Origin of the sequence: Sporosarcina sp. P13 (assembly GCF_002743055.1) — a bacterium.
GTDB lineage: Bacteria > Bacillota > Bacilli > Bacillales_A > Planococcaceae > Sporosarcina.
The window spans coordinates 57,672-173,014 of sequence record NZ_PDYM01000001.1 but is presented as its reverse complement, the minus strand read 5'-3'; the positions used below and the strand labels follow the sequence as shown (position 1 = coordinate 173,014).

The window sequence follows — 115,343 nt, the reverse complement described above, 5'->3', positions numbered from 1 at the left end:
GAAATCGTTCATCAACATGAACAACAGATGAAGCAACTTCGGCTACAACTACTTTCAATCACAGAACGATTAAATGCAGTACGCATCCAATTATCTAGACTTGAAACACAATTAGAAACGGTTACAAAGCGGTTAGATGACGAATATGGCTTACATCCCAATGCCATTCATCTAACGGAGGAAATTGACGTTCCCCAGTTGCGAATGGCTGTAGAGCAATACAAACGGCAGCTGACAGCTCTAGGGCCGGTTAATCCACATGCGATCCAAGAGTTTGAAGAAGTATTTGAACGCCATAAGTTTTTAAGTACGCAACGAAATGATTTAGTGGAAGCGAAAAATACGTTGCAAGAAGCTATGTCCGAAATGGATCAAGAAATGAAAAGTCGATTCGAGACGACCTTTGAGGCGATTCGTAGTCAATTCCATCGCGTATTCAAAGAAATGTTCGGTGGTGGTGAGGCCGATTTACTCTTGACGGAACCATCCAATCTACTAACCACAGGAATAGATATTGTGGCTAGACCACCTGGTAAAAAACTGCAAAACTTACGTCTGTTGTCTGGTGGCGAGCGGGCATTAACCGTGATATCTTTACTGTTTTCTATACTAGAAGTCCGTCCCGTTCCGTTCTGTATTTTAGATGAAGTAGAAGCCGCGCTGGATGAAGCGAATGTTGTGAGATATAGTAATTATTTGAAGAAGGTTTCGAATCAGACACAATTCATCGTAATCACCCATCGAAAAGGTACTATGGAAGGCGCTGATGTATTATATGGCGTCACGATGCAAGAGTCTGGCGTTTCTAAACTGCTATCGGTCAAACTGTCAGAAGTAACAGAAGAAGTAACTAGCTAAGGAGTGGAATTGATGTCTTTTTTTAAAAAGCTGAAAGAAAAAATTACGGGAACGAACGAAACCGTTACAGAGAAATTTAAAGACGGTCTGACTAAAACGCGTGAATCATTTACTTCTAAAGTAAATGATTTAGTTTCACGATTCCGCGTTGTAGATGAAGAGTTCTTCGAAGAGTTAGAAGAAGTTCTTTTACAAGCGGATGTTGGTTTCGACACGGTAATGGAATTAATTGATTTATTAAAAGATGAAGTAAAGCGTAAAAATATTAAAGATACGACAGGTATGCAAACCTTGATCTCCGAAAAGCTTGTGGAGATTTATAATGCTGGTGAAGAAGTATCTAATGAATTAAATATTGAAGAAGGCCGTTTGAATGTCATTTTAATGGTGGGCGTCAATGGTGTAGGTAAAACGACGACTATTGGTAAAATGGCTTCACGCTTACAAAAAGAAGGAAAAACTGTCATGTTAGCTGCTGGCGATACATTCCGTGCAGGCGCAATCGATCAGCTTGTCGTCTGGGGAGAGCGCACGGGGGTAGAAGTTGTACGGCAGGCAGAAGGATCAGATCCGGCTGCTGTCATTTTTGATGCGGTAAAAGCAGCGAAAAAACGCAATGTTGATGTTCTAATTTGTGATACTGCAGGTCGTTTGCAAAACAAAGTCAACCTAATGAATGAACTTGAAAAAGTACATCGTATTATTGGCCGTGAAATCGAAGGCGCACCTCATGAAGTGCTATTAGCTTTAGATGCTACGACTGGACAGAACGCGTTAATTCAAGCGCAAACATTTAATGAAGCAACGAATGTAACGGGCATTGTATTAACGAAGCTAGATGGAACTGCGAAGGGTGGAATTGTCCTTGCAATCCGAAGTAAGCTAGATATTCCAGTGAAGTTCGTAGGTCTAGGTGAGGGAATTGATGACTTACAACCATTTGATCCAGAAAAATACGTTTACGGCTTATTTGCTGACGGTCTTGAGATGGAAGATGAGGATGAAGAGGATGAAGAGGGTACAGAAGAAGACAAGTAAAAATACTTGACGGGTAAGAGTACGAAGGGTAGTATGAATTTATAAGTAGGGGGAGGTTATAATCATGCTTGAAAAAACGACAAGGGTAAACTTCCTCTTTGATTTTTATCAATCATTGTTAACGGATAAACAGCGATTATATATGCAATTATATTATTTAGATGATCTTTCTCTCGGTGAAATCGCGGAGCAATATAGCGTATCGAGACAGGCAGTGTATGATAATGTGAAAAGAACAGAAGCGATGTTAGAAGATTACGAGAAAAAACTTAAACTTTTTGAAAAGCATGAGAACCGTCTCGAGGTCGTGGAACAATTGCAGCAAATTTTGCCAACAAACGAACCTTCTTCCGCTAAAGTTCAGGAACTTCTGCATACCTTGAAAGATTTTGAATAGGAGGGATTGACTATGGCATTTGAAGGTTTAGCTGAACGCCTGCAAGGAACGTTAAACAAAATTACAGGCAAAGGAAAAATCAATGAAGCGGACGTCAAAGAAATGATGCGTGAAGTACGCTTTGCGCTTATTGAAGCGGACGTTAACTTAAAAGTGGTAAAAGAGTTTGTCAAGACCGTCAGCGAACGTTCAGTCGGTCAAGATGTTATGAAAAGCCTAACACCAGGCCAGCAAGTTGTAAAAATCGTTAAAGATGAATTGACCAACTTAATGGGTGGCGAACAAAATCCGATTCAGTTTGCCCGTAAATCACCAACTGTTATCATGATGGTCGGTTTACAGGGTGCGGGTAAAACGACAACTACCGGAAAATTAGCTACAGTACTACGTAAAAAACACAATAAAAAACCTTTGCTTGTAGCGGCGGATATTTATCGTCCGGCAGCCATTCAGCAATTAGAAACATTAGGGAAGCAAATCACGGTTCCTGTATTTTCTATGGGAACAGACCAGTCACCTGTGGAAATTGCACGTCGCGCGATGGAAGAGGCCGAACGTGAGCATAATGACGTGGTAATCATTGATACCGCAGGTCGTTTGCATGTCGATGAGGTGCTGATGCAGGAATTGAAAGACATTCGTGAATTGACAAAGCCTGATGAAGTTTTCCTTGTTGTTGACGCGATGACCGGTCAAGACGCTGTGAACGTAGCGAAAAATTTTAATGAAACTATTGGAATTACAGGTGTAATTTTAACAAAACTAGATGGCGATACACGTGGTGGTGCAGCGCTATCGATTCGTTCAGTTACCGAAAAGCCTATTAAGTTTGTCGGTATGGGTGAAAAAATGGATGCGCTAGAACCATTCCACCCGGAGCGTATGGCTTCACGTATTCTTGGTATGGGCGATGTTATGTCGTTAATCGAGAAAGCGCAGGAAAATGTTGATGAAGAGAAAGCGAAAGAGCTAGAGCAAAAACTGCGTACGCAAAGTTTTACACTAGAAGACTTCCTGGATCAAATGCAACAAGTAAAGAAAATGGGACCGCTGGATGAAATTTTAAAAATGATGCCTGGTGCCAATAAGATTAAAGGACTTGACAATGCAAAAGTAGATGAAAGTCAAATGGGTCGCGTAGAAGCGGTCATTTATTCCATGACACGTGCTGAACGTGAAAATCCGGATATCATCAATGCAAGTCGTAAAAAACGAATTGCTGTAGGATCTGGTACGTCTATTCAAGAAGTCAATCGCCTACTGAAGCAATTTGAAGAAATGAAGAAAATGGTCAAGCAAATGACTAGCATGCAACAGAAGGGCAAAAAGAAGGGGAAAATGCCAGGTTTTGATTCGTTTTTTAAATAATTTTTAAGGTGTTAAGAAAAAACACTTTACAAACAAATAAAACCTTGGTAATATACTATCTTGTGTGAAACTATTCGGAGGTGTAGATAATAATGGCAGTTAAAATTCGTCTAAAACGTATGGGAGCTAAGAAATCTCCTTTTTATCGTATTGTAGTAGCTGATGCACGTGCACCACGTGACGGCCGTCAAATCGAAACAGTGGGTACTTACAATCCACTTACAAAACCAGCAACAGTAAACATTGATGAAGCATTGGCTTTGAAATGGTTACAAGATGGCGCGAAGCCTTCTGACACAGTGCGTAACTTGTTCTCAGAACAAGGCATCATGGAAAAATTCCATAACGCTAAATACAGCAAGTAATTTGGAGGGGTGGACATGAAGCAGCTGATTGAAACAATTGTAAAGCCGTTAGTCGATTACCCTGACGACGTCAAAGTGGTAGCTGAAGAACAATCTCAACGAGTGGTTTATCAGTTATCAGTGAATGCGGAAGATATGGGAAAAGTGATCGGAAAGCAAGGTCGTGTGGCAAAAGCGATCCGTACGATTGTTTATTCAGCAGCAGGCAGTCACCACGGCAAAAAAGTGTATCTAGATATCTTGGATTGATCCAAAAGGAAGGAGCCCCGGTTCCTTCCTTTTTTGCACGTATAAATGCTTAAAATGAGAAGCATACCAATCGAAACTATAGAATTATGATTTATGGAGGCGAAATAATGGAATGGTATAATGTTGGAAAAATCGTTAATACGCATGGTATTAGAGGAGAAGTCCGTGTCATGGCTACGACGGATTTCCCGGATGAACGCTTTTCGATAGGAAGTAAGCTTGCGATTTTTATGCCTAAAAGCAAAACACCTATTTATGTTACCGTGGCAAGTCATCGGAAGCATAAAAACTTCAATCTTTTAACATTTGAAGGATATCCAACTATTAATGATGTAGAGAAACTGCGTGATGGTATCGTTAAAGTATCCGAAAAAGAACTGACAGAGCTTGGAGAGCACGAATATTATTACCATGAAATCATTGGCTGTCGCGTGGTGACAGAAACTGGCGAAGATATCGGTACAGTTTCCGAAATTATTGAAACAGGTGCCAATGATGTCTGGACAGTTACACCGGCAGAAGGTAAACCGCATTATATCCCATATATCGAAGACGTAGTAAAAGAAATTGATATTGAAGATAAAATTATCAAAATCGAATTGATGGATGGACTGCTTTCATGATGCAAATAGATGTACTAACACTTTTTCCTGAAATGTTTGAAGGGGTACTTCATTCTTCGATTATGAAAAAAGCACAAGACCAGCAAGCGGCCTCTTTTCGTGTCACAGACTTCCGTGAGTATTCAACGAACAAGCATAGAAAAGTCGATGACTATCCGTATGGCGGTGGAGCAGGGATGGTATTGAAGCCTGAGCCTCTTTTCGCAGCGGTTGAAGCGCTGACCAGCACAAGTGAAGTTAAGCCGCGGGTGATACTTATGTGCCCTCAAGGACAACGCTTCACGCAAAAAAAAGCGGAAGAACTCGCTAAGGAAGAGCATCTCGTGTTTATTTGTGGTCACTATGAAGGATATGATGAACGAATCCGCGAACATTTGGTGACGGATGAAATTTCACTTGGTGACTTCGTTTTAACTGGTGGAGAAGTTGCTTCAATGGCAATCATCGATAGTATCGTACGATTATTACCAGACGTGCTTGGGAATGATCAGTCGGCAGTACACGACTCGTTTTCAACCGGTATGCTTGAACATCCACAGTATACACGCCCGGCTTCATATAACGGCCTAGAAGTGCCTGCTGTGCTGTTGTCAGGCAATCATGCGGAGATTGATAAGTGGAGACAAGAACAAGCATTCCAACGTACAGCAGAGCGTCGTCCAGAATTATTGGAAGATGCGCCTTTGACAAACTATCAGCAAACTCTTTATCAACAATGGAAGCGAAAAAGAGACTGAATGTGCTTGATTCGCTTTCGTACGTATGATATGATTTACTAAGCGCTTTTTAAGAGCGTCTATTTTACTGATGTTCCGCTGCAAATGTACCACATGCATGAACTTCAGAAAAGAAGGAGAGAAAACCATGCAAAAACTAATTGCAGACATTACAAAAGATCAGTTACGTACTGAACACCCTTCATTCCGTCCGGGCGATACACTTCGTTTGCACGTAAAGATTGTCGAGGGTACACGTGAGCGTATCCAGTTATTCGAAGGTGTTGTTATCAAGCGCCAAGGTGGCGGCATCAGTGAAACATTCACTGTTCGTAAAATTTCAAACGGTGTTGGAGTAGAGCGTACATTCCCTGTACACACACCAAAGCTAGCTAAAATTGAAGTAACTCGTCGCGGTAAAGTTCGTCGTGCGAAGTTGTACTACCTACGTAAACTACGTGGTAAAGCAGCACGTATCAAAGAACTCCGCTAATCAGATATGCAAAAACGAAGGGAGGCCGCGCATTTGGCCTCCTTTCTTTTTGCCCATAAAGCATTTTGGCTGTACAATAATAACAGACAAGGTAGGAGGTTGAATTGATGGAAGAGAAAAAAACGAAAAGCGAAGGTCTTGAATGGATCAAAGCGCTTTTGATCGCCTTTGGATTAGCTGCAATTATACGCGTATTTTTATTTACACCGATTGTCGTGGATGGAATTTCCATGGAACCGACGTTAGAACACGGGGATCGCATGATCGTCAATAAGATAGGTTATTCGATTGGAGAACCACATCGTTTTGATATTGTTGTATTCCATGCGCCTGAGCAGAAAGATTATATTAAACGTGTCATTGGATTACCAGGTGATACTGTAGAATATAAAGATGATGTTCTTTATATAAATGATGAGCCGTATGAGGAACCCTATCTGGATCAATACAAAGCAGAAGTGCAGGACGGAACACTAACAGAAGATTTCACTCTTCAGGATGTGCCACAGATCAATGCGGAAACAGTACCTGAAGATCACATTTTCGTTATGGGAGACAATCGTCGGAAAAGTAAAGATTCTAGACATATCGGTCCAGTTGAAATAGATGAAGTTATCGGTAGCACAAGCGTCATATTTTGGCCGATCAAAGACATCGGTTTTGCGAAGTAATGAGAGGGGTCGAATGACATGACAATTCATTGGTTTCCGGGCCATATGGCGAAAGCAAGACGAGAAGTATCGGAAAAACTTAAATTAGTCGATATCGTATTTGAATTAATAGACGCTAGATTACCGCTATCATCACGAAATCCTATGATTGATGAAGTAATTCAGCAAAAACCTAGACTGCTTATTTTGAATAAAATGGATTTAGCAGATGAGACGCAGACGAAGCGTTGGATTGCTTATTTTGAGAAACAAGGCTTTCGTACAGTCGCAATCAATTCATTTGAAGGTGTGGGTTTACAAATAGTTACGAAAGCTGCAAAAGAAATTCTACAACCGAAATACGATCGTATGAAGAAACGAGGGATTCGTCCCGGCGCAATTCGTGCCATGATTGTGGGAATACCGAACGTTGGGAAATCTACGCTAATCAACCGGCTCGCTAAGAAAAACATCGCTCAAACAGGAAATAAACCTGGCGTGACGAAAGCTCAGCAATGGATTAAATACGGCAAGGAACTAGAGTTGTTAGATACTCCAGGTGTACTTTGGCCGAAATTTGAAGATCAAGAAGTAGGATTTAAGCTAGCATTGACAGGTGCTATTAAAGATTCAGTTCTCAATATGGAGGAATTAGCTGTCTACGGCCTACGCTTTTTAGAACAGCATTATGCAGAGCGTTTGGAACATCGTTATCAAATGAAAACCGTCAGTGAAGATATATTATCCATCTTTAATCGAATCGGTGAGCGTCGAAAAGTGTACGGTGAAGGCGGAGAAATTGACTATGATAAAGTGGCGGAATTAATCGTTCGAGATATACGCGAACAACAAGTAGGAAAATTAACATTCGACTTTCCGGAAGAATCATAAAAAGAGAAAGCAACGGTTTGGGACACTTGTACCTTAACCGTTGCTTTTTTGTCGAAAAAATCATATACAAACCGATATAATACGTAGACAACAATTTAGCGAGATGGACAGGTGAAGAAATTGACAACAATTCAAGAAATAAAATATCAATTACAGCAATTACAAGAACCGAATCAATGGTTAGAAGAACTAGAAACGGATGAACGAAAAGGTGTGCAACTGGCAATTACTCAATGGAAAAAGCGCTACGCAAAAAAACAACTACTCAGGGAAGACTTTGTCCAGAAGAAATCTTTTGATGATTCATATAAACGAACTCCCAACTGTTTAGTCGCAGGTATTGATGAAGCGGGGAGAGGTCCATTAGCAGGTCCAGTCGTTACAGCGGCAGTCATTTTACCTGAAGGGTGCACAGACCTAGTCGGTGTAGATGACTCGAAACAAATTTCTAAAGAACAAAGACAACACTTTGCACAATTAATTAAAGAGCGAGCTGTGGCTTACTCAATTCACGTACAACCTGCAACGGCCATTGATGAACTAAATATCTATCAGGCAACGAAACAGTCTATGGAAGAGGCTGCTGCGCAGTTAGACGCTGCGCCAGATGTTGTATTGGCTGATGCGATGAACTTGACTGTAAAATGTCCAAGTCATTCCATTATCAAAGGGGATGAAAAAAGTTTAGCAATCGCCGCAGCTTCAATTTTAGCTAAAACTACGCGGGATGAGCTAATGAATGAATTACATGAACAGTTCCCATGGTATGGCTTTAACGTAAATGCAGGTTATGGAACGCCACAACATTTACAGGGACTTGCAAACTACGGATTTTGTGAACATCATAGAAAAACATTCGAACCAATCAAATCAATGTGGAGGGATCGACAATGAATATGAGTACCTTATCCATTTCATCTACAAAAGTAACTTCCACTGAAACACAACCACTAATACTAAAAGAAGGACAAATGATTCATGGTAAAGTACAACAATTATTTCCGGGTCAAACGGCACAAATACAAGTAGGCAACCAACAGCTGTACGCCAAGTTAGAAGTGCCTATGCAGGCAGGCGACAACTATTATTTTAAAGTCAATAGCACGGAACCCGAACTACAATTACAAGTCATTTCAGGACCAATCCAAAGTGCTGAAGGTCAAACTAGACAATTATCACAATTAATGGATTCACTAAATGTACCGAAGACACCCGAAATGAAAGAACTTCTCGCAATGGTAATCAAACAGAGAATTCCAATAACAAAAGAAAATTTATTGGAAGCGGCGAACCTCTTAAAAACTGCTCCCGAGGGAATGAAAGCGGAGGCTTTAGCGACAATTAGTAAAATAGCCAATGCGCGCCTACCATTCACACCTGTTGTGTTCCAATCATTGCTTCAGGCGCAGATGGGAACGATCTCTCAACAGCTCACAACATTACAGGTCGAAATTCAAAATGAGTCGAACTTATCGCCAGCTGTGCGCGAGAAATTACTCGATACACTACAGGCGCTAGCGAATCCGGTGAGTCAGTCCGTAGGTAAAGAACTACTCAAACGAAGCCTTTCACAATTACTTGATCCTCAAGCGAGTAAAGCAGATCGATTTGCTGCATTGCAATTATTAAAAAGTGCGGATATACTTCCGCCACGCACATCATTAGCTAACTTACCACAAGTGCTCGCACAGTTAGTGACGCAATCAGGAGATGGGAAAGCAGTTATACCTTTTACACTAGTAGTAGCACCTGGACAAGTGAATCAAACAATCCCAAAAGCAGTGCAAACCTTATTTCGACAATTAATTCAAACACCTGTTGCGAATCAAACGGAGGTGCAAACGATCGTTCGTAACCTAATGCAACAACTGACAAACTCCACACTTCCAGAAACTATGAAAAATTCCCTGCAAACTATGCTCGCACAATTTACCCGACAACCGATAACTGAATCTGCTAAAACAGCACTGACACAGCAATTTAGCCAAGTGTTTACTACATCTATTGAACAAGCGCTAACGAACCAAGCTGTTGCACCGACTGGTCAAACAGTCGAACAGTCAAATACAATAATTACATTGAAAAACGTCAAAAATTTCCTTAGTCAATTAAACCAGACATCAGTGGCAAACCAACAAACAATCAAAGAAATTATTCAAAACCTGACACAACAACTAAGCAACCCAACACTACCCAAACCTATGAAAAATGCTTTGCAAACGATACTTAATCAATTCACACAACAGGCACCAAGCGACAGTACAAAAGCGACATTCATTGAGCAGTTTAGTCAAACGCTATTACAGCAAGTTAGCCGCCAGGAGTTACCGATGAATAATGGTGCAGCTTCACAACAAACGATTGCGAAAGACGTGCAACAAACCTTGCCTGCGCTTTTGTCACTACCACCTGAACAAGTAGAAGAAGCCTTACATACGCTTCTTCAAGTGGCTGAAAAGTCAGGTAACCTACAAGTGAAGCAAATGATTCAAGCGGCTGAAATGCAACTGTCTCAAGTGATGAATGGACCTATTATGAAAGAGGCAATTCAAAGTGTTTTAAGCACATTAGGTTTAAATTATGAGGCATTATTAAGTGGTAAAGAACCAGATTTGGCCAATCTTGCGAATACATTGAAGCCGCAATTACTCGCCTTACTACATGATCCATCTCTATCGCCGTTGTTACGTGAAGCGGCAGAAACTATGGTGTTACGCATGAATGGTACAATCATTCAGACGGGAGATACAAGCGTTCAACAACAGTTTATTATGCAACTTCCACTCGAACTATTTGGTGAAAAAATAGATGCTACCCTTCAATGGAATGGACGAATGAGAGAAAATGGTCAAATTGATCCGGCATTTGCAAGAATTTTATTTTATTTGGATTTGGAAGCACTTGAAACTACTTTGGTTGATATGCATGTGCAGAATAAAGTAGTCAATTTAACGATTTTTAATAAACAACCTTCGTTGCGAACAACCGGTCTATCATTCCAACCACTATTGAAAGAGGGGTTGGAACGTGTAGGATATAAGTTATCAGGTATTACCTTCAAACCATTTGTGAAGTCGCCGCAACCGGTGGAAAAAACTACAAACTCCTTCTATGCTAATGAAGGAGGAGTGGATTACAAGATATGAGTGAAGAACGTTATAAACGAAAAGAAGCCTTCGCATTATCCTATAATCCAGAAGTTTCTGACGCACCTAAAGTCATTGCAAAAGGGAAAGGGAAAATTGCTGAAAATATTCTTGAACGTGCTGAGGAGCATGATATTCCTATACAAGAAGATCCGAGTTTATTGGAATTACTAGGCCAGTTAAATGTAAATGAAACGATTCCTGAAGAATTGTATCAAGCGGTTTCTGAGGTATTTGCATATATTTACAGATTAGATAAAGAAAAAGGGCGTAAAAATAGTTAGAGTTTAGAGAATTTTATTATACAATAGTCATTCTTGGACAATTTGTGACGGTTTGATTACAATAATAAAGTAGTTAAGTTTCAAGCAATTGTAAATCGAATGGAGGCAGTACTTATGAACATCCATGAATATCAAGGGAAGCAGCTTTTGAGAGAGTATGGTGTGGCTGTTTCGAAAGGCCGTGTTGCATTCTCACCAAAAGATGCCGTGGCAGTTGCAAAGGAAATTGGAACTTTGCCCATCGTGGTAAAGGCGCAAATTCATGCGGGTGGTCGTGGAAAAGCCGGCGGTGTGAAGATTGTCAAAGATCTTGATGAAGTTCGCGCTGTAGCAGCTGAATTGATCGGTAAACAACTTGTAACACATCAAACGGGTCCTGAAGGGCAAGAAGTGAAAAGACTTCTAGTTGAAGAAGGAATCGATATTGAAAAAGAATTCTATATTGGTCTTGTCGTGGACCGTGCAACTGATCGCGTGACGTTGATGGGATCGGCTGAAGGTGGCGTGGAAATCGAGGAAGTAGCAGAGAAAAATCCTGAAAAGATTTTCTACGAAGTGATCGATCCAGTCGTTGGATTAGCTCCTTACCAAGCGCGACGTATGGCGTTTAATATGGAAATACCGAGTAAATTAGTTAATAAAGCGGTTGGTTTATTTTTAGGTCTATATAAAGTATTTAGTGAAAAAGACGCATCGATTGTGGAGATTAACCCACTAGTTGTAACAAAAGATCAGCGTGTACTTGCGTTAGATGCGAAATTTAATTTTGACGATAATGCGACATTCCGTCATAAAGATATTGTTGAATTACGCGACTTTGATGAAGAGGATCCGAAAGAAATTGAAGCATCGACTTTTGACTTGAGTTATATTTCTTTAGATGGAAATATCGGTTGTATGGTCAATGGTGCAGGTCTTGCGATGGCAACAATGGACACGATTCACTACTATGGCGGAGAGCCCGCTAACTTCCTTGACGTTGGGGGCGGCGCAAAGAAAGAAAAAGTTGCTGGCGCTTTCAAAATCATCTTATCTGATCCGAAAGTAAAAGGCATTTTCGTCAATATTTTTGGCGGTATTATGAAATGTGACGTCATTGCTGAAGGAGTCATCGAAGCGGCTAAAGAAGTTGAACTTCAAGTACCGCTTGTTGTACGTCTTGAAGGTACGAATGTAGAACGCGGGAAAGCACTGCTTGAACAATCCGGTATTAATATTGTATCGGCTGATTCCATGGCAGAAGGCGCGAAAAAAATCGTTGAGTTGATAGGATAAGAAAGGCAGGTACAAAACATGAGTATTTATGTCAATAAAGATACAAGAGTCATTGTACAAGGAATTACAGGTTCCACTGCCCTGTTCCATACACAGCAAATGTTGGAATATGGTACGAAAATCGTTGGTGGTGTAACACCTGGAAAGGGCGGACAAACAGTAGAGGGTGTACCTGTTTTTGATACAGTTGAAGAGGCTGTTAAAGCTACCGACGCAAATGTTTCCATCATTTACGTTCCAGCTCCTTATGCGGCAGATGCGATCATGGAAGCAGTCGATGCAGATCTTGAAATGACGATCTGTATTACTGAGCATATTCCCGTGCTAGATATGATCAAAGTGAAGCGTTATATGGAAGGTAAAAAGACTCGTTTAATCGGTCCAAACTGTCCCGGTGTCATTACGGCAGATGAAACGAAAATCGGTATCATGCCAGGCTATATTCATACAAAAGGGCATGTCGGAGTCGTTTCACGTTCTGGTACGTTGACGTACGAAGCGGTTCACCAATTGACGCAAGAAGGAATTGGTCAGACAACTGCGGTTGGGATCGGTGGAGACCCGGTAAATGGCACGAATTTCATCGATGTATTGAAGGCATTCAATGAAGATCCAGACACATACGCAGTAGTAATGATTGGTGAAATCGGCGGAACTGCTGAAGAAGAAGCAGCTGATTGGGTGAAGCAACATATGACGAAGCCGGTCGTAGGGTTCATTGGTGGTCAGACAGCTCCTGAGGGCAAGCGTATGGGACACGCAGGTGCGATTATTTCGGGCGGTAAAGGAACAGCTGTAGAAAAGATCAAGGCGCTAGAAGCCGCCGATATCCGCGTTGCAGCAACGCCATCTGTGATTGGTGAAACACTTATTACTGTCCTGAAAGAAAAAGGACTATACGAAAAATGTAAAACGAAGTAAACTAAAAGGTGTAGCGAGAAAATCCGCTATACCTTTTTTCGTGCGTTGCTTGTAGTGTCGAAAAAAGGAGATTACTATGCAATTTACGTCCCAACAAAAACAATTAATAAACCTTCATTACATTCATCCAGTACCGTTTAATCGCTACTATTTATTATTGGAAGAAAATCCGTCTTTGGACGATCTTGAGTCTTATTCCAATGCACATTGGAATCATTTATTTGACCTTTCGAAAGAGAAGGCTAGTCGATTTTCAGAACAGTATAAAGAAATCTCTCGTTTCCCTCTGATTGAACTGCTGGAAAACATGAATTGTATCCCCATTCCATCCTTTCATCCAGACTATCCTAAAGAATTAAAACAGTTATGTGATCCTCCTGCAATATTATATAGTATGGGGAATCGAAAGCTTTTGAAAAAACAGCCACGAGTTGGAATTATAGGTTCACGAAAGGCGACAAGCTACTCGAAGAAGGCATTAGATTTCATTGTCCCGCCACTTGTGGATCATGGAATACCGATTGTTTCAGGTTTAGCAGCAGGTGCAGATACACTGGCACATCGAGCAGCAATAGACTATGGTGGCGATACGATTGGTGTACTAGGTCATGGATTTTCTCATATGTACCCGAAGAAAAATGAAAAAATCGCACAAGAAATGGCGGAAAATCATTTACTTGTAACGGAGTACCCACCGTATTTTTCGCCTGCTAAATGGACATTTCCTATGCGTAATCGAATCATCAGTGGACTGTCGAATGCACTTGTTATTACTGAGTCAGTCGAAAGGAGTGGTACGATGAGTACAGTGGAACATGCGCTAGATCATGGAAAAGAAATTTTTGCTGTACCGGGAGCTATTGATTCGCCTTTATCTGCAGGGCCAAATAAGCTGTTAGATGAAGGTGCCAAGCCATTATGGAGTGGTTTCCAGATTATCGATTCCTTACTGTAATTTGACTCTCCCTCCGCTAGCAAAATGTTTAAAAGGTTGCATTATCCGTAAAACTGTTATACATTTTGCAACAGATATTCTTTTGTTGAATAAATACAAAGAAATCTCTCTAAGGAGGGAACTACATGGCAGATTACTTAGTAATTGTGGAATCACCTGCTAAAGCGAAAACGATTGAACGTTATTTAGGGAAAAAGTATAAAGTGAGTGCATCACTTGGCCATTTACGCGATTTACCCCGCAGCCAAATGGGGGTAGATACCGAAAATAATTATGAACCGAAGTATATTACAATTCGAGGAAAAGGACCAATCCTCTCAGAATTAAAAAAAGAAGCAAAAAAAGTGAAGAAAATCTTTCTCGCGGCTGACCCGGATCGCGAAGGAGAGGCAATTGCTTGGCATTTATCACATCAACTAGGTGTTGATATCGAATCCGACTGTCGAGTCGTATTTAACGAGATTACAAAAGATGCAATTAAAGATTCATTTAAAAATCCGCGTCCAATTAATATGAATTTAGTAGACGCGCAGCAGGCTAGAAGAATTTTGGACAGACTCGTAGGCTACAATATCAGTCCAATCCTTTGGAAGAAAGTAAAAAAAGGGTTGTCAGCAGGACGAGTTCAGTCTGTAGCTTTGCGCTTGATCATTGACCGAGAAAATGAAATCAATGCATTCATACCGGAAGAATATTGGTCTATTACGACGCAGTTCACAAAAGGTAAGAAAACATTTGAAGGTACATTTTATGGCGATGCGAAAGAGAAAATAAAGCTAACCAATCAAGAGCAAGTAGAAAAAATCGTCAACGCGCTTGAACCAGATCAATTTGAAGTAAATAAAGTAGTGAAAAAAGAACGTAAGCGTAATCCAGCATTACCGTTCACTACATCCTCACTTCAACAAGAGGCGGCACGTAAATTGAACTTCCGTGCAAAGAAAACGATGATGCTTGCTCAACAATTATATGAAGGTATTGCGATTGGAAAAGAAGGAACAGTCGGTTTGATTACTTACATGCGTACAGACTCGACCAGAATTTCCGATACGGCAAAAGACGAAGTGAAATCGTTCATACAAACGATGTATGGTGAAGAATTCATCTCCACTGTACCAGCGAAAACAAAAGCGAAGACGAACACACAGGATGCGCACGAAGCTGTTCGACCAACATCAGCGATGCGGCCTCCTGAAGCTATGAAAGCGTTCTTATCTAGAGATCAGTTCCGCTTATATAAACTCATTTGGGAACGGTTTGTTGCAAGTCAGATGGCACCCGCGATTTTAGATACGGTTACCGCAGATTTCTTAAATGGCGACATTCGATTCCGCGCTTCAGGCTCTCAAGTGAAATTTCCAGGTTTTATGAAAGTGTATATTGAAGGCGACGATGATCAACAAGAGGAAAAGGAGAACATCCTCCCACCGCTTGAAGAAGGTGAAAAGATTGCCTATGCAGAAATCGATCCGAAACAACACTTCACGCAACCGCCGCCAAGATATTCGGAAGCGCGCCTAGTGAAAACGTTGGAAGAACTAGGCATAGGTCGTCCGTCTACGTATGCACCAACGCTAGATACAATCCAAAAACGTGGGTATGTTACACTAGATGCTAAGCGATTTATTCCGACAGAGCTAGGTGGGATTGTACATCAGGCAGTCAATCAATATTTCCCGGATATTATTGATATCGAATTTACCGCGCAAATGGAGCGGAGACTTGATAATGTTGAGGAAGGAAGTATTGAATGGCGTAAAGTAATCGATGAATTCTACCGGGATTTCGAGAAACATGTGGAAGTCGCAGATGCGGAAATGGAAAAAATTGAAATAAAAGACGAGCCTGCTGGCGAAGATTGTGAAAAGTGTGGATCACCAATGGTCTATAAGATGGGCCGTTACGGAAAGTTCATGGCTTGCTCTAACTTCCCCGATTGCAGAAACACGAAAGCGATCATCAAGCCAATTGGCGTAACATGTCCGAAGTGTAAAGAAGGCGAAGTGGTCGAGCGTAAGAGTAAGACGAAGAGAATATTCTTCGGCTGTGACCAATATCCAGAATGTGATTATGTGTCATGGGATAAGCCGATTTCTAGACCGTGTCCGAAGTGTCAGCAGACATTAGTAGAGAAACGTCTGAAAAAAGGTGTCCAAATTCAATGTACGGAATGTGATTATAAAGAACAGCCACAGGGTTAATTAGGCAACTGAACATAACGAGAAAGAGGTATTTGAAATGACACAAACTGTAAATGTAATTGGTGCGGGTTTAGCCGGAAGTGAGGCTGCTTGGCAACTAGCAAATCGAGGTGTTCAAGTGAAGTTGTTCGAGATGCGTCCAGTTAAACAAACCCCCGCCCATCATACAGATAAATTTGCAGAGTTAGTGTGTAGTAACTCTTTACGGGCTAACAACTTAACCAATGCAGTTGGAGTGATCAAAGAAGAAATGCGTCAGTTGGATTCATTAATCATCCAATCGGCGGATCGTTGCGCAGTCCCAGCTGGCGGAGCGTTAGCTGTAGACCGACATGAGTTTGCGGCAAACGTGACAGAGCAAATTCGAAATCACCCAAATATTGAAGTGATTAACGAAGAAGTGACGAAACTGCCAGAGGGAATTACGGTCATTGCATCGGGTCCCTTAACATCACCGGCGCTTGCCGAGGAAATACGCGAGCTGACTGGGGAAGATTATTTATATTTCTATGATGCGGCGGCTCCTATCGTAGAAAGCGATTCTATCGATATGGAAAAAGTCTATTTGAAATCTCGTTATGATAAGGGCGAAGCGGCCTACTTGAACTGCCCAATGAATGCGGAAGAGTTTGATCGTTTCTATCAGGCGCTCATTTCAGCAGAAGTGGCTCCGTTAAAAGACTTTGAAGAAGAAATGTATTTTGAAGGTTGTATGCCGATTGAAGTGATGGCGAAGCGTGGAGTGAAAACAATGCTTTTCGGACCTTTGAAACCAGTGGGCTTGGAAGATCCAAGGACAGGTAAAGAGCCGACAGCTGTTGTTCAATTAAGACGGGATAATGCAGCAGGTTCATTATACAACCTAGTTGGCTTTCAAACGCATTTAAAATGGGGTGCGCAGAAAGAAGTACTGCGACTGATTCCAGGTTTGGAAAATGTGGAAATCGTTCGCTATGGCGTAATGCACCGAAACACGTTCATCAATTCACCGAGAGTTTTGAATTGTACGTACCAGCTAAAGTCTCAACCGACCATTCTATTCGCCGGACAAATGACAGGTGTAGAAGGTTATGTTGAATCTGCAGGCTCTGGATTAATCGCCGGTATCAATGCTGCTCATTTAGCAAAAGGTGGTAAACCGATCCGTTTCCCAAGAGAAACGGCACTTGGCAGTATGTCGCGTTATATTACTGAAGCGGATCCAAGAAACTTCCAACCGATGAATATCAACTTTGGACTGTTCCCGGATCTAGGCAAGCGTATTCGATCAAAGGCGGAACGTGCAGAAAAACAAGCCAATCGTGCTTTGGAAGCGTTAAAAGAATTTAGAGAAACAACAATCATTTAACTAAAAGTGTCTGGGATATAGGTGGAAAAGCTATTATAATTAACTAGAAAGTAAAAATTAAAACTGCGTGAAACCAAGGTTTTGTAACTTGGATTCATGCGGTTTTTTTTATTTTATTAATTTTTGTTCCAGTCTTTTATATTTGCGATGAAACTAATGCGTTAACAGGACGTCTTTTAACATAGCGGATAGGTTTTAGCTAGAATCGAATACCAAATATTTGAACGACATGTGTCAATCGAAAGGTTTTAGGGAATAACTGAACATGAATCCGTTTTCAAAGTTGCCCAAAAATCTATGCTATTGTATAGTGTTTCATGGAGAACATTTGGATTAGACATTACATTCCAAATTATATACGTTTCGTAATATTAAGAATATTCGGTATCGACTTCAATTACTTACAATTCACTGTGAGGTGATAAAGTGGTTCCTGAAATAAATGAATTGGCAGATGAATATGTATCTTATATTCGCCTGGAGAAAAACTATTCATCCTACACTATAAAGGAGTATGAAAAAGATCTTCGGGAATTTTTGACGTTTTTAACAGGAGAACGAATCGATGACTTACAAGAAGTAGAGTATGCCGTAGCGAGACTGTATGTCACTCGCTTATATGATCGCAAATTTGCAAGAGCGAGTATTTCTCGAAAAATTTCAGCCATTCGTTCGTTTTTTAAATTTATTCATGCGCGTTATGGTATCGAAGACCAGGCTTTTCGTTTGTTGTATCATCCCAAAAAAGAGCAGCGCTTACCAGCTTTTTTTTATGAACAAGAACTAGAGAAATTGTTTGAGGTGACTTTGGGAGAAGATACCCGTTCATTGCGTGACCGCGCGTTACTAGAATTGCTGTATGCGACGGGAATTCGAGTAGGAGAATTGGTTGCTATTGAAGTGCAAGATGTAGATTATTACTTAGGAATCGTTAAAGTGATGGGAAAAGGTAGAAAAGAACGCTTTGTGCCCTTTGGAAGCTTTGCGGAAGAGGCGTTGCAAGAATATATGGAAGCTAGCCGACCGCGATTAATGAAACAAAAAAAGCATGCTATGTTATTTGTGAATTTACGTGGTGATCCTTTAACAGATCGTGGTGTGCGCTATATTTTGAATGATTTGATGGAGCGTGCTGCGTTGCATACGAAAATTACACCTCATATGATTAGGCATACGTTTGCTACGCATTTACTAGGCGCGGGTGCTGATCTTCGCTCAGTGCAGGAATTGCTCGGTCACAGTCATTTATCATCTACTCAAGTATACACACACATCACGAACGAACATTTACGTCAAACGTATTTACAAACGCACCCTCGTGCATAGGAGGAAAGATCATGGAATTTCATGCTACAACGATTTTTGCGGTTCATCATGAAGGGCAGTGTGCTATGTCAGGTGACGGACAAGTGACGATGGGTAATGCAGTCGTTATGAAACATACAGCGAAAAAAGTCCGTAGGTTGTTTAATGGAAAAGTGCTTGCTGGATTCGCAGGTTCTGTAGCGGACGCCTTTACGTTATTCGATTTATTTGAAGCGAAATTGATGGAGTATGATGGCAATCTTCAACGGGCTTCTGTTGAACTCGCGAAAGAATGGCGCGGAGATCGTATTTTACGTAAGTTAGAAGCGATGTTGCTCGTAATGGACCAAAAGACGTTATTATTAGTATCGGGTACCGGTGAAGTCATTGAACCAGATGACGGAATTTTGGCGATTGGTTCTGGTGGGAATTATGCATTGGCTGCTGGTAGAGCGTTGAAAAATCATAGTAATGGTTTAACGGCCGAAGAAATTGCGAGAGCTGCATTGGAAACGGCGGCGGATATTTGTGTATACACAAATCATGAAATCATTGTGGAGGTGCTGTGAGTGATGATGAAACAAGAATTGACTCCAAAAGCGCTTACTGCTTACTTAGATCGTTTTATTGTCGGACAAGAGAAAGCGAAAAGAGCTGTTGCTGTAGCCATGCGAAATCGCTATAGACGAATGCAGTTAACTGAAGAAGAGCAAGAAGAAGTGATTCCGAAGAATATTTTAATGATTGGACCTACAGGTGTAGGGAAAACTGAAATCGCTAGACGAATTGCTAAATTAATTCATGCGCCGTTTGTTAAAGTAGAAGCTACAAAATTTACGGAAGTAGGCTATGTAGGACGTGACGTTGAATCGATGATCCGTGATTTGACTGAAGTCGGCGTGCGTATGGTGAAAGAAGATATGCGCGAATCCGTTAAAGAGCAAGCGCGGGTATTAGCAGAAGAACGTTTAGTAAAGCTGCTCGTGCCTGAAGCTAAAAAACAAAGCAATGGACAAAATCCATTTGAAATGTTTTTTGGCCAAAAAGGACAGACGCAAGAAGAAACGCCTGAAGAGCAAACAGAAATCAGACGCAAACGTTCAGAAATTGCTGTGCAATTGAAAGCAGGGCAAATTGAGGAACGGATGATCACGATAGATGTGACAACTCAGCAACCTTCATTGTTCGATGCATTTCAAGGCTCTGGTATGGAAAATATGTCTGGAATGCAAGATGCGCTTTCTTCGCTTATGCCGAAAAAAACTGTTCAGCGTCGAATGAAAGTAAAAGATGCACGGTTGGCGTTGGAAGCAGAAGAAGCGGATAAGTTGATAGATCAAGACGAAGTAGCGCGTAAAGGAATTGAAATGACCGAACAAGCTGGTATTATTTTTTTAGACGAGATGGATAAAATTGCAAGTAGCAACCAAAAATCTTCTGGAGAAGTATCTCGTGAAGGTGTCCAACGTGATATTCTACCGATTGTAGAAGGTTCAACTGTGACGACAAAGTATGGTGCTGTGAAGACTGATTATATCTTATTCATAGCAGCAGGTGCGTTTCATATGTCCAAACCATCAGACATCATTCCGGAGCTTCAAGGCAGATTTCCGATACGCGTAGAATTAGATAAATTGACAAAAGCTGATTTGGAGCGCATACTGCTAGAGCCTGATTTTTCATTACTAAAACAATATGAGCGATTGCTTGCTACGGAAGAAGTGGAAATTGAGTTTACCGACGATGCAATTAGTAAACTTGCGGAAATTGCATTCGAAGTAAATAATGAGACAGAAAACATTGGTGCAAGAAGATTGCATACGATTCTAGAGAAGTTGTTAGAGGATCTTTCTTTTGAGGCTGCTGAGATTGGACCGGCTTCTATCAAAATCACGCCTGCGTACGTGGATGAGAAGTTAGAAGGAATTGTAAAAAACAAAGATTTGTCACATTTTATTCTATAAGCAAGTCGTATCTGTTTATTTAATGATTAAAAACCTTTAGAATATTCAATAAAGTTAACAGGGGATTATAAGGAGGAACAATAGAAATGAGTTTATTAGTAAAAACAAGAAAAATTAATGCGATGCTACAAAAGAGTGCTGGTGGTCCAGTCAACTTTAAAGAGATGGCCGAGGAACTAAGTGACGTCATTGATTGTAACGCGTTCATTGTAAGTCGAAAAGGTAAATTGCTTGGTCTGGAAGTACATCATCAGATCGATAACGACCGTATGAAACAAATGTTTGAAGAGCGTAAATTCCCTGAAGAGTATACGGGTCGTTTGTTTGAAATTCAAGAAACATCTTCAAACCTAGGTATCGAAAGTTCATATACAGTATTTCCTGTAGAGAACAAAGATTTGTTCAAAGACGGTTTGACAACGATTGTTCCGATTATCGGTGGCGGTGAGCGTTTAGGTACATTGATCTTGGCTAGATTGAAGGATGGCTTTGAAGAAGATGACCTAATTCTTGCTGAGTACGGTGCGACTGTAGTTGGTATGGAAATCTTACGTGAGAAATCTGAGGAAATTGAACAAGAAGCACGTAGTAAAGCAGTAGTGCAAATGGCGATCAATTCTCTTTCTTACAGTGAACATGAAGCAATTGAGCATATCTTTAAAGAGTTGGACGGCAATGAAGGATTACTTGTCGCTTCTAAAATTGCGGATCGCGTAGGAATTACTCGTTCTGTAATCGTCAACGCTTTGCGTAAACTAGAGAGTGCTGGTGTTATCGAATCACGTTCTTTAGGTATGAAAGGTACGTATATTAAAGTGCTAAATGATAAGTTTTTAGCAGAGCTTGAAAAGCACAATTCATAAAAGTCTAGACTGGAACATAAGTAGATATTCTAGTGTGATTAACAAAAAAAATCAAAATTTATACTGCATGAAACCAAGGTTCTTGTAACTTGGATTCATGCGGTTTTTTTTTTTTTTATTAGAGTTGTGTTCGAGTATTTTTTTGTATTTTCTTGTCGAAAAAAGATGATAAAATATATTGCGCTAATCGTAGAGATTTATAGCCATTCTACCAAGCAGTTTTGTAAGAGTGTCTGTTTTGGTTTAGTAAGTTACTGAGGGAATGGTGTTAATAAATACTCTGGGTTGTGAGTTGAATTCGTCAAAAAAGTTACTTAGCAAGCGTGATACATAAGAAGTGTTGAATAATCGCGTTGTGTAAATCTGATTATTTACAGTAATCAGATAAACCTTTACTTTGATTATAAAAACAACTATAAAGCATTGGACAAAAATCATTATTGTCAGCTACAATAGACAAAGAGAATGATAGAGAAAAATGTAATATAATTAGTTAATAGAGTGAATTTTGTATATTAATGCGATATTTTGTCGGATATAGAGAGTAATGGACTTGTTTGAGAAAGGAAAGAGAGAAGATAGACATTTATGGTGGTACCATCAATTTACTTGAAAAAGGTTTAGATTATTCATCGGCGAAAGGGAAAGTCATATCTCAAAATATAGCTAATGTTGACACGCCGAATTATAAGTCAAAGAATGTAGATTTTAAACAAGTATTATTAAGTGAAAAAAGAGAAATGTTAGTAGCCTACAAAACAGATGTCAAACATGTAGATTTTACCCATTCTGTTGGAAGTAAAACATTAGATATATCTAATTTGCGCTACCGTCAAGATCGCAATGGGGTGGATATGGATAAACAACAAGCTGATTTAGCTGCAAATCAAATCTATAATTCAGCACTTATTGAACGCCTAAACGGGAAATTTAATTCACTACAAAGTGTTATTAAAGGAGGGCGTTAATTATGGGTATATTTCATAGTTTAAATATATCTTCTTCAGCTCTTACTGCACAAAGATTAAGAATGGATGTAATTTCATCTAATATGGCCAATATAGATTCAACACGTGCTAAGCAAGTAGATGGTGAGTGGCAGCCGTATAGAAGAAAAATAGTAACATTGCAACCGAAAGAAGGACAATTCGCCTCATTTCTACAAGTCGCAAAAGGTACCCACACACATGGATCAGCTAATGGTGTTGCAGTAACGCGTATCAAAGAGGACAAAGAAACGCCATTTAAATTAGTTTTTGATCCTTCACATCCAGATGCAAACGAAGAAGGCTATGTGCAAATGCCAAATGTCGATCCGTTACGGGAGATGATTGACTTAATGTCTGCAACTAGATCGTATGAAGCGAACGTAACTGTACTCAACGCAAATAAGTCAATGCTTATGAAGGCATTGGAAATTGGAAGATAATAAGTAAAAGGAGTAGATGATATGCCGATTCAATCCATTACTGGCACACTATCTGCCATGCCTATTCTACAACCGCAAAAATCCCCCCAAACCCCTTATGAAGCACAGCAAAGCTTTTCAGCGATACTCAATGATGCAATTCATAAAGTAGATCATACGCAGAAAATATCAGACCAATTTACAACTAAGCTTATCAAAGGTGAAGATGTTGATCTGCATAATGTAATGATTGCTGCGCAAAAAGCGAGCATCGCACTGAATGCAACTGTTGAAATGCGCAATAAAGTAGTAGAAGCGTATCAAGAAATCATTAGAATGCCTGTTTAAACGAAAGAAAAACACTAAGCAAACTAGGAGATTTACCCAGTTAGGCTTACCGGGGGATTAGAATGAAGGAAAGATTTGCAAAACTTAGCACGGATATAAAAGTGTTCTGGGATAGTCGCTCCAAAAATCAAAAAATCATATATATTGTAACAGCAGCCAGTGTGCTTGCGCTGGCATTATTTTTAACAGTATACCTATCTAAGACTACATATGTAACACTTTATTCGGATGTATCGCCGTCTGAAATAGGTCGTATTAAAGAAGTGTTGGATGGAAAAGGTGTTATGTACAAAGTGGAGCCAGGCGGCACAGCTATATCGGTACCTGAGAAACAGTTAGACAATTTGCGCGTATCGTTAGCGGCAGAAGGTTTCCCGAATTCTGGTCTCATTGATTACTCTTTCTTTTCGGATAATGCAGGTTTCGGAACTACAGATAATGAATTCAATATGATAAAGCTTGCAGCGATGCAGACTGAATTAGCGAACTTAATAAAGGGTATAGAAGGTGTAAAGGATGCTAAGGTCATGCTTAGCTTGCCGACAGAGGGGATCTTCGTCAATGATTCGGCGACAGAAGCTAGCGCAGCCATTATGTTGAAGACCAATGCTGGACAACACTTCACTGAGCAGCAAATTGCGTCACTTTATAACCTTGTGTCAAAAAGCTTGCCTAACTTGTCTAATGATAATATCGTCATACAGAACCAATACTTTGAATATTTTGATCTGAAAGATTCAGGAAGTTCGATTGGACAAAGTGTAACGGATCAAATGAGCGTAAAAAAGACCATCGAACGTGATATCCAAAGACAAGTACAAATGATGTTAGGTACGATGATGGGCCAAGATAAAGTCGTGGTGTCAGTTACAACAGACATCGATTTTAAAAAGGAGCAACGTATAGAAAATCTTGTGACGCCTGTTGATGAAGAAAACATGCAAGGTATTGCATTAAGTGTACAGCGAATTACAGAATCTTTTTCAGGAACTAATCCTGCGGTAGGTGGAACTCCAGAAGCGGAAGATCCAACAGATAATAGAACAACCTATGTAGAAGGTGAATCGGGTAACGGAGACTACGAACGCCTAGAAGAGACGATAAACAATGAAGTCAATCGAATTCGCAAAGATATTGTGGAGAGTCCTTATAAAATTCGTAATCTAGGCATACAAGTTATGATTGAGCCTCCAATTGCGGAAGATCCGACTTCATTAGCGCCTGAAGTGCAACAAGATGTTGAACGTATATTAGAAACAATCGTACGCACAACATTAGATAAAGAAGCGGCTGGTGAACTTACTGACGAGTTATTGGCTGAGAAGATAGCTGTTTCGGTTCAGCCGTTGAAAGGTAAGAACGTAGCATTTAAAGACGCTAAGACGGTCATTCCATGGTGGATTTACGCTATTGGTGGCGTTCTAGTACTGGCTATCGTCATACTCGTCGTTTTATTCTTACGTAAGAGACGTAAAGATGCTCAACTAGAAGAAGAACTGGAAGTTGAACAACAACTACAAACTGTCCAAGTAGATGATATTAATTTGGATCAAGAAACCGAAGCCACTGAGCGTAGGAAACAACTCGAGAAGATGGCGAAAGATAAGCCAGATGAATTCGCGAAGTTATTACGAACATGGATTGCTGAGGACTAACGGAGGGATGCAAGTTGGTTAAGAAAGACAAAGGTATGTCAGGAAAGCAAAAGGCAGCTTTATTGCTTATCTCCCTGGGGCCTGAAGTCTCGGCAGCGGTTTATAAGCATTTAAACGAAGATGAGATTGAGAAATTAACACTAGAAATCTCAGGGGTTAAAAAAGTAGAGTCATCTGTAAAAGAAGAAATCATTGAAGAATTCCATAATATTGCATTAGCACAAGATTATATTTCGCAAGGCGGTATTGGTTATGCGAAAACAATTCTTGAAAAAGCGCTTGGTAAAGATCATGCCCAAGCAATTATCAATCGACTGACTTCCTCACTGCAAGTTAAGCCTTTTGATTTTGCGAGACGTGCAGAACCTTCACAGATTTTGAGTTTTATACAAAATGAACATCCGCAAACGATTGCGCTAATATTGTCATATCTAGAAGCGGAGCAGGCAGGATTGATCCTGTCTTCTCTACCTCAAGAAATGCAAGCAGATATTGCAAAGCGAATTGCAACGATGGAATCAACATCTCCAGAAATAATTAGCGAAATTGAAGCGGTGTTGGAACGTAAATTGTCCTCTACAGTGACACAGGACTTCACAGAAACGGGCGGTGTCGATGCAGTAGTCGAAGTGTTGAATGGTGTCGATCGTTCTACCGAAAAAACAATTCTTGATGCGCTTGAAATTCAGGATCCTGAATTGGCAGAAGAAATTCGTAAGAGGATGTTCGTATTTGAAGATATCATTACATTGGATAATCGTTCGATTCAGCGTGTCATTCGGGATTGTGATAACGAAGACTTACTATTGGCTATGAAAGTATCGAGTGAAGAAGTAAAGGAGATTTTATTCAAGAATATGTCTCAACGTATGGCTGAGTCCTTCCAAGAAGAATTGGAAATAATGGGGCCTGTACGACTACGGGATATAGAAGAAGCGCAATCCATAATCGTTGGCATTATCCGTAGACTTGAAGATATAGGGGAGATTATTATTGCCCGTGGCGGAGGAGATGACATCATTGTCTAATCTATTTCGTTCTGAGCGTACGGTAGTAAACAAAGATCGAGTGAAAGAGATTACAATTCGTAGTTTACTGCAAGAATCGGTTGAAATCACAGAAGAACCTATTACACACGCCAATATTTTCGCTGAACGCAAACAAATGATGGCGGAGATCCAACAACGCAGTGAAATAGCAGATGCTGATATTGCTCAACGAATGACGAGGGCGGCAGCGGATATTGAAGCGATGTATGCTACTTGGACTAGTGAAAAAGAACAACTTCAGCAATCAGCATATGACGAAGGGTTTCAAACAGGATTTGAAGATGGACGTAATAAAGCGATAGCTGATATGCGTGAAATGACTGAAGCTGCAAATGAGACGACAACACTGTCCTATCAGAATGCTACGCAGTATTTGATTAATTCAGAAAGAGTGATCTTGGATATTGCAATTCGTTCAGCAGAACAAATTATTAATAAAGCACTCGAGGATGATGACGAGACTTATTTATCCATTGTTCGAAAAGGAATAAAAGAAGCGCAGGAGATGAAAGAGATCAAGTTATTCGTCCCTACAGAATACTTTAAAATGGTGACGCATAACCGATCTGAATTAGCATCTATTTTTCCTCCTGAAACGCCATTCCTTATTTTTGTAAATGAAGACTTTTCTGAAACAGACTGTATTATTGAGACAAACCATGGTCGTATCGTCGTCAGCGTAGATGAACAATTAAACGAATTGAAAGAACAGCTTGTCAAAGTTATGGAAAGTGGTGTGTGATTTTGAAAAAAGCAGAGGATCTCATTCGAATTATACCTACTATCAATACGTTGAAAAAATATGGTCGAGTTATTCGAGTAGTCGGTCTGATGATTGAATCGCAGGGGCCGCCAACTTCCATAGGGGATGTTTGCTTTATTCACTTGAATGTACCAGGAGAAAGACGTTCAGTAATACAAGCGGAAGTCGTTGGATTCCGTGAAGAAATTGTTATGCTCATGCCATATACTGATATTCGCAATATTTCAAGCGGTTGCCTAGTGGAAACATTAGGTAAGCCGCTCGAAGTAAAAGTTGGTATGAATTTATTGGGAAAAGTACTTGACTCATTAGGAAAACCGATAGACCAAAGCGCACTGCCAAAAGGATTAGCTACTGTTCGTACAGAAAATAGTCCGCCGAATGTGCTAACGCGTCCAACAATCAATGATAAGTTAGCCGTTGGGGTAAAGGCGATTGATGGTATGCTTACAGTAGGTAGTGGCCAGCGGGTTGGAATTTTTGCAGGTTCCGGTGTCGGGAAAAGTACATTGCTTGGCATGATTGCACGTAATACGGAAGCGGATATTAATATTATAGCGTTGATTGGTGAACGTGGTCGTGAAGTTCGTGAGTTTATCGATAGAGATTTAGGCTCTGAAGGCTTGAAAAAGACAATCGTTGTTGCAGCGACATCAGATCAGCCGGCTCTTATGCGGATAAAAGGAGCGTTTACTGCAACAGCTATTGCAGAGTACTTTAGAGACAAAGGTCTAAATGTGATGCTGATGATGGATTCTGTCACTCGTGTAGCGATGGCGCAACGTGAAATTGGACTAGCTGTTGGTGAGCCACCGGCTACGCGTGGCTATACCCCATCCGTGTTTGCTATTTTACCGAAATTACTCGAACGAAGCGGGACGAATGAGATGGGGGCTATTACAGCTTTCTATACGGTGCTTGTTGACGGAGATGACATGAATGAACCGATTGCAGATGCCGTAAGGGGAATTCTTGATGGTCACATCGTACTCGATAGAACTCTTGCAAATAAAGGGCAATACCCCGCGATCAATGTTTTGAAAAGCGTAAGCCGTTTAATGAATCATATTGCAGAGCCTGAGCATAAAAAAGCCGCAGCCAAGTTACGCGAACTATATTACGCTTATGACAAAGCTGAAGATTTGATTAATATCGGTGCTTATAAAAAAGGAACTTCACGTGAAATTGACGAAGCTATTGAATATGAACCTCTAATTACAAGGTTCTTGAAGCAAGGTTACGATGAAAATGTCAGCCTAGAGGATACTGTCAATGAAATGATTGCATTAGCTTCTGGGGGTGGAGGTAGATGACATCTTATAAATATCGTTTTGAAAAAGTGTTGACAGTGCGTGAACAAGAGCGTGACGAAACTGAAATGGCCTATAAAGAAGCTATTCAGCAATTTGAGGAAGTAGCAACTGTGCTATACGACCAAATGAAAAAGAAGGAAGAAACATTAAAAGAACAGCAACTACGAATGGCTACAGGTTTCTCCATAGATAATTTACATCACTATTCTCGATATATCGACATGTTAGAAATGCAAATAGATCAAACGCAGCAAGAAGTGATTAACTCTCGATCAAAAATGAATTGGTATGAATCACAGCTTCTGGAAAAGAATATTGAAGTAAAAAAGTTTGAGAAAATGAAAGAAATAGGTAAACAACAATATGATGCCGAGATGGAATATGTGGAAGCAAATTTAATGGATGAACTGTCGACGATAAAATTTCGCTCAAAAGAAGATAGGTGGTAAAGTGGCTAAATCTAAAAAAAAGAACGAAGCCGATGGAGTAGAAGTTGGGGAGAAAAAGACAATCGGCTTTTTTCAAATTTTATTTGCATGGATTATTATACCGTTACTGTTTACAACAGCCGTCATATTAATCATAGCAAAAGTTGCGGATGTTAATGTCTTTAATCAAGCTGAAGAATGGACTTCAAAAATAACATTTCTTGAAGAAAAGGTGCCTGATGAGAATGTAGAGGGAGATTTGATTTTAGAAGAGCGAGTCGTTTCTTTGCAAGCAGAAATTCAAGAAAAAGAAGCGCAACTATTTGAAGTCCAAAACGAACTTATACAAGTGAAAGATTCAAATGAAACTTTAGAAATTGAAAAAGAGAAACTAAACGAAGAAATTGAAAAGCTGAAACTTCAGCAAAGTGAATCGAAGAGAGATTTCAAGGAAATTGTAACTACTTATGAACAAATGTCTGCCAAATCTGTTGCTCCCGTTATTACAAAAATGGGGGATGCAGAAGCAGTACAAATCTTATCCAGCTTAAAGCCTGCGACTTTGGCATCTATACTTGAGAAGATGTCACCAGAAGAAGCGGCTAAATATACTTCGATGTTGACAAAGTAGTATAATAATGGTTAAAGGAGGTGTTAATGTGAATTTAGGATCGTTGATGAGTATCGGTTCTCCTAGCATGCCGACCACTTCACCAGTTCCTTCAACAGGCAATACAGGTGCTACTGGATTTGGAAGTGTCTTTCGAAGTGTGATAGCATCTTCCGAATTTACCAATAGTGAGCCATCACTTAATGGAGGTGGCCAACTAACTCAATTGATGGCCGATATTACAAATGCCGAAACGTTAGAAGACCTAGCTAGTTTACTAGTACAGTTGAAACAAAGTGGACAAAAATTACCTGAAGTCAATCGTCAGAGCATGAAGACAATGGATACTGTTGAAGAGTCTATTGTGATTGCTCAAGATGAAGAACAGGATAAACCAATTATTCCTACAAAACATACAGAAGATGTGCTTCCGAAAATCTCAATTAATCTACAGGGGGCTATCGATTCCGAGTTACTTAACAAGGTGATAACAGATTCAGTAAGGGAAACTAAAAAAATTCCCGATTTACCTAATCTGCAGAAGTTTCCTAGTTTGCACCAATTAGCTTCCGTTAGTAGTGCAAATCCCGATAAACTAGTAGAGACAATTACGAGTGCACTAGAAGCTGTTGGAGTTACTAAAGAACAATTAGAACAAATACAAGCAACAGGAGATACTTGGTTTGTACTTGAAGTACTGTAAACATTGCCGCTAGAGAAAATTCAATTAGCAGTTCAGCGATTACCTGAAAAGGAAGTAGTTGAAATGACAGCACTGTTCAAAGCAGTTGAACTAGTAGCGCCTAAGATGGATCTCTATGGTAGGCAAGAAGAATTAGTGAAAACGATTCGACCTTTTTTGGGTCAATTTGCACCGAAGATAGAAGATACAGTAGTTCAGCTAGAAACAAAACAAACGATTCAGTTACCTACCGCCTTGCAGCATATGATCCGTTTTACTACCGAACAGCCAGCTGCTGATACTAAGAAACAGGAACGTCAGGCAAAACAAAATGAAACACCTTCTGTACAATCTGCTTTACCGCAGACGGAAAACAGACCCGTATTTCAGATGACGCAGCCGGTGAAAGTACCGGAAAGTCGAAGTGAAGCGTTAATGCGTGAATTTCAAGCGGTGTTGAATCGAGCAAATTTTGGACATACAAATGGTATGAACCGACTGTCGATTAAGTTGTACCCTGAACATTTAGGGCGAGTGCGCATTGAATTATTGGAAGTGAATGGTGTCATGACAGCTAGAATTTTGGCGTCGACTGCAATGGCACGTGAAATGCTAGATAGTCAAATGCATCAGTTGCGTCACGCGCTCAATCAGCAAAACTTGCAGGTTGACCGAATTGATCTATCACAGACGATTCAGGATCCATCAAAAAATGATCGTGAACAAGCATTTAACAAACAAAATGGACAACAAAAAGAGCAGTCAACTGAGCAGAATGATCAACAAGATGAACACGATATGACGTTTGAAGAATTTATGATTGAGCTGGAGGTGTAATCAGTGACGGGAAATATTAACTCAACGCCAGCGCAAAAAACTATTACAGATTCTATGTACTTGATTAACAAGCAACGTGATGAGCGCAAAACGGGACCAGGTACGATGGATAAAGATGCGTTCATGCAAATTTTAATTGCACAAATGGCCAATCAAGATCCTACCAACCCAATGAAAGACAATGAGTTCATTGCGCAAATGGCACAGTTTTCATCTCTTGAGCAGACGATGAACTTAGCGAAAGCGTTTGATCGATTCGCTGATGCACAAAACCAAAGTCAATTGATCCAGTACAATAGCTTTATTGGTAAAGATATCCGTTGGCATGAACTATCCGATAAAAAAGACGAAGAGGGTAAGCCGGTTATCAACGAAGGTTCTGGAACGATTCAGTCCATTAAATATATTGACGGATCCGTGATCTTTACATTAGCAGACGGTAAGGTATTATCGCCAGGCAATATTTCTGAAGTACTTGCGGACGGGACATCCGGAAGCATAAGTAGCCAATCGAACAGTCTAGTACAAGCCAGTATGTTAATTGGTAAAACAATAGGATACATAGATAGCGAAGAAGAGTTCACAGGGAAAGTCGTTTCGGTAACGAATAAAGAAGGTAAGCTACTCTATATTCTACAAGACGGAAGTAAAATCGAAGCTAACCAATTCACATCAATTAGCGAATAAAGGAATGGAGCGATGTCATGAATAAGATCACTGCCCATCGCATTCCATCGCAACCAATCCTAGGCCAAGGACAGATACTAGCACAACAGCAACGGCAGTCATTTCTTGAACATCTACAGCAAGCGACACAGCCTGAAAAACTAAAAATTAGTAAACATGCTAATGATCGTCTGCAAGAACGAGGCATTCAAATAACCGACGCTGAATGGGCACGCATCTCAGAGAAAGTAGACGAGGCAAAGAGGAAAGGAATCCGTGAATCGCTCGTATTGACCGAACAAGCTGCACTCATCGTCAGCGCGAAGAATTCAACCGTCATCACCGCGATGAACCGCATGGAAGCGAAAGATCAACTATTTACGAATATCGATGGAACAATACTACTCAGCTAAAAACGGCAGGACCTTAACAGGATGCCAACGCACCGCCGAACGATTGACGTGGTGCACTTTAAAACCGAGGGGGAAACAAACATATGATTCGCTCAATGTACTCAGGAATATCCGGATTAAAAAACTTTCAAACGAAACTAGATGTAATTGGTAATAATATTGCCAACGTTAATACGTATGGCTTTAAAAAGGGGCGCACGGTGTTTAAGGATTTGTATTCACAGAGCGTGGCTAGCGCTTCCGCGTCAGGGGACAATCGTGGTGGTATCAACCCGAAACAAGTTGGATTAGGTTCACAACTGGCAGCTATCGATACCATTCACTCGGGTGGTACCATGCAAACGACAGGAAATACACTAGACTTAGCAATTGAAGGAGATGGATTCTTTATCGTCGGTGAGGAAAGTGGAATAGAAAAGTTTTATACTAGAGGTGGAAACTTCTATTTAGACGAAACCGGTGTCATTGTCGATGGTGATGGAAAATTTCTGCTAGATATTGATGGAGCTAAAATTTCAGTTCCGTTAGATGCGACCTCACTTTCTATTGGACAAGATGGTACAGTCAATTATGTTGTAGATGGAGTTTTAAACCCAGACGGAGATCCAGTGCAGATAAGTGTAGCCAGATTTAATAACCCAGGTGGTTTAACTAAATTTGGCGGTAATATGTATCGAGAATCTGCAAACTCTGGAGCACCATCTGATGAATTAACGCCACTTGAAGGCGGTCGCGGTTCAATTAGATCAGGTTCCCTAGAAATGTCCAACGTCGACCTTTCCGAAGAATTTACGGAAATGATTGTAGCTCAACGTGGATTCCAGGCGAACACACGTATCATCACAACGTCCGATGAAATATTGCAAGAACTTGTGAACTTAAAACGATAAAAGCATAGATTAAAAAGGAGGGGCGGGCCGGCCTTGGCCTGGCTCTTACATATGATTAAAGTAACGCGATTGAATCGTACAACATTTACATTAAATGCGCTATACATAGAAAAGGTCGAGTCGTTTCCAGATACGACGATTACGTTGACGACAGGTTCAAAGTATATTGTCCTTGATACGGTTGAGGAAGTGCACAGCCGGATCATTGAATTTTATCAAGTGGTCCAATTGCTGTCAAATCCGCATATCCGGGGTGAAATAGATGAAGAATAAATTATTGACGATTTCATTAATTATTTTAGTAAGTATTACACTAATTGGTGTAGTGGCAGTGGTCCTTATTTTAAATTTCAATAAGGATAGTAACGCTTCTGGCAAAGGACCGAATATTGATGCGATCATTGAAGCATCAGTAGATATAGATGAAATCATAACGAACTTATCTGGTCGTAACTTTATCCGCCTGTCGTTAAAAATCCAAACCGATGGAAAAAAGGCTGCTGAGGAACTAAAAAAGCGAGATTTTCAAGTCAAAAACATGGTCATTCAGGAGGTTTCTGAGATGACGGTGAAAGATTTTGAAGGAAAAGCAGGAAAACAGCAATTTGAAAATACCATTAAAGCCCAGATCAATGAACTGATGCAAGATGGGGAAATACAGAAAGTATATATTGTCTCTTATATTATTCAGTGACGGCTTGTATGATTGCTAAGAGACGCTTATGCAAGCGGAGGTGGGCCCATGTCGGGAGATGTACTGTCACAAAATGAAATAGATGCGTTGCTGTCAGCATTATCTACGGGTGAGATGTCAGCGGAGGAAATGAAGAAAGAAGGAGGGGCCAGGAAAGTTCGTGCGTATGATTTTAAACGTGCATTGCGCTTTTCAAAAGACCAAATACGTAGTTTGACGCGAATTCATGAAAACTTTGCTAGATTGTTGACAACCTACTTATCTGCCCAATTGCGTACATATATTCAAATTAACGTTGTATCTGTTGATCAAATACCATTTGAGGAATTTCTCAGTTCCATTCCTAATATGACATTGATTAATATATTCGATGTATCCCCGCTGGAAGGGAATATTTTGATGGAAGTGAATCCGAATGTTGCTTATTCTATGCTCGAAAGGCTGATGGGCGGATTTGGTTCCAGTTCTGGAAAAGTGGACAATATGACGGAAATTGAGACGAAGATTTTAACGAAATTATTTGAACGTTCTTTTGATAACTTACGTGAGGCTTGGTCGGGATTGATCGATATTGATCCATATCTTGCGGAAATGGAAGTGAATCCTCAGTTTCTACAGATGATATCACCCAATGAAACGGTCATTGTCATCTCTTTTAATATCGTTATAGGCGAAACAAGCGGAATGATTAATATATGTATTCCACACGTCGTACTCGAACCGATTATTCCAAACCTATCCGTTCGTTACTGGATGCAAACCAACAAGAAAGAGCCAACCCCAGAACAGAGTGTATTATTAGAAAAGCATCTGAAACAAGTGTCGTTGCCTATTGTTGCGGAATTAGGTAAGGGAGAGATATCAGTTGAAGACTTCCTTTACCTACAAATAGGCGATGTCATTTCGTTAGACACACAAATTGAAGAACCACTGAAGATTCGTATAGGGGACACAACGAAATTCACGGCCCAGCCAGGTAAGATGCGAAATCGAATGGCTGTTCAAATATTGGAAACATTGTTGTCAGGAGGGAATGAGGATAATGAGTGATAATATTCTCTCACAAGAAGAAATTGAAGCATTATTGCGTGGCGAGATACTTGAATCGACGGAAGCATCAAAGTCAGAGCCCACAGAGATAAATATAAACGATTCCTTAACAGATATGGAACAAGATGCGCTTGGAGAAGTTGGGAATATTTCTTTCGGGAGTTCGGCAACTGCACTTTCTGCGTTGCTTGGACAAAAGGTGGATATTACGACACCCGCTTTAACACTGATCAATCGCGATGACCTAGATAAAGAGTTCACTCATCCGTATGTGGCTGTAAAAGTGGAATTTACGGAAGGCTTAAGTGGGACCAATTTACTTGTCATTCAGCAAAGTGACGCAGCAATTATTGCGGATCTAATGCTTGGTGGGGATGGAAAATCACCTAATAACGAGTTGGGGGAAATTCATCTAAGCGCGGTACAGGAAGCGATGAATCAAATGATGGGCTCTGCTGCTACATCCATGTCTACCATATTCAATAAAAAAGTAGATATCTCACCGCCAACTATTGATTTGATGGATATTCAGCTTGATCAAGGAACTGAACATATCCCAGCACATAACTTATTAATACGTGTATCGTTCAATTTAAAAGTAGGTGAATTGATTGATTCCAATCTTATGCAACTCTTCCCATTAGAATTTGGAAAAAGCTTAGTTTCATCTTTGATGGGAGAGGAAGAAGCTGCGACAGTTACAGAAATTCAACCAACACCTGCAGCACCTACACCGACTCCTGTAGCGCTACAGTCAGAGCCAGAATATCAACAGTCAGCACGACAACCACAACCAGCACAAGAACCATCCTATCAAGCACCACCGACTCCTAGGCCGACTCATCCGCAAGTACAAGTCCAACAAGCAGAGTTTGCCAATTTCCAAGCATCTAGCTTGAACAAAGAAGAATCTAATAATTTGAATATGCTACTTGATATACCACTTCAAGTAACAGTAGAATTAGGGCGTACAAAGCGTTCCGTAAAAGAAATACTGGAGATGTCAGGAGGTTCAATTATTGAGCTAGATAAGTTAGCTGGAGAACCAGTCGATATTCTAGTCAATCATCGTTATATTGCAAAAGGAGAGGTAGTAGTCATTGATGAAAACTTTGGTGTTCGTATTACGGATATCCTAAGTCAGAAGGATCGAATTAACAATTTACGATAAAAGATACTTGGAGGGATATAAATGGGTAAGAGAATTTTAGTAGTAGACGACGCAGCATTTATGCGAATGATGATTAAAGATATTTTAACGAAAAATAATTACGAAGTAGTCGGTGAAGCAGCTGATGGAATACAAGCAATTGAGAAATATAATGAGTTAAAACCCGATTTAGTGACAATGGATATTACGATGCCGGAAATGGATGGTATTTCTGCTTTAAAAGCAATTAAAGGTACACATCCCTCAGCAAAGATTATTATGTGCTCAGCGATGGGGCAACAGGCAATGGTAATTGATGCTATACAAGCAGGCGCGAAAGACTTTATCGTTAAGCCTTTCCAAGCTGACCGTGTTATTGAAGCAATTGACAAAGCGTTGGGATAAAGCGACTTATGAATGGAAAACTATTTACCAAATGGTTAATTGCACTTTTCTTATGTTTTTCCATTACTCCTCTTGCACATGCTGTAACAGATCCTAACATCAGTGTATCCGATTGCATTGGCAAAGGAGTAGATTGCGGTTCAAAAGGTTTGATTGTAGAAAAGTTAGATAATCCGGCAACCTCAGCGAATAACCCCGAAGATGTTGAGCCTACTGGTTTAACAGCTTGGGATTATGTTCGAACGCTTATAGCCTTTATATTCGTTATCGGTTTACTCCTTTGGTTACTTCGATTTATGAACAAGCGGAATCGTAATTTTAATCAACATCGTTTGATGACCAATTTAGGTGGAGTACCGCTAGGCCAACAGAAATCTATTCAATTAGTAAAAATGGGTAATCATTATTTTGTAGTAGGTGTGGGCGAAAACGTACAACTTCTACGTGAAATAGATGATCCGGATGAAATTGCTGACTTGCTCGCCCGTTATGACCAAGAAGATAGTGAAGTTCGAAAAGGGATCGTCTCCCAGCTATATGAACGCTTTTTTTCGAAAGCGGATTCCGCTGGTACTAAGGAAACGTCTGATTTTAGTACACTTTTCACATCTAAAATGGAAGAGATCAAAGCTGATCGTAAACAGCAGATGGATCGTTTTAAGGTGAAAGGGAGCGACCGGGATGGCTGATTTTCTGAATTCGTTCTCAAGTAGTGACCCAACTAATGTTTCCACATCCATAAAAATGCTACTGTTATTGACGGTCTTATCGCTTGCTCCTGCCATTTTGATTTTAATGACATCATTTGCGCGTATTATTATTGTGCTGTCATTTGTCAGGACCGCACTCGCTACTCAACAAATGCCTCCGAATCAGGTGCTTGTTGGACTAGCGTTGTTTTTGACTTTCTTCATTATGGCGCCTGTTTTAAGTCAGGTGAATGATGAAGCTTTAACACCATTATTTGATGGAGAAATCAGTTTGGATGAAGCGTATGAACGTGCGAGCGGACCATTTAAAGAGTTTATGAGTGAGCATACGAGACAAAAAGATTTAGAGTTATTTCTGCGCTACAATCAAATGGAAAGACCAGAGACGATTGAAGATATACCATTGACGATGATGGTCCCTGCATTTGCATTAAGTGAAATCAAGACCGCATTCCAAATGGGTTTTATGATTTTTATTCCGTTCTTGGTCATTGATATGATTGTTGCAAGTGTACTCATGTCGATGGGGATGATGATGCTACCACCAGTTATGATTTCATTACCATTTAAGATTTTATTGTTTGTCCTAGTAGATGGATGGTATTTGATCATCCAGTCATTGTTAGAAAGCTTTTAGGGAGGAATTTGAATGACGAGTGAGTTTGTAATTTCCATTGCTGAACGGTCGATTTGGGTGATACTACTCTCTTCAGGACCTCTCCTGATTGTCGCATTGCTGGCGGGTCTTGCTGTTAGTATATTTCAAGCCGCTACACAGATTCAGGAACAGACATTGGCGTTTGTGCCGAAAATTATAGCAGTCATGGTAGCTATAGTATTCTTTGGACCTTGGATGTTATCGCATGTAACAAATTACGCAAGCGAGATATTCTCTAATCTCTCCAGGTATATCGGGTGATGAAATGAATGATATCATTCCTTCATTGCCGGCATTTTTATTAATTTTGACGCGTATCACTTCATTTTTTGTTACGATACCGTTATTTTCCTATCGCTCCATTCCAGCGACGCAACGTTTGATATTCGCTGCGATACTTGCTTGGATGATGTCCTATTCAGTCGACATACCAACATTGAATATTGACGGTCAATATATCTTACTTGTAATAAAAGAAGCAATAGTCGGCTTGTCAATTGGCATTGCCGCCTTTATTATTATGTCTGCAATTCAAATGGCTGGTGGATTTATCGACTTCCAAATGGGATTCGCTATCGCAAACGTAATTGATCCGCAAACAGGTGCTCAGTCACCGTTACTTGGTCAATTCTTCAATTCCTTGGCAATGCTATTATTGCTTGCGATAAACGGCCATCATATGTTGCTTGATGGCATATTTTATAGCTATGAATTTGTACCAATTAACGAACTGTGGCCGCCATTTGCAGAAGAGAGGATGGCAGAATTTGTCGTTTTGACGTTCGCTAAAGCTTTTGCACTTGCTTTTCAAATGGCAATACCGGTTGTAGCTACTTTATTTCTTGTAGATTTAGCGCTCGGTATTACAGCAAGAACCGTTCCGCAATTAAATATCTTTGTCGTTGGTTTTCCAATAAAGATTGGTGTAAGTTTCATCGTCCTATTGACAATGGCCAGTGTGTTTATTGTGCTTATGAAAAAGTTGTTTGAAATCATGATTGTTTCGATGAGAGATTTGATGGTACTTCTAGGAGGGGGCTAAATTGTTACTAACGCTTGATTTACAATTTTTCGCAGGCGAGAAAACAGAGAAAGCCACCCCGAAAAAAAGACAAGATTCTCGTAAAAAAGGACAGGTTCTAAAAAGTCAGGACGTAACGAGTGCGATTGTGTTGCTCTCGGTATTTATTTTCATGTTTTTCGCTGCGGGACTTATGCTAGATAATTTCTTTGTGTTTTTTCGTGAATCCTTTACACATTTTATACCTATACATACGATGAACGAAGATCAAGTCATGTTAATTTATATGAGTATGATTAAACAAATGGCTGTTATTTTATTACCAATTATGATTGTAGCAGTACTTGCTAGTGTTGCTGCTAATTTACTGCAGTTTGGTTTACTGTTTACTGGTGAAACATTGAAGTTCGACCTTAAAAAGATTGATCCGATTAAAGGGTTAATGCGTATTTTTTCAATTAAGGCAATTGTGGAATTACTGAAATCAGTGTTAAAGATCTCTTTCATTGGCACAGTTACAACATTGGTCATTTGGATGAATTTTGGGGAAGTGCTGGATCTAGCGTTCAGTACACCGCAAATGACTTTACTTACGATTGCAAAATTGGTCGGGATGATGGGTATTATTGCATCACTCGTTTTACTTTTTATTTCAATACTAGACTTCTTATATCAAAAGTTTGACTATGAAAAAAACCTTAAAATGTCTAAACAAGACATTAAGGATGAATATAAAAATATGGATGGTGATCCATTGATTAAATCGAAAATTAAGCAACGGCAGCGTGAAATGGCGATGCGTCGAATGATGTCAGAAGTTCCGCAAGCGGATGTTGTCATTACGAATCCAACGCACTTTGCAATTGCTTTAAAATACGATGAAGAACAAATGGATTCACCCATTGTTGTAGCGAAAGGTGCGGATTTCGTTGCGCAAAAGATCAAGTTAATTGCGAAAGAGCATAAGGTTGTAATGGTGGAAAATCGACCGCTTGCTCGTTCAATGTATGACCAAGTGGAAGTAGGAGATCGTATTCCTGAAGATTTCTTCAAGACGGTCGCAGAAATCTTGGCATACGTCTATCGTATTCAGCGAAAAATATAAGTGAAATAAGAAAGTAGGGGTAGGATGCAGTTTAAAGACATTGGAGTACTTGCAGCGGTTATTATGATCATTGCAATGCTCGTAATCCCTTTACCCCCTTGGCTATTAAGTTTTTTTATCATAATTAATATTACACTCGGTTTAATGGTTCTATTGACAGCAATGAATATGCAGGAAGCCTTACAGTTCTCCATTTTCCCTTCATTATTACTATTACTAACATTATTCCGACTAGGCCTTAACGTATCGACAACGCGTGCGATTCTTTCTGAAGGAAATGCAGGAGGGGTAGTAGATACTTTCGGTACGTTCGTAACCGGTGGGAACATTGTTGTTGGATTAGTTGTCTTTGTTATTTTAATTATTATTCAATTTATTGTAATTACAAAAGGTTCGGAACGAGTTTCTGAAGTTGCGGCTCGATTTACATTAGACGCGATGCCAGGAAAGCAAATGAGTATTGATGCTGATTTGAACGCAGGAATGATTTCAGACACAGAAGCAAAGGCACGGCGTGAAAAAGTTAGCAATGAGGCAGACTTCTACGGTGCAATGGACGGTGCAACAAAGTTCGTTAAAGGAGATGCGATTGCTGGTATCATCATCGTCATGATTAACTTACTTGTAGGAATGATTATCGGTGTAGTTCAAATGGGTTTACCGTTCGCTGAAGCCGCAACTCAATTTTCTACTCTAACAGTAGGTGATGGTATTGTTTCACAAATTCCAGCGCTTCTTATCTCCACAGCTACAGGTATCGTTGTGACACGTGCAGCGTCTGAAGGGAATTTAGGAACGGATATTACGAATCAATTACTGGGACAACCTAAGTTACTATATGTAGCGTCTATCACCATTTTATTGCTTGGCTTAGCTACACCTATTAATGATATTTTAACGATTCCGATTGCTGCAGCACTTGCTACAGGAGCCTTTATGATGTCTCGCAAATCAGAAGAGGATCCTGTAGAACTACTCGAGATGGAACAAGATGTTGAGACAGAAGGCTTGAAACGACCCGAAAATGTCATTGATTTATTGAATATCGATCCCATTGAATTTGAGTTTGGCTATGGTTTGATTCCGCTTGTAGATGCAACGCAAGGGGGCGACCTGTTAGATCGCGTAGTAATGATCAGGCGGCAGCTAGCAATCGAACTCGGTTTAGTTATTCCGGTAGTTCGAATTCGAGATAATATTCAGCTTCAGCCGAATGAATATCGGATTAAAATTAAAGGTAATGAAATGGCTCGTGGCGACCTATTATTAGATCACTATTTAGCGATGAGTCCAGGGGGTGAAGATTTAGTGGAAGGTATCGATACGATTGAACCTTCATTTGGACTTCCGGCAAAATGGATTACAGAAGAAGTGAAAGAAGACGCTGAAATTATGGGCTATACGGTCGTTGATCCACCAAGTGTAGTTTCCACACACATGACAGAGGTTATTCGTGCACATGCGGCAGACTTACTTGGACGTCAAGAGACAAAACAACTAGTCGATCATGTTCATGAGACATATCCAATTTTAGTGGATGAATTAACACCAACACCATTATCTATAGGTGAAATCCAAAAAGTACTTGCTAAGTTGTTAAGCGAACAAGTTTCTATTCGGAATTTGTCCATCATTTTTGAAACGCTTGCGGATTATTCTAAGTACACTTCTGATGTAGATGTCTTGACTGAATATGTTCGACAATCACTGGCAAAACAAATTACAGGTCAATATGTAAATGGTAATGATGCCTTGAAAGTATTAACGGTTTCAGGAAAAATTGAGAAACTAATCTCAGATAGTATTCAACAAACAGAACAAGGGAACTTCTTATCTATAGATCCAGCACAGTCACAATCGATCTTGGAACGTATTGCACAAGAAGTCGAGCGTGTAGCTCTACTAGATCAAGCGCCAATCATCTTATGTTCACCAGCAATTCGAATGTATTTGAGACAAATCACAGAGCGTTATTTCTCACAAATACCTATCCTGTCTTATAATGAGCTCGAAGCATCCGTAGAAGTCCAAAGTGTAGGGGTGGTGGATATTTAAATGAAGATGAAAAAATATACAGCTTCTACTATGGTAGAGGCGATGAAAAAAGTGCGTGATGATTTTGGCGATGATGCAGTCATACTTAGCTCACAAGTGATGAAGAGTAAAGGGTTTTTCGGCTTATTTCAAAAACGATTTGTAGAAGTAGTTGCAGGTTTTGATAAACAGAGCGAAAAAAAATCCTACGAGTCAACGGTACATTCTGTAACTCACGCTGCAGCAGTAGCGGAGACAACAGAACAACTGCAAAGTGAGATTCGAGAAATCAAAAAATGGATTAAAGAGATACATAAAAATGATCAGACGTTTGAAAAATATCCTGATGAATTACTACCTCTGCTCAATAAACTTCGGAACCAGGGGCTTTCACATGAATATATAGTGCAAATAGGCGACATAATCTTCGAAAGAATGAAACGCGATAAGATAGATTTCATTGAAAGTGAACAAATTGAGATTATGAGAAAATGGTTTTTAGACAAACTACAAGATCTGCCATTAGGTGGAGTTTCTTATAAGAAAAAATTCATCAATGTTTTAGGTCCTACAGGTGTAGGTAAGACGACTACTATTGCTAAAATTGCAGCTCGTGCATTACTTGAAGAAAAGAAGAAAATAGGTTTTATTACGACTGATACTTATCGTATAGCAGCAATTGAACAATTGCGCACCTATGCTAATTTGCTTCAGGCTCCTGTAGAAGTTGCTTATAATGAATCAGACTTTCGAGTAGCAATTGAAAAATTGAAAGATCGGGACCTTGTGTTCATTGATACAGCAGGTCGTAATTACAAAGAAGCTAAATTCGTTGAAGATTTAAAAAAACTAGTAGACTTTTCATTGGAGATGGAAACATTTCTTGTATTGTCCACTACATCCAAAGAACAAGACATGGATATTATTATAGAGCGTTTCGAAAAGTTTCCTATTGAAAAGTTTATCTTTACTAAAACAGATGAAACTAATTCTGTCGGTGCAATGATCAATCTTATGCTGAAGTACAATATCGGAATGGCTTATTATACAGATGGCCAGGAAGTGCCAGAAGACATTACGGAAGCAGATTACGAAAAAGTATTTTCTCTATTATTGGCAGGTGATCCACATGCATGATCAGGCTGAAGCATTGCGTTTGAGAATGTTAAAATGTCAAGGGAAAACGGCACAGTCCGCTGCCATTATTAGTGGGAAAGGCGGGGTAGGTAAGTCTAACTTTACCGCCAATTTCTCCTATTCATTACTAGCAAAAGGTAAGAAAGTCTTGATTGTAGACATGGACATCGGTATGGGCAATATTCACATTTTGTTTGGTGCCACACCGAACTATAGTTTAAAAGATTACTTGAATGCTTCTCAAGGCATATATGAAGTCATTACACCGGTAGAAGAAGGATTAGCATTTATTGCGGGAGGTTCTGGTTTAGAAACCGTGGTAGAGTGGTCTAAACCAATGTTCGATCGATGGATAGATGGTTTCTCCGTATTACAGACCGATTATGATGTGATTTTATTCGATATGGGTGCTGGTGCAACTAAAAGTTCCATTGATTTAATACTAGCAGTGGATGAAATTATTTTGATATCTACTCCGGAACCTACATCAATTACAGATGCTTACTCCATGATGAAATTCATCTGTATGCAAGAGGCAGGAAAAACTTTTCATATTGTTAACAATCGAGTAATGAAAGAAGAAGAAGGAAGAGATTCAGTTGCTCGCTTGCAATTAGCGATGCGAAAGTTTCTCTCTACTGAAACGAATATTTTAGGTTTTTTACCCGATGATTTACATGTAAGAAATGCTGTAATTGCCCAAACACCATTTGTGAAAATGTATCCAAATGCACAAATTAGTAAACGAATGAAAGATATCACAGAAACATATTTACTTGGTGAACAGCCAGGCACTTCAATAGAAACTTCTGGATTCTTAGATAAAATAAAAAATATTTTTCAGAAGGGGCGTGGCTGACGTGCTGGCTAGCAGGAAAAAGAGAGTCCTTGTCGTAGATGATTCAGCATTTATGCGGAAATTGATTTCTGACATGTTGAATAAACATCCTATGATGGAAATTGTCGGAATAGCCAGAAATGGAAAGGATTCAGTAGAGAAAGTTCGAGATCTTCAGCCGGACGTAGTCACCATGGATATTGAAATGCCTATAATGGACGGTTTGGAAGCGTTGAAAGAAATAATGACCAATAATCCTGTACCCGTTGTCATTTTATCAAGTACTACAAAACATAATACCGAAAACGCTCTACTAGCAATTGAATATGGTGCAGTTGACATCATTGCAAAACCAGGTGGTGCGATTTCGTTAAATCTTCATGAAATTGAGAAAGAAATCGTGGAAAAAGTATTCGCGGCATCTAACGTTGGAATTAACATGTTGACCAGAAAAATTACATCTTCAACACAACATACAATATTACCGGTGAAAAAAAGAGAAATTCAAGATGGGAGTAGACCAGATATAGGATCGACTCCCAATTCGTCAAGCTTTTCTAAAAGTATAGTAAAATGTACTAAAACGTTTGTTATAATAGGTACATCGACAGGGGGTCCGCGGGCCTTACAAGAAGTGATCACTCGGCTTCCGGCAGATTTCCCCTGCCCGATTTTAATTGTTCAGCATATGCCACCAGGTTTTACAAAGTCACTAGCTGAACGACTAAATGGATTAAGTGAAATCGCAGTCAAAGAAGCGGAACATAGCGAAATGATACAGAATGGTACAGCCTATATTGCGCCGGGTGGGCTACATATGACGTTTGAGAAAACAGTAGTGGGTTATCAAATTGTACTAGATAGCAAAGCGTCCCCGCGTTCTGGACATCGTCCTGCAGTCAATATGTTATTGGAATCTGCAGCAACGCATAAAGAGTTGGATTATATTACGGTCATCATGACAGGTATGGGCTACGATGGGAAAGAAGGAATGGAATTATTGAGATCGTCATGTAAGACAGTCACTATAGCGGAATCTAATAATACGGCAGTTGTTTATGGAATGCCTAAAGCTATCATAGATGCTGGCCTCTGCGATCAGGTGAAAGATGTGCAGCAGATTGCAGATGCTATATTGGGAAATTTGAAGTAACTAGGGGGCTTTACAGTGGATATAAAACAGTATTTGGATATGTTCATCGAAGAGAGTAAAGAACACTTGCAAGCTTGTAATGAACAGTTGCTAGCGTTAGAAAACAATCCAGATGACTTAGCAATCGTCAATGAGATATTCCGGGCAGCCCATACGTTAAAAGGAATGTCAGCTACGATGGGTTACGAAGATATAGCGGACTTGACACATAAAATGGAGAATGTCCTTGATGCGATTCGAAATGCTAAAATCAGTGTGACGACAGAAATCTTAGACGTCGTTTTTGAAGCTGCGGATGACCTCGAACTAATGGTGCTAGATATCGAAGCGGGCGGAGACGGTAAAAAAGATATCAGTAAACTAGTCGACATGCTGAACCGAATCGAAGTGGGACAGCCACTTGACTTAGTAGAGGGATCCACTGCTGCAACAACTGAAGAGGCGCCGATAGAAGTGGTTGCTTCTGCGGATATTTATTATGATGAATTTGAATTAACAGTAATCTCGCAGTCTTCAGAACAAGGTTTTAATGCACTAGAGATCACTATTCAATTACGTGAAGATTGCTTGTTAAAAGTAGCGCGGGTATTCATGACATTTGAGGTTTTAGAAAAGTCCGGTGAAGTAATTAAGACAGTACCAACTGTAGAAAAACTCGAAAATGAAGAATTTGATCAAAACTTTACGATTGTTCTACTAACACATGAAGACGCTGAAGAATTGAAAGCGAAGGTCATGAAAGTTTCTGAAATAGAAAATGTACATATTACGCATATTACGGATGATTATGTGGAAAAATATAAACAAACTGAACTTCAAAAAGGAGACGTTCAACCAGAAGAAACACCACAACAAAATGTACTTTCTGTAAAAAGTGAAAAACCTAAAGAAACGCCAAAAGAAGCAAGTAAAATGATAAAAGCTTCATCATCTACTTCCAATAAAACGATTCGTGTAAACATTGACCGGCTAGATATCTTGATGAACTTGTTTGAAGAACTTGTCATTGATCGTGGACGTCTTCAATCTATTGCAAGTGAATTGCATAACCCAGAACTCAATGAATCGGTAGAAAGAATGACAAGAGTATCAAGTGATTTGCAAAACATTATTTTAAATATGCGAATGGTACCAGTGGAAACTGTATTTAATCGTTTTCCGAAAATGGTTCGTCAATTAGCACGTGATTTAAATAAAAAAGTAAACTTAGAAATTATAGGAGCTGAAACGGAACTCGATCGTACCGTAATCGATGAAATCGGTGATCCGCTAGTTCACTTAATTCGAAATGCATTGGATCATGGAATTGAAAATCCAGAAGAACGTATGGCAAAAGGCAAGCCAGAAGAAGGTACTGTCACGCTACGTGCCTATCACTCGGGTAATCATGTATTCATAGAATTAGAAGATGATGGCGCCGGGGTTAATCGTGAACGCGTAATAGGTAAGGCTATTGAAAAAGGTATTGTGACAGAAGAAGCTGCAGTTGTTTTATCCAATAAACAAGTTGCTGAATTGATTCTGGCGTCTGGCTTTTCAACGGCTACATCAATCACAGATGTATCGGGTCGCGGAGTAGGGTTAGATGTAGTGAAAAACACGATTGAGTCCCTTGGAGGCCATATTTCTATCGATTCAACAGAAGGAAAAGGATCATTATTTCAAGTGCAATTACCACTGACACTGTCTATTATTTCTGTCTTGTTAGTAGAACTAGATCAAGAAATATATGCAATTCCTCTTTCGTCGATTATAGAAACGGCAATTATTCAAAAGTCCGATATTCTAAATGCGCATAACCAACCAGTTATTGACTTTAGGGGAACGATTATACCGCTAGTCGATTTAAAAGAAATATTTGAAATGGATAATAGCGCAACCGAAAATGATAATTTCCACTCAATTGTTATTGTACGAAAAGGTGAGAGTTTAGCAGGCCTAGTCGTAGATTCATTTATAGGTCAACAAGAAATTGTATTGAAGTCTTTAGGAAATTACTTACAAAGTGTCTTTGCAATTTCTGGTGCTACAATTCTTGGAAATGGTCAAGTCGCACTAATTGTTGACTGCAATGCTCTGATTAAATAATTGAGGTGACGAAACGTATGACAAATGTTAGTGAAGTTAGCGAAATAAAAGTGATCGTCTTCCAACTGATGAATAAAGAATATGCAATTGAATTGAATGTAGTTGAATCGATCGAGAAATCTTTATCGATTACTCGTGTTCCGAGGATGCCTTCATATGTAAAAGGTGTGCTGAATCTTCGCGGTGTCGTGACGCCTATTGTAGATTTACGTGAACGTTTGGATATGGAACCAAAAGATTTTGACGAGTCAAGTTGTATCATTATCGTTTCGCATGCAGATTCAGAAGTGGGTTTAATCGTAGATGATGCGAATGACGTAATGGATGTGCCTACCAGTGTCATAGGACCGCAGCCAGAAGTTGTTGGCTCTGTAGAATCAGAATTTATTTCGGGTGTAGCGAAAGTCGAACAACGATTGCTCGTTATGTTGAATTTGGAAAAGGTTCTGCAACCAATCAAGAAGGTGAATGCAGATGAATTCTAACCACGATATTACTGAGATGCATTTGGATGTATTAAGGGAAATTGGTAATATAGGGGCAGCCCATGCGGCTACCTCTTTATCACAACTTCTTGAACATAAAATTGATATGCGTGTACCGAAAGTCGCACTAGTTACTTTTGATGAAATGTTTGAACTGGCAGGCGGTACAGAGAAAGTTGTTGCTGGCATCTTTTTGCGGATTGAGGGGGATTTAACAGGAAGTATGTTTTTTGTACTGACGATTGAATCAGCCACGCAGTTCATTCGTAAATTGACTGGAGATAAAGAGTTTGAATTTGCTGCTGTTGAGGAATTGGGTATGGGTGTGTCTGCGTTACAAGAATTAGGAAATATTCTTTCCGGATCGTACTTATCCGCATTATCTGATTTTACTTCATTAAAAATCTATCCAACCGTCCCTTCTTTAAGTGTGGATATGGTGGGTGCAATTGTTAGTTTTGGTTTGATTGAAGTGTCACAGTATAGTGATGAAGTCATCGTGATTGAAACCGAAATTTTGCAAGAAGGGGAACAAGGCATCTCGAGTTTAGCGGGACATTTCTTCTTATTACCCGACCCGCTATCGTACCGCACAATCTTCAGTTCATTAGGTGTATTGTAAATGCATAATACACAAACTGTAATACGTGTAGGTATCGCTGATATGAATATTGCTAATGCACCACAAACCATTCGTACGTCAGGGCTGGGTTCTTGTGTAGGTGTAGTATTATATGATTCTACAAAAAAGATTGCAGGCATGGTCCATGTCATGTTGCCGGATAGCCAGTTAGGTAAATCCAAACAATTTAATGTCGCTAAATTTGCGGATACTGGAATTCATGCCATGCTTGAAATGCTGAAATCACAAGGAGTTCGTCCGTTCAGTATTAAGGCGAAAATTGCAGGTGGTGCTCAAATGTTTCAATTTGGTTCGGGTGACACGATTCGTATTGGCCCACGTAATGTAGAAGCTGTTAAACAAGAGCTGAAAAGATATTCGATTCAACTTGTTGCAGAAGACACAGGAGGTTCGAGTGGTAGAACGATTGAATTCGATCCGGAAACTAGCATTCTCCACGTCCGAACAGTAAACGCAGGCACTCAGGAACTATAGCGCGATACAACGAGGCGGCTAATTCATTAGTCGCCTCGTTGTATGGAGATTTGTTATACTAGAAGATGAGAGATTAATAGTAGATATATGGAGCTGACAGGAAAGGCGTGAATTCGATGACAAAACAAGATACAACTGAACGGCATCAGTGGAAGTTATGGCTCGAAGACCGTGATCCTTACGCAGGTGACACCCTAGTCCGAATGTATACACCTTTAGTGAATTATCATGTCCAACGAATTAGTGCAGGATTACCGAAAAATGTTTCGCGTGATGAGATAAAATCACTCGGCTATCAAGGGCTTTTCGATGCTCTGATCAAATTTGATCCAACGAGAGATTTAAAATTTGATACATATGCTTCCTTCAGAATTCGAGGAACGATTATAGATGGATTGCGAAAAGAGGATTGGTTATCACGTTCCTCAAGGGAAAGAACGAAAAAAATGGATGAAGAAGTTAGTAAGCTCGAACAAACCTATTTACGGACTGTGACACCAGAGGAAGTAGCCAGTCACTTGGGTATAACAACCGATGAAGTGTATCAAACCGTACATGAACAATACTTTGCCAATGTGTTGTCTATCGATGAAAAAATGAATGAAGACGATGAACAGAGTGATCAAACATTTGTCTTGCGCGATGATCAAACTAAAACACCGGAACAACTAACTGTGAAAGATGAATTGATCAGTGAGCTAGTAATGAAGATTAAAGAGTTAAATGAAAATGAACAACTTGTCCTTAGCTTGTTTTATCAAGAAGACATGACGCTTACAGAAATAGGGGAGATTTTAAGTTTATCGACATCGAGAATTTCGCAAATTCATTCGAAGGCATTATTTAAACTGCGATCGTTGCTTGCGGCTGAAATTACGGACGGAGGAATTTTATGAGTGTAAAAAGTATTGAACTTCAAATCGCCATTCCTAAAACGTTCGAGGCGGGTAAAATAGCAGAACAAAAGCAACAACAATCCCAAATTAATCAGCAACATGCAAATGCATTAACAGAAAAGCAAGCACTGAAAAATAAAGAGTCCGTTTTGGAGTCAGCCCCATACGCGAAATTGGATGCTGATGACAAACAACCAAATGATCCATCTGAACAAAAAAAGAAAAACAGCAGAAAGAGCAACAGCGAGTCGAGCATCCGTTCAAAGGCACGCTTGTCGACTGTAGTGGGTGAAGCGATATGGGAATCATACTGGCACTTTTATTCATCTTACAAATTATTAGTTTCATGGTCATCACGTTATTGTTCATGAAAATTTCTAGGTTCAATAACTTGGAGAAAAAACAGCAACACCTTATGCAAGAAATGGATCAATCGGTGATGGCCTATTTAACTGAAATTAAAGAAGAAAATGATCGTCTGATAAAGCGATTGAATGAGGTACCTGTTCCGAAGACAGTAGTCAAATCGTCTATTGAGAAAACGGAAACAACCCCTGGACCAGAAAAAATCCAACAAAAAACACAATCAATCCCTATGAATTTTGCTTTGCGATCTTATCAAAAAGCAGTCTCGCCTAAACAAGATAACGAACCGCTAAATGATCATCAACAAGTCAAGCAGCTATATAAAGACGGGAACTCGGTGCAGGAAATTGCGAAAAAACTCGGAAAAGGTCAGACTGAAATTGAATTGATATTAAAATTCGACTAAAATTTGACTCGACTGTTGCAAAAAAGAATGATGTATGTTAATTTAATAGATGGTATTACTACACACGTGTGCGGATGAATGAGTTGGTGCCATAATGGTCACTCGTTCGCATGAAGTACGCGGAGGACAAACAACCAAATAGGAGGAATTATATCATGTCAGTAATCTCAATGAAGCAATTACTAGAAGCTGGTGTACATTTCGGACACCAAACACGCCGTTGGAACCCGAAAATGAAGAAATTTATTTTTGTGGAGCGTAACGGTATCTACATCATCGATCTTCAAAAGACAGTTAAAAAATTAGAGGAAGCTTACAACTTCATGCGCCAAGTCGGTGCTGACGGTGGAAAAGTCCTTTTCGTAGGTACGAAGAAACAAGCACAAGAAGCGATCAAAGAAGAAGCAGAACGTGCAGGAATGTATTACATCAACCAACGTTGGTTGGGTGGAACATTAACTAACTTCGGTACTATTCAAAAGCGTGTAGCACGTATGAAAGCTATTGAGAAAATGGCGGAGGATGGCACGTTTGACGTACTTCCTAAGAAAGAAGTTTCTCAATTAAATAAAGAGCATGAGCGTCTTGTTAAATTCCTAGGCGGTATCCGTGATATGAAAGGATTGCCAGATGTAATGTTCATCGTCGATCCACGCAAAGAGCGTATCGCTGTTGCAGAAGCAATCAAATTGAATATTCCACTCGTTGGAATCGTAGATACTAACTGTGATCCGGACGAAATCGACTATGTCATCCCGGCAAACGACGATGCAATCCGTGCAGTACGTTTACTTACAAGTAAAATGGCAGATGCTTTGATTGAATCCCGTCAAGGTGAAGACGAAGAAGTCGCTGCAGAAACAGCAACTGTAACTGCAGACTGAGATGAGTAAATGATGAGACGATAAGTGGTATACCCCTTATCGTCTTTTTTAAAGTACTAAGTACAGAAAGACGATATTATATTAGGAGGAATTTTCAAATGGCAACAATTACAGCCCAAATGGTTAAAGAACTTCGTGAAAAAACAGGCGCAGGTATGATGGACTGCAAAAAAGCACTAACAGAAGTTAACGGAGATATGGACGCAGCGATGGATTTCATGCGTGAAAAAGGTCTTTCAAGCGCTGCGAAAAAAGCAGATCGTATTGCAGCTGAAGGTGTAGCAAACATTTTAGTTCAAGGAAACGAAGCTATCATCCTTGAAGTGAATGCTGAGACAGACTTCGTTGCTAAAAACGAAGGATTCCAGACACTTGTTAAAGAACTAGCTGAATTCTTACTTGCAACTAAGCCGGCTACAGTTGAAGAAGCTAATGATGCGAAGCTTGAGAGTGGTTTGACTGTTGCTCAACATATCTCTAACGCAGTTGCAAAAATTGGTGAAAAGATTTCTCTTCGCCGTTTTGAAATCCGTGAAAAAACGGATGCAGACGCTTTCGGACCATACTTGCATATGGGCGGTCGTATTGCGGTGTTGACAGTTCTTGAAGGTTCAACAGACGAAGAAGCGGCTAAAGGTGTAGCAATGCACATTGCAGCGATGAACCCTAAATATATCTCACGTGACCAAGTATCTGCTGATGAAGTAGAGCATGAACGTAAAATCTTGACAGAGCAAGCGTTAAACGAAGGCAAGCCAGAAAACATTGTTGCTAAAATGGTTGAGGGGCGTCTTGGAAAGTACTTCGAAGAAATTTGTGTATTAGACCAAGCATTCGTGAAAAATCCGGATCAAAAAGTTCGTGATGTCGTTAAAGCGACTGGCGGAACATTAGTAGAGTTCGTTCGTTATGAAGTAGGCGAAGGAATTGAAAAACGCGAAGACAACTTTGCTGACGAAGTAATGAGCCAAGTTAAAGGAAACTAAGTTTACATCCAATCAAAAAGAGGAGCACATCTATTATGTGTTCCTCTTTTTTGAGAATAAGAAATTGCAGGAGGGTCTACATGAGTATTCCAAAATATAATCGGATCGTGTTAAAATTAAGTGGGGAAGCATTGGCAGGGGATCAAGGCTTTGGTCTTTCACCAGAAGTTGTTAAGTCCGTTGCGAACCAAGTGAAAGAAGTCGTAGAACTAGGCGTGGAAGTAGCTGTAGTTGTAGGCGGAGGAAACATTTGGAGAGGTAAAGTCGGAAGTGAAATGGGTATGGACCGTACAACGGCCGACTACATGGGAATGCTTGCGACAGTGATGAACTCCCTTGCATTACAAGATGCTCTTGAAAAGTTAGGTTCTGAAACTCGGGTCATGTCTTCAATTGATATGAGACAAGTGGCAGAACCGTACATACGCCGAAAAGCAATCCGTCATTTGGAGAAAAATCGTGTCGTTATTTTTGCTGCAGGAACAGGGAATCCGTATTTCTCTACAGATACGACAGCAGCATTACGTGCTGCTGAAATTGAAGCAGATGTCATTTTAATGGCGAAAAATAACGTGGATGGCGTCTATTCAGCTGATCCATTAAAAGATTCGACTGCTACAAAATATTTAGAACTATCATATCTTGAAGTGATTAGTCAAGGTCTTGAAGTAATGGATTCTACAGCATCTACATTATGTATGGACAATGACATACCGCTCGTAGTATTCTCAATTATGGAAAACGGTAATATTAAAAAAGCTGTACTGGGCGAAGACATCGGTACAGTCGTTAGGAGGAATAAGCAATGACAAAAGAAATCATGAGTGAAGCAACTGAACGAATGGAAAAAGCACTTAGCGCCTATTCAAGACAGCTGGCATCTATACGTGCTGGAAGAGCTAACGCAAGTCTATTGGATCGTATTTCTGTTATCTATTATGGTGCACCTACACCATTGAATCAAATGGCTGGTATTTCTGTACCAGAACCACGTTTACTTGTGGTTCAACCATATGATAAAACAACGATTACTGAAATCGAGAAAGCAATTATGAAATCTGATATCGGTATCACGCCTTCTAGTGATGGATCTGTTATTCGTTTAGCAGTTCCTGCTTTAACAGAAGAGCGCCGTAAAGAGTTAGTTAAAGACGTAAAGCGTGAAGCGGAAGATGCGAAAGTAGCAATCCGTAACGTACGTCGTGATAGTAATGAAGATTTAAAGAAGATTGAAAAAGATGGAGAAATCACGGAAGATGAATTGCGCCGTTACAATGACCAGGTGCAAAAACTTACGGATGATTTCATCGAAAAAATCGATCAAACGGCAAAAGAAAAAGAGAACGAGATTTTAGAAATCTGAGTACAGAACTTTCTATAAGGAGGAGCGTCCTACTTTTAGGACGCTCTTTTCTGTCTTTTGCATGCTATTTACCATGCAATTTGGTAGGATAGGGTGTAGGAGTATTCGAAAAGAGCCAAGTGGGGGAACGCTATGCTTAGAAAACTAATGCGAAAAAAGACAACCGATATTCAGTCGTTAAATGAGCGAATGGAACTCGTTAAAAAAAGACAGATTCCAGACCATGTAGCAATCATTATGGATGGAAATGGAAGATGGGCAAAGCAACGAAAAATGCCGCGAATTGCTGGTCATCATGAAGGCATGAAAACAGTCCGTCAAGTAACCAATTTCGCAAATGATATGGGAGTAAAAGTTCTCACCCTCTATGCATTTTCTACGGAAAATTGGAAACGACCTAAAATTGAAATTGACTTTTTGATGAATCTCCCTGGTGAGTTCCTCAATACATACATACCTGAGCTAATGGAAAAGGGTATCAAAGTGGAAATGATCGGTAATATGGATGCACTTCCAGCTCACACTAAAAATGCGATTGAAAAAGCAATGGAAATAACGAAAGACAATCAAGGACTTATATTAAATTTCGCTATGAATTATGGCAGTAGAATAGAAATGGTTCATGTCATGAAAGAACTTGCACAGGAAGTGGCAGATGGTAAAATTGAAGCTGATGCAATCGATGAAGGTTTGATTAATTCTAAATTGATGACGGCACATTTACCAGAACCAGATTTATTGATTCGTACGAGTGGTGAAGTACGGTTGTCCAACTTCATGTTGTGGCAACTTGCTTATTCAGAGTTCATCTTTACAGAAGTGCTATGGCCAGATTACAACGAAGATTGTATGTTGCAAGCGATTGAAGAGTTTCAAAATCGAGACCGTCGCTTTGGAAGTTTGGAAGGAGATAGGAAAGGATGAAGCAAAGAATTATTACGGCCATCGTAGCACTTGCGTTATTTATTCCACTTATCGTGATTGGCGGTATGCCCTTCACCATTGCGATCTTCGCAATTGCTACTATTGGTTTGTATGAATTACTACGCATGAGGAATATGTCTATTTTCACAGTAGGTGGATTCTTTTCCTGGTGTATTTTACTGGTGATTTTATTACCTGCTCAATGGACTGAACAAGTAGAGAACTCCCTTCGTTTAGAAAAACTGGAATTACTTTATGTATTAGTCTTATTGCTTCTAGTCTATACGGTAGTTGTGAAAAATCGTTTGACATTTGAAGATATTGCTTTTTCTGCAATGAGTGCATTGTACGTTGGAATTGGTTTTTATTATTTAATCGAAACGCGCTTCTTCGGTTTAGAATATATAGGGTATGCCTTGTTAATCATTTGGTCTACAGATTCGGGTGCTTACTTCGTTGGACGTAAACTAGGAAAGCGGAAATTATGGCCAGAAATTTCACCAAATAAAACGATTGAAGGATTTATTGGCGGGATAATTTCGGCGGTAGTCATTACGCTCGTCTATAATATTTTTTATCCAATTGCTGATACCTATGTAACATTTATCATAATTACGGTAATTGCGTCTGTTGTCGGTCAAATGGGCGACTTGGTGGAATCAGCGTTGAAGCGGTATTATAATGTGAAAGATTCAGGTACACTTTTGCCTGGACACGGTGGTATTATGGATCGCTTTGATAGCTTACTTTTCGTTTTGCCACTACTTCATTTTTTACAATTCGTAGGATAACGGAAAGGAAGGTACATGTATGAAGAAAATTAATTTGCTCGGTGCGACCGGCTCTATTGGTACACAGACGTTGGATATTATTGCAGCGCATCCTGAACGATTTTCGTTAACTGCTATGTCAGTTGGGAAAAACATTCAAAAAGCGAGTGAAATCATTACGCGGTTTCAACCGGAATTAGTATCCGTCTTGGAAGAAGCTGACGCTGTACGTTTACAAAGAGAGTTCTCTAACGTTAAAATCGTTCACGGGGATGAAGGGTTGATCGAAGCAGCAGTTGGTATCGAAGCAGATATACTACTCAATTCGGTTATTGGTAGTGTCGGTTTAAAGCCTACACTCGCTGCGATTGAAGCTGGGATGACAATTGCCATAGCCAATAAAGAAACATTGGTAGCGGCGGGTGATTTGGTAGTAAAAGCAGCTAAGCGTAATCACGTACCGTTAGTGCCAGTAGATAGCGAGCACTCTGCATTATTTCAATCACTAAACGGTGAAAATCCAAAAAGAATTACACGATTGATTTTAACGGCTTCAGGTGGTAGTTTCAGAGATTATTCACGCGGGCAGTTACAAGGTGTGACTGTTGAGCAGGCACTTGCACATCCTAACTGGTCAATGGGTAATAAGTTAACGATTGATTCTGCTACTATGATGAATAAAGGATTGGAAGTTATCGAAGCTCATCATCTATTTGCGATGCCTTATGATCAAATCGAATGTCTATTGCATAAAGAAAGCATTATTCATTCGATGGTAGAGTTTGAAGATACGAGCATAATGGCGCAACTAGGTTCACCGGATATGCGTGTGCCAATCCAATATGCATTGACTTATCCTGATCGTATACCGATGGCTAATGCGAAACGTCTTCGGTTGGATGAAGTCGGTAAACTTCATTTTGAAAAAATGGATTACGAGAGATTTAGAGCCCTAGCTTTTGCATATGATGCAGGTAGGGAAGGGGGCACTCTGCCGACAGCGATGAATGCAGCAAATGAAGTAGCTGTCCAATTATTCATGGAAGGGCAAATTTCTTTCATGCGAATTGAAGAAATTATTGAACAAATGATGAATCAGCATCAGACAATTAAGAACCCCAATTTGGAAGAAATATTGGAGACAGATCGCATTACGCGAGAAAAAGTCTATGGTATAGTGAAGTATCAAGATTAATTCAGGCTATTGTAGCCTATGAAGGTGGTTACTGAATGGAAACCGTTATTGCGTTTATAGTGATATTCGGGACACTTGTAGCATTTCATGAATTCGGCCATTTCTTGTTTGCGAAGAAAGCAGGCATTATGGTACGTGAATTTGCAATTGGTATGGGGCCTAAAATATTAGCGATTCGAAAAGGAGAAACTCTATATACCATTCGCTTGCTACCACTTGGTGGATACGTGCGTATGGCTGGAGAAGACTTTGATACCGTCGAATTGCAACCAGGGTATCGTGTAGGCTTATTGTTAAATGCACAAGACGAAATAGAAAAAGTTTATCTAAACCGTAATGTATCCAATCCAAACATATTGAATTTAGAAGTGGAAAAATCTGATTTAGATAAAGAGTTGTATATTGAAGGATATGATGAAGACGGCCAGTTCGTTCATCTGAAAATTGCACGAACAGCGATGATTATTGAAAAGGGACAAGAGACACTAATCGCTCCTTATGATCGTCAGTTTGAATCTAAATCACTGAGTAGCAGGGCTATGGCTATATTTGCAGGACCACTTTTCAACTTCATTTTGGCGTTCTTCATATTTTTAGCACTAGGTTTATTAAATGGTGTGCCGACTAATGAACCGATTATTTCTGAAGTGAAGCCAGATATGCCAGCAGAAATGGCGGGAATGAAAAAAGACGATCTGATAACTGGAGTGGATGGTAAGTCCATCGGGTCTTGGCCAGAATTCTCCGAGGCAATCCAAGAGAGCCCGGGCGTTCCGATGGTGTTGGAAGTAGAAAGAGCAGGAGAAAAGATTGTGCTTAACGTTACACCAGATTCGGTTGAAGACGCCGGACATGAATATGGTCAAATTGGGGTCATATACTCTAGTCCACTAGAAAAAGGAATCGTTAAATCAGTCGTGTTTGGTGCAGAGCAAACTTACACAATGACTTTAAAGATTATTGAATTACTAGGCATGCTCATTACAGGTCAATTTTCAATTGATGCATTGTCTGGTCCGGTGGGCATTTATAAGGCGACTGAGGCAGTAGCGCAACATGGTATTTTCAATTTAATGAATTGGGCTGCGGTGCTCAGTATCAATTTAGGGATTATGAATTTATTGCCATTACCAGCACTTGACGGTGGAAGATTATTGTTCTTCCTATTTGAAGGCGTACGTGGTAAACCGATTGATAAACAAAAAGAAGGCATGGTGCACTTTGTTGGTATTATGTTACTGATGATTTTAATGCTAGTTGTGACCTGGAATGACATTCAACGGTTTTTCTTCTAAAAAAGGTGGAAGCATATCATGAAACAATCGAAAACGTTTATACCTACGATGCGTCAGACCCCAGCAGGTGCAGAACTCCGATCCCACCAATTATTATTGCGTGCCGGATGTATTAGACAGACTGACTGCGGGGTTTACACGTATTTAACACTTGCACAAAGGGTTCTTCGTAAAATCGAAGACATTGTTCGTCAAGAAATGGAAGCGGTCGAAGGTATTGAAATTTCTATGCCAACGCTTCAAGGTTCCGATGTGTGGAAAGAAATGGGGCGCTGGGATTCTTACGGTAAAGAACTATTTCATCTCCAAGATCGCCATGTGAATGAATTTGCTCTTAGTCCTACCGATGAAGAACAAATACTTTCTCTATTGCGTGATGATGTGTGTTCGTACAAGAGATTACCTTTAACACTCTATCAAATGAAAACAAAGTTCCGTGATGTCGACCGGCCACGTAATGGCTTACTGTATAGTCGTGAGTTCATTATGAATGATGTCTATTCTTTCCATGCAACTGAGGAAAGTCTGGATGAAAAGTATGAAGAGATCATTCAAACCTTTACGAATATTTTAACGCGTCTTGGGATGCAATTTCGTATGGTCATGGCAGATCGTGAAACAGAAACCCATGAATTCATCGCATTATCAACGGTAGGTGAAGAAAAAATAGCCTATAGTGATAGTTCTTCATATGCTGCTACTATTGATTTAGCAGAAGTCAAGATGAAGTACGAAATATCCGATGAAAAACTTCAAAAAACAACTAAAGTAGCTACCCCCAATCAGCGGACGGTTGAAGATATAGCTTCATTTCTAGCAGTTGAGCGGGAAAAGATTATTAAATCATTACTGTACACCATTGATGGAGAAAGTGTGATGGTCATCTGCTGTGGTAACCATCGCATCAACGAAAAAAAATTACAACGAGCATTGAATGCCAACCGAGTCGAATTAGCAAGTGAACAACAGGTGGAAGAAGTACTTGGCTGCCATGTAGGCTCCGTGGGTCCAGTAAAACTGCCGGTCGGTGTAAAAGTATATGCGGATCACGCAATAATAGCTGTCGCCAACTGTGTTACAGGTGCAAACGAAGATGACTTCCATTTGCTGAATGTAAACCCAGAGCGTGATTTCGCTATTGATGATTATTTAGATATTCGTTATGTACAAGAAGGAGATGCATCTCCTGACGGCATAGGTACAATCCAATTTACGCAAGGGATTGGAATTGGAAAAATTTCTAAGCAAGGAACACAATATAGTAAGCGAATGAAAGGTATGTTTCTGAATGACCGTGGCAGAACAATGCCATTTATTATGGGTCGTTACGAGCTTAGTATCTCGCGATTATTAGCGGCAATTGCGGAACAGTACAATGATGAAAAAGGTTTGAAGTGGCCGAAGCATTTGGCCCCATTTGATATTCATCTTGTTGCAGTAAACTTGAAGGATGATGTACAAAAAAAACTAGCGGATGAATTATACGCAGTGTTAGAATCCTATCGATACGATGTGCTATACGATGATCGTGCGGAAAGAGCAGGCGTGAAATTCGCTGATTCGGATTTAATTGGATTACCGGTTCGAATAACAGTAGGTAAAAGAGCTGAAGAAGGAATCGTTGAAGTGACATTCCGCCACAATGAAGATGCAATGGATTGGCAAAAAGAAGAAGTACTAGAAAAGTTACAATCCTTCTTTAGTGCAGAATAAAAAAGAAGGGAAGTCCGTTATTAGCGGAACTTCCCTTCTTTTCGCGATAGAATGGAGGAATGAATAGTGGATGCCGCACAAAAGTTTTTAACGTTACTGCAGCAAACAGGCTTAACAGATGACCAATTGATGCCGTACTTTCGCAATGGAGAATTGAACCGGGTGACCGTACAGAAAAAGTCTAGGGTTTGGAAGTTTAACATTACACTGGATGAAGTATTACCTATTGATATATTCCGTTTTGTGCAGCAACGTATACATGAATCATTCGCGGCCATAGCGAATGTACATCTACAAATAGAAAGTCGCAATAAAACAACAGATGAGCAGTTGCTGATAGCGTATTGGCCACATGTTATAGAGGAGTTAGCTGATATATCTCCTCCTCTACGTCAATGTTTAGTATCGCAACAACCGAAGTTACATGGTGAGAAGTTACTCATTACTTGTTCGAATGACTTAGAATGCCAAACGTTAAAAAATAAATATATCGCACCATTAGCATCAGCGTATCAACAGTTTGGTTTCCCTCAGTTAGTTCTAGATGTATCTATTATAGAGAATAAGCAAGCAGAAGAGGATCGACAGAACTTCCTTTCTCAAAAGCAACAAGAAGAAGATCTACTGTCTAGACAAGCAGGCATTCAATTACAGCAGCGAGAAACGTTGAAGAGTGAACAAGGTGAGTCTGATAAGGCATTGATTCTTGGAACTCCTATCAAGCAGGGAGAATCGATTGTTCCGATACATGAAATTCATGATGAAGAGCGTCGACTGATAATTGAAGGCTTTGTTTTCGATGCGGAGGTAAGAGAGCTTCGAAGCGGAAGATCGTTATTAACGTTAAAAGTTACGGATTATACCGATTCGATTTTAGTGAAAATGTTTTCACGTGATAACGAAGATGCTGAGATGATGAAGTCCTTTAAAAAAGGAATGTGGGTACGTGCAAGGGGAGGTATTCAAAATGATACATTCGTTCGCGATCTAATCATGATGGCGCAAGATTTAGCTGTTATCCCTTCAATAGAACGGAAAGATAAAGCACCTGAGGGACAAAAACGTGTAGAATTACATGCGCATACATCGATGAGTCAAATGGACGCAGTGGTATCCGCGCAAGCTTTGGTTGCGCAAGCGGCAAAATGGGGACATCCAGCCATCGCGATTACAGATCACGCCAATGTCCAATCGTTTCCTGAAGCTTATAATGCAGGTAAGAAACACGGCATCAAAGTATTATTTGGTTTAGAAGCCAATCTTGTCGATGACGGGGTTCCGATTGTTTATGAAGAGCAGCACAGACTGTTAGACACGGATACGTATGTCGTGTTTGACGTTGAAACGACCGGGTTATCAGCAGTCTATGACACGATTATTGAATTAGCTGCTGTGCGTGTGCGTAATGGTGAGATTATTGATCGATTTGAACGATTTGCAAATCCTCATCATCCGCTATCATCCGTTACGACCAATCTGACAGGTATTACGGATGATATGGTGAAAGATGCACCTGAAGTATCTGAAGTTATGGAAGAGTTCGTTGAATTTATTGGTGATGCCGTATTGATTGCACATAATGCATCATTTGATATGGGCTTTTTCTATGCCTCTTGTAAGCGGGCTAAAATTGATGTTCCAGCGTATCCTGTAATCGATACATTAGAACTTTCTCGTTTTCTTTATCCAGAACTTCGAAACCACCGTCTAAATACGTTAGCGAAAAAGTTTGACATTGAACTTACACAACATCACCGAGCGATTTATGATACAGAAGCGACGGCTTATTTATTCCTTCGTTTGCTGACAGATGCACAGGAAAAAGGCATTGAATGGTTAGATGATCTCAATAAAAATATTGGAGAAGGCGATGCTTACAAAAGATCTCGTCCATCGCATTGTACGTTACTTGTGACAGATAACGAAGGGCTTAAAAATTTATTTAAACTAGTATCGATTTCGCATATGGATTTCTTCTATCGCGTGCCACGAATTCCGCGATCGTTGTTAGTAAAATATCGTAAAGGAATATTGGTTGGTTCGGGCTGTGATAAAGGAGAAGTGTTCGAAGGACTAATGCAGAAGCCAATGGAAGAAGTCGAGGAAATCGCAAGTTTCTATGATTATCTTGAAATTCATCCTAAACCTGTCTATTCACACTTACTTGAACTGGATCTCATTCGTGATGAATGGAACTTAGAAGATATTATGCGTAAAATGCTAAAGCTTGGTAAGAAGACTGGGTTGCCAGTATGTGCAACAGGCAATGTTCATTATCTTGATGAAAATGATGCTATGTATCGTAAAGTGCTCGTCCGCTCTCAAGGTGGCGCAAATCCGATGAATAGACATTCGTTACCAGCAGTTCATTTTAGAACGACAGATGAAATGTTAAAGGAATTTGCGTTTTTAGGTGAGGATGTAGCGAAAGAGATCGTTATTGATAATCCATTGAAAATTGTAGAACGTGTGGGTGATGTCAAGCCGATAAAGGACGACTTATATACACCGAAAATTGAAGGTGCAGATGAAGAAGTGCGCGAACTGACGTATTCAATGGCCCAACATATTTATGGTGATACGTTGCCGGAAATTATTGAGGCTCGTATTGAAAAAGAGTTAACTTCTATTATTGATAATGGATTTGCGGTTATTTATCTAATTTCCCATAAACTTGTTAAAAAATCACTAGATGAAGGGTATTTAGTTGGTTCCCGTGGCTCGGTAGGCTCTTCATTTGTTGCGACGATGATGGAGATTACTGAAGTAAACCCAATGCCGCCACACTATGTTTGCCCATCATGTAAAACGTACGAGTTCTTTGATGATGGTTCGGTAGGCTCTGGTTATGACTTGCCCGATAAAGCGTGTCCGAAGTGTGCAACGATGTTCAAAAAAGACGGACAAGATATTCCTTTCGAAACATTCCTTGGTTTTGCCGGAGATAAAGTACCCGATATCGATTTGAATTTCAGTGGTGAATATCAAGCCCATGCGCATAATTATACGAAGGAATTATTTGGGGAAGATTATGTGTATCGTGCAGGAACGATTGGAACTGTTGCTGAAAAAACCGCATATGGTTACGTACGAGGGTATATGAATGATAATGACATACAAATGCGTGGTGCGGAAATCGATCGACTTGTGCAAGGTTGTTCAGGTGTAAAGCGAAATACAGGACAGCACCCAGGTGGAATTATTGTTGTACCGGATACGATGGATATTTTCGATTTTACACCCATTCAATTTCCCGCAGATGATATACAATCTAGTTGGCGTACAACGCATTTTGACTTCCACTCAATCGACAATAACTTGTTGAAGTTAGATATTCTAGGCCACGATGATCCAACGATGATTAAAATGCTGGAGGATTTATCAGGAATCGATGCAAAAACGATTCCGCCAGATGATGCAGGGGTTATGGCGTTATTTAGTGGAACAGAATCACTTGGTGTCACTGAAAAGCAAATCGATTGTAAAACGGGGACGCTTGGTGTGCCGGAATTTGGTACTCGTTTCGTTCGACAAATGTTGGAAGAAACGAAACCATCCACTTTCTCTGAATTAATCCAAATCTCCGGTTTATCACACGGAACAGACGTATGGCTAGGAAATGCCCAAGAATTGATCCAAAATAAAACTTGTCAGCTATCCGAAGTAATTGGTTGTCGGGATGATATTATGGTTTACTTGATCTATCAAGGACTTGAACCGTCACTAGCCTTTAAAATTATGGAATCCGTTCGTAAAGGGAAGGGACTAACGCCAGAATTCGAAGCGGAGATGAAAGCGAATAAAGTCCCTGGTTGGTATATCGGTTCATGTAAGAAGATTAAATACATGTTCCCTAAAGCACACGCGGCTGCCTATGTACTAATGGCGCTTCGTATTGCGTATTTTAAAGTACATCATCCAATCATGTATTACGCAACGTACTTCACAGTGCGTGCAACAGACTTCGACTTAATGACGATGGCTAAAGGTTCTGCGTCTATTCGTGCAAAGATTAAAGAAATCAATGATAAAGGGTTAGACGCTCCGCCAAAAGAGAAAAACTTGGTGATTGTATTAGAAATTGCACTCGAAATGGTAGAGCGGGGATTCACTTTTGCGAAACCAGATTTATACAAATCCGACGCTACGCGCTTTATTATTGAAGATAATCAGTTGATTCCACCGTTTAATGCAGTACCTTCACTAGGAACAAACGTGGCAAAGGCTATTGTTGAAGCACGTAAAGATGGAGAGTTTTTATCAAAAGAAGATTTTCAAAAAAGAGGTCGCGTATCAAAAACAATTGTCGAGTATTTAGATAATTTCGGTTGTTTAGAAGGAATGCCAGATGCCAACCAATTATCGCTGTTCTGATTGATACTAACGGTTGCATCATTTGCATTGTAAATGCCCTTATGATACGATTGAAACAACTTTTGCTATACGTCTTGCGGAAAAGAGTGGGGCTACCCGCTCTTTTCTGTTGTTATTTTGAATTTCGGGAGGGATATTATTGAGTAAAATTACCGAGGTAGTTGAACAGTTAGCGAATCCGATTGTCGAAGAATTGGGACTTGAACTTGTTGACGTGGAGTTCTTGAAAGAAGGTCGTGATTGGTTTTTACGTATTTATATCGACACGCCTGAAGGTGCCATTGATATTGATCAATGTGCGGCTGTTAGTGAGAAGCTAAGTGAGGAGCTGGATCGCGTAGACCCAATCACTCAAAATTACTTCCTTGAAGTGTCTTCTCCCGGAGCGGAAAGACCATTGAAAAAAGATGAAGATTTTGAAAAAGCAGTGGGCCAATATGTGTTCATCAAAACTTATGAGCCGATTGATGGACTGAAAGAGTTCGAGGGATACTTACTCGGATATGGGCCTGACTTCGCAAAAGTGGAAATACGTATTAAGACACGAAAAGTATTAGTAGAGATTGATAAAACGAAAATTGCATTCGCTCGTCTTGCTATTGACTTTTGACTAATTCAGCGGGAGTTCCAAGCACTCGCTGAATTAATCGAATCCTTCGGTAGATGTTACAGATTTTTAGTGAAGTTTTTCAAGAAAGCGCGAAAAAATCAAGACGCAATGACGCCAAGGTGTAATGGGTTGTAAGTAACAACAGCGCAATGATAATAGAATGTAGGAGTGATGAACATGAGTAGTGATCTACTCGAAGCACTGACAGCTCTTGAACAACAAAAAGGAATTTCAAGAGATGTATTGGTGGATGCGATTGAAGCAGCGCTAGTAACTGCATACAAAAGAAACTTTAACCAAGCACAAAATGTTCGTGTTGATTTGAATTTAGAAAAAGGCACGATGAAAGTCTATTCACGAAAAGATGTTGTAGAAGAAGTGGAAGATGAGCGCCTACAAATTTCACTCGAAGATGCGCAAGTTATCAATCCTGTTTATGAACTTGCTGACATCGTAGAAGAAGAAGTCACACCACGTGACTTTGGACGTATTGCTGCACAAACAGCGAAACAAGTCGTTACTCAGCGAGTACGTGAAGCTGAACGTGGTCTAATTTATGAAGAGTACATTGATCGTGAAGAAGACATTGTCAACGGAATCGTCGAGCGAATGGATGCCAAAAACTTATTCGTTGGATTAGGAAAAGTAGAAGCAGTCTTGCCTTCAAGCGAACAAATTCAGACTGAAACATATGAACCTCATGACCGCATTAAAGTGTATATTACAAAAGTGGAAAGAACCGCTAGAGGACCTCAAGTGTTTGTTTCTAGAACACATCCGGGTTTGTTGCGACGTTTATTTGAATTGGAAGTTCCTGAAATTTATGATGGGACAGTGGAGATTAAATCGATTGCCAGAGAAGCTGGAGATCGCTCGAAGATTTCTGTTCATACAACGAACGAAGAAGTTGATCCAGTCGGTTCTTGCGTAGGTTCACGAGGCGCGCGTGTGCAATCTATTTCCAATGAATTGAACGGTGAGAAAGTTGATATTGTAGAATGGTCTGAAGATCCGGTAGTTTTTGTGGCGAATGCATTGAGTCCATCAAAAGTTATTGACGTTCAAGTGGATGAAGAAGAACGCTCTACAACAGTTATCGTACCAGATTATCAATTATCACTAGCTATCGGCAAAAGAGGTCAAAATGCAAGGTTGGCTGCTAAACTAACAGGCTGGAAAATTGATATCAAGAGCGAAACTGATGCAAGAGAGTTAGGCATCTATCCACGCACTGAAGAAGTGTTGAATGAACAAGCGTCTGAAGAGGAAGACTACTTGGAAGCTTACGAGTATGAAGATGAAACGCCGGTTGAACAGGCGGAAGCTATTGATTTATACGCAGATGTAGACGAAGAAGATTGATTTGGAAAGGATTGCATGCTGATGTCGAACAATCGGAAAATCCCTTTGCGCAAATGTGCCGCTACAGGTAATATGCTTCCTAAAAAAGAAATGATTCGAATCGTCCGTACGAAAGAAGGAGAAGTATCTGTAGACTTGACAGGTAAAAAATCTGGTCGCGGTACATACGTTTCAAAAACGGAAGAAGCGGTAGAAACAGCACGCAAACAACGCTCGATAGAAAATCAGTTGGGTGTGAAGATTCCTGAGCAAGTGTATGAGGACCTATTGCATGCGATACGTCGAGAGGCGATCAAATGAAAGATGCAACTAAGATTTATCAACTGCTTGGTTTAGCAGCCCGCGCACGAAAAATTGTTACGGGTGAAGATTTAGTCGTAACAGAAGTGCGTTCAGGAAATGCCGCGTTAGTGGTCCTATCAGCTGACGCTTCCGCGAATACGATGAAAAAGTTAACTAATAAATGTAATACTTACAACGTTGAGAAGCATGTATTTGGTAGTCGTGAAGACCTAGGGCATGCGATAGGTAAAGAAGAACGAGTGGTCTTGGCGCTAACAGATAAAGGATTCGCAAAAAAATTATCCGAGCTCCTCAACGAATATAACCGGGGGTGGGCTAATGACGAAAATACGAGTACATGAATATGCCAGAACAGTTAATAAAACGAGTAGAGATGTTATTGATGAACTAGGGAAAATGAATATTGAAGTGACTACGCATATGGCGTATCTTGAACCAGATACTATAGCGAAACTAGATAAGAAATTCCCTAAATCAGCAAATAGTGCAACATCAGCATCAGGAAATAAGCCAAACAACAATCAAAGAACAGACAGACCAGCTCAGCGCGCTTCTGGTAATCGCCAAGGCGGAAACGCTAAACCAGCGTCTGCAACTGGAACATCTGCTTCAAAAGGTAGTAACAATCGTCCGAACCAAGGTTCCAACAAAGGTAGCCAAAGTACTCAAGGTGCTAACCGTCCTGCATCAACTTCTGCAAATCGTCCACAAGGACAAGGTTCTAGTCAACAAGCTAGACCAGCGCAAGGCAGTAATCAACAGCCTAAACAAGGACAGGGCTCGGGGGCACGTCCGGCGGGCGGCGGAGGTCGTCCGGGTGGCGGTCGTGGTGGAAGGCCACCTGCTCGCGGAATCAACCAAGGGCGTCGTAGATACCGTCCAGCAGTTCCAGCGCAAAAGATTGAAAAGCCACTACCAGAGAAAATTACGTTCTACGAATCACTATCGGTTGGTGAACTAGCTCAAAAACTAGGTAAGGAACCTTCTGAAATTATCAAAAAATTATTCATGCTTGGCGTCATGGCGACGATTAACCAAGAGTTGGATAAAGATGCGATTGAACTAATCTGTGCGGAATATGGTGTAGAAGTCGAGGAAGAAGTCAGAATCGACGTTACCGATTTGGAAATCTACTTTGAAGATCCTGAAGAGGAAGAAGAGACTCCAGGTATTCTAGAAGAAAGACCACCAGTTGTTACGATAATGGGTCACGTTGACCATGGTAAAACGACTTTACTTGATTCGATTCGTAATACAAAAGTTACGCAAGGAGAGGCTGGAGGAATTACCCAGCATATTGGAGCGTACCAAATCAAAGTAAACGATAAGAAAATTACATTCTTAGATACACCGGGCCACGAGGCTTTCACAACAATGAGAGCACGTGGAGCGAAAGTAACTGACTTGACAATTTTAGTCGTAGCTGCAGATGATGGTGTTATGCCGCAAACAATTGAAGCGATCAATCACGCAAAAGCAGCAGAAGTTCCAATCATTGTTGCAGTGAATAAGATGGATAAACCGTCCGCTAATCCAGATCGTGTCATGCAAGAGTTGACTGAACACGGCTTAGTTTCAGAAGACTGGGGTGGAGATACAATCTTCGTTCCGATTTCCGCACTTAAAGGTGAAGGAATCGAGCAGCTTCTTGAAATGGTTCTATTGGTTGCGGAAGTAGGCGAATTTACTGCTGATCAATCGATTAGAGCTCGTGGTACTGTAATTGAAGCACAACTTGACAAAGGAAAAGGTTCTGTTGCTACATTGCTAGTACAAAACGGTACATTGCATGTAGGAGATCCAATCGTTGTCGGTAATACGTACGGCCGTGTTCGTGCTATGGTCAGTGACTTAGGCCGTCGAGTAAAAGAAGCAGGTCCATCTACGCCAGTAGAAATCACTGGATTAAGTGACGTGCCACAAGCGGGCGATCGTTTTGTTGTCTTTAAAGACGAAAAGACTGCTCGTCAAATTGGTGAAACACGAGCTGGAGAAGCGCTTCAAGAACAGCGTGTAGAAAAGACACGTGTAACGTTAGATAACCTATTCGATCAAATGAAACAGGGCGAAATGAAAGAATTGAACTTGATCGTCAAAGCAGACGTTCAAGGTGCAGTTGAAGCAATGGCTTCGTCTCTTATGAAAATTGAAGTAGAAGGCGTGAATGTCAAGATCATCCATACGGGTGCAGGTGCGATCAACGAATCTGATATTTCATTAGCGGCTGCGTCAAATGCGATCGTTATTGGTTTCAACGTACGTCCAGATACGAATGCGAAACGTGCTGCGGAAGAAGAAGGCGTTGATATTCGCCTACACCGCATAATCTATAAAGTAATTGAAGAAATCGAATCAGCAATGAAAGGGTTACTAGATCCTGAATACGAGGAAAAAGTAATCGGTCAAGCTGAAGTTCGTGAAACCTTTAAAGTTACAAAAGTCGGTACAATTGCAGGAAGCTATGTAATTGACGGTAAAATTACACGTGATTCTAGTGTCCGCGTCCTTCGTGATAATATTGTCATCTTTGAAGGTGAGCTTGATACATTGAAGCGATTCAAAGACGATGCAAAAGAAGTGGCGAAAGGCTATGAATGTGGCATCATGATCAAAAAGTTCAATGATATCAAGGAAGGCGATATCATCGAAGCTTACGTCATGGAAGAGATTAAACGAGTATGATTGTTTACGCGGAATGCTCGTTCTTCATTCCGATTGCGGCATCACTTAAAGACAAGCGAGCTGTGTTAAATCGAATGAAAGATCGAGTGAAAAATTCCTATAATGTTTCTGTTGCAGAAATAGATCATCAAGATCTTTGGCAAAGGACGACTTTCGCTATAGTTGCTGTCGCATCTTCTAAAGATGCGGCTGAACGCGAAGTGAGAAGAGCGATTAGCCTATTTGAATCAAATCCAGATTGGGAAATGACCGCGTGTACAGTAGAATACTTATGACTATAGGACGAGGTGAAAGTTCGTGTCAGTGCGTGCAAATCGAGTGGCTGAACAAATGAAAAAAGAATTAGGCGAGATTATCGCCCAAAAGTTGAAAGACCCGCGCATCGGTTTTGTTACGATTACAGGCGTAGACGTGACAGGCGATTTGCAACAGGCAAAAGTGTTTATCTCAGTTCTTGGGACAGATAAACAGCGAGAGGATACGTTAATCGGTCTCTCTAAAGCGAAAGGATTTATCCGGACTGAAATTGGTCAGAGAATTCGTTTGCGTAAAACACCTGAAATTGAATTTGAGCTAGATGAATCGGTTGCTTACGGTAATCGTATTGAGAGCTTAATTCGTCAAGTGAATGATGAAGACATGCAGTAAAAATGTGGAGGAAGTTCATTATCGCTGAAGCGTAATGACTTCCTCTATTCTTATATTAGATATGTTTTCAATGAACCCACAGAAAGAAGGGGCAAGATGAACGGAATATTACCTTTGTGGAAAGAAAAAGGGATGACATCACATGATTGCGTCTTTAAACTGCGCAAGATTTTACGTACAAAAAAAGTAGGACATACTGGAACACTGGATCCTGAAGTAGAAGGTGTACTTCCCATTTGTATAGGGAGAGCAACGAAAGTCGCCTCGTACGTTACGGATGCAGGTAAAGAATACATTGCGAAAGTATCCATTGGACGATCTACTGAAACGGAAGACGCACAAGGTGAAACCGTTACAAGTGACAACTCGTATAAAGAATTTACGCGAGCTCAAATTATAGAAGTATTACATAATTTAACAGGTGAAATTATACAGATTCCACCCATGTATTCAGCTGTAAAAGTAAATGGTAAACGACTCTATGAGTATGCAAGAAAAGGTATAGAAGTAGAACGCCCTAAACGTAAAGTGGAGATCCATCAAATAGACCTTTTAGATGAAGAAGAAATTTTTGCGGGGGAACAAGTCACATTTTCCATTCGTGTGAGCTGTGGAAAAGGTACATATATTCGAACGCTCGCTGTCCAAATTGGTGAACACCTTGGCTTTCCAGCACATATGGAAGCATTAGTTCGAACGGCTTCAGGTAATTTTCGTCAAGCAGAGTGCAAAACGTTAGCGGAAGTAGCGGAGGTCATGGAAGCGGAGGAAATAGACTCTATTTTGTTGCCGATTGAAAACGTTTTGAATGACTTTCCCAAGGTGGAAATAGATTCTACAGATTTAGAGAATATTAAAAATGGACAAGTGTTACCAGCAAATCCGTTATTGAGCGATTACCCGTCTGTTATTATGACGTATGAAAAAAAAGTATTGGCTATCTATCAAAACCATCCAACGAAGCCTGGATTGATGAAGCCTGAAAAAATGTTATTGCCTAATGAGTAAGGAGAGATAGAAATGGAAATCTACAGATTACGATACCCCGATCAAGTAGATATCGGACAGAATCACGCCTATTCTTTAGCTATCGGATTTTTTGACGGCGTACATAAAGGGCATCAAGAAGTCATTCGTTCCGCAAAAAAAACAGCGGTTGACTTAGCGATAAAGACAGCTGTTATGACGTTTGATCCGCACCCTTCACGGCTCTTTTCTAATAAAAATATTGGCTATATCACTCCCATTGAGGAGAAGGTAAGACTGCTTCAAGCGCTTGAAGTGGATGTACTTTTCGTCGTCAGCTTTGATTGGGATCTAGCTAGTTTATCACCTGAACAGTTTATTGATGCATTCATTAAAGGATTAGGTGTTAAGCATGTAACGGCAGGCTATGATTTTACGTTTGGCGTAAAAGGTTCTGGTACTATGGAAGATATGAGCAAGCTTTCTAATGGATTGTATGGAACGACGACTGTCTCTAAAGTTACATTTGATGAAAATGGAAAAACTTCATCTACCAAAATTCGCGAATTACTCTCTCAAGGTAATGTGGAAGAAGCTGCTACCTTACTAGGACGTCCTTTTCGAACGTTTGGTGAAGTGGTTCATGGTGAAAAGCGAGGTCGCTTGCTAGGCTTCCCAACCGCTAATATTCAAACTTCGGAAGAACATATTGTCCCGGCTAACGGTGTCTATGCAGTGAAGTGTTTAATCGCAGGAACCTGGTTTAAAGGCGTATGTAATATGGGTGTCAAACCAACATTTCATGATCCTAAGCATCGCCGTGCGACTGCAGAAGTTCACTTGCTTGATGCTACGCTCGATCTATACGGACAGGAAGTTGCGATTGATTGGCTACACCGAATACGGTCAGAGAGAAAGTTTGATTCGCTAGAGGCCTTAAAGGAGCAAATTGCTAAAGATAAACAAATAGCGATTGACTTGTTAAACGACTAGAGTTGGTTGTTGCAACTGAAAGAATGCCGTGATATGATAAAGCAGTGTTATAAACACGAACCACTTCTTGGCAACACGATTCACCAACGTTTGCTCGGGAGATGGGGATACTTTTATTTAGGAGGTGAAAAGGATGGCTATTACACAAGAGCGCAAAACTGAGCTTATCAATCAATTCAAAACTCATGAAAATGATACTGGATCTGCTGATGTTCAGATTGCTATCCTTACTGAAGAGATCAATAACTTGAACAGCCACTTACGTACACACAAAAAAGATCACCACTCACGTCGCGGTCTGTACAAAATGGTTGGTACACGTCGTCGTCTTTTAAGATATTTACGTGAAACTAACGTTCAACGTTACCGTGATCTTATTGCAACACTAGGCTTACGCCGTTAATAAGACTAAGAAGCGGGCTTTGCCCGCTTTTTTCTATGGAATCAAGACTGAAAACTTCGCATAAATAAGTCTTTTTTGATACACTACTACTAATTACATACCATCAATAGGTAAAACAGTTTCACAATAGAGAGGAGTTCTACAATGTCAGAACAGAAAAAAGTTTATACACTCGATTGGGCAGGACGTACACTGACGATCGAATCTGGACAACTAGCTAAGCAAGCAAATGGTGCTGTGCTCGTTCGTTATGGCGAAACAACAGTACTTTCCACAGTAACTGCTTCTAAGAAACCAAAACCTCTAGACTTTTTCCCACTTACAGTAAATTATGAAGAACGTTTATATGCAGTAGGTAAAATTCCAGGTGGATTTATTAAACGTGAAGGTCGTCCTTCAGAAAAGGCCGTTTTGACAAGCCGTTTAATCGACCGACCAATCAGACCTTTGTTCCCTGATGGCTTCCGTAATGATGTTCAAGTAATTTCACTTGTTATGTCAGTTGATCAAGATTGTTCTTCTGAAATTGCCGCGATGATTGGTTCATCTCTAGCATTATCTATTTCAGATATTCCGTTTGACGGACCGATCGCAGGCGTTCAAGTAGGTCGTCTGGATGGCGAATTTATTGTCAACCCAACACCAGCACAACTTGAAATGTCAGAAATCGATTTAGTCGTTGCTGGAACAAAAGACGCAATCAACATGGTAGAAGCAGGTGCAAAAGAAGTTTCTGAAGATATTATGCTAGAAGCAATCATGTTCGGTCATGATGAAATTAAAAAATTAATTGAATTCCAAGAAAAAATTGCTCAAGAAATCGGTAAAGAAAAATTCGAGATTGAACTATTCGAATTAGATGCGGAAATTAGCAAAGATGTAAAAGACTTCTGCGAAACTGATTTAATTGCAGCGATTCAAACAGAGGAAAAACATGCGCGTGAAGATGCGATTAACGAAGTGAAAAAAGCTGTACTTGATCGCTACATCGAGAAAGAATCAGATGATGAAACGATGAAACAAGTAAAAGCAGTTCTAGAACAAATGGTCAAAGATGAAGTACGTCGTTTGATCACAGTAGATAAAGTACGTCCAGACGGCCGTGGGCTTGATGAAATTCGTCCATTGTCTTCTGAAACAGGTCTTCTACAACGTGCACACGGTTCATCTTTGTTCACTCGTGGACAAACGCAAGTACTAAGTGTCTGTACACTTGGGGCTCTTGGTGAAGTTCAAATGATTGATGGATTAGGTTTAGATGAATCCAAGCGCTTTATGCATCACTATAACTTCCCGAACTTCAGTGTCGGTGAAACGGGTCCTATTCGTGGACCAGGCCGCCGTGAAATCGGTCACGGAGCACTAGGAGAGCGTGCGTTGCTTCCAGTTCTTCCAAACGAAGTCGAATTCCCTTACACAATGCGTCTTGTTGCGGAAGTATTAGAATCTAACGGTTCATCTTCACAAGCATCGATCTGTGCCTCCACAATGGCTATGATGGACGCAGGTGTACCGATTAAGTCTCCTGTAGCGGGTATCGCAATGGGCTTGATCAAAAAAGACGAGGATTACTCTATTCTTTCAGATATTCAAGGAATGGAAGATCATCTAGGTGATATGGACTTTAAAGTAGCTGGTACGGATAAAGGAATTACAGCACTTCAAATGGATATCAAAATTGATGGACTGTCTCGTCAAATTTTAGAAGAATCACTAGCGCAAGCTAAAATTGGTCGTATTAAAATTCTTAACCATATGATGACTACAATTTCTGAAGCACGTGAAGAGTTGTCTGAATATGCACCAAAAATTGTCGTCATCCATATTAATCCAGACAAAATCCGCGATGTAATCGGACCTGGCGGTAAAGTGATCAATAAGATTATTGAAGAAACTCAAGTGAAAATTGATACAGAACAAGATGGAACAATCTATATCGCATCTCCAAATTCAGAAATGAATGCCAAAGCAAAGGCAATGATTGAAAATATCGTACGTGAAGCGAAAGTCGGCGAATACTACTTGGCGAAAGTAAAGCGTATTGAAAAGTTCGGTGCGTTCTTAGAGATCTTCCCAGGTAAAGATGGTTTGCTTCATATATCTGAAATTCAAGAAGCCCGCACAAAAGCGGTTGAAGACGAACTGAAATTGGGAGATGAATTATTCGTAAAGGTTATCGAAATTGATAAGCAAGGTCGAGTAAATCTTTCTAGAAAAGTTGTTATTCAAGAAGAAAAAGAAGCAACCGAAAAAGCAAACAAAGAGTAATAAACAAGTCAAAAAGCCTCTTCCTGCACAAAGTTGCGGCGAAGGAGGCTTTTTGTACTTTATAAAGGGAGAGAAGTCGATGATTGAAACACATAGTTGTCCAAATGGCGTACGTATTGTCCATGAGAAGATGCCACACGTAAAGTCGGTAGCTGTCGGTTTATGGGTGCATGCAGGTTCTTCTAACGAAACGACAGAGCAAGAAGGGATTGCCCATTTTATCGAACATATGCTGTTTAAAGGAACTGCTACAAGAACCGCTAGAATGATTGCTGAACAGTTCGATCAAATTGGTGGCGATTTAAATGCCTTCACTTCAAAAGAAATGACTTGTTACTATACAACAGTGTTAAGTCATCACGCATCATACGCGTTAACCATTTTATCTGATATGTTCTTCCATTCCCTATTCAAAGAAGAAGAAATGGAGAAAGAGAAGTCCGTTATTTTAGATGAAATTTCATCTGTTGAAGATATGCCAGATGAAGACGTAGATGAAAAAGTATGGGCGGCAATGTTTCCTAATGATTCAATTGGAAAACCGGTTGGCGGACGTGCAGAAACGATTAAACGTTTTACGAAAGAAATGGTAGATGAATTCATGGAACGTCACTATGGCCCTGAAAACCTCGTGATTTCAATTGCTGGAAATTATGACGAGCGACTCATTAAGTTAATCGAAGCCCATTTTGGATCCTACCAAAGTAAAATACAGACGGTTACGGAAGAAGAAATTGTGTTACCGGATTTTGCAGCAAATCAAATGATTAAAGCGAAGGATATTGAACAAGCACATGTATGCTTTGGTTATCCATCTTTACCTTCCACACATGAAAAAATATACGAATTAAGTTTATTTGACAGTATTCTTGGCGGCACGATGTCTTCTAGACTATTCCAGGAAGTACGTGAGAATAAAGGGTTAGCTTACTCGGTCTATACGTATTACGCAGCGTATGAGAAAGCTGGGGGCTTTGTAGTTTATTGTGGTACATCACCTGATAACTTCGAAGAGACGTACAAGACGATTGAGCGAGTCATCGCAGAGTTATTACATGATGGTATAACGGATAATGAATTACGCAATGCAAAAGAACAACTAAAAGGAAGCTTTGTTCTTGGGTTAGAAAGTTCTGAATCTCGAATGTATCGCAATGGACGCAATGAATTAGTGTTAGGGAAACACCAAACGATAGAACATGTAGTTGAACAAATTGAAAAGGTTGAAAAGCGTAGTGTCTATCGACTGGCCCAACAGATATTAACGAGCGATCGAGCGATATCAGTCATCGCACCTAAAACGAATATCCAACAATATAAAAAAATGAAAAACTAGTCGAGTTCTCCCTTTCTATACATATGATGAAAGAGATCATAAGAGAGGGAGGACTTTTATGCTGTTATCTGAGTTAGCACAAAAAGAGTTGATTCAAGTCGAAGAGGGGATGCGATATGGGTTTCTTGCGGATACAGATCTTCTTTTCAATCACAAAACAGGTGAAATCATCGGCTTTGAAATTAGAAAGAAGCTTGGTAAAAATCTATTCCGACAAAAAGATCAAGATGCCATTGAATACATTCCTTGGCATGAAATTGTCCTGGTAGGAGAAGATCGGATTTTGTTTGGGAAAACGCATGAACTAGATCGTAAGGATGTGAAGGAGTATGACTAAATGGCTTGTGGTCGGCAGCGATCAACGATTACATCTAGCTGCGGACCTGCTGAATCAGCAAGGGTATAGTTGTCATTATGTTGCGGTTGATTCATTTGATGAAGAACTTCAACAGACGTTGCTTGCGTGGCAACCAGATTGTATAATCCTTCCACTTCTAGCCATGGCAAAACCTATTCCACCTACCCTACTATCGGAGTCAACTGTACTTTATACAGGGCAGACAGCTCAGCAATGGATAACTCAGCTAGATGAATTGGGCATTCGCCATAGAAACTATTTACAAAATGAGCAATTTATTTGGAAAAATGCACAGTTGACAGCGGAAGCATTTGTTCGTGTGTTTTATGAGCAAACGAAGCGAACGATTGCAGGTAAGCACTTTTATGTTGCTGGTTTCGGTAGAGTAGGTAAAGCGGTGGCATTAACTTTACGTGGCTTGCAAGCTAACATTACGATTGCTGCAAGGTCTGATGAACAGTTAGCTGAAGCGGGTATAGTAGGTTACGATTCTGTACGCTTAACAGAAGATACAGTATTTACAGATGGCTATTTAGTAAATACCATACCTTCACAGTGGTTAGACCCAAAACATGCTGGACGTATATTCGATATAGCTTCAGCACCCGGTTGCCTAAAGCCTTCTACAACTTCTGAATACTATACTATACATCTCAAATTGCCCGGGATACATTTTCCTGTGGATGCAGCGACTGTAGTAGTTGACGCCGTTTTGAGAATGGATTCAGAAGAAAGGGGAGCTAAATGCTTGAAGGAAAACGAATCGGATTAGGAATTACGGCTTCGCATTGCACTTACGACCAATTGCTTCCGATGATTGATTCGCTACAAAAAGTTGGAGCGACAGTCGTTCCAATTATTACGCATTCTGTACTCCATGCGGCTACGCGTTTTGGTACTGGAGAAGAGTGGATTGAGCGTATTGAAAAAGCAACAGGAGAAAAAGTCGTAGCGAGTATTGTGGAAGCTGAGCCATTTGGACCAACGAACCCGTTAGATTGTATGATCATTTCACCGCTTACGGGTAATTCTATGAGTAGACTCGCCAATGCAGCGACAGATTCTCCGGTCTTAATGGCCGCGAAAGCGACATTGCGTAACGGAAAACCAGTTGTACTGGGTGTATCGACAAACGATGCATTAGGATTGAATGCAATGAATCTCGTAAAATTATTGAACATGAAAGATGTTTATTTTATTCCGTTCGGTCAGGACGACTGCATAAAAAAACCGAACTCATTAATCTCAGATTTTTCTCTACTACCAGCTACTACCGTGTCCGCCATAAACGGCAAACAATTGCAACCACTATTGATAATGCATAAAGACGCATGAAAATAGATTTTTAAATTTCGCAAAATATGTTATAATTCGTTCAATAACAATTAACGAGCTGTGGTTGTTTGATTAAGCCCTAAATATACTTGTTAATAATTGAAAGGAAGATCGAGATGAAGAATGTAAATGTTGCAATTGTCGGAGCTACTGGAGCGGTAGGAACTAAAATACTCGAAAAATTGGTGGAGCGTAAATTCCCTGCTCAATCTATCAAGTTACTGGCATCCAAACGCTCTGCTGGCAATGAGATCAAAGCTGGTGGAGAAACGTACATTGTACAAGAAACGACACCTGAAGCTTTTGAAGGAATCGACATTGCATTCTTTAGTGCAGGCGGGAGTATCTCTGAAATGTTTGCGCATGAAGCAGTGAAACGTGGAGCCGTTGTTATTGATAACACAAGTGCTTTCCGTATGGATCCGAACACACCACTTGTCGTGCCGGAAGTAAATCCAGGGGACTTGAAAAATCATTCTGGAATCATTGCGAACCCGAATTGCTCGACTATTCAAATGGTGGCAGCACTGAAACCTATTAAGGATCAGTATGGCCTAAGCAGATTGATCGTATCTACTTACCAAGCCGTTTCAGGTGCAGGGGTAGAAGCCATAGATGAATTAGCTGAACAAAGTAAACAATTTGATGACCGCAGTGAAATCGAAGCGGAAGTATTACCATCAGCAGCTGCAAAACGTCATTATCCTATCGCATTCAATGCGATTCCACAAATCGATTCATTTGATGAGTCAGGTTACACGTTAGAAGAGTTGAAAATGATCAATGAAACAAAGAAAATCTTTAACGACTATGACATGTCAGTAGCGGCTACTTGTGTCAGACTACCTGTTGTGTCTGGTCACTCTGAATCTGTTTATATTGAAATTGATCAAGAAAATGTCACGGCAAAAGATATACAGGCATTGTTACAAAATGCTCCTGGGGTGGTTTTACAAGATGATCCAACGGCGCAAGTTTATCCAATGCCGCTTTACGCTGAAGGCAAAGATGAAGTATTTGTTGGGCGAATTCGTAAAGATCTAAATCATCCAAACGGTTTTCATCTATGGATTGTGTCAGACAACTTGTTAAAAGGCGCTGCACTGAATTCAGTGCAGATCGCTGAAGCACTTGTCAACTGATTAGTAAAGATTAGGATGACTAAGAAAAGGAATGATCAATGTGAAGCTTGGAAATATAGGAACAGCAATGGTCACTCCTTTTTCTCCAAATGGTGCGATCGATTATGAAAAAACGTCAGGCTTGCTTGAACATTTGATCGCAAATGGAACTGATTCAGTTATCGTTAGTGGTACGACAGGTGAATCACCTACGCTTAGCATGTCGGAGAAAAAAGAGTTATTAGACTTTGTTGTAAAGGTAGTCAATAAACGTATACCGGTTATTGCGGGAACAGGTACAAATGATACAGCGGAATCGATTGAGCTGACAAAGGCGGCAGAGTTATCCGGGGCAGACGGAATTATGCTTGTCACCCCTTATTATAATAAGCCTGATCAACAAGGTATGTATGCTCACTTCTCGACAATTGCCAAAGAAACGTCATTGCCTGTATTGCTTTATAATATTCCGGGTAGATCTGTAGTGAACTTACTGCCAGAAACAATCATTGCGTTATCCAAAATTCCGAATATAAAGGCCGTAAAAGAAGCAAGTGGAAGTCTTGAACAAATGGCTGAAATCATCGGCAATACGGCTGATGATTTTGAAGTGTATAGTGGTGATGATAGTTTGACATTACCATTGCTTTCGATTGGTGGACGAGGAATTATTTCTGTTTCAGCTCACGTTGTAGGAAAAGAAATGCAACAAATGATCAAAGCGTTCCAAAACGGACAAACAAAAGAAGCGGCGCAACTTCATCGGGCGCTACTACCTGTATTTAGAGCGCTATTCTCTAAACCAAATCCAGTACCAGTGAAATATGCACTGGAAAAGGCTGGTATACCAACAGGTGGCGTGCGATTGCCGTTAGTTGCGATGGATGCAAGTGATGCAGCCATGATCGATGTGACTCTGGAAAAATTCAAAAATACAGCATTTATTGTGGAATAAAGTGAAGCCGGATGACTAGTCCGGCTTTTTTTGTTTGTACAGAGCACCTACTATCTCGTATAATGGATTTTAGTCGTTGTGAACGGGAATAGAATATAGGAGGAAACAAATTGACTAAAATACAAAATGAATTAATAAGAGTAATTCCACTAGGTGGGGTTGGAGAAGTTGGTAAGGCGATGTACATCGTGGAAATAGATGATGAAATGTTTGTGATGGACTCGGGATTAATGTTCCCGGAAACTGAAATGTTAGGAATAGATTTCGTAATTCCAGATATGACCTATTTAGTAGAAAACAAAGAACGTATTAAAGGAATATTTTTGACGCACGGACATGAAGATGCAATCGGTTCAATTGCATATTTACTACAAAAAGTACAAGCGCCGGTTTATGGTACGAAGTTGACACTTGCGCTCGCGAAAGAACATTTGAAAAAAATGCCTGCTCCATCTAATGTGCGCTTCTTTGAAGTGACAAATCGTAGCCGTATGAACTTCAAACGTACGCATGTGACATTCTTTAATACGACGCATAGTATCCCTGATGCATTAGGAATCGTTTTTCACACGAGTGAAGGTGCGATTGTTAATACAGGTGAGTTTAAATTTGACCAAGCAGCTAAGGGGAAATACCGTCCGGACATTGCGAAAATGGCAGCGTTAGGTGAAGATGGCGTCTTTATCTTGATGTCCGATTCTACGGAAGCGGAGCGACCAGGTCATACTACATCTGAATCGGTGATCGAAAAGCGTTTGTCTAAGACATTCCACGAAGCACAAGGACGAATTTTAGTTGCGTTATATGCATCGAACTTCATTCGAATTCAGCAAGTACTTGATCAAGCGGCAGTAATGAAGAAAAAAGTAGCCGTTATCGGTAAAAGTTTGGAAAGTTACTTTGAAGTGGGCCTACGTCTAGGCTATTTGCAAGTAGAAGAAGATATCGTCATTCCAGTGAAAGAAATGGATAAGTACGATGATCAGGATATCGTTATCATCGTAACGGGTAATCAAGGGGAACCACTTGAAGCTTTAGAAAAAATTGTACGCAAGCATCATAGGGAGATTAATATTAAAGAAACAGACACCGTATTGATCACATTTACACCGTCACCAGTGATGGAAATTTCAATGTATCAGATGATGAACGAATTGGCCAAAGCAGGAGCAAAGGTTCTAACGTCTACACGAAATGTTCATGTCTCCAGTCACGGTTCACAAGAAGATTTGAAAATGATGTTAAATCTAATGCAACCAAAATATTTCATCCCGATTCAAGGTGAATATCGTATGCTGATTGCTCACTCTAAAGTTGCGCAAGAAGTCGGTATTCCTAAAAACCGTATTTTCATTGCGGATAAAGGCGATATCGTTGAATATAAGAATGACAAGTTGCGCATGAGTGGAAGAGTACAAGCGGGTAACGTTTTAATTGATGGCATCGGTGTAGGCGATGTAGGAAATATCGTGTTACGCGATCGTAAGCTACTGTCTCAAGATGGGATCTTTACAGTCGTTGTGACATTGAATAGAAAGCAAAAAAGAATTGCCGCTGGACCAGAAGTCGTATCAAGAGGTTTCGTCTATGTTCGTGAATCAGAAGAACTTTTCGAGGAAGCGACAAAGTTAATCCGTAAGATCGTGGAAAAGTATGTGAATAAAGAGACGTTTGAATGGACAAACATTAAACAAGAAATCCGTGAGACGTTAAGTTCTTATTTATATCAGCAAACGAAAAGACGCCCGATGATTATTCCTATCATCATGGAGTACTGAGTAGACGCTTGTAATAAAAAAAATGGATTTCCATGCCTAACCGGCTGGAAATCTTTTTTTCAGAAAGGGGGTTAGCATATGGCGGCGAAAAAAAGAGCGAAGAAAGCACCAGCTAAGAAAAAACAACAGCAGAATAAACAAAGTCCATTGCAACCGCTCTGGTTTGAGATTATTGGTGTTGTATTAATAGGTTTAGCGATTATTATGATATTTGAATATGGCTTGATCGGTAGGGGGCTAGCTTCCTTTTCACGATTTCTCCTAGGTAACTGGCATGTTGCATTACCGTTTATCATTATCATTCAAGCTTTAGTGTTTATGATTAAACGACAAGTGGGTGGCTATAAGCATCGTATTGTATTAGGTTGCTTGTTTATCTTGAGTAGTATGCTGTTGTTCAGTCACGTCCATCTATTTCAGACGCTTTATGAAAGTAAGGTACTCATGTCCAATTCCGCTTTAAAAGAGACTTGGAAAGTCCTTGTGACGAGTGGTGGAATGTTTGAACAAACGGGGACGCTTGGTGGCGGTATGATTGGTGCTGTATTGTTCGCGATGTTCTATTCATTGATCGATTCATCAGGTGCTACAGTGGCGGGTGTGTTGTTATTGCTAATTGGTGTCATTTTATTGACAGGTAAAGCGTTGATTCCTTATTTAGCGGAGCAAATACCAGTAATCATAGAAGGTATAAAGAAAAAGTGGTCAGCGCGAGAGAAGAAGCCTGTGAAGTCACCTGAAGAACGACGCAAAGAGCTGTCGCGCACTACTCGTAAGCAGAAACCGAGGCAAGAGAAGGGAACTGTAGAATCGATAGTTGAGCCGCATGAGCCAATGACCGAACCGATTATTTCAAGCTTCACATCAAAAATTGAACAGTCTGCACCAGAAACATGGACAGATGCAGAACAACTAAGCATCTTCCCGGAAGAAGTGAAACCAAAAGTTGAACCAAAAGTAGAAACTGAAACAGATGTAATACCTGATTATCCAGTCATGGGGGGAGAGCAAGAAAACGAGGCTTATTTGCTTCCACCAACTAGTCTGCTAGAACCGCCTATCGCTAGTGATCAATCGGGTGAATATAACTTGATTCAAGCGAATGCTAAGAAATTGGAGCAAACGTTTTTAAGTTTCGGTGTGAAAGCACGCGTGACGCAAGTACATTTAGGGCCTGCTGTTACGAAGTATGAAATTCTTCCGGACACGGGAGTAAAAGTGAGTCGAATCGTCAGCTTATCAGATGATATTGCCCTAGCGCTAGCCGCAAGCGGTATTCGAATTGAAGCGCCGATCCCTGGCAAGTCTGCTGTGGGAATCGAGGTACCAAATAACGCAGTCGCGATGGTTAGTTTACGTGAGGTGCTAGAGTCAAAAGAAAATAGTCGGGTGCAGTCTAAATTGCTCGTCTGTCTTGGACGTGATGTAACAGGACAAGCGATGTTAACAGAGCTCAATAAAATGCCGCACGTATTAATAGCAGGTGCCACAGGTAGCGGTAAAAGTGTCTGTGTGAATGGCATTATTATGAGTATTATTATGCGAGCTAAACCACATGAAGTGAAAATGATGATGATTGATCCAAAAATGGTGGAATTAAATGTTTTCAACGGTATTCCGCATTTATTAGCACCCGTTGTTACAGACCCTAGAAAAGCGGCACAAGCTTTGCAACGAGTTGTTTCTGAGATGGAACGTAGATATGAGTTGTTTTCTCATACGGGTACACGAAATATTGAAGGATACAATAATCACATTGAGCAGTGGAACGAAGAAAATGATGAAAAACATCCGCGCATGCCGTATATTGTCGTCATTGTAGATGAGTTGGCGGATTTAATGATGGTTGCTTCTAGCGATGTTGAGGATTCTATTACACGCTTGGCTCAAATGGCACGAGCGGCAGGAATTCATTTGATTATTGCAACGCAGCGACCGAGTGTAGATGTTATCACAGGAATTATTAAAGCAAATATACCTTCGAGGATTGCGTTCGCTGTATCATCTGCAATTGATTCAAGAACGATTTTGGATGGCGGTGGAGCGGAGAAACTGTTAGGACGCGGAGATATGCTATTTCTTCCAGCAGGTGCATCCAAGCCAACACGCGTGCAAGGTGCATTTGTTTCGGATGAAGAAGTAGAAGCAGTTGTTGATTTCATTATTGAACAACAAAAAGCCCAGTATCAGGAAGAAATGATTCCAACAGAAGTAGAAAATGTAGCTCCACACGAAGAGACAGACGATCTATATGACGAAGTAGTGCATATGGTGGTCGATATGCAGACAGCTTCAGTATCAATGATCCAGCGACGTTTCCGGGTAGGCTACGCGCGAGCAGCACGTATTGTTGATCAACTGGAAGCGCGTGGTGTCGTCGGACCACCTGAAGGAAGTAAGCCAAGGCAAGTGATGATCGTTAAGTCAGATCTCGATTCTTAATTGATAGGTACAAAATCGACTGAACTATACAACTTTATTCATAATATCAGCTATATATTTTCTTCTCCTATAGAAAATGCTATAGTGAAGGCAAGCTTTTTCAAACAACATAAGCAGTGTTAGTGCTCACTCATGAACAATTTAGCGGAGAAGGAAAAAGGTTTAGTAATCAAAGGATTTTTTCCGTGCAGATAAGTTTAGGTTCCATGTAGTGAGTAAACGGGTATAAGACGTATAGCGTTCGGATTTCATACTCAGACTATCAAAAAGGAGGTCATTATTAATGACGAAAAGAAAATTCGGCTTGGCAATGTCTGTAGTGCTTGCGGCAGGTACAATGTTGGCAGCATGTGGTTCTGCTGATAAGGACAAGAATAATGCTGGTGACAAGTCTGCAACAGGAAATGACGTAGGAAAAAGTGAATTCTCAATTGCCATGGTAACTGACGTTGGTGGAATTGATGATAAATCTTTCAACCAATCGTCATGGAAGGGCGTTAAAGAATTTGGTGAGGAACAAGGTTGGGAAAAAGGGACGGGCGGTTATGATTACCTACAGTCTACAGGACCAGCCGATTACACTACGAACTTGAATAACTTAGTTCGTCGTGATTTTAACTTGATCTATGGTGTAGGTTTCTTAATGGAAGATGCAATCAGCGATATCGCAGCTCAGCAAAAAGATACGGGATTCGCAATTATTGATGGTGTAGTAGATGCACCAAACGTGACTAGTATCTTGTTCAAAGAGCAAGAAGGTGGATTCCTTGCAGGTGTTGCAGCTGGATTGATGACAAAATCAGATAAAGTCGGATTTATCGGTGGTATGGATAATCCGGTAATCGAGCGTTTTGAAGCAGGATTCGTTGAGGGTGTTAAAACAATTAATCCGCAAATCAAAGTGGATAGTAAATATGTAGGTGCATTTGACAAAGCTGAACTAGGAAAAGCGGAAGCAGGCCGTATGTACTCTTCGGGCGTAGATATCATTTTCCATGCAGCTGGCGGTACAGGTAACGGTGTATTCTCTGAAGCAAAAGAGCGTAAACAGGCTGACAAAGATGCATATGTATGGGTAATCGGAGTTGACTCCGACCAGTATGAAGAAGGTAAAGTTGGCGATGCCAACGTTACACTTACTTCTATGTTGAAGCGTGTAGATGTTGCAGTTAAGGATATCTCTGCATTGGCTATGGCCGGCAAATTGCCAGGTGGCGAGACAAAGGTATATGGTCTTGCAGATGAAGGTATAGCACTTGCTGATTCACGCGGTGCGATTCCACAAGATGTGCTAGATCAAATTGATGATTTTGCGCAAAAAATTGCGACTGGCGAAATTGAAGTGCCTGAGTTCGTAGGGAAGAAAAAATAATTATGAAATAAGATAAAGGCCGGTTATGATCCGGCCTTTATTTCATTGGAATTTGTAAACTAAAGGTTCTCTGACGAATGTACTGGAACTTTTATTTTATTAATTTAAGTACTTGTTGATAAACAAGATCATACCATGTAGGCGTTCGTAGAAAGTGACAAAGCCTTCGGAATATTCACTATAGACTTTTTGGCAGTCTAATACAGGCAAGGAAGTGATTGAATTGGAATATGTAATTGAAATGTTGGATGTCTCGAAAAAATTCGGTACCTTCTATGCGAATGATCGCATTACATTGCAACTTGAAAAAGGTGAAATCCATGCATTGTTAGGTGAAAATGGTGCAGGGAAGTCGACTTTGATGAACGTGTTATTCGGATTGTACCAACCAGACGGTGGAGAGATTCGTGTTAGAGGAGAGAACGTAGCAATTACGGACCCGAACATTGCAAATGATTTAGGTATCGGGATGGTTCACCAACACTTTATGTTAGTGGAAAACTTAACCGTGACAGAAAATATTATCTTAGGTAGTGAACCTACGAAATTAGGCATGATAAATATTAAGGACTCTGCTAAGAAAGTAGCGGAAATTTCAAAAATGTATGGTTTGGATGTCGATCCTTATGCAAAAGTTGAAGATATTTCGGTTGGTATGCAACAACGTGTGGAAATACTTAAAACTCTTTATCGTGGAGCAGACATTTTAATATTTGATGAGCCAACTGCTTCACTTACTCCACAAGAAATTGAAGAGTTGATGAATATTATGCGTAAGCTAGTTGCTGAAGGAAAGTCTATCATTTTAATTACTCATAAACTACAGGAAATTATGAATGTGTCTGACAAAGTTACAGTGATCCGTAAAGGGAAGGGAATTGGTACCGTCATTACAAAAGAAACTAATCCCGAAGAACTTGCGACACTGATGGTTGGACGTCAAGTAACATTTAAAACGGAAAAAGGTCCTTCCCAACCAACAGAAGAAGTTTTGAAAATTGAAAATCTTGTTGTCAATGATTACCGTGGGGTAGCTAAGTTAAAAGAGTTAAACCTTTCTGTGCGTCGTGGAGAAATCGTCGGGATTGCAGGAATTGATGGCAACGGCCAATCTGAATTAATCGAAGCGATCACGGGACTCACTAAAGTGAAGAGTGGAAAAATCTATATTAACTCAATAGACGTTACGAATAAAAAGCCGAGAAAAATTACTGAAACAGGCCTTGGGCATATACCACAAGACCGTCATAAACATGGTGTCGTATTAGACTTCACTGTTGGCTATAATGCGGCGCTACAATCGTATTATCATGAGCCATATTCTAAAGGTGGAATCATGAACTATAAAGTAGTGAATAAAGAAGCTACTGAGTTGATTAAAGAATTCGACGTACGTACGCAAGGAGTACATGAATTGGCTAGAGCTTTATCTGGGGGTAATCAGCAGAAATTGATTATCGGACGTGAAATTCTGCGGAATCCTGATTTGCTGATTGCAGCATTGCCTACTCGAGGATTGGATGTTGGTGCGATTGAATTTATTCATAAACGTTTAATCGAACAGCGTGACAGCGGAAAAGCAGTTCTGCTTATTACCTTTGAGCTTGACGAAGTAATGAATGTATCTGATCGTATAGCTGTTATTCATGATGGAGCGATTGTTGGGACAGTTATACCGCAAGAAACAACAGAGCAGGCACTCGGTTTAATGATGGCCGGTCATTCAAAGCGTGCGGCTGATAAAAAAATGGTCGATACGGGGAAAGATGGTGATAAACATCATGTCGAATAAAATGATAAACATCCTAGTACCCGTTATTTCTATCATTTTAGGGTTACTAGTAGGTGCGGTCGTCATGCTTATCAGTGGCTATGATCCGGTGGCAGGATATACTGCCCTTTGGGATGGAATATTCGGTGATTCGTATGTCATCGGAGAAACAATTCGTCAAATCAGTCCATATATTCTAGCGGGTCTAGCGGTTGCGTTCGCATTTCGCACAGGACTATTTAATATTGGGGTAGAAGGACAATTGATCGTCGGTTGGTTTGCAGCTGCTTATGTAGGAATGGCGTTTGAACTTCCAAAAATCATTCACTTACCACTTGCATTAATTGCGGCTGCGGTAGCAGGTGCTTTATGGGGACTTATACCAGGTATTTTAAAAGCAAAATTACATGTGCATGAAGTAATTGTGACAATCATGATGAACTATATTGCTCTTCATGTGGTCAACGCATTGATTAAGACGATATCAGGCGGCGGATTTAAGTTAGATCGAGTCCAGCCAACAGCATCTTTGCGCTCTGACTTTTTATCCAATTTGACTGATTTCTCCACATTGCATTATGGAATATTCGTTGCGTTAGCGATGGTAGTCGTCATGTGGTTTATTTTAGAGAAAACAAAGTCTGGATTTGAATTAAAGTCTGTTGGATTTAACGAAAATGCTTCACAATACGCAGGGATGAGTGTCAATAAAAATATTGTAATGGCAATGGTTATTTCCGGTGCATTTGCCGGACTTGGCGGTGCAATGGAGGCATTAGGAACATTTGGTACGATCTCTTCAATGGGGGGCTTTACCGGAATTGGTTTTGATGGAATCGCTGTAGCGTTATTAGGTGCGAATACACCACTCGGGGTTATTTTCGGTGCTACGTTATTTGGTTCTTTAAAATACGGAGCAAACAATATGCCGAATGCTGCGGGAATTCCAATAGAAATTGTATCAATTATCATCGCATTAGTGATTTTCTTCGTTGCAAGTGGATACATCATCCGTATAGGACTTGTACGTTTACGTAAGAATAAGAAGGAGGCGAAGTAAGATGTTAGATATTTTATATTTCATCATTCCTATCACGATTGCTTCTGCTGCCCCTCTTATTTTTACCGCAATTGGTGGTGTGTTTTCTGAAAGATCAGGTGTTATTAACATTGGTTTGGAAGGTCTTATGATTATGGGAGCGTTCACCGGTATTCTTTTCAATCTGTTTTTTGCAGATGTATTAGGTGCTTGGACCCCTTGGGTTTCATTACTAGTGGCGATGTTTGTATCCGCGTTGTTTGCCACATTGCACGCGGTCGCGTCGATATCATTCCGAGCGGACCAAGTAGTTTCGGGTGTTGCGATCAACATGTTAGGTTTAGCGATTGCGTTATTCTCAGTAAAGATGATTTTTGGTAAAGGACAGACAGATTTCATTCAGCAGAAGATTCCGCGTTTCAACATTCCATTTTTGGAGGACATTCCAATTATTGGACCAATGTTTTTCAAATTAGTGTACGGTTCTTCGATTATCGCAATTGCAGTAGCGTTTATTGCGTGGTTCGTTATTTATAAGACACCATTCGGTTTGCGTTTACGTTCAGTAGGTGAACATCCAATGGCTGCAGATACGATGGGAATCAAAGTAACGAAAATTCGTTATATCGCGGTTATAATTTCAGGTGGACTTGCTGGAATCGGTGGCGCAGTCTATTCGCAGACAATCACGAATGACTTCGGACATGCGACGATTAATGGGCAAGGGTTTATGGCTCTTGCAGCAATGATTTTCGGTAAATGGCATCCTATAGGCGCAATGGGCGCTGCGTTATTCTTCGGATTCGCACAAGCATTGGCTATTAGTTCATCTAGCATTAAGTTCTTAGCGGATATACCAGCAGTTTATTTCCACATCTTCCCGTACGTCTTGACGATTTTAGCTTTGGCAGGATTCCTCGGAAAAGCGAATGCACCAAAAGCCATTGGAAAGCCTTACGTCAAAGGAAATCGATAAGTAACGTAGAAAGCTATCTGGATTATATTCAGGTAGCTTTTAGACTGTGAACAAGGATCTGCCTGGAACGCAGCGCAATGGTAAACTTATACTATCCTAATTACATCATCTACAAATATAATGCTCTTTGTAAATTAATCAGCTCGCAGATAACAGTTATCTTTAGCAATAGAACCATTTATTTTCTATTTCATTAAGTAAAATGTATAGTAAGGGTAGGAATACATATAATAAGGTAAACGAGAGGTGTTTGTATGTTCAACAAAACAAAATTGCAGAATGGCGTTCATTTGTATATACGTAAGACTAAACAATTCAAGACAGTAAATGTAACGATTAAATGGAAGGCGCCGCTTGAGCAGAAAACTGCTTCGGAGCGTACAGTACTTGCGAATGTATTGGAAGAATCGAACGCTCAGTACCCAACGCTTAGTACAATGCGCAAAGCGTTGGATGAGTTATACGGCACAGTTTTGTATACAGACGTCTCTAAACGAAGCGCAGAGCATACCGTTTCACTATTTGCGGAATGTGTCAATGACGAGTACTTTGAAGGAGAAGATATTTTCAAACAACTGTGGCAATTGATTCAGGCTGTTGTCTTCAAACCGAACGTGAAAGACGGTGCGTTTAATCAGGCTGTTATTGAAAGAGAAAAACGCAATGTTCGTGATCGTATTCGCTCGATTTATGATGATAAAACTAGATATGCTCAAAAGCGCATGCTAGAAATCATGAAACCTGATCAACCAGCATCTATTTCTGCTTACGGTACGGAAGAAGCAGTTGCGTCTATTTCGAAAGAAAGTTTATATCAAACATATGAACAAATGATTAATAATGATTTGATCGATATTTACGTTGTTGGAGATGTCAATGAATCAGAAATCATCGCGCAAATTAAAGAGTTCATACCCTTTGGAGCGCGGGAAGTTAAAAAAATGTCTGCAGAACAGCATGATCATTCCGTGGATAAGGTAAAAACAGTAAGAGAGCAACAGGATATGAAGCAAGGAAAATTACATTTAGGTTTTACAACGCCCGTTTCATTCCATCATCCTGATTATAATAAAATGCAAATTATGAATGGGATCTTCGGTGGATTCGCGCATAGTAAGTTATTTATGAATGTGCGTGAGAAAGAAAGTATGGCGTATTATGCAAATAGTGCATTTTCATCACATTATGGCATTGTTTATGTAACCGCAGGAATTGATGCGGATTTAGAAGGAAAAGCAGTTCAATTAATCAGTGAACAGCTAACAGCATTGCAGCAAGGAGACATTACAGAAGTAGAGTTAAATCAGACAGTAGCGTTGCTAGAGAATAGTATTCTTGGCGCAAACGATTCTGCACGCAGTCAAATCGAAATTTATGATCAATATAAAGAGTTAGATGAGAACTTCACGGCCGAAAAATTAATTGAGAAATGGCAATCCGTTACATTGGAGGATGTGAAGGAAATGGCCAATACGATACAGCTAGAAGTCGTCTATCTGTTATCTGGTAAGGAGGGGACTTCCAAATGAAAGAAGTAATTTTCGATCAATTACAAGAAAAGATCTATACAGAGACATTAGATAACGGTCTGAAAGTCGTCATCTTACCGAAACGTGGATACTCTAAAACGTTTGTAACATTCACTACGAAATATGGCTCAATCGATAGAACGTTTAAACCGCATGGCAAAAACGAATTTATTACGGTCCCTGATGGCATTGCACATTTCCTAGAACATAAAATGTTTGAAAAAGAAGATGGCGATGTGTTTCAGAAGTTTGGTCTAAACGGTGCTTCTGCGAATGCTTACACGACATTCGGAAGAACAGCTTATCTGTTCTCAGCAACAAATAAAGTAATGGAAAATACAAAAGTATTGCTCGATTTTGTTCAGCAACCGTATTTTACAGCGCAAACCGTAGATAAAGAAAAGGGAATTATTGCTCAGGAAATTACCATGTATGATGATCAGCCCGATTGGCGTTTATACTTTGGAACAATTGAAAACTTATATAAAGAGCATCCAGTAAAAATTGATATCGCGGGTACGGTGGAATCGATTCAAGATATTACAGCGGAACATTTATACACTTGTTATGAAACGTTCTATCACCCATCCAATATGCTTCTGTTCGTAGTAGGTGCAGTGAATCCTGAAGAAATGATGGCATTTATTAAAGAAGATCAAGCGAAGAAGTCATTTAATCAGCCAGAACCAATAGAACGTCAGTTTCCTTTAGAGACAAAAGCGGCTGACATACCCGAGCGTATCTTAACAATGGATGTTTCTAAACCTAAGTTGAATATTGGTATGAAATGTACTACAGCAGAACAACAAGGACAAGAAATGCTGGAGACTGAGCTTTCTGCTAACTTAGTGCTAGACAATTTATTCGGACGCACTTCTCCATTTTATGAAAAAGCTAATGGAGAAGGCTTAGTAGATGAATCATTCTCCTATGAATTTTCAATGGAAGAGGGCTATGGGTTTGCGATGGTCGGATCCGATACAGAGGAGCCAGATAAATTAGAGGCATTAATTCGTCGAACAATCAAAGAAGCAAAAGAAAGCTGGCCGGTTACAGACGAAGACTTGGAAAGAATGCGCAGAAAGAAAATTGGACAGTTTATGCGTTCTTTGAATTCCATCGAATTTATCGCTAATCAGTATACACGTTACGAGTTCAATGAAATGAATTTGTTCGATGTAGTACCAACGTTAGAAAAATTATCAATGGATAAACTAAAGACGGCATTTGCGACTTTTTCCGATGATAGTAGTTACACAATCTTTAAAGTACTACCACCAACAGTATGAACAATTCCCGTTTTGCGCTAGTGCTAGGAGCATCTGGTGGTATAGGAGAAGTTATTTCCAAACAACTTGCAGAAGTTGGATGGTCACTATATTTGCATTATCATTCAAATAGTCGTCAACTAGCTTTATTGCAGAGTGAACTTGAAAAACTGTATCCCGCACAAGAGTTTCGTATCGTACAAGCTGATTTCAGAAACGAGAATGCCGCAGAAGATTTAGCTTCAACTATACAAGGTATACAGGCGATTGTTGTAGCAAATGGGCAGGCAGTTGTGAAATTATTATCTGAAACGACCTCTTTAGATATGTCCGAGTTGTGGCAAGTTCATATGCAAAATCCTGCGCGGCTCATAGCATTGCTATCCGCTAAACTTCGTAAGAATCCTGTTTCTTATGTATTGTTTATTGGCTCCATTTGGGGGAGTACGGGTGCGGCTGGAGAAGTGATGTACTCCGCAGTAAAGGGCGCTCAACATGCGTTTGTCAAAGCCTATGCTAAGGAAGCTGCCTACTCGGGAGTCCGAGTTAATGCGATTGCACCAGGCTGGATCGATACGCGAATGAATCAGGAATTCTCTTCTGAAGAACGACAGATGGTCATGGAGCAAATTCCTCTTCTGTCTGTCGGTACACCGCAGGAAATAGCGAATATGGCGGAATTTATGCTTAGTGGTAAAGCGGATTACATGACAGGTGAAATCATTCAGATCAATGGTGGTTGGTATATGTGATGCTTCAAGAAAAGGACGGTTAGTAAAGTCCTTTTCTTTTTTTCTTTAATTCATACGGGCTATCCGCTATTATAGAACTACATGCAGACGTATATCCTGTGAAAAATTACGTAGAGGAGTGTGTCGAATGGGACAATGGTATGTCGAATATGAGATTGAAGTCAATCGCCCCGGATTACTTGGCGATATTGCTTCGCTACTTGGTATGTTACGAGTGGATATTGTAACCATTAATGGGGTAGATGGCAGGTATCGTGGAATGCTTGTCCAAACCGACCACGATCAACAAATAAAGCGTTTTGAACTTATTGCATCTACTATGGATACGATTGTCATTCATAAAATTAGAGAACCAAAACTGCGTGACGTTTTGGCGGTTCGTCATGGACATTATATCCAACGAGGGACAGATGATCGTAGAACGTTTCAATTTATTCGAAGTGAACTTGGTATTTTAGTAGACTTTTTGGCAGAAGTATTCAAGCAAGATGGTCATAAACTCATTGGGGTTCGTGGTATGCCACGTGTAGGGAAAACAGAATCAGTTGTTGCAGCTAGTGTTTGTGCCAATAAAAAATGGGTATTCTTATCTTCTACCATGATTAAACAGACAGTAAGAACGAGTATGATGGGTGATGAGTTCTCGAACGACAATATTTTCATCTTAGATGGAATTGTCACGCGGAAATCTTCTGATGAACGACATATGCAATTAGTTCGAGAAGTTATGAGTATGCCAACGGTTAAAGTCGTGGAGCATCCTGATATGTTCGTCAAACAATCGGAATATACGATAGATGACTTCGATATTATTGTTGAATTGCGAACGGAAGTAGATCAGGAAATCACGTATGATATTTTAGAGAAAAATGATCAAATGTCTACTCGTAATCCAATGGGCGGGTTTGATATGTTTAATTGATAGGGAAGTAGTGTTTGATAAACGAGGTAGGTGAAAGACTTGAATGGATTAGGTATCCGTTTAAAAGAAGCGAGGATCGCAAAAGGTTTAACGTTAGATAATTTGCAAGATAAAACGAAGATTCAGAAACGATATTTAGCAAGTATTGAAGATGAAGATTATACAATGATGCCTGGTGCATTTTATATTCGTGTATTCATCAAACAATATGCAGAAGCAGTTGGTTTGGACGAGGAAGAAATGCTAGCTCTTTATCAAGAAGCGCACGGAAATGCCATCCAAGAAGAACGTCAGAAAGCAGTTCCTGCTGTACTCCAACGTAGCACGGTGGGACTACAACGTAATGCAAGATTACAAGAAATGTTACCAAAAGTTATTGTTGCCTTATTTATCGTGATGATTTTGGTTATTATTTATTTTTTTTTACGGGATAAATCTACGGAAACAGGATTGGAGAGTGAGCCGCTAAAACTGAGCGGTACAGTGATGAGCGCTGGTGAAAAAGTTGGAATTGATGTATCGGATGCAGAAAAAACCCGAATTCGTGTCGGCGAACCAAAAGTTGAGCAACTGACTGAGAACGGTAAGCGGATCGATTATCCAACGAAACTTGTCCCGCAAAATATTATTATTGCGCAATAACCGTAGAACGATAGTCATCTCTAGTGGTGACTATTTTGTTATGAAGTCGGTTAAACTAGTTGAAAATTAGGAAGGTGGAAGTTTTATGAATTTACCTAATAAGATTACACTTTCAAGAGTTCTGATGATTCCATTTTTCATCTTATTCTTGGCAGTGGATTTTGGCTGGGGAATGATTACGATTGGCGGGGCGATAATGCCAGTTGAACATTTAGTAGGTGCCATTATATTTATCATCGCGTCAACGACAGATTGGCTTGATGGATATTTAGCTAGAAAGAATAATTTAGTGACGAATATGGGTAAGTTTTTAGACCCGTTGGCGGATAAATTATTAGTTTCTGCTGCATTTATTCTATTAGTAGAGATGGGGACAGCACCTGCTTGGGTAGTAATTATAATTATTAGCCGAGAGTTTGCTGTCACTGGACTTCGTTTAATATTAGCAGGTGGCGGTGAAGTGGTAGCAGCCAATCAACTTGGTAAAATAAAAACCGTAGCACAGCTATTGGCGATTTCGTTCCTTTTATTACACAATATTTTCTTTGAAGCAATTGGTATACCGTTCGGCACAATTATGCTCTACATAGCGTTAGTATTTACTATTTGGTCAGGTGTCGACTATTTCATGAAGAATCGAAAAGTGTTAGTAGAGTCCATGTGAGGAGTGTTATGTAATCATGAGAGCAGAAGTCATTGCGGTAGGTTCAGAGTTATTATTAGGTCAAATTACAAATACCAATGCGAAATTCATCTCCGGTAGATTAGCGGATGTTGGAATTGACGTGTACTACCATACAGTAGTAGGTGATAACCCAGAACGATTGGTCCAAACGATTCAGCTAGCACAACAACGTGCAGATATTCTCATATTTAGTGGTGGGCTTGGGCCGACGAAAGACGATCTGACGAAACAAACGATCGCTAAAGAGTTGGGACGAAAGTTAGTATCAGATCCCGAAGCGATGGAAACTATTCAACAATATTTTAATCATGTAGGGAAAGTCATGACGGAAAATAATAAACAACAAGCTCTTGTGTTAGAAGGAGCGACAGTACTGCCTAATAGACACGGTATGGCGCCTGGTATGGCGATTGGTAAAGAGGATAAGCAGTATATACTACTACCAGGGCCGCCTAACGAGTTAGAGCCAATGTTTGAAAATGAAGCAATCCCTTATTTATTAAGTGTCTATGGTAAAAAAGACATCATAGCTTCTAAAATATTAAAGCTTCAAGGTATCGGAGAATCAGAATTAGAAGTTAGAATACAGTCTATCCTAGAAAATCAAACAAACCCAACAATTGCCCCCCTAGCCTCTCCAGGTATGGTGAAGTTGCGGATTACTGCGAAGGCAGCGTCTGAAGAAGAAGCAGAAAAGCTCATCCTTCCCGTAGAGCAACAAATTCGTGCGATTGTAGGTGATTTTATTTACGGGGTGGATGATGATACGTTAGCTTCCAAAGCAACGGAGCTATTATTGCAAAATGATTGGTCGATTTCAGCTGCTGAGAGTTTAACTTCTGGAATGTTCATGGCTGAGCTTGGATCGGAACCTGGTATCGGTAACGCGCTTAAAGGCGGCGTCGTTGTTTACAATAAAGAAGCGAAGGTTGAGCAACTGAATATTTCACCATCATTACTCGATTTCCACGGAATTGTTAGTGCAAAATGTGCAGAAGCATTAGCGGAAAATGTGAAACAGAAATTTGATACGACATTTGGTGTCGGTCTAACCGGTGCTGCTGGACCCGAGCCGCACGATGGTCAGCCGCCTGGAACGGTATGGATTGGTATAGCAGCTGAAGAATTAGAAACAGTTTCTTATAAACTTCAGCTATCTGGTACACGCAATTCTAATCGTAAGCGCTCTGTACAATTCGCTTTGCATTACTTAATACAGAAAATGAGAGAGAAAAAAGAATTGAAGTATTGAATTCTTCCCACGATTTCGACTATGAAAATGAATTTCTCCTCGATTATCAACTCGTTTTTCATTTTCTATCTAACGAAAATCGAATGCCCGTTCGTTTATTTCTTGTATAATACAATAAGTGAAGGTATAATAGAAATAGAAAAAGAGTTGAGGAGGAATTTTAATTGAGCAATCGTAAAGCGGCACTAGATATGGCATTAAAACAAATAGAAAAGCAATTTGGTAAAGGTTCTGTTATGAAACTTGGGGAGAAAACAGATCTACAAATCGCTACATCTTCATCAGGTTCCCTAGCATTGGATTCAGCGCTTGGTATCGGTGGATATCCGCGCGGCCGTGTAATCGAAGTATACGGACCTGAGAGTTCTGGTAAAACGACAGTAGCTTTACATGCGATTGCTGAAGTTCAAGCAAACGGTGGAACGGCTGCATTTATCGATGCGGAGCACGCGCTCGATCCGGTCTATGCACAAAAGCTTGGCGTGAATATCGATGAACTATTGCTATCTCAACCTGACACAGGGGAGCAAGCATTGGAAATTGCTGAAGCGCTCGTACGAAGTGGTGCAGTAGATATTATTGTAGTCGACTCAGTTGCCGCATTAGTACCGAAAGCAGAGATTGAAGGAGAAATGGGAGACGCTCACGTTGGTTTGCAAGCACGTTTAATGTCTCAAGCACTACGTAAACTTTCTGGTGCGATTAACAAGTCTAATACAATTGCAGTCTTCATCAACCAAATTCGTGAAAAAGTTGGAGTGATGTTCGGTAACCCTGAAGTTACACCGGGCGGTAGAGCGTTAAAGTTTTATTCTTCTGTCCGTCTTGAAGTGCGTCGTGGAGAAGCGATCAAACAAGGAAACGACATTATGGGGAACAAGACAAGAATTCGTGTAGTGAAAAATAAAGTTGCTCCACCTTTTAGAACGGCTGAAGTCGATATTATGTACGGAGAAGGAATTTCAAAAGAAGGAGAAATTCTTGATCTAGGGTCAGAATTAGAAGTTGTACAAAAGAGTGGTGCTTGGTACTCCTACGAAGGCGAGCGTTTAGGACAAGGTCGTGAAAATGCGAAGCAGTTCCTTAAGGAAAACAAAAATATGCGCAATGAAATAGCAGCTAAAATTCGTGAATCCTATGGTATGGATGATAATACAAACTATGTAATCGGAGCTCATGATGAAGAAGATGAACTAGATGAATTGCTATTAATACCTGACGAAAAGTAATTTCTTGAATCCAGGCTTGTCCAGAAAGTCGTAACTCACGACTCTCTGTGACAGCCTTTTTGTGCATTGTACAATACTAAAACTAGAGTGTGTCGTGTCGTTGCTCGATTCTTTTTTCGGTACTGAAGGTAGAGAAGGTCAGCTTTCTATCATCGTTTCGGCACGTGGGGGATTGCCTCCCACAAAGAGCCAACTAGCGAAAGTCGCGCTAGCTGTCTCTTTGTTTCGGCCGACCCCGCAGTTGTGCCTTCGCTATTGAGTACAGTGTAGTTTTAGTAGGCTTTGGTACTTAGTAATATGCACTATCAGACTTTAGCGTACTAAGATACTTACCTTCCTTCACCAAACGTAGGCGCCTTACAAGCGGTAGGCGTAGCAATAAGGCGGATAGTTGCACTTCCTATCTGGCTTATTGCGGGAGTCATCCGCCAGTGCTGCAGTGAGTATAGTGATGAACACAATGGTATCTCCCCAATTATAAGTAAGTTTAGGTGCTGTTATTTAGTAAAGTGTAATAGAAAGAAAAAAACTATTGTAAAAGGCCACCGGAGTGTCAAATTTCATTCATCATTCCTTGACACATTAAAACTACAGCTATACAATAAAAGTGGTGTATTATATATGCCTAATATTACTCAAAACAATGAATTGTTTTTGGCGGTATGTTGATTTTAACTTAATTCAGCAAACACGAAGCTTATCTAAAAAATTAGTAGAATGTATGTCACATCGTCCCGAAACAGCAGGGTCTTTTACCCGTTGGATTAAGTTAGTGCCTTCGGCGTTTTCACAGAAAGCGGGACATTACCAGGCCGGTCTGGTAAAAGGGTACGTGAAATAGATTCGCCGTGGCAAAATTAATTATACGAGCCGACTGAAAAGAAAAGTATAAGCAGGAGGAGGTGACCTCAATGATTGTTGAAATACTCATCTCCGTTTTGCTAAGTCTCATCGTCGGTACAGTTGTTAGCTTTTTTATATTGAAGAATGTGAATGATTCAAAAGTGACTGGTGCCAAGCAAACAGCGAATCAAATCGTCGAAGAGGCGAAGCGTGAAGCGGAGTCAGTGAAAAAAGAGGCACTATTAGAAGCGAAAGATGAAACTCACGAACTACGCATTGAAGCGGAAACAGAAGTCCGTGAGAGAAGGACGGAATTACAGAAACAGGAAAACCGTCTCTTACAGCGTGAAGAAAACCTTGATCGCAAGGATGATGCGCTCAATAAACGAGAAGCAGGTCTAGAACGCAAAGAAGATGCGCTTTTAGAAAGACAACAGCATATTGAAGAGATGGAACGCAAAGCGGAAGAACTCGTTACGACTCAGAAGACGGAGTTAGAAAGAATTTCTTCGTTAACTAGAGATGAAGCGAAACGTATTATTTTGGATGATGTAGAAGAAGAATTATCCACTGATATTGCGGTCATGACTAAAGAATCTGAACAACGTGCTAAAGAAGAATCTGAGCGGAAAGCTAGGGAAATTCTATCGCTTGCATTGCAACGATTTGCAGCAGATCATGTTGCTGAAACGACAGTCTCCGTCGTCAACTTACCAAATGACGAAATGAAAGGTCGTATCATTGGTCGTGAAGGAAGAAACATCCGTACACTTGAAACATTGACGGGTATCGATCTAATTATTGACGATACACCGGAAGCCGTAATTCTTTCTGGTTTTGATCCAATTCGGAGAGAAACCGCTAGACTAGCACTAGAAAAATTGGTACAGGATGGAAGAATACATCCCGCGCGTATCGAAGAAATGGTGGACAAGTCTAGAAGAGAAGTGGACGAACTGATTCGGGAAAAGGGAGAACAAACGACATTCGATGTTGGCGTTCACAACTTGCATCCTGATATGATCAAAATCTTAGGTCGTCTGCATTTCCGAACAAGTTATGGACAAAATGTCTTGAAACACTCAATTGAAGTAGCCTACTTATCAGGTTTACTTGCAGCAGAGCTAGGAGAAGACGTGACATTAGCGAGACGAGCAGGCTTACTACATGATATCGGTAAAGCAATTGATCATGAGGTAGAAGGTAGTCACGTACAAATTGGTGTCGAGCTAGCAACGAAATATAAAGAACATCCAGTCGTCATCAACAGTATTGCTTCTCACCACGGTGACGAAGAAGCAACGTCTGTTATCGCGGTACTTGTTGCAGCAGCGGATGCACTATCTGCCGCAAGACCAGGTGCGCGTAGTGAGACACTGGAGAACTATATTAAAAGACTTCAAAAGCTTGAAGAAATCTCTGAATCCTATGAAGGTGTTGAAAAATCATTTGCTATCCAAGCAGGACGTGAAGTTCGAATCATCGTCCGTCCAGATCAAATTGATGACATTACAGCCCATCGTTTGGCTCGAGATATACGAAAGCAAATTGAAGAAGAATTGAACTACCCAGGGCATATTAAAGTAACGGTCATACGGGAGACCCGTGCAGTAGAGTATGCGAAATAATGTAAATTTATAAAAAAACAGCTTCCGGTTCGTTTGGAAGCTGTTTTCATTTTGGAAAGAGGTTTTAATGGATGAAAGTTATATTTATTGGAGATATAGTTGGATCGATGGGAAGAGAAATGGTAATGGATTATTTATCTCGTTTGAAAAGAAAATATCAAGCGGATGTTATTATTGCCAATGGAGAAAATGCGGCATCTGGTAGAGGAATTACGAAAGCGATCTATCATGATTTATTGCATGCGGGTGTGGACGTCATTACAATGGGTAATCACACATGGGATCAGCGTGAAATTTATGACTTTATCGATGAGGTGGATTATTTAATTCGACCGGCAAACTTTTCTGAAGCAGCGCCAGGAAAAGGTATGACGTCGATCACGAAGAATGGTGTGACACTTTCCGTTATTAACTTGCATGGTCGAACATTTTTACCACCGCATGATGATCCATTTGCGAAAGCGGATGAATTAGTGGAAGAAGCTTTGCAAACATCACCGTTAGTATTCGTAGACTTCCATGCTGAAGCAACAAGCGAAAAAATTGCAATGGGCTGGCATTTGGATGGTAAAGTATCTGTCGTCGTTGGTACGCATACGCATGTACAGACAGCCGATGACCGCATTCTTCCAGGGGGAACTGCTTATTTAACAGATGCTGGAATGACAGGTCCTTATGATGAAATACTTGGTATGAAAAAAGAAGATGTACTGTATCGTTTCTATACGAATTTGCCGACACGCTTTGAAGTACCGAAAAAGGGACGTCCTCAGTTAAACGGGATGTTTGTAGAACTGGATGATAAGACAGGAAAAGCACTCAAAATTGAGCGAATCCGAATTAACGAAGATCATCCGTTTACAAACTAATTCAATCGGTGTCTAATTCCTCCTTAGCTATCATAGGATGATTTATGGAAAATACTCTTTCCATAGACATTGCAAAATAAGGAGGAAATATCGTGAGTCCCTTAAAAGTATCTTCCCGATCAAATCCGAACTCAGTAGCAGGCGCATTAGTGGCGGTGATTCGTGAGCAAGGTTATGCAGAAATCCAAGCAGTCGGGGCAGGCGCACTTAACCAAGCGGTCAAGGCAGTCGCAATTGCAAGAGGATTCGTCGCACCTAGTGGAGGAGATTTAGTTTGTGCTCCGGCCTTCACCGATATCGAAATCAATGGAGAAGGAAGAACAGCGCTGAAACTTCTCGTTGAAAGAAAAGATCGTTAGTCCGTTTTTACACAAGACCATGGTTGCTATATACCGTGGTCTTTTTTTCATGACAAACAAGCAACAATTTAGCCCTTTGCTATCATAACTAACAAAAGTTCAGTATAATAATGTCATGTACGTTTATTTCCCGATAAGTAATAGAAAGGGGCTACTGCAATGAATGAAGAACAGCGCTTACAGAACGGGCTCGCAACAGATGACGCACCAAAACAAAAAACAACCGAGAAAGATTATAGTAAATATTTCGAGTCGGTGTATAGTGGACCATCCCTAAAAGATGCAAAGAAACGCGGAAAAGAAGAAATAGAATATCACGACAACTTTCAAATAGATCCTCTCTTTAAAGGAATGGGACAAGACCGCAAATTCCACATTCAAACATTTGGTTGCCAAATGAACGAACATGATACAGAAGTAATGTCAGGTATATTCATGGCGCTTGGTTACGAATGGACAGATAACGTTAAAGAAGCTAACGTCATTTTACTTAATACATGTGCAATTCGTGAAAATGCAGAAAATAGAGTGTTTGGTGAGCTCGGTCACTTAAAGCCGCTCAAAGTAGGTAAACCAGATTTATTAATAGGTGTTTGTGGCTGTATGTCACAAGAAGAATCTGTCGTGAAAAAGATTTTAAAAACGTATGACCAAGTGGATATGATTTTTGGAACACATAATATTCATCGCTTACCAGAGATTTTACATGAAGCGTATATGTCAAAAGAGATGGTTATTGAAGTGTGGTCAAAAGAAGGGGACGTCATTGAAAACTTGCCGAAAGTTCGCCGTGATAATATTAAAGGCTGGGTCAATATTATGTACGGTTGCGACAAGTTTTGTACGTACTGTATCGTTCCTTATACACGTGGTAAAGAGCGAAGCCGAAGACCGCAAGATATAATTCAGGAAGTTCGTCAGCTAGCAGCAGAAGGCTATAAAGAGATTACGTTACTCGGTCAAAACGTTAACGCATTCGGTAAAGATTTTGACGATATCGACTATCGATTGGGCGATTTGATGGATGATTTACGGAAGATTGATATTCCGAGAATTCGCTTTACAACGAGTCACCCACGCGACTTCGACGATCATTTAATCGAAGTACTTGCCAAAGGTGGAAATTTGGTCGACCATATTCATCTTCCGGTTCAATCAGGATCTAGTGAAATGCTTAAAATTATGGCTCGTAAATATACGCGAGAAGGATATTTGGAGCTGGTTGATAAGATTCGAACTGCAATTCCAAACGCGTCTCTTACAACAGACATCATTGTAGGGTTTCCAAATGAAACGGATGAGCAATTTGAAGAAACGATGTCTTTGTATCGTGAAGTAGGTTTTGACATGGCGTTCACTTATATTTATTCGCCACGTGAAGGTACACCAGCTGCGAAGATGCAAGATAATGTCCCGATGGAAGTGAAGAAAGAGCGATTGCAACGCCTGAATAAGTTAGTAAGTGATATGTCTGCAGAAGCAATGAAGCCATATCAAGATCAAATTGTAAAAGTGCTTGTAGAAGGTGAAAGTAAGAGAAATCCAGAAGTTCTTGCTGGCTATACGGAAAAAAGTAAACTAGTGAATTTCAGAGCCCCGCGTTCTGTCATTGGAGAAATTGTTGAAGTTCGTATTATAGAAGCAAAAACATGGTCGCTCGATGGTGAGTTCATCAGAGTAGTTAAAAAGGAAAAGGTGATGGGATAATGGAAAAGCGATATACGAAAGACGAAATTATTGAAAAAGCACGTGACTTGGCACATATGTTAGCCAATACAGAAGAAGTAGATTTTTATAAGCGTGCGGAAGCTCAAATTAATGAAAATCAAAAAGTACGTGAAAAAATTGCTAGTTTGAAATCACTTCAAACACAAGCAGTGAATTTCCAGCATTATGAAAAAGAGCGTGCATTAAAAGCGATTGAAAAGAAAATTGAGCAAATTCAAGAAGAAATTGATGCGATTCCATTGGTTCAAGAATTTAAGCAGTCTCAGTTAGAAGTAAATGATTTACTACAACTAGTTTCGAACACGATCGCAAACAGTGTAACAGATGAAATTATCGAATCTACTGGCGGCGATGTATTACGTGGAGAAACAGGGTCATATGTAGAAAATACGTCTCATAAATCACTTTCTTAAATAAAAGATCGGCAAAGGAAAAATTCCTTGCCGATTTTTTTCAATTTTTGGGCCGCTGTTGCATAGGATGGATAGAAGCCTAAGAAGGAGGAAAAAAACTGAAAAACTTACGACAAATTGTGACGAAAGCTGTTATTGCCAAAGGGAAGCATCGATCAGAGTCTACTGTGACGTTGAAGCCGCCCAATCGTCCTTCCAGTATTTTGGGTTGTTGGGTGATCAACCACACACATCAATCGAAAAAGGTAGGCAATCATGTAGAAGTGACAGGTAGTTTCGATGTCAATGTTTGGTATTCTCATCATGATCATTCCAAAACGTCGGTGTTTACGGAGTCTGTTCCGTACAAAGATAAAATCGCCCTGCATTATCGAGATGAGCCGACTTCGAGTAAAGAAGAAACAATTGTTACTGTATTGCAGCATCCGAATTGTACAGAAGCGAGTATTTCCGAATGCGGACAAAACTTCTTAATCTCCATCGAAAGAGAATTATTGGTTGAAATGGTAGGTGAAACAAAAGTTTCTGTAACGATTCACCCACATCCATACGACGAAGAATGGCCAATGGCGGTGGAATCATCCTCGATCGTTATGGAAGAAAAGAAACCAAAAGAAGCGCCAAAGAAAGAACAACCCCACCATCCAAATCATCCAAACCAAAGAAAAGATTCCCCATTTTAAAAGCCGGTATTTTCCCCGGCTTTTTATTTTGGTTTAAAATAGCGGATACAATTACTAATTTTTACAAACCAGGAAGTATGGTATAATAATTTTGATGGTTAAGTCGCTTGTTTAGCTAAAGGGCCAAATCGTTGATGAAGAAGAAAAATTATATAAATTATAAATTAAACCTTTATAGTAAAAAGCATTTCCCTGGGGAATGCTTTTTTGGTTGTAATTCATAACAATTAATTAACATTAATAACAATAAGTATTTATTGATAAACGATAAAACGCGTGTTAATATTAAATTGAAAAATAAATTCGAAAGGTGTTTTTTTATGAAGCGAAAAAAAGGTTCAACAACTTTTTTAAAGATAGCTGTGATTCTGATGGGTATTCCGGTTCTTGCATTATGTATTTTCCTGGTGCCCGAGTTAGCGAGTGAAGCAGCAGAACATTATCCAGGGGCGGATATATTACAATATCCATTTTTAATAGGTATTTATGTAACGGCAATATTGTTTTTCGTTATATTGTATCAGGCTTTAAGTCTTTTAAATTATATTGATAAGAACAAAGCCTTCTCGGAACTATCCATAAAATCTTTAAAGAATATAAAATACTGTGCAGTCACAATCAGTATTTTATATGTGGTCGTAATAATGCCATTCATCTATCGCGTAGCACAGGGAGAAGATGCCCCAGGTCTCATAATAATTGGAATGGCCATTACGTTATCTCCAACTGTGATTGCCGTCTTTGCTGCTGTTCTTCAAAGGCTTTTGCAAGAAGCTATTGATATAAAATCAGAAAATGAATTAACGGTCTGAGGTGAAAACAATGGCAATTATAATCAATATAGATGTGATGTTGGCTAAAAGGAAAATGAGCGTTACAGAACTTTCGGGGAGAGTTGGAATCACAATGGCTAACCTTTCTATCTTGAAGAATGGAAAAGCAAAGGCAATTCGATTATCAACTTTAGATGCAATTTGCAAGGCTTTGGACTGTCAACCTGGGGATATATTAGAATATAAAAGTGATATAGATACTAAATAATTAAGAAGATGTAGAAAAGAGTTATTCAATAATAGTGCCCGTTTTCCGCATAGCGGTGTTTCAGAAAATGGGTACGGTAATTGAACATTAATTCGTGTTGCAATCCTATTCAGTTGGGGTGAAACATTTGAAAGTGTTTAAAAGAATAATTGAATTTCTAAACAGAATGAAAGTAATTGACTTATGGGAAGATAAGATGGAAGGTGTATCCGATAAAGAAAAACAATATATGGACAGATTTCCAACTCAAAATCCATACGGGCTTATAAGCTTGATTCTAGGTGGAGTTGCATTCACTTTCGGACCGCAATACGGTTTTATTCCCGTTATTTCATTTACCTTTTGTATAGTGACCTTATTTACTTTTGATAAAGAAAAAGAAGATAATCCTTGGACTTTCTACTTGGGGATAGTATTGTCATTGATCGGCTTAAGTATGTTTATTGGCGGAGTGACACACGAGTTCATAATCTAACAGCTCAGAAGTGTTCATGAATAGGGAGCGATTATAGAATAAGGTTTATTTGTAGTCACTTAGTTGATCGAAATGGAAGCCGGTGACTCTACTCTGTGTGGATCATCGAGAGCTGTAACGAAGAACGGCTTTTGCGAGTAAAAGCGAAGCGTTAGGAGCATCGGTTTAAGGTGTGGTACACCACCCACCCTCAAGAACGCGTCCAGCTGTAGAGCAGATCAACGTTTTCCAAAGACAATCCTTTTAACGCGCACGTTTGTGGCATAAGATAGAAAAAATTAAGCACTATTCAAGCTGAATACTATTCCAATAATACAAACCATTCAAACAGACTGTGTTCAGAATGGTTTTTTGGAATTGTAAAATGATTTGTCTATAAACGGAAACCTGTAAATGGTAAATAACTACCTGAGCCCCTTTTGATTCGTGTACGCTTACGGGGTTTGTTATAATGAAAAGAAAATGAACGAGTAAAAGAGGGTTTACCATGTCTCAACATACACCAATGATGCAACAATATTTAAAAATTAAAGAACAATATACCGATGCTTTTCTATTTTTCCGTCTTGGAGATTTCTATGAAATGTTTTTTGAAGATGCGATAAATGCATCTACTATTTTAGAAATTACGTTAACAAGTAGAGATTCGGCATCAAAAACTCGGATTCCAATGTGTGGTATTCCGTATCATTCGGCTACAGGTTATATAGAAACATTAATTCGAAAAGGTCATAAAGTAGCTATTTGTGAACAAATGGAAGATCCGCGATCCGTTAAAGGAATTGTTAAACGTGAAGTCGTCAAAGTGATTACGCCTGGGACATTGACAGAGGGAAAAACGATTGATGTAGAAGCTAATCATTTTATTGGTGCGATTGATCACATAGGTAACCAGCGATATGCATTAGCCTATTTGGATGTCGGAACGGGTGAAGGAAAAGTGGAGATGATTGAAGGTTCGGAGCGCACGCTGCTTGCAGAAATTGAATCACTCAACATGAAAGAGATCGTAGTAGGTGAGCAACTCCATGTTGTCTTGCAAGAAATGTTTGAGAGCCGCGAAATTTTGCTTTCTATTGAAAGTAGCGAGAAACAAACGATTGGCCAAGATACGTATATCCACCTTCCGGAATCACTACAAGAAGCTTGTCGCAAGTTACAGTCGTATGTAATGCGAATGCAGAAAATGATGTTTGATCATATTCGTCCTTTCATCTATATAGAAAAAGATGCGAAATTATCAATTGATGCGAACTCTATGCGCAACTTAGAACTAGTTCAAACGATACGCACTGGTAAAAAGGAAGGTACATTGTTTTGGGTACTTGATGAAACAGTAACCGCGATGGGCGCACGGAAAATGAGAATGTGGATTCACCAACCGTTGGCGCAACGTCAAGCGATTGAAGATCGACTGGAAACTGTAAGTAATTTAATCGATGAATTCTTCTTGCGTGAAGAATTAGTGGAAGAACTACAAGATGTCTATGATTTAGAACGTCTTGCTGGAAGGATTTCAATGGGCAGTGCAAGCGCTCGTGATTTAGCGCAACTTCGGAACTCGTTAACACATGTACCAAAAATGAAACAACTGTTAAAAGAATCTCAACGACCGATGTTGGAAAAATATGCCGATCAAATGGATCCGTGTGAAGAGACCTTCCAGTTACTAGCAGATGCAATTGCGGAAAATCCACCGTTAACGAGTAAAGATGGCGGTCTTATTAAAGATGGCTATAACGACAAATTAGATCAGTTACGTGATGCATCACGTAATGGAAAACAGTGGTTAGCTGAGCTTGAGCAAAAGGAGCGTCAAGCAACGGGTATTAAAACTTTGAAGATCGGCTATAATCGCATATTCGGTTATTATATTGAGATTACGAAATCGAATGTTCATTTGGCGGATTTAACACGATATGAGCGAAAACAAACATTAGCCAATGCGGAGCGCTACATAACAACTGAATTAAAAGAAAAAGAAGAGTTGATTTTAAATGCAGAGGCAGATAGTCTAACGCTTGAAATAGACTTATTCCAAGCGATTCGTGAGCGTGTAAAAAAAGACGTTAAACGAATTCAACAGTTAGCATCAGTGATTAGTGAATTAGATGTGTTGCATTCTTTTGCTAAAGTATCGGAAAAAAATCAATATGTACGACCAGTATTCCATGATGGACGGGCTGTGGATATTCAAAACGGCAGACATCCTGTAGTCGAAAAAATGATGAATCATTCATTATATATCCCAAACTCTTGTACACTTGCTTCTACCAGTAATATGTTACTTATTACAGGACCGAATATGTCTGGTAAAAGTACATATATGAGGCAAGTCGCGCTCACTGTAGTCATGGCGCAAATCGGTTGTTTTGTCCCTTGTGAGAAAGCAGAGTTGCCTATTACCGATCAAATTTTCACACGTATCGGAGCGGCGGACGATGTAGCTTCCGGTCAAAGTACATTTATGATGGAAATGATGGAATCCCAATACGCAATCGCTCATGCCTCTTCCAGAAGTTTACTACTGTTTGATGAAATTGGTCGTGGTACGTCAACTTATGATGGGATGGCGTTGGCGCAAGCGATGATGGAGCATATTCATGAAGAAATCGGAGCGAACACGTTATTCTCCACACATTATCATGAGTTGACGAAGCTTGAAGATGTTCTCGTGCGTTTACTGAATGTCCATGTAGCTGCGAAAGAGCAGAACGGTAAAGTAGTATTTTTGCATAAAGTATTACCGGGAGCAGCAGATCGAAGTTACGGTATCCATGTTGCGGAATTGGCAGGACTTCCCTCGGACCTAGTAGAACGAGCGAGAAATCTATTAGCGCGTTTTGAAGAAGAGAGTATTTCGAGTGATTCCTCTACAGTATCTGAGCAACTTGCCTTATTTGAACCATCAACTGAAGCAACGATGTCAACAGAACAACAACGATTACTTGAGGAGATACAATCTGTAGACCTATTCAATATGACACCTATGCAGACAATGCAGAAAATAGCAGAATGGAAGGAACGAATATCCTCGGAAATGAAAGGTTGAAGCAAATGAATCATATTCACATCATGGAAGATACGTTAGCGAATAAAATCGCAGCGGGAGAAGTAGTGGAGCGACCTGCTTCAATCGTCAAGGAATTGGTGGAAAATGCGATTGATGCGGCAAGTACGAGAATTGAAATATCTCTTGAAGAAGCCGGTCTCACTTCCATACGTGTAACAGATAATGGTAACGGCATGTCTGAAACAGATGCGATTCGCTGCTTTGAACGTCACGCGACAAGTAAAATTTCAAATGAACATGATCTTTTCCGCATTCGGACGCTAGGTTTCCGTGGGGAAGCATTAGCGAGTATCGCTGCAGTTTCAAAAGTTTCGTTATGGACGTCTGACGGTGAACAACAAGGAACTATAGTCGAAATCGAAGGCGGGAAAGTGTTGAAACATGAAGCGGGGGCGCTGAGAAAAGGGACAGATTTTCTAGTTCAGCAACTATTTTACAATACACCCGCACGTTTAAAATATATGAAAACAATCCAAACAGAACTTGGACATACAATTGATTTACTTAACCGACTGGCATTAAGCCATCCAGATATTGCATTCACCTTAACTCATGATCAACACCAAGTGCTTCGAACGACAGGCTCAGGGGACTTATTGAAAGTATTATCTGATATTTATGGGATACAAGTGGCGCGTAAAATGGTTCCGTTCGAGAAAGGAAATGCAGATTTTCACGTCAATGGTTTTGTTACGCTACCGGAAATGACGAGAGCATCAAAAAACTATATTTCTTTTTTGATGAATGGACGTTGGATTAAGAGTTATGCAGGTACGCAGTCACTCATCGATGCAATGCATACGTACTTACCGATTGGCCGTTATCCAATCGCAGTTGTTAATATTACAGCCGATCCCATTTTAACTGACGTCAACGTTCACCCAGCAAAACGGCATATACGAATTAGTAAAGAAGGGGAGCTATTATCGCTTATAAAAGATGCTGTGCGTGAAGCGATTTATGGAGCATCAATTATTCCTGACGCGATTAAGAAAGAAAAGAAGATAAAAACAGACTCAGAACAACAATCAATTTGGAAGCCTTGGATACGTAATACGCAAGCAGAAGTACAACCTGTTCAGGCAGAAGAAGAGCCGGTTTCCACTCTGGAAAGTCCGTTGCAGGAAAAAGAGGAGTTTTCTTTTCCACGGGCGATATTTGAACAATCGACTGTAGAACCGGAAGTGCTTCCGAATATTGAACCAGCGCAAACAAACGAGCCGCAAGTTACAATGGATAACAAATTTCCTTCGATCGTTCCTATTGGACAAGTTCACGGTACGTATATCGTCGCACAAAATGAAGATGGCTTTTATTTGATCGATCAGCATGCGGCGCAGGAACGCATCAAATATGAGTATTTTAAGGTCAAACTGGGACAAGTAAATGCTGACGAACGTCAACAACTGCTATTGCCACTCGTCTTTCATTATTCTGCGGATGAGCAGTTGAAGATAGAAGAATGTAAAGACGCTTTGGAACGTGTAGGGATATTTCTAGAAGCTTTCGGGCCCTCTACGTATACAGTTAAAGAATACCCATCTTGGTTCCCTGGGGGACAAGCGACTACGATTATTGAAGAGATGATTGAGCAGGTGTTGCATAGCCGCAAAGTAGATATAGAAAAACTTCGTGAAGAAAGCGCAATTTTAATGAGTTGTAAAAAATCTATAAAAGCGAATTATTATTTGACACAAGCTGATATGGAACGTTTATTGAATGATTTGGGCGAATGCCATAATCCGTATACGTGTCCGCACGGCCGTCCGGTACTGATACATTTTACGACCTATGAATTGGAAAAGATGTTTAAACGGGTAATGTAATGTGGTAGATCTGAAAGGAACGATTAGATGTTTACAACGATTGAAAGATCAAGCAGAATTTAGAAGATAAAGGACTATTCATTTGAATGATTTGAAGAATGCAATTGCGGAGGGGAAAGGACGTGCGAGGCAGTGAATGAAAATATTCTCGAAATGAGAGATGGTGTACGCATATACAGCAGTTGTTATGAACCGATAGATAACCCAACAGCAATAGTTCATCTCATTCATGGGCTAGCAGAACATAGTGGACGTTATCGCCAATTTACAGAGTACTTAGTATCGCAAGGCTATATAGTGACTACGCATGATCAAAGAGGGCATGGTAAAACAGCAGTAGAAAATGGCCTACCGTATGGCTATGTAGGGGAATCAGCGTCTTTTGACCAGTTGGTGGATGATACGTTTGAAGTTATTCAATATTATCAGCAACAGTATCCAAATCTCCCTGTCACGTTGTTTGGACACAGTATGGGGTCCTTTGTCGCTAGACGCTTTATTCAGTTGTATGGGAATTCTATTCGTGAAGTTGTGTTATCGGGAACGGGCAGTCATTCTCGAGCGATTAGCCTTGCTGGTCTGTCATTTGTTAGGTGGAGAGAAAAACGTTTACCAGAAACGAAGCCGGATGAACTACTAAATCAAATGATATTCGGTGAATACTCCAAGCAATTCCCTAATGAAGGGTCGTTAGCGTGGTTATCAACTAATAAAGAAAGTGTTCACGAATACGAGGAAGATGAAGCGTGTGGGTTTGTTCCGACGTCGCAAATGTTCCGATTGTTACTTGAAGGAATCCGGACGATTGAGTCATCAGCTTATTTACACAATATCCCAGATGGTTTACCGATTTTATTAGTTTCAGGTACTGAAGACCCTGTAGGTGAACGAACAAAAGGAGTCTGGAAAGTAGCGAAGCAATTGATCAATGCGAATCAGCAATTTGTTAAAGTAGTTTTATATGAAGGTGGTAGACATGAAATGCTGCAAGAAACGAATCGCCAAGAAGTATATAAGAATATAGTCGGGTGGATGAAACAAAATGAATGCACCAATTGATGTCATTGCAGTGGTAGGCCCCACTGCGTCAGGAAAAACAGCTCTAAGTACGGCGCTTGCATCTGCTTTAAACGGGGAAATTATCAATGGAGATGCAATGCAAGTGTATAAGGAATTGGATATCGGAACAGCTAAAATTCATCCTTCTGAAATGGAAGGAATTCCTCATCACTTCTTTGATGTGAAAGAGCCAACGGAAAGTTTTTCTGTGGCAGAATATCAAGAAGCTGTTAGAGGATGGATTGCGGATATTCAATCCCGCGGAAAGTTACCCATTATCGTTGGTGGAAGTGGGATGTATATCCAAGCGGTATTATTCGATTATCGTTTTACGGAGATAGCAGCTGATCCCAATGTACGTAAACGATTAGAAGATGAATTGGATGAACTTGGTGCTAGCGTGCTCTACACTAGATTGGAACAATTAGACCCGAAAAGTGCAGAAAATATTCATCCAAACAATCATCGCCGATTAGTTCGTGCGCTTGAGATACTGGAAGTAACAGGCCGCACGAAACAAGATCATGAACAACAGCAGGGCAACAAGCCAATGTATCATCACCTCATCATAGGATTAGATTTACCTAGAGAAATGCTGTATGAACGTATCAATCAACGGGTAGACATGATGGTAGACGCAGGTTTATTTTCAGAAGTAGAGGCTCTTTGGAATAAAGGCATCCGAGAGACACAGTCCGTGCAAGCGATAGGATACAAAGAACTGATTTCATACTTTAATGGACAAGTTACAAGAGAGCAATCCATCGAAGCGGTTAAAAAGAATACACGAAACTATGCTAAAAGACAATTGACATATTTCCGCAATAAATTGCCTGTCCAATGGGTCGAGGCTGATCAGTCACAGAACGACATTTTCAAAAGAACATTTCAAATAATAAAGGGTTTTCAGAAGTGAATAGGGAATAACGTATCTAACAAAGACAAGGAGGCAATTGAATGAAACAAGGAAATATGCAAGACACATATTTGAATTCATTACGTAAGAATAACACGTTTGTTACGGTTTTTTTGCTAAATGGTTTTCAGTTAAAGGGACTTATTAAGTCATACGATAATTATACAGTGCTGCTCGAATCAGAAGGTAAGCAGCAACTCATATACAAGCACGCGATTTCAACATATGTTCCAGCGAAACCCGTTAATTTAAAAGACGAACAGTAAATGGGTATATAATAAGTGGTTCGGGATTTTCGCTTCTGAAGGTACGCTTGTCCTATGGGCGCAGCGAAAGCAAAGCGTTAGGAGCATCGGTTTTAAGGTTGGCTCACCGCGGGCCCATAAGAAACGCGTCTGCCTGAAACGGTATACTTACCACTTCCGTTTTTCAGTCTGAAATCTAAAAACAGGCCTAAGCCTGTTTTTTTGTTGCGTTTACTTTGGCAAATTCGATCGTTCTGCTAAAATAGAAGGTGGATAAAATGAAATGAGGTACTACACATGCTAATTGCACCGATTAATGAAGAGTTATTGTTGAAAGCACAAGAGGCTGAAGAAGTCATTGAGCCATATGTAAAAAAAATAGAGGAAATTGCTTTTTATAATCAGCGAAAAGTCCTTCAAGCATTCAAACAAAATCAAGTAAGTGACTTTCACTTAACTGGATCTACAGGCTATGGATATGACGATAGTGGACGAGATACCCTAGAACAAGTCTATTCCGATGTGTTTGGATCAGAGGATTGTCTAGTGAGAAATCAAATTATCTCTGGCACACATGCGATTACGATTAGTCTTTTTGGGATTTTACGTCCTGGAGATGAGCTGTTATACATAACTGGGAAGCCATATGACACATTGGAATCCATTATTTCGGGACAAGGTAAGGATACAGGTTCATTAGAAGATTATCAGATCAGTTATCAACATATTGATTTAAAAGAGGATGGCTCAGTCGATTACAGAAAAGCGAAAGAAGCGATTTCAGCGAAGACGAAAATCGTAGCGATTCAGCGTTCTAAGGGGTATTCGAGCAATCCATCATTCCGTATACATGAAATAGAGCAGATGATTAAGGAAATTCGTAAAATTAAGGAAGACGTGATTGTCTTTGTCGATAACTGCTATGGCGAATTCGTAGAAATGAAGGAACCGACAGAAGTAGGGGCAGACTTGATGGCAGGCTCGCTAATTAAAAATCCAGGTGGCGGCTTGGCTAGAACAGGTGGTTATATCGCGGGTAAAAAAGAGTTAGTCGAGAAATGTGCGTATCGTATGACTTCACCTGGATTAGGTGCTGAAGCGGGCGCTTCTCTAGATACGTTGCTTGAAATGTATCAAGGTTTCTTCTTAGCACCACATGTAGTGAGCCAAGCAGTAAAAGGGGCTTTGTTTACATCTGCATTTTTCGGACTGTTTGGCATGGATACGACACCGCATTATAGCGAACAGCGTACAGATCTCATTCAATCTGTGAACTTTACGAATGCAGAGCAAATGATTGCGTTTTGCCAAATGATTCAGCAAAACTCTCCAATCAACGCGCACTATGCACCTGAACCTTCCTATATGCCGGGTTATACAGATGATGTCATCATGGCTGCCGGAACATTTATCCAAGGATCCAGTATTGAACTGACAGCTGACGGTCCAATACGTCCACCTTATACAGCGTATGTTCAAGGTGGATTGACATATGAGCATGTGAAAACAGCTGTATTAACATCGATGGAGCTGCTATTGGAAAAAAAGTTAGTCTAAAGAAAAAAGTGTATCAACAACCCATTTGGGAAGTTGATACACTTTTTTTAATGGATCATTCTGTAGACGCCAACGACCTTACCTAATATCGAAACTTTATCTACGATGATAGGATCCATGGAAGAGTTTTCAGGTTGCAAGCGGAAGAAATCCTTTTCTTTAAAGAATCGTTTAACAGTTGCTTCATCTTCTTCAGTCATTGCTACAACGATTTCTCCGTTAGAAGCCGTATGAGTTTGTCTAACAATTACTCTGTCACCATTTAAAATACCTGCTTCAATCATACTATCCCCTACAATTTCCAGCATGAAAATTTCATCATCTGAAGATCCGAATGTGTCTGGCAATGGAAAATATTCTTCAATATTTTCAACAGCTGTAATAGGATTACCAGCTGTTACTTTACCAATCAATGGAACATGCATGACCCCGCTTTTTAATTCATCTAGACCTTCTGGATCTAAGACTTCTATCGCACGAGGTTTCGTCGGGTCACGTCGTATGAAACCTTTACTTTCTAAACGTGATAAGTGACCATGTACAGTCGAACTTGATGCAAGACCAACGGCTTCTCCGATTTCACGTACAGAAGGGGGATAGCCTTTTAATCGCACTTCATCCTTGATGAAAGCTAATATTTCTTCTTGTCTTTTAGATATCTTTTTCAAATGATTCACCTCATCGAAAGTTTTAAAAATCGCGGAATACTAAACAATTATTTTGAATATAGTATAACATGTGTTCGATTACTAATCAAACAAAGGTTCTGATTTTCACTTGACAGGCAATCGTACGTTCGCTTATAATTGCTAACAAGAGGTACGAACATGCATTCTCAAAACAGGGATTCGGGGAGGGTTTATTATGAACTTCATGATGAAATTTATTAAAGAAAATTATTACTTCGCATTACTCTTACTAGTTTGTCTATCTTTTGCTTGGTATCAATTCGATCAGTTGGCAGAGGAAGATCATTATATGGAAATTGTTATTGATGAAGGAGATACATTGTGGGGGCTAGCTTCTAGCTATTCTGATGGTATACCGAGACAGCACTGGATTGATCAAGTGAGATCATTAAATGAATTAACGTCAGATCAAATCAACTCAGGTGAATTATTGCGCCTTCCTGTTAAACTAAACAAAGGAACAGATTCCCGCGTCGCTGAACTAGGAGTGGAAGGTAGATGACAGTGAAGAAATGCGTAATTTATTGCCGTGTCAGTACAGAAAAAGAGACACAAGAGCAATCAATTATTAGACAGCAAGAAGAATTGGAACAATTAGCGAAAGAACTTTCTTATGAATGTGTGGAAGTATTCGCAGACCGTCAGAGTGGTTATGATATGGATCGTGAAGGATTACTTTCTCTATTGGATCGTATACAAAAGGGAGATATTGATGCGGTATTTATTCAAGACGAGACGAGATTAGGAAGGGGCAACGCAAGAGTCGCTATATTGCATGTCATTGCCAAAAGTGATACGACCGTAATATCAAATCATTCAAATGGCACGATTGAGTTAAATGAGATGGATACGATGTTGCTCGAGATTTTAGCAATCGTAGAAGAATATCAACGTAAATTACATAATGCAAAAATTCGTCGTGGAATGAAACGTGCTGTTGAAAGAGGGTATGATCCTTCATTGAATCTACATTCTATTGACCAAGGACCTGGAAGGGAAAGGTTAGAACTCCCTATGGAAGAAATCGTTGCGCTCCGTAGTAAAGGATTGACGTTTGAAGAGATTGCTACCGTCTTAAAAGGCCTAGGTCATTCCGCCAGTAAAGCTACTATTCATCGTAGATATAAAGAGTTTCAAGAGCGGGAACACTAAT

At 40.1% G+C, this 115,343-nt stretch carries 117 protein-coding genes (1 of these 117 only partly in view); 116 read left to right on the top strand and 1 reads right to left on the bottom strand.

Annotation, left to right across the window (positions count from 1 at the left end; translation table 11 throughout):
- The 114 genes from smc to CSV79_RS00305 all read left to right on the top strand — a co-directional run.
- Positions 1 to 858: the end of a chromosome segregation protein SMC gene (smc, locus tag CSV79_RS00870; protein WP_099687142.1), read on the top strand. The gene continues 2,697 nt to the left of window position 1, outside the view; only the last 858 of its 3,555 coding nucleotides appear in the window; its start codon lies beyond the left edge, outside the window; its stop codon occupies positions 856 to 858.
- A gap of 12 nt (positions 859 to 870) precedes the next feature.
- Positions 871 to 1,896 carry a signal recognition particle-docking protein FtsY gene (ftsY, locus tag CSV79_RS00865; protein ID WP_099687141.1) on the top strand — a complete coding sequence of 342 codons (1,026 nt, stop codon included), beginning with the start codon at positions 871 to 873 and terminating at the stop codon, positions 1,894 to 1,896.
- Between the two features lie 64 nt (positions 1,897 to 1,960).
- Entirely contained in the window at positions 1,961 to 2,293 is a 333-nt protein-coding gene (locus tag CSV79_RS00860) for a putative DNA-binding protein (protein ID WP_199171845.1), read from the top strand.
- Between the two features lie 12 nt (positions 2,294 to 2,305).
- Positions 2,306 to 3,661, top strand: a complete 1,356-nt coding sequence (gene ffh, locus CSV79_RS00855) for a signal recognition particle protein (protein WP_099687139.1) — start codon at positions 2,306 to 2,308, stop codon at positions 3,659 to 3,661.
- A 92-nt stretch (positions 3,662 to 3,753) separates the two neighbouring features.
- Entirely contained in the window at positions 3,754 to 4,026 is a 273-nt protein-coding gene (gene rpsP / locus CSV79_RS00850; RefSeq protein WP_099687138.1) for a 30S ribosomal protein S16, read from the top strand.
- A gap of 15 nt (positions 4,027 to 4,041) precedes the next feature.
- Entirely contained in the window at positions 4,042 to 4,275 is a 234-nt protein-coding gene (locus CSV79_RS00845; protein WP_099638043.1) for a KH domain-containing protein, read from the top strand.
- Between the two features lie 104 nt (positions 4,276 to 4,379).
- Entirely contained in the window at positions 4,380 to 4,898 is a 519-nt protein-coding gene (rimM, locus tag CSV79_RS00840; RefSeq protein WP_199171852.1) for a ribosome maturation factor RimM, read from the top strand.
- On the top strand, positions 4,898 to 5,635 hold the full coding sequence (gene trmD / locus CSV79_RS00835; RefSeq protein ID WP_099687225.1) for a tRNA (guanosine(37)-N1)-methyltransferase TrmD: 738 nt from the start codon (positions 4,898 to 4,900) through the stop codon (positions 5,633 to 5,635). The genes rimM and trmD overlap by 1 nt, the downstream gene beginning before the upstream one ends.
- Positions 5,636 to 5,762: 127 nt before the next feature.
- The gene (gene rplS, locus CSV79_RS00830) at positions 5,763 to 6,107 is read left to right on the top strand and encodes a 50S ribosomal protein L19 (protein WP_099687136.1); all 345 of its coding nucleotides are present in this window, start codon (positions 5,763 to 5,765) and stop codon (positions 6,105 to 6,107) included.
- 104 nt (positions 6,108 to 6,211) lie between these two features.
- Positions 6,212 to 6,778: a signal peptidase I gene (gene lepB / locus CSV79_RS00825; protein ID WP_099687135.1), complete on the top strand. Its 567-nt coding sequence runs from the start codon at positions 6,212 to 6,214 to the stop codon at positions 6,776 to 6,778.
- 18 nt (positions 6,779 to 6,796) lie between these two features.
- Entirely contained in the window at positions 6,797 to 7,648 is an 852-nt protein-coding gene (gene ylqF, locus CSV79_RS00820) for a ribosome biogenesis GTPase YlqF (RefSeq protein ID WP_099687134.1), read from the top strand.
- Positions 7,649 to 7,768: 120 nt separating this feature from the next.
- Positions 7,769 to 8,542 carry a ribonuclease HII gene (locus tag CSV79_RS00815; protein ID WP_099687133.1) on the top strand — a complete coding sequence of 258 codons (774 nt, stop codon included), beginning with the start codon at positions 7,769 to 7,771 and terminating at the stop codon, positions 8,540 to 8,542.
- Entirely contained in the window at positions 8,539 to 10,794 is a 2,256-nt protein-coding gene (locus tag CSV79_RS00810; protein WP_099687132.1) for a L,D-transpeptidase family protein, read from the top strand. Before CSV79_RS00815 ends, CSV79_RS00810 begins: the two co-directional genes overlap by 4 nt.
- The gene (locus CSV79_RS00805) at positions 10,791 to 11,078 is read left to right on the top strand and encodes an EscU/YscU/HrcU family type III secretion system export apparatus switch protein (RefSeq protein ID WP_099687131.1); all 288 of its coding nucleotides are present in this window, start codon (positions 10,791 to 10,793) and stop codon (positions 11,076 to 11,078) included. Before CSV79_RS00810 ends, CSV79_RS00805 begins: the two co-directional genes overlap by 4 nt.
- A 114-nt stretch (positions 11,079 to 11,192) precedes the next feature.
- A complete protein-coding gene (gene sucC, locus CSV79_RS00800; RefSeq protein ID WP_099687130.1) occupies positions 11,193 to 12,353 on the top strand; it encodes an ADP-forming succinate--CoA ligase subunit beta in 1,161 nt (386 codons plus the stop codon).
- Between the two features lie 18 nt (positions 12,354 to 12,371).
- The gene (gene sucD, locus CSV79_RS00795; protein WP_099687129.1) at positions 12,372 to 13,274 is read left to right on the top strand and encodes a succinate--CoA ligase subunit alpha; all 903 of its coding nucleotides are present in this window, start codon (positions 12,372 to 12,374) and stop codon (positions 13,272 to 13,274) included.
- A 76-nt stretch (positions 13,275 to 13,350) separates the two neighbouring features.
- Positions 13,351 to 14,229 (top strand): DNA-processing protein DprA, encoded by an 879-nt coding sequence (gene dprA / locus CSV79_RS00790; RefSeq protein ID WP_099687128.1) that lies wholly within the window; start codon positions 13,351 to 13,353, stop codon positions 14,227 to 14,229.
- Positions 14,230 to 14,354: 125 nt separating this feature from the next.
- On the top strand, positions 14,355 to 16,430 hold the full coding sequence (gene topA, locus CSV79_RS00785; RefSeq protein ID WP_099687127.1) for a type I DNA topoisomerase: 2,076 nt from the start codon (positions 14,355 to 14,357) through the stop codon (positions 16,428 to 16,430).
- Positions 16,431 to 16,467: 37 nt separating this feature from the next.
- Positions 16,468 to 17,778, top strand: a complete 1,311-nt coding sequence (trmFO, locus tag CSV79_RS00780) for an FADH(2)-oxidizing methylenetetrahydrofolate--tRNA-(uracil(54)-C(5))-methyltransferase TrmFO (RefSeq protein WP_099687126.1) — start codon at positions 16,468 to 16,470, stop codon at positions 17,776 to 17,778.
- A 426-nt stretch (positions 17,779 to 18,204) separates the two neighbouring features.
- On the top strand, positions 18,205 to 19,104 hold the full coding sequence (gene xerC / locus CSV79_RS00775; protein ID WP_099687125.1) for a tyrosine recombinase XerC: 900 nt from the start codon (positions 18,205 to 18,207) through the stop codon (positions 19,102 to 19,104).
- Positions 19,105 to 19,112: 8 nt separating this feature from the next.
- On the top strand, positions 19,113 to 19,652 hold the full coding sequence (gene hslV / locus CSV79_RS00770) for an ATP-dependent protease subunit HslV (RefSeq protein ID WP_099687124.1): 540 nt from the start codon (positions 19,113 to 19,115) through the stop codon (positions 19,650 to 19,652).
- Positions 19,653 to 19,655: 3 nt separating this feature from the next.
- Positions 19,656 to 21,047 carry an ATP-dependent protease ATPase subunit HslU gene (hslU, locus tag CSV79_RS00765; RefSeq protein ID WP_099687224.1) on the top strand — a complete coding sequence of 464 codons (1,392 nt, stop codon included), beginning with the start codon at positions 19,656 to 19,658 and terminating at the stop codon, positions 21,045 to 21,047.
- A gap of 86 nt (positions 21,048 to 21,133) precedes the next feature.
- Entirely contained in the window at positions 21,134 to 21,910 is a 777-nt protein-coding gene (gene codY / locus CSV79_RS00760) for a GTP-sensing pleiotropic transcriptional regulator CodY (protein WP_099687123.1), read from the top strand.
- 578 nt (positions 21,911 to 22,488) lie between these two features.
- Positions 22,489 to 22,878, top strand: a complete 390-nt coding sequence (flgB, locus tag CSV79_RS00755) for a flagellar basal body rod protein FlgB (RefSeq protein WP_099687223.1) — start codon at positions 22,489 to 22,491, stop codon at positions 22,876 to 22,878.
- A gap of 2 nt (positions 22,879 to 22,880) precedes the next feature.
- On the top strand, positions 22,881 to 23,339 hold the full coding sequence (gene flgC / locus CSV79_RS00750; protein ID WP_099687122.1) for a flagellar basal body rod protein FlgC: 459 nt from the start codon (positions 22,881 to 22,883) through the stop codon (positions 23,337 to 23,339).
- Positions 23,340 to 23,360: 21 nt separating this feature from the next.
- Positions 23,361 to 23,666, top strand: coding sequence for a flagellar hook-basal body complex protein FliE (gene fliE / locus CSV79_RS00745; RefSeq protein ID WP_099687121.1), 306 nt, complete (start codon positions 23,361 to 23,363; stop codon positions 23,664 to 23,666).
- A 62-nt stretch (positions 23,667 to 23,728) separates the two neighbouring features.
- A complete protein-coding gene (fliF, locus tag CSV79_RS00740; protein WP_099687120.1) occupies positions 23,729 to 25,321 on the top strand; it encodes a flagellar basal-body MS-ring/collar protein FliF in 1,593 nt (530 codons plus the stop codon).
- Positions 25,322 to 25,335: 14 nt separating this feature from the next.
- A complete protein-coding gene (gene fliG, locus CSV79_RS00735; protein ID WP_099687119.1) occupies positions 25,336 to 26,349 on the top strand; it encodes a flagellar motor switch protein FliG in 1,014 nt (337 codons plus the stop codon).
- Positions 26,342 to 27,112 carry a flagellar assembly protein FliH gene (fliH, locus tag CSV79_RS00730; protein ID WP_158232435.1) on the top strand — a complete coding sequence of 257 codons (771 nt, stop codon included), beginning with the start codon at positions 26,342 to 26,344 and terminating at the stop codon, positions 27,110 to 27,112. The genes fliG and fliH overlap by 8 nt, the downstream gene beginning before the upstream one ends.
- Entirely contained in the window at positions 27,109 to 28,446 is a 1,338-nt protein-coding gene (gene fliI / locus CSV79_RS00725) for a flagellar protein export ATPase FliI (RefSeq protein ID WP_099687117.1), read from the top strand. The genes fliH and fliI overlap by 4 nt, the downstream gene beginning before the upstream one ends.
- Entirely contained in the window at positions 28,443 to 28,895 is a 453-nt protein-coding gene (fliJ, locus tag CSV79_RS00720) for a flagellar export protein FliJ (protein ID WP_099687116.1), read from the top strand. Before fliI ends, fliJ begins: the two co-directional genes overlap by 4 nt.
- 1 nt (position 28,896) lies before the next feature.
- Entirely contained in the window at positions 28,897 to 29,505 is a 609-nt protein-coding gene (locus CSV79_RS00715) for a MotE family protein (RefSeq protein WP_099687115.1), read from the top strand.
- A gap of 28 nt (positions 29,506 to 29,533) precedes the next feature.
- Positions 29,534 to 30,187, top strand: a complete 654-nt coding sequence (locus CSV79_RS00710; protein ID WP_099687114.1) for a hypothetical protein — start codon at positions 29,534 to 29,536, stop codon at positions 30,185 to 30,187.
- 3 nt (positions 30,188 to 30,190) lie between these two features.
- Positions 30,191 to 31,003, top strand: a complete 813-nt coding sequence (locus CSV79_RS00705; RefSeq protein ID WP_099687113.1) for a flagellar hook-length control protein FliK — start codon at positions 30,191 to 30,193, stop codon at positions 31,001 to 31,003.
- Positions 31,004 to 31,006: 3 nt separating this feature from the next.
- Entirely contained in the window at positions 31,007 to 31,690 is a 684-nt protein-coding gene (locus CSV79_RS00700; protein WP_233201329.1) for a flagellar hook capping FlgD N-terminal domain-containing protein, read from the top strand.
- A gap of 17 nt (positions 31,691 to 31,707) precedes the next feature.
- Positions 31,708 to 32,082: a TIGR02530 family flagellar biosynthesis protein gene (locus CSV79_RS00695; protein WP_099687112.1), complete on the top strand. Its 375-nt coding sequence runs from the start codon at positions 31,708 to 31,710 to the stop codon at positions 32,080 to 32,082.
- A gap of 83 nt (positions 32,083 to 32,165) precedes the next feature.
- Positions 32,166 to 32,972, top strand: coding sequence for a flagellar basal body rod protein FlgG (gene flgG / locus CSV79_RS00690; protein WP_099687111.1), 807 nt, complete (start codon positions 32,166 to 32,168; stop codon positions 32,970 to 32,972).
- 51 nt (positions 32,973 to 33,023) lie between these two features.
- Positions 33,024 to 33,245, top strand: a complete 222-nt coding sequence (locus CSV79_RS00685) for a flagellar FlbD family protein (RefSeq protein WP_099687221.1) — start codon at positions 33,024 to 33,026, stop codon at positions 33,243 to 33,245.
- Positions 33,235 to 33,666: a flagellar basal body-associated protein FliL gene (gene fliL, locus CSV79_RS00680; protein ID WP_099687110.1), complete on the top strand. Its 432-nt coding sequence runs from the start codon at positions 33,235 to 33,237 to the stop codon at positions 33,664 to 33,666. Before CSV79_RS00685 ends, fliL begins: the two co-directional genes overlap by 11 nt.
- 48 nt (positions 33,667 to 33,714) lie before the next feature.
- Complete coding sequence (gene fliM / locus CSV79_RS00675) at positions 33,715 to 34,716, top strand: flagellar motor switch protein FliM (RefSeq protein ID WP_099687109.1); 1,002 nt, start codon at positions 33,715 to 33,717, stop codon at positions 34,714 to 34,716.
- On the top strand, positions 34,709 to 35,887 hold the full coding sequence (gene fliY, locus CSV79_RS00670) for a flagellar motor switch phosphatase FliY (protein WP_099687108.1): 1,179 nt from the start codon (positions 34,709 to 34,711) through the stop codon (positions 35,885 to 35,887). Before fliM ends, fliY begins: the two co-directional genes overlap by 8 nt.
- A 21-nt stretch (positions 35,888 to 35,908) precedes the next feature.
- Positions 35,909 to 36,271, top strand: coding sequence for a response regulator (locus CSV79_RS00665; protein ID WP_099687107.1), 363 nt, complete (start codon positions 35,909 to 35,911; stop codon positions 36,269 to 36,271).
- Between the two features lie 8 nt (positions 36,272 to 36,279).
- The gene (locus CSV79_RS00660; protein ID WP_099687106.1) at positions 36,280 to 36,960 is read left to right on the top strand and encodes a flagellar biosynthetic protein FliO; all 681 of its coding nucleotides are present in this window, start codon (positions 36,280 to 36,282) and stop codon (positions 36,958 to 36,960) included.
- Positions 36,953 to 37,618 (top strand): flagellar type III secretion system pore protein FliP, encoded by a 666-nt coding sequence (gene fliP, locus CSV79_RS00655; RefSeq protein ID WP_099687105.1) that lies wholly within the window; start codon positions 36,953 to 36,955, stop codon positions 37,616 to 37,618. The genes CSV79_RS00660 and fliP overlap by 8 nt, the downstream gene beginning before the upstream one ends.
- Positions 37,619 to 37,630: 12 nt before the next feature.
- Positions 37,631 to 37,900, top strand: a complete 270-nt coding sequence (gene fliQ / locus CSV79_RS00650) for a flagellar biosynthesis protein FliQ (RefSeq protein ID WP_099687104.1) — start codon at positions 37,631 to 37,633, stop codon at positions 37,898 to 37,900.
- Positions 37,901 to 37,904: 4 nt separating this feature from the next.
- The gene (gene fliR / locus CSV79_RS00645) at positions 37,905 to 38,681 is read left to right on the top strand and encodes a flagellar biosynthetic protein FliR (RefSeq protein ID WP_099687103.1); all 777 of its coding nucleotides are present in this window, start codon (positions 37,905 to 37,907) and stop codon (positions 38,679 to 38,681) included.
- Between the two features lies 1 nt (position 38,682).
- Positions 38,683 to 39,765 (top strand): flagellar biosynthesis protein FlhB, encoded by a 1,083-nt coding sequence (gene flhB / locus CSV79_RS00640; RefSeq protein ID WP_099687102.1) that lies wholly within the window; start codon positions 38,683 to 38,685, stop codon positions 39,763 to 39,765.
- Positions 39,766 to 39,789: 24 nt separating this feature from the next.
- The gene (flhA, locus tag CSV79_RS00635) at positions 39,790 to 41,820 is read left to right on the top strand and encodes a flagellar biosynthesis protein FlhA (RefSeq protein ID WP_099687101.1); all 2,031 of its coding nucleotides are present in this window, start codon (positions 39,790 to 39,792) and stop codon (positions 41,818 to 41,820) included.
- Complete coding sequence (flhF, locus tag CSV79_RS00630; protein WP_099687100.1) at positions 41,821 to 42,936, top strand: flagellar biosynthesis GTPase FlhF; 1,116 nt, start codon at positions 41,821 to 41,823, stop codon at positions 42,934 to 42,936.
- On the top strand, positions 42,929 to 43,795 hold the full coding sequence (locus tag CSV79_RS00625; protein WP_099687099.1) for a MinD/ParA family protein: 867 nt from the start codon (positions 42,929 to 42,931) through the stop codon (positions 43,793 to 43,795). Before flhF ends, CSV79_RS00625 begins: the two co-directional genes overlap by 8 nt.
- Positions 43,788 to 44,927, top strand: a complete 1,140-nt coding sequence (locus tag CSV79_RS00620; RefSeq protein ID WP_199171843.1) for a protein-glutamate methylesterase/protein-glutamine glutaminase — start codon at positions 43,788 to 43,790, stop codon at positions 44,925 to 44,927. The genes CSV79_RS00625 and CSV79_RS00620 overlap by 8 nt, the downstream gene beginning before the upstream one ends.
- Positions 44,928 to 44,942: 15 nt before the next feature.
- Positions 44,943 to 47,015 (top strand): chemotaxis protein CheA, encoded by a 2,073-nt coding sequence (locus CSV79_RS00615; RefSeq protein WP_099687097.1) that lies wholly within the window; start codon positions 44,943 to 44,945, stop codon positions 47,013 to 47,015.
- Between the two features lie 17 nt (positions 47,016 to 47,032).
- A complete protein-coding gene (locus CSV79_RS00610; RefSeq protein WP_099687096.1) occupies positions 47,033 to 47,500 on the top strand; it encodes a chemotaxis protein CheW in 468 nt (155 codons plus the stop codon).
- Positions 47,490 to 48,122, top strand: a complete 633-nt coding sequence (locus CSV79_RS00605) for a chemotaxis protein CheC (RefSeq protein ID WP_099687095.1) — start codon at positions 47,490 to 47,492, stop codon at positions 48,120 to 48,122. The genes CSV79_RS00610 and CSV79_RS00605 overlap by 11 nt, the downstream gene beginning before the upstream one ends.
- On the top strand, positions 48,123 to 48,617 hold the full coding sequence (locus CSV79_RS00600; protein WP_099687094.1) for a chemotaxis protein CheD: 495 nt from the start codon (positions 48,123 to 48,125) through the stop codon (positions 48,615 to 48,617).
- 116 nt (positions 48,618 to 48,733) lie between these two features.
- The gene (locus tag CSV79_RS00595; RefSeq protein ID WP_099687093.1) at positions 48,734 to 49,513 is read left to right on the top strand and encodes a FliA/WhiG family RNA polymerase sigma factor; all 780 of its coding nucleotides are present in this window, start codon (positions 48,734 to 48,736) and stop codon (positions 49,511 to 49,513) included.
- On the top strand, positions 49,510 to 49,884 hold the full coding sequence (locus tag CSV79_RS00590) for a hypothetical protein (RefSeq protein ID WP_233201328.1): 375 nt from the start codon (positions 49,510 to 49,512) through the stop codon (positions 49,882 to 49,884). Before CSV79_RS00595 ends, CSV79_RS00590 begins: the two co-directional genes overlap by 4 nt.
- A complete protein-coding gene (locus tag CSV79_RS00585; RefSeq protein ID WP_099687092.1) occupies positions 49,812 to 50,285 on the top strand; it encodes a DUF6115 domain-containing protein in 474 nt (157 codons plus the stop codon). Before CSV79_RS00590 ends, CSV79_RS00585 begins: the two co-directional genes overlap by 73 nt.
- Positions 50,286 to 50,440: 155 nt before the next feature.
- Positions 50,441 to 51,169 carry a 30S ribosomal protein S2 gene (rpsB, locus tag CSV79_RS00580; protein WP_099687091.1) on the top strand — a complete coding sequence of 243 codons (729 nt, stop codon included), beginning with the start codon at positions 50,441 to 50,443 and terminating at the stop codon, positions 51,167 to 51,169.
- 98 nt (positions 51,170 to 51,267) lie between these two features.
- A complete protein-coding gene (tsf, locus tag CSV79_RS00575) occupies positions 51,268 to 52,155 on the top strand; it encodes a translation elongation factor Ts (RefSeq protein WP_099687090.1) in 888 nt (295 codons plus the stop codon).
- A gap of 80 nt (positions 52,156 to 52,235) precedes the next feature.
- Complete coding sequence (gene pyrH, locus CSV79_RS00570) at positions 52,236 to 52,964, top strand: UMP kinase (protein WP_099687089.1); 729 nt, start codon at positions 52,236 to 52,238, stop codon at positions 52,962 to 52,964.
- The gene (frr, locus tag CSV79_RS00565) at positions 52,961 to 53,518 is read left to right on the top strand and encodes a ribosome recycling factor (protein WP_099687088.1); all 558 of its coding nucleotides are present in this window, start codon (positions 52,961 to 52,963) and stop codon (positions 53,516 to 53,518) included. Before pyrH ends, frr begins: the two co-directional genes overlap by 4 nt.
- A 132-nt stretch (positions 53,519 to 53,650) precedes the next feature.
- Positions 53,651 to 54,442 carry an undecaprenyl pyrophosphate synthase gene (locus CSV79_RS00560; protein ID WP_099687087.1) on the top strand — a complete coding sequence of 264 codons (792 nt, stop codon included), beginning with the start codon at positions 53,651 to 53,653 and terminating at the stop codon, positions 54,440 to 54,442.
- Complete coding sequence (locus CSV79_RS00555; RefSeq protein WP_099687086.1) at positions 54,439 to 55,233, top strand: phosphatidate cytidylyltransferase; 795 nt, start codon at positions 54,439 to 54,441, stop codon at positions 55,231 to 55,233. The genes CSV79_RS00560 and CSV79_RS00555 overlap by 4 nt, the downstream gene beginning before the upstream one ends.
- Positions 55,234 to 55,252: 19 nt before the next feature.
- Entirely contained in the window at positions 55,253 to 56,407 is a 1,155-nt protein-coding gene (gene dxr, locus CSV79_RS00550) for a 1-deoxy-D-xylulose-5-phosphate reductoisomerase (protein ID WP_099687085.1), read from the top strand.
- Positions 56,408 to 56,442: 35 nt separating this feature from the next.
- Entirely contained in the window at positions 56,443 to 57,702 is a 1,260-nt protein-coding gene (rseP, locus tag CSV79_RS00545; RefSeq protein WP_099687084.1) for an RIP metalloprotease RseP, read from the top strand.
- An 18-nt stretch (positions 57,703 to 57,720) separates the two neighbouring features.
- Positions 57,721 to 59,415, top strand: coding sequence for a proline--tRNA ligase (locus CSV79_RS00540; RefSeq protein ID WP_099687083.1), 1,695 nt, complete (start codon positions 57,721 to 57,723; stop codon positions 59,413 to 59,415).
- Positions 59,416 to 59,481: 66 nt separating this feature from the next.
- Positions 59,482 to 63,789, top strand: coding sequence for a PolC-type DNA polymerase III (locus CSV79_RS00535; RefSeq protein ID WP_369824892.1), 4,308 nt, complete (start codon positions 59,482 to 59,484; stop codon positions 63,787 to 63,789).
- Positions 63,790 to 63,928: 139 nt separating this feature from the next.
- On the top strand, positions 63,929 to 64,399 hold the full coding sequence (gene rimP, locus CSV79_RS00530) for a ribosome maturation factor RimP (RefSeq protein WP_099687081.1): 471 nt from the start codon (positions 63,929 to 63,931) through the stop codon (positions 64,397 to 64,399).
- Positions 64,400 to 64,576: 177 nt separating this feature from the next.
- Positions 64,577 to 65,761 (top strand): transcription termination factor NusA, encoded by a 1,185-nt coding sequence (gene nusA, locus CSV79_RS00525; protein ID WP_099687080.1) that lies wholly within the window; start codon positions 64,577 to 64,579, stop codon positions 65,759 to 65,761.
- Between the two features lie 21 nt (positions 65,762 to 65,782).
- A complete protein-coding gene (gene rnpM / locus CSV79_RS00520; protein WP_099687079.1) occupies positions 65,783 to 66,061 on the top strand; it encodes an RNase P modulator RnpM in 279 nt (92 codons plus the stop codon).
- Complete coding sequence (locus tag CSV79_RS00515) at positions 66,058 to 66,405, top strand: YlxQ family RNA-binding protein (RefSeq protein ID WP_099687078.1); 348 nt, start codon at positions 66,058 to 66,060, stop codon at positions 66,403 to 66,405. Before rnpM ends, CSV79_RS00515 begins: the two co-directional genes overlap by 4 nt.
- Positions 66,383 to 68,746 (top strand): translation initiation factor IF-2, encoded by a 2,364-nt coding sequence (gene infB, locus CSV79_RS00510; RefSeq protein ID WP_099687077.1) that lies wholly within the window; start codon positions 66,383 to 66,385, stop codon positions 68,744 to 68,746. The genes CSV79_RS00515 and infB overlap by 23 nt, the downstream gene beginning before the upstream one ends.
- Positions 68,743 to 69,021, top strand: a complete 279-nt coding sequence (locus CSV79_RS00505) for a DUF503 domain-containing protein (RefSeq protein ID WP_099687076.1) — start codon at positions 68,743 to 68,745, stop codon at positions 69,019 to 69,021. The genes infB and CSV79_RS00505 overlap by 4 nt, the downstream gene beginning before the upstream one ends.
- Before the next feature lie 22 nt (positions 69,022 to 69,043).
- Entirely contained in the window at positions 69,044 to 69,394 is a 351-nt protein-coding gene (rbfA, locus tag CSV79_RS00500) for a 30S ribosome-binding factor RbfA (protein WP_099687075.1), read from the top strand.
- Positions 69,395 to 69,490: 96 nt separating this feature from the next.
- Entirely contained in the window at positions 69,491 to 70,402 is a 912-nt protein-coding gene (gene truB, locus CSV79_RS00495) for a tRNA pseudouridine(55) synthase TruB (RefSeq protein ID WP_099687074.1), read from the top strand.
- A 12-nt stretch (positions 70,403 to 70,414) separates the two neighbouring features.
- On the top strand, positions 70,415 to 71,353 hold the full coding sequence (gene ribF, locus CSV79_RS00490; RefSeq protein ID WP_099687073.1) for a riboflavin biosynthesis protein RibF: 939 nt from the start codon (positions 70,415 to 70,417) through the stop codon (positions 71,351 to 71,353).
- 133 nt (positions 71,354 to 71,486) lie between these two features.
- Positions 71,487 to 71,756: a 30S ribosomal protein S15 gene (gene rpsO, locus CSV79_RS00485; protein ID WP_099687072.1), complete on the top strand. Its 270-nt coding sequence runs from the start codon at positions 71,487 to 71,489 to the stop codon at positions 71,754 to 71,756.
- A gap of 144 nt (positions 71,757 to 71,900) precedes the next feature.
- Positions 71,901 to 74,024: a polyribonucleotide nucleotidyltransferase gene (pnp, locus tag CSV79_RS00480; RefSeq protein WP_099687071.1), complete on the top strand. Its 2,124-nt coding sequence runs from the start codon at positions 71,901 to 71,903 to the stop codon at positions 74,022 to 74,024.
- A 79-nt stretch (positions 74,025 to 74,103) separates the two neighbouring features.
- Complete coding sequence (locus CSV79_RS00475; RefSeq protein ID WP_099687070.1) at positions 74,104 to 75,360, top strand: M16 family metallopeptidase; 1,257 nt, start codon at positions 74,104 to 74,106, stop codon at positions 75,358 to 75,360.
- Between the two features lie 58 nt (positions 75,361 to 75,418).
- Positions 75,419 to 75,697 (top strand): YlmC/YmxH family sporulation protein, encoded by a 279-nt coding sequence (locus CSV79_RS00470; RefSeq protein WP_099687069.1) that lies wholly within the window; start codon positions 75,419 to 75,421, stop codon positions 75,695 to 75,697.
- Positions 75,690 to 76,490 carry a hypothetical protein gene (locus CSV79_RS00465; RefSeq protein WP_099687068.1) on the top strand — a complete coding sequence of 267 codons (801 nt, stop codon included), beginning with the start codon at positions 75,690 to 75,692 and terminating at the stop codon, positions 76,488 to 76,490. Before CSV79_RS00470 ends, CSV79_RS00465 begins: the two co-directional genes overlap by 8 nt.
- Positions 76,463 to 77,053, top strand: coding sequence for a dipicolinate synthase subunit B (locus tag CSV79_RS00460; RefSeq protein WP_099687067.1), 591 nt, complete (start codon positions 76,463 to 76,465; stop codon positions 77,051 to 77,053). Before CSV79_RS00465 ends, CSV79_RS00460 begins: the two co-directional genes overlap by 28 nt.
- A gap of 116 nt (positions 77,054 to 77,169) precedes the next feature.
- Entirely contained in the window at positions 77,170 to 78,195 is a 1,026-nt protein-coding gene (asd, locus tag CSV79_RS00455; RefSeq protein WP_099687066.1) for an aspartate-semialdehyde dehydrogenase, read from the top strand.
- A 40-nt stretch (positions 78,196 to 78,235) separates the two neighbouring features.
- Positions 78,236 to 79,129 carry a 4-hydroxy-tetrahydrodipicolinate synthase gene (gene dapA, locus CSV79_RS00450; RefSeq protein ID WP_099687220.1) on the top strand — a complete coding sequence of 298 codons (894 nt, stop codon included), beginning with the start codon at positions 78,236 to 78,238 and terminating at the stop codon, positions 79,127 to 79,129.
- A gap of 110 nt (positions 79,130 to 79,239) precedes the next feature.
- Positions 79,240 to 80,907 carry a ribonuclease J gene (locus CSV79_RS00445; RefSeq protein ID WP_099687065.1) on the top strand — a complete coding sequence of 556 codons (1,668 nt, stop codon included), beginning with the start codon at positions 79,240 to 79,242 and terminating at the stop codon, positions 80,905 to 80,907.
- A 78-nt stretch (positions 80,908 to 80,985) separates the two neighbouring features.
- The gene (locus tag CSV79_RS00440; protein WP_099687064.1) at positions 80,986 to 83,349 is read left to right on the top strand and encodes a DNA translocase FtsK; all 2,364 of its coding nucleotides are present in this window, start codon (positions 80,986 to 80,988) and stop codon (positions 83,347 to 83,349) included.
- 283 nt (positions 83,350 to 83,632) lie between these two features.
- Positions 83,633 to 84,721 (top strand): BMP family lipoprotein, encoded by a 1,089-nt coding sequence (locus CSV79_RS00435; protein WP_099687063.1) that lies wholly within the window; start codon positions 83,633 to 83,635, stop codon positions 84,719 to 84,721.
- 223 nt (positions 84,722 to 84,944) lie between these two features.
- Positions 84,945 to 86,513, top strand: coding sequence for an ABC transporter ATP-binding protein (locus tag CSV79_RS00430; RefSeq protein WP_099687062.1), 1,569 nt, complete (start codon positions 84,945 to 84,947; stop codon positions 86,511 to 86,513).
- Entirely contained in the window at positions 86,503 to 87,552 is a 1,050-nt protein-coding gene (locus CSV79_RS00425) for an ABC transporter permease (RefSeq protein WP_099687061.1), read from the top strand. Before CSV79_RS00430 ends, CSV79_RS00425 begins: the two co-directional genes overlap by 11 nt.
- 1 nt (position 87,553) lies before the next feature.
- Positions 87,554 to 88,507 (top strand): ABC transporter permease, encoded by a 954-nt coding sequence (locus CSV79_RS00420; RefSeq protein ID WP_099687060.1) that lies wholly within the window; start codon positions 87,554 to 87,556, stop codon positions 88,505 to 88,507.
- 254 nt (positions 88,508 to 88,761) lie between these two features.
- Positions 88,762 to 90,036 (top strand): EF-P 5-aminopentanol modification-associated protein YfmF, encoded by a 1,275-nt coding sequence (gene yfmF / locus CSV79_RS00415; RefSeq protein WP_099687059.1) that lies wholly within the window; start codon positions 88,762 to 88,764, stop codon positions 90,034 to 90,036.
- Positions 90,033 to 91,325: an EF-P 5-aminopentanol modification-associated protein YfmH gene (yfmH, locus tag CSV79_RS00410; RefSeq protein ID WP_099687058.1), complete on the top strand. Its 1,293-nt coding sequence runs from the start codon at positions 90,033 to 90,035 to the stop codon at positions 91,323 to 91,325. Before yfmF ends, yfmH begins: the two co-directional genes overlap by 4 nt.
- Positions 91,322 to 92,056 carry an elongation factor P 5-aminopentanone reductase gene (gene ymfI / locus CSV79_RS00405; protein ID WP_099687057.1) on the top strand — a complete coding sequence of 245 codons (735 nt, stop codon included), beginning with the start codon at positions 91,322 to 91,324 and terminating at the stop codon, positions 92,054 to 92,056. Before yfmH ends, ymfI begins: the two co-directional genes overlap by 4 nt.
- Before the next feature lie 127 nt (positions 92,057 to 92,183).
- Positions 92,184 to 92,978, top strand: a complete 795-nt coding sequence (locus CSV79_RS00400; protein ID WP_099687056.1) for a DUF3388 domain-containing protein — start codon at positions 92,184 to 92,186, stop codon at positions 92,976 to 92,978.
- Between the two features lie 39 nt (positions 92,979 to 93,017).
- Positions 93,018 to 93,620, top strand: coding sequence for a helix-turn-helix domain-containing protein (locus CSV79_RS00395; RefSeq protein WP_158232434.1), 603 nt, complete (start codon positions 93,018 to 93,020; stop codon positions 93,618 to 93,620).
- An 85-nt stretch (positions 93,621 to 93,705) separates the two neighbouring features.
- A complete protein-coding gene (gene pgsA / locus CSV79_RS00390; RefSeq protein WP_099687054.1) occupies positions 93,706 to 94,284 on the top strand; it encodes a CDP-diacylglycerol--glycerol-3-phosphate 3-phosphatidyltransferase in 579 nt (192 codons plus the stop codon).
- Positions 94,285 to 94,300: 16 nt separating this feature from the next.
- Positions 94,301 to 95,557, top strand: coding sequence for a competence/damage-inducible protein A (locus CSV79_RS00385; protein ID WP_099687053.1), 1,257 nt, complete (start codon positions 94,301 to 94,303; stop codon positions 95,555 to 95,557).
- A 164-nt stretch (positions 95,558 to 95,721) separates the two neighbouring features.
- Positions 95,722 to 96,786 (top strand): recombinase RecA, encoded by a 1,065-nt coding sequence (gene recA / locus CSV79_RS00380; RefSeq protein ID WP_099687052.1) that lies wholly within the window; start codon positions 95,722 to 95,724, stop codon positions 96,784 to 96,786.
- 911 nt (positions 96,787 to 97,697) lie between these two features.
- The gene (gene rny / locus CSV79_RS00375) at positions 97,698 to 99,257 is read left to right on the top strand and encodes a ribonuclease Y (RefSeq protein WP_099687051.1); all 1,560 of its coding nucleotides are present in this window, start codon (positions 97,698 to 97,700) and stop codon (positions 99,255 to 99,257) included.
- 71 nt (positions 99,258 to 99,328) lie between these two features.
- Entirely contained in the window at positions 99,329 to 100,126 is a 798-nt protein-coding gene (locus tag CSV79_RS00370; protein WP_099687050.1) for a TIGR00282 family metallophosphoesterase, read from the top strand.
- 92 nt (positions 100,127 to 100,218) lie between these two features.
- The gene (locus tag CSV79_RS00365) at positions 100,219 to 100,485 is read left to right on the top strand and encodes a stage V sporulation protein S (RefSeq protein ID WP_099687049.1); all 267 of its coding nucleotides are present in this window, start codon (positions 100,219 to 100,221) and stop codon (positions 100,483 to 100,485) included.
- Positions 100,486 to 100,644: 159 nt separating this feature from the next.
- On the top strand, positions 100,645 to 102,192 hold the full coding sequence (gene miaB, locus CSV79_RS00360) for a tRNA (N6-isopentenyl adenosine(37)-C2)-methylthiotransferase MiaB (RefSeq protein WP_099687048.1): 1,548 nt from the start codon (positions 100,645 to 100,647) through the stop codon (positions 102,190 to 102,192).
- On the top strand, positions 102,192 to 102,626 hold the full coding sequence (locus CSV79_RS00355) for a YlbF/YmcA family competence regulator (protein WP_199171842.1): 435 nt from the start codon (positions 102,192 to 102,194) through the stop codon (positions 102,624 to 102,626). The genes miaB and CSV79_RS00355 overlap by 1 nt, the downstream gene beginning before the upstream one ends.
- A 119-nt stretch (positions 102,627 to 102,745) precedes the next feature.
- On the top strand, positions 102,746 to 103,309 hold the full coding sequence (gene cotE, locus CSV79_RS00350) for an outer spore coat protein CotE (protein ID WP_099687046.1): 564 nt from the start codon (positions 102,746 to 102,748) through the stop codon (positions 103,307 to 103,309).
- Between the two features lie 320 nt (positions 103,310 to 103,629).
- Positions 103,630 to 104,121 (top strand): DUF2975 domain-containing protein, encoded by a 492-nt coding sequence (locus CSV79_RS00345; RefSeq protein ID WP_099687045.1) that lies wholly within the window; start codon positions 103,630 to 103,632, stop codon positions 104,119 to 104,121.
- 10 nt (positions 104,122 to 104,131) lie between these two features.
- Positions 104,132 to 104,350, top strand: a complete 219-nt coding sequence (locus tag CSV79_RS00340; protein ID WP_099687044.1) for a helix-turn-helix domain-containing protein — start codon at positions 104,132 to 104,134, stop codon at positions 104,348 to 104,350.
- 133 nt (positions 104,351 to 104,483) lie between these two features.
- Positions 104,484 to 104,825 (top strand): cell division protein FtsK, encoded by a 342-nt coding sequence (locus CSV79_RS00335; RefSeq protein ID WP_369824896.1) that lies wholly within the window; start codon positions 104,484 to 104,486, stop codon positions 104,823 to 104,825.
- Positions 104,826 to 105,312: 487 nt separating this feature from the next.
- Complete coding sequence (mutS, locus tag CSV79_RS00330) at positions 105,313 to 107,877, top strand: DNA mismatch repair protein MutS (RefSeq protein WP_099687042.1); 2,565 nt, start codon at positions 105,313 to 105,315, stop codon at positions 107,875 to 107,877.
- A gap of 5 nt (positions 107,878 to 107,882) precedes the next feature.
- Positions 107,883 to 109,724, top strand: coding sequence for a DNA mismatch repair endonuclease MutL (mutL, locus tag CSV79_RS00325; RefSeq protein WP_099687219.1), 1,842 nt, complete (start codon positions 107,883 to 107,885; stop codon positions 109,722 to 109,724).
- A gap of 132 nt (positions 109,725 to 109,856) precedes the next feature.
- Positions 109,857 to 110,783 carry an alpha/beta hydrolase gene (locus CSV79_RS00320; RefSeq protein WP_099687041.1) on the top strand — a complete coding sequence of 309 codons (927 nt, stop codon included), beginning with the start codon at positions 109,857 to 109,859 and terminating at the stop codon, positions 110,781 to 110,783.
- Complete coding sequence (miaA, locus tag CSV79_RS00315) at positions 110,767 to 111,699, top strand: tRNA (adenosine(37)-N6)-dimethylallyltransferase MiaA (RefSeq protein WP_099687040.1); 933 nt, start codon at positions 110,767 to 110,769, stop codon at positions 111,697 to 111,699. The genes CSV79_RS00320 and miaA overlap by 17 nt, the downstream gene beginning before the upstream one ends.
- Before the next feature lie 41 nt (positions 111,700 to 111,740).
- Positions 111,741 to 111,965 carry an RNA chaperone Hfq gene (gene hfq, locus CSV79_RS00310; protein ID WP_099687039.1) on the top strand — a complete coding sequence of 75 codons (225 nt, stop codon included), beginning with the start codon at positions 111,741 to 111,743 and terminating at the stop codon, positions 111,963 to 111,965.
- Between the two features lie 276 nt (positions 111,966 to 112,241).
- Positions 112,242 to 113,501, top strand: a complete 1,260-nt coding sequence (locus tag CSV79_RS00305) for a methionine gamma-lyase family protein (protein ID WP_099687038.1) — start codon at positions 112,242 to 112,244, stop codon at positions 113,499 to 113,501.
- 47 nt (positions 113,502 to 113,548) lie between these two features.
- Here CSV79_RS00305 and lexA read toward each other — a convergent pair whose 3' ends face one another.
- Complete coding sequence (lexA, locus tag CSV79_RS00300; RefSeq protein WP_099687037.1) at positions 113,549 to 114,169, bottom strand: transcriptional repressor LexA; 621 nt, start codon at positions 114,167 to 114,169, stop codon at positions 113,549 to 113,551.
- A 196-nt stretch (positions 114,170 to 114,365) separates the two neighbouring features.
- Here lexA and yneA point away from each other — a divergent pair, with 196 nt between their 5' ends.
- Together yneA and CSV79_RS00290 are read left to right on the top strand one after the other, a co-directional pair.
- The gene (gene yneA / locus CSV79_RS00295; protein ID WP_099687036.1) at positions 114,366 to 114,692 is read left to right on the top strand and encodes a cell division suppressor protein YneA; all 327 of its coding nucleotides are present in this window, start codon (positions 114,366 to 114,368) and stop codon (positions 114,690 to 114,692) included.
- The gene (locus CSV79_RS00290) at positions 114,689 to 115,342 is read left to right on the top strand and encodes a YneB family resolvase-like protein (protein ID WP_099687035.1); all 654 of its coding nucleotides are present in this window, start codon (positions 114,689 to 114,691) and stop codon (positions 115,340 to 115,342) included. Before yneA ends, CSV79_RS00290 begins: the two co-directional genes overlap by 4 nt.
- Position 115,343 lies beyond the last annotated feature (1 nt).

Bases quoted from the DNA above. Each gene is read 5' to 3' on its own strand.
- topA (WP_099687127.1), top strand. From the start codon at position 14,355: ATGGCAGATTACTTAGTAATTGTGGAATCACCTGCTAAAGCGAAAACG.
- CSV79_RS00595 (WP_099687093.1), top strand. From the start codon at position 48,734: ATGACAAAACAAGATACAACTGAACGGCATCAGTGGAAGTTATGGCTC.
- CSV79_RS00665 (WP_099687107.1), top strand. From the start codon at position 35,909: ATGGGTAAGAGAATTTTAGTAGTAGACGACGCAGCATTTATGCGAATG.
- fliY (WP_099687108.1), top strand. From the start codon at position 34,709: ATGAGTGATAATATTCTCTCACAAGAAGAAATTGAAGCATTATTGCGT.
- CSV79_RS00810 (WP_099687132.1), top strand. From the start codon at position 8,539: ATGAATATGAGTACCTTATCCATTTCATCTACAAAAGTAACTTCCACT.
- dprA (WP_099687128.1), top strand. From the start codon at position 13,351: ATGCAATTTACGTCCCAACAAAAACAATTAATAAACCTTCATTACATT.
- CSV79_RS00805 (WP_099687131.1), top strand. From the start codon at position 10,791: ATGAGTGAAGAACGTTATAAACGAAAAGAAGCCTTCGCATTATCCTAT.
- trmD (WP_099687225.1), top strand. From the start codon at position 4,898: ATGCAAATAGATGTACTAACACTTTTTCCTGAAATGTTTGAAGGGGTA.
- CSV79_RS00385 (WP_099687053.1), top strand. From the start codon at position 94,301: ATGAGAGCAGAAGTCATTGCGGTAGGTTCAGAGTTATTATTAGGTCAA.
- asd (WP_099687066.1), top strand. From the start codon at position 77,170: ATGAAGAATGTAAATGTTGCAATTGTCGGAGCTACTGGAGCGGTAGGA.
- trmFO (WP_099687126.1), top strand. From the start codon at position 16,468: ATGACACAAACTGTAAATGTAATTGGTGCGGGTTTAGCCGGAAGTGAG.
- rpsP (WP_099687138.1), top strand. From the start codon at position 3,754: ATGGCAGTTAAAATTCGTCTAAAACGTATGGGAGCTAAGAAATCTCCT.
- rplS (WP_099687136.1), top strand. From the start codon at position 5,763: ATGCAAAAACTAATTGCAGACATTACAAAAGATCAGTTACGTACTGAA.
- hslU (WP_099687224.1), top strand. From the start codon at position 19,656: ATGATGAAACAAGAATTGACTCCAAAAGCGCTTACTGCTTACTTAGAT.
- CSV79_RS00290 (WP_099687035.1), top strand. From the start codon at position 114,689: ATGACAGTGAAGAAATGCGTAATTTATTGCCGTGTCAGTACAGAAAAA.
- CSV79_RS00605 (WP_099687095.1), top strand. From the start codon at position 47,490: ATGAATTCTAACCACGATATTACTGAGATGCATTTGGATGTATTAAGG.
- CSV79_RS00610 (WP_099687096.1), top strand. From the start codon at position 47,033: ATGACAAATGTTAGTGAAGTTAGCGAAATAAAAGTGATCGTCTTCCAA.
- sucD (WP_099687129.1), top strand. From the start codon at position 12,372: ATGAGTATTTATGTCAATAAAGATACAAGAGTCATTGTACAAGGAATT.
- CSV79_RS00590 (WP_233201328.1), top strand. From the start codon at position 49,510: ATGAGTGTAAAAAGTATTGAACTTCAAATCGCCATTCCTAAAACGTTC.
- ribF (WP_099687073.1), top strand. From the start codon at position 70,415: ATGGAAATCTACAGATTACGATACCCCGATCAAGTAGATATCGGACAG.
- CSV79_RS00470 (WP_099687069.1), top strand. From the start codon at position 75,419: ATGCTGTTATCTGAGTTAGCACAAAAAGAGTTGATTCAAGTCGAAGAG.
- rnpM (WP_099687079.1), top strand. From the start codon at position 65,783: ATGTCGAACAATCGGAAAATCCCTTTGCGCAAATGTGCCGCTACAGGT.
- infB (WP_099687077.1), top strand. From the start codon at position 66,383: ATGACGAAAATACGAGTACATGAATATGCCAGAACAGTTAATAAAACG.
- dxr (WP_099687085.1), top strand. From the start codon at position 55,253: ATGAAGAAAATTAATTTGCTCGGTGCGACCGGCTCTATTGGTACACAG.
- rpsO (WP_099687072.1), top strand. From the start codon at position 71,487: ATGGCTATTACACAAGAGCGCAAAACTGAGCTTATCAATCAATTCAAA.
- fliL (WP_099687110.1), top strand. From the start codon at position 33,235: ATGAAGAATAAATTATTGACGATTTCATTAATTATTTTAGTAAGTATT.
- CSV79_RS00305 (WP_099687038.1), top strand. From the start codon at position 112,242: ATGCTAATTGCACCGATTAATGAAGAGTTATTGTTGAAAGCACAAGAG.
- pgsA (WP_099687054.1), top strand. From the start codon at position 93,706: ATGAATTTACCTAATAAGATTACACTTTCAAGAGTTCTGATGATTCCA.
- yneA (WP_099687036.1), top strand. From the start codon at position 114,366: ATGAACTTCATGATGAAATTTATTAAAGAAAATTATTACTTCGCATTA.
- flhA (WP_099687101.1), top strand. From the start codon at position 39,790: ATGCAGTTTAAAGACATTGGAGTACTTGCAGCGGTTATTATGATCATT.
- flgG (WP_099687111.1), top strand. From the start codon at position 32,166: ATGATTCGCTCAATGTACTCAGGAATATCCGGATTAAAAAACTTTCAA.
- rpsB (WP_099687091.1), top strand. From the start codon at position 50,441: ATGTCAGTAATCTCAATGAAGCAATTACTAGAAGCTGGTGTACATTTC.
- ffh (WP_099687139.1), top strand. From the start codon at position 2,306: ATGGCATTTGAAGGTTTAGCTGAACGCCTGCAAGGAACGTTAAACAAA.
- CSV79_RS00420 (WP_099687060.1), top strand. From the start codon at position 87,554: ATGTTAGATATTTTATATTTCATCATTCCTATCACGATTGCTTCTGCT.
- fliF (WP_099687120.1), top strand. From the start codon at position 23,729: ATGAAGGAAAGATTTGCAAAACTTAGCACGGATATAAAAGTGTTCTGG.
- CSV79_RS00400 (WP_099687056.1), top strand. From the start codon at position 92,184: ATGGGACAATGGTATGTCGAATATGAGATTGAAGTCAATCGCCCCGGA.
- fliJ (WP_099687116.1), top strand. From the start codon at position 28,443: ATGACATCTTATAAATATCGTTTTGAAAAAGTGTTGACAGTGCGTGAA.
- miaA (WP_099687040.1), top strand. From the start codon at position 110,767: ATGAATGCACCAATTGATGTCATTGCAGTGGTAGGCCCCACTGCGTCA.
- CSV79_RS00540 (WP_099687083.1), top strand. From the start codon at position 57,721: ATGAAACAATCGAAAACGTTTATACCTACGATGCGTCAGACCCCAGCA.
- flgC (WP_099687122.1), top strand. From the start codon at position 22,881: ATGGGTATATTTCATAGTTTAAATATATCTTCTTCAGCTCTTACTGCA.
- fliR (WP_099687103.1), top strand. From the start codon at position 37,905: ATGAATGATATCATTCCTTCATTGCCGGCATTTTTATTAATTTTGACG.
- rseP (WP_099687084.1), top strand. From the start codon at position 56,443: ATGGAAACCGTTATTGCGTTTATAGTGATATTCGGGACACTTGTAGCA.
- flhF (WP_099687100.1), top strand. From the start codon at position 41,821: ATGAAGATGAAAAAATATACAGCTTCTACTATGGTAGAGGCGATGAAA.
- CSV79_RS00475 (WP_099687070.1), top strand. From the start codon at position 74,104: ATGATTGAAACACATAGTTGTCCAAATGGCGTACGTATTGTCCATGAG.
- CSV79_RS00625 (WP_099687099.1), top strand. From the start codon at position 42,929: ATGCATGATCAGGCTGAAGCATTGCGTTTGAGAATGTTAAAATGTCAA.
- CSV79_RS00340 (WP_099687044.1), top strand. From the start codon at position 104,132: ATGGCAATTATAATCAATATAGATGTGATGTTGGCTAAAAGGAAAATG.
- rny (WP_099687051.1), top strand. From the start codon at position 97,698: ATGATTGTTGAAATACTCATCTCCGTTTTGCTAAGTCTCATCGTCGGT.
- sucC (WP_099687130.1), top strand. From the start codon at position 11,193: ATGAACATCCATGAATATCAAGGGAAGCAGCTTTTGAGAGAGTATGGT.
- tsf (WP_099687090.1), top strand. From the start codon at position 51,268: ATGGCAACAATTACAGCCCAAATGGTTAAAGAACTTCGTGAAAAAACA.
- CSV79_RS00860 (WP_199171845.1), top strand. From the start codon at position 1,961: ATGCTTGAAAAAACGACAAGGGTAAACTTCCTCTTTGATTTTTATCAA.
- CSV79_RS00685 (WP_099687221.1), top strand. From the start codon at position 33,024: ATGATTAAAGTAACGCGATTGAATCGTACAACATTTACATTAAATGCG.
- hfq (WP_099687039.1), top strand. From the start codon at position 111,741: ATGAAACAAGGAAATATGCAAGACACATATTTGAATTCATTACGTAAG.
- CSV79_RS00435 (WP_099687063.1), top strand. From the start codon at position 83,633: ATGACGAAAAGAAAATTCGGCTTGGCAATGTCTGTAGTGCTTGCGGCA.
- CSV79_RS00425 (WP_099687061.1), top strand. From the start codon at position 86,503: ATGTCGAATAAAATGATAAACATCCTAGTACCCGTTATTTCTATCATT.
- CSV79_RS00695 (WP_099687112.1), top strand. From the start codon at position 31,708: ATGAATAAGATCACTGCCCATCGCATTCCATCGCAACCAATCCTAGGC.
- CSV79_RS00440 (WP_099687064.1), top strand. From the start codon at position 80,986: ATGGCGGCGAAAAAAAGAGCGAAGAAAGCACCAGCTAAGAAAAAACAA.
- nusA (WP_099687080.1), top strand. From the start codon at position 64,577: ATGAGTAGTGATCTACTCGAAGCACTGACAGCTCTTGAACAACAAAAA.
- fliQ (WP_099687104.1), top strand. From the start codon at position 37,631: ATGACGAGTGAGTTTGTAATTTCCATTGCTGAACGGTCGATTTGGGTG.
- ftsY (WP_099687141.1), top strand. From the start codon at position 871: ATGTCTTTTTTTAAAAAGCTGAAAGAAAAAATTACGGGAACGAACGAA.
- fliE (WP_099687121.1), top strand. From the start codon at position 23,361: ATGCCGATTCAATCCATTACTGGCACACTATCTGCCATGCCTATTCTA.
- CSV79_RS00845 (WP_099638043.1), top strand. From the start codon at position 4,042: ATGAAGCAGCTGATTGAAACAATTGTAAAGCCGTTAGTCGATTACCCT.
- CSV79_RS00585 (WP_099687092.1), top strand. From the start codon at position 49,812: ATGGGAATCATACTGGCACTTTTATTCATCTTACAAATTATTAGTTTC.
- fliM (WP_099687109.1), top strand. From the start codon at position 33,715: ATGTCGGGAGATGTACTGTCACAAAATGAAATAGATGCGTTGCTGTCA.
- mutL (WP_099687219.1), top strand. From the start codon at position 107,883: ATGAATCATATTCACATCATGGAAGATACGTTAGCGAATAAAATCGCA.
- CSV79_RS00600 (WP_099687094.1), top strand. From the start codon at position 48,123: ATGCATAATACACAAACTGTAATACGTGTAGGTATCGCTGATATGAAT.
- CSV79_RS00355 (WP_199171842.1), top strand. From the start codon at position 102,192: ATGGAAAAGCGATATACGAAAGACGAAATTATTGAAAAAGCACGTGAC.
- CSV79_RS00505 (WP_099687076.1), top strand. From the start codon at position 68,743: ATGATTGTTTACGCGGAATGCTCGTTCTTCATTCCGATTGCGGCATCA.
- miaB (WP_099687048.1), top strand. From the start codon at position 100,645: ATGAATGAAGAACAGCGCTTACAGAACGGGCTCGCAACAGATGACGCA.
- pyrH (WP_099687089.1), top strand. From the start codon at position 52,236: ATGAGTATTCCAAAATATAATCGGATCGTGTTAAAATTAAGTGGGGAA.
- fliP (WP_099687105.1), top strand. From the start codon at position 36,953: ATGGCTGATTTTCTGAATTCGTTCTCAAGTAGTGACCCAACTAATGTT.
- CSV79_RS00555 (WP_099687086.1), top strand. From the start codon at position 54,439: ATGAAGCAAAGAATTATTACGGCCATCGTAGCACTTGCGTTATTTATT.
- ylqF (WP_099687134.1), top strand. From the start codon at position 6,797: ATGACAATTCATTGGTTTCCGGGCCATATGGCGAAAGCAAGACGAGAA.
- pnp (WP_099687071.1), top strand. From the start codon at position 71,901: ATGTCAGAACAGAAAAAAGTTTATACACTCGATTGGGCAGGACGTACA.
- CSV79_RS00560 (WP_099687087.1), top strand. From the start codon at position 53,651: ATGCTTAGAAAACTAATGCGAAAAAAGACAACCGATATTCAGTCGTTA.
- yfmH (WP_099687058.1), top strand. From the start codon at position 90,033: ATGAAAGAAGTAATTTTCGATCAATTACAAGAAAAGATCTATACAGAG.
- CSV79_RS00515 (WP_099687078.1), top strand. From the start codon at position 66,058: ATGAAAGATGCAACTAAGATTTATCAACTGCTTGGTTTAGCAGCCCGC.
- mutS (WP_099687042.1), top strand. From the start codon at position 105,313: ATGTCTCAACATACACCAATGATGCAACAATATTTAAAAATTAAAGAA.
- codY (WP_099687123.1), top strand. From the start codon at position 21,134: ATGAGTTTATTAGTAAAAACAAGAAAAATTAATGCGATGCTACAAAAG.
- truB (WP_099687074.1), top strand. From the start codon at position 69,491: ATGAACGGAATATTACCTTTGTGGAAAGAAAAAGGGATGACATCACAT.
- CSV79_RS00345 (WP_099687045.1), top strand. From the start codon at position 103,630: ATGAAGCGAAAAAAAGGTTCAACAACTTTTTTAAAGATAGCTGTGATT.
- CSV79_RS00460 (WP_099687067.1), top strand. From the start codon at position 76,463: ATGCTTGAAGGAAAACGAATCGGATTAGGAATTACGGCTTCGCATTGC.
- CSV79_RS00465 (WP_099687068.1), top strand. From the start codon at position 75,690: ATGACTAAATGGCTTGTGGTCGGCAGCGATCAACGATTACATCTAGCT.
- CSV79_RS00660 (WP_099687106.1), top strand. From the start codon at position 36,280: ATGAATGGAAAACTATTTACCAAATGGTTAATTGCACTTTTCTTATGT.
- CSV79_RS00370 (WP_099687050.1), top strand. From the start codon at position 99,329: ATGAAAGTTATATTTATTGGAGATATAGTTGGATCGATGGGAAGAGAA.
- frr (WP_099687088.1), top strand. From the start codon at position 52,961: ATGACAAAAGAAATCATGAGTGAAGCAACTGAACGAATGGAAAAAGCA.
- yfmF (WP_099687059.1), top strand. From the start codon at position 88,762: ATGTTCAACAAAACAAAATTGCAGAATGGCGTTCATTTGTATATACGT.
- ymfI (WP_099687057.1), top strand. From the start codon at position 91,322: ATGAACAATTCCCGTTTTGCGCTAGTGCTAGGAGCATCTGGTGGTATA.